Genomic DNA, 113,440 nt, shown 5'->3' on the forward strand with positions numbered 1-113,440 from the left:
CCGTGACGATGCCCGTGATGCGGCTCGTCAACACCGCCATCGACGGCGTCGCCTCCGACCCGCAGGCGGTGCTGGAGGATGTGCTGCGCTTCGCCTCGTCCGATCTGCTCTGCTATCGCGCCGACAGTCCGCAAGGCCTGATCGACCGTCAGAACAAGCTCTGGGATCCGGTGCTCGATTGGGCACGCAGCAGCCTCGGGGCGCGCTTCAACCTCGCCGAAGGTGTCATCCATGTCGAGCAGCCGCGCGAAGCGATCGCCATCCTCGGCGCGCATCTTGGCCAGCGCTCCGAGCCCATGCGGCTGGCCGCCATCCATGTCATGACGGCACTGACCGGTTCGGCGCTGCTGGCTTTGGCCGTCGATTTCGGCGAGATCGACGCCGAGGAGGCTTGGGCCGCGGCCCATGTCGACGAGGACTGGCAGATCGAGCATTGGGGCCAGGACGCCGAGGCGATGGCACGTCGCTCGGCCCGCAAGCGCGACATGATGGCGGCGGTCAGCCTGCTCGAGGCGCTGCAAGGCTAAAGCAATTCCCAGGGCAGCGGCTTTCCGTCCAAGAATTGCGCGAAGCTTGAGCCATCCCACAAGCGTCGCGCCGCTCTCGCAGCGCACCTAATACCAAAGTCATAATCCCATCGTCGCGGTGCCTTTCGTCCGCCCTTTCTGTCATTTTTTCCTTCGTTGGCTGCTTTTTTCGAGTCCGCGTTCGCAGGTGCGCGGACGCTGGCGCGCAACCATCGAGGACAGACGGGATCCACGGGAGGATACATCAATGGCAATGGCATCGACTGCCGGCGGAACAAGCCGCGGCATGACGCGGGAGGAAAAGAAGGTCATCTTCGCCTCTTCGCTCGGTACCGTGTTCGAGTGGTACGATTTTTATCTTTACGGCTCGCTGGCCGCATTCATCGGCGCGACCTTCTTCAGCCCGACCATCCCCGAAGCGACGCGCAACATCTTCGCGCTGCTGGCCTTTGCGGCCGGCTTCCTTGTCCGTCCGTTCGGCGCATTGCTGTTCGGGCGCATCGGCGACCTCGTCGGCCGCAAATACACTTTCCTCGTCACTATGACGATCATGGGCCTGTCGACATTCCTGGTCGGCCTTTTGCCCGGCTATGCCAGCTGGGGCATCGCGGCGCCGGTGATCCTGATCGTGCTGCGCATGCTGCAGGGGCTGGCGCTCGGCGGCGAATATGGCGGCGCCGCAACCTACGTCGCCGAGCATGCGCCTGACGACCGCCGCGGCTTCTACACCTCCTGGATCCAGACCACGGCGACGCTCGGCCTGTTCCTGTCGCTGGTCGTCATCCTGATCGTGCAGGGCTCGCTCAGCAAGGAAACCTACGCGGCCTGGGGTTGGCGCATTCCCTTCATCGTTTCCTTCCTGCTGCTCGCCATTTCGATCTGGATCCGGCTGTCGCTTTCGGAATCGCCGACCTTCCAGCGCATGAAGGAAGAGGGCAAGGGCTCCAAGGCGCCGCTGTCGGAAGCCTTCGGCCAGTGGAAGAACGCCAAGATCGCGCTCCTGGCGCTGCTCGGCCTCACTGCCGGCCAAGCGGTCGTGTGGTACAACGGCCAATTCTATGCGCTGTTCTTCCTGACGAACGTGCTGAAGGTCGACGCGCAGTCGGTCAATATCATGATCGCGATCGCGCTTGCGGTCGGTTCGATCTTCTTCGTCGTGTTCGGCTGGCTGTCCGACAAGATCGGCCGCAAGCCGATCATCATGGCTGGCCTCGCGCTCGCCATCGTCTGCACCTTCCCGCTGTTCAAGGCGCTGACCTGGGCCGCCAATCCGGCGCTGGCCACCGCCCAGCAGAACACGCGCGCTACGGTGACGGCGGCTCCCGGCGACTGCAGGTTCCAGTTCAATCCGGTCGGCACGGCGAAGTTCACGACATCCTGCGATATCGCCACTTCGTTCCTGACCAAGAACTCGGTGCCTTATGACGTCGTGACGACAGCCGCGCCTGGGACTGCGGCCACCGTCAAGATCGGCAACGAGACGGTGGAATCCTATGACGCCGTCGCCGCCGGCGATCAGGCCAAGGCCAAAGAGGCCGCCTTCCAAAAGGCAGTCAACATGTCGTTGCAGGACGGTGGTTATCCGCTGAAGCGCGCGGCGGCCAAGGTGCCGGACCAGAAGCTTGACGCCTTCATTGCGGCCAATCCGGAACTGAAGCTCGATGCCGCGGCGATCCGCGGCGGCGAGAAGACGACCGTTCCGGTGGACAAGGCGATCGCAGACAAGTTGCTGACCAAGGAGGAAGCGGCCGGCGCGCCCGAGATCACCGTCTATAACATCCCGGGCGGCGGTCCATTCGCCATGGTTGCCGACCCCGCCGCCGTGAACTGGCCGCTGACGATCGGCATCCTGTTCATCCTGGTGCTGTTCGTCACCATGGTCTATGGGCCGATCGCCGCGATCCTCGTCGAGATGTTCCCGACCCGCATCCGCTATACCGGCATGTCGTTGCCTTACCACATCGGCAATGGCTGGTTCGGCGGCCTGCTGCCGGCAACGGTGTTCGCGCTCAGCGCCTATAAGGGCGATATCTACTACGGTCTCTGGTACCCGGTGATCATCGCGGCGATGTCGCTCATCATCGGCATGATCTTCGTCAGGGACACGCTCGGCACCGACCTCCACGCCAAGGAGTGACCTCGGTCATCCGCTCAAACAAAAGCCCGGCGCGAGCGATCGCGCCGGGCTTTTTTCGTTCCTGAACTCAAAGAGGCGATCAGCTCTTACGCTGCTGGTTCTCTTCCTCGATCGCCGCTTCGTGGTACCAGCCGTCGAAGTCGGCCAGTTCGCCGCGAAGCGCTGCAAGCTCTGCTGCGAATTTAGCCTTGGCGCCTAAATTTGAGGCAGACTTGCGTGCTGCAAGCGGGAACATCAGGATTTTTGCCGACGGACGCGATGGCGTAACTTGCACTGCCGATCCTCCTTGTCTTTCCAGGAGCGTCTCGATTCACCTTTCCACCAAGATAGGTTCTGCGATTCCTTTAGGCAATATGCCTACGAAAAGATCATCTTATGCACATTATTTGAGCAACATCGGTCGCTGAACGATCGGGACGCATTGCTGAGGCGGCTCAGGAAAATCAACGCTTTGCCCTGACCATTTTGCCGCACCCCGCAAGATCGGAGTGGCATACGATTTGCTTTTTAACCATCGGCAGGCCGGCTCGGTCCGGCCATGCGTCGATGCCGTCATGGCAGCGTCCAAGCAACGAGAGGCACTGGAATGACCAAATACAAGCTCGAGTATATCTGGCTCGACGGCTACACCCCGACCCCCAATCTGCGCGGCAAGACCCAGATCAAGGAGTTTGCCGAGTTCCCGACGCTCGAGCAGCTGCCGCTGTGGGGCTTCGACGGCTCCTCGACGAACCAGGCCGAAGGCCGCAGCTCGGACTGCGTGTTGAAGCCGGTGGCGGTTTATCCGGATCCGGCCCGCACCAACGGCGCCCTCGTCATGTGCGAGGTCATGATGCCCGACGGCGTCACGCCGCACCCGTCGAACAGCCGCGCGACCATCCTCGACGACGAGGACGCCTGGTTCGGCTTCGAGCAGGAATATTTCTTCTACAAGGACGGCCGTCCCCTCGGCTTCCCGGAAAGCGGCTATCCGGCCCCCCAGGGCCCGTATTATACCGGCGTCGGCTACAAGAATGTCGGCGACGTCGCCCGCCAGATCGTCGAGGAGCATCTCGACCTGTGCCTCGCCGCCGGCATCAACCATGAAGGCATCAACGCCGAAGTGGCCAAGGGCCAGTGGGAATTCCAGATTTTCGGCAAGGGCTCCAAAAAGGCCGCCGACCAGATCTGGATGGCGCGCTATCTGCTGCTGCGCCTGACCGAAAAATACGGCATCGACATCGAGTTCCACTGCAAGCCGCTCGGCGACACCGACTGGAACGGTTCGGGCATGCACTGCAACTTCTCGACCAAATACATGCGCGAAGTCGGCGGCAAAGCCTATTTCGAGGCGCTGATGGCGCAGTTCGAGAAGAACCTGATGGACCACATCGCCGTCTACGGTCCGGACAACGACAAGCGCCTGACCGGCAAACACGAGACCGCGCCGTGGAACAAGTTCTCCTACGGCGTCGCCGACCGCGGCGCTTCGATCCGCGTGCCGCATTCCTTCATCAAGAACGACTACAAGGGTTACCTGGAAGACCGTCGCCCGAACTCGCAGGGCGACCCCTACCAGATCGCCTCGCAGGTCCTGAAGACGATCTCGCAAGTCCCGACCGACGCGAAGGTCTCGGCTGCGGCCTGATCCCTTATCGGTGCGGGCCCGAAGGCCTGCGTCAGCCTATGGAAAAAGCCCCGGTGGAAAGGACCACCGGGGCTTTTTCGTGAAGGTCGTGCCAGCCCCATTGCGGCTTCCATGCATTTGGCCACGAAAAAACCCCGGCTTGCGCCGGGGTTCTTTTTTGTCGGAAACGCAGTCGCTTAGACCGAATAGTACATGTCGTACTCGACCGGATGCGGGGTCATTTCGAAGCGCATGACTTCGGCCATCTTCAGCTCGATATAGGAGTCGATCTGGTCGTCGTCGAAGACGCCGCCGGCCTTCAGGAAGCCGCGGTCCTTGTCGAGGTTCTGCAGCGCCTCGCGCAGCGAACCGCAGACGGTCGGGATCTTCTTCAGTTCCTTCGGCGGCAGATCGTAGAGATCCTTGTCCATAGGCTGTCCCGGATGGATCTTGTTCTTGATGCCGTCGAGGCCTGCCATCAGCATGGCGGCAAAGCCGAGATAGGGGTTTGCGCCCGGATCGGGGAAGCGGACCTCGACGCGCTTCGACTTCGGCGAGGAGCCGAACGGAATGCGGCAGGAAGCCGAACGGTTGCGCGCCGAATACGCAAGCAGCACCGGCGCCTCATAGCCAGGCACCAGACGCTTGTAGGAGTTGGTCAGCGGATTGGTGAAAGCGTTGATCGCCTTGGCGTGCTTGATGATGCCGCCGATATAATAGAGGCAGGTCTCCGACAGGCCGGCATATTCGTTGCCGGCGAAGGTCGGCTTGCCGTTCTTCCAGATCGACTGGTGGACATGCATGCCCGAGCCGTTGTCGCCGAACACCGGCTTCGGCATGAAGGTGGCCGTCTTGCCGTAGGCATTGGCGACCTGGTGCACGACATATTTGTAGATCAGCATCTTGTCGGCGTTGCGCACCAGCGTGTCGAACTTGATGCCGAGCTCGTGCTGGGCGGCGGCAACCTCATGGTGATGCTTCTCGACGCGCACGCCCATCTCGGCGAGCACGGTCAGCATTTCGGAGCGCATGTCCTGGCAGGAATCGATCGGCGGCACAGGGAAATAGCCGCCCTTGATGCGCGGACGGTGGCCGAGGTTGCCGGTCTCGTAATCGGTGTCGTCGTTGGACGGCAGCTCGGTCGAGTCGAGGCGGAAGCCGGTGTTGTAGGGATCGGCCTTGTATTTGACGTCGTCGAACACGAAGAACTCTGCTTCCGGGCCGACGAAGACCTGGTCGCCGATGCCTTCGGATTTCATATAGGCTTCTGCCTTCTTGGCGGTGCCGCGCGGATCGCGGTTATAGGCCTCGCCCGAGATCGGATCGAGGATGTCGCACAGGATCACCATGGTCGACTGCGCGAAGAACGGGTCCATGTGGACGGTGTCGGTGTCGGGCATCAGCACCATGTCGGACTCGTTGATCGCCTTCCAGCCGGCGATCGAGGAGCCGTCGAACATGACGCCATCGGCGAACATGTCTTCCTCGACCTCGACGACATCCATCGTCACATGCTGCAGCTTGCCTCGCGGATCCGTGAAGCGCAGGTCGACGAATTTTACGTCGTTGTCCTTAATCTGCTTCATGATGTCTTTGGCTGTCGTCATGTCATTTCTTCCCTGTGTGATGACGTCCGGAATGGGTTGAAGGTCAGATGGCGTCGATGCCGGTCTCGCCAGTGCGGATGCGCACGACTTCCTCTACGTTGGAGACGAAGATTTTTCCATCGCCGATGCGGCCGGTCTGCGCCGCCTTGCGGATGGCCTCGATGGCCCCTTCGACGGCGTCGTCGCCGAGCACCACCTCGATCTTCACCTTGGGCAGGAAGTCGACGACATATTCAGCGCCGCGATAAAGCTCGGTATGACCCTTCTGGCGACCGAAGCCCTTGGCCTCGGTGACCGTGATGCCTTGCAATCCGGCCTCCTGAAGCGCTTCCTTCACTTCGTCCAGCTTGAATGGCTTAATGATCGCTTCGATCTTTTTCATGTAAAAAGTGGCCTCCACTGCCAAGAAGACGGGTTGTGTGCCCCGCTTGCGCCTCCATCAAGCACGAACTGTGCCAATCGTGAGGAGTGCAGGCGGCGAGGGGTGTTTTCGAGCCCATGCCGCATACGGATACAAATTCGCGTCATCCGCTGCATCGGATGCGTCATGGACGCCCAAAGCCTATACATCGCTCCTCCTCAGGTCTGCGCAAAAAATGGGCAAACGGCGCAATTTGCAGGCAGAATCCTCCCGTATGCCATCGCATGTGCAGGATAATGCCGCGATCGCACTGGTTTGCTTCGAACCGAAAACTGGACAATGCTTGATCGCATGGAGATCGGCAATCCCATGCGCAATGAACTTCTATCGTCGGCCGAAATGGCCGAGGCCGACAGACTGGCGATCGCGGCCGGACCGCTCGACGGCTATGGATTGATGCAGCGCGCCGGCGAGGCGGTCGCTGCCGTCGTGATGGGGCGCTACCCTGGCGCGAAGAAGGTGCACGTGCTGTGCGGCCCAGGCAACAATGGCGGCGATGGCTATGTCGTGGGGCGGCTGCTGGCCGAGGCCGGCGTCGATGTGGCCCTGTGGGCATCGGGCAAACCGCGGGCAGGCAGCGACGCCGCGCTCGCGGCGGCTGACTGTGCCCCGGAACGGCGCCCGCTTGCGGCCTTCACCGCGGAAGCCGGCTCGCTGGTCGTCGACGCGATCTATGGCGCAGGCTTGTCGAAACCTCTCACCGGCGACGCCAAAGGCGCGGTCGACATCGTGACGGCGATGAACCTGCCGGTTGTCGCGATCGACCTGCCTTCGGGCGTTTCCGGCGAAAGCGGCGAAGTCCTGGGCTCGGCATTTCGCGCGGCGCTCACGGTGACCTTCGCGCGAAAGAAGCCTGGGCACCTGCTTCTGCCCGGCCGCGAGCGATGCGGCGAGGTCGTGTTGGCCGACATCGGCATTCGCGACGAGATCATCGACGAGATCGCGCCGCAAGCCTTCGAGAACCTGCCCGGGCTCTGGATCCAGAACTTTCCCGCGCCGGCCGTCGACACGCATAAATACAGGCGCGGCCACACCAGCGTCTTTTCGGGCGGACCGTCGGCGACGGGCGCGGCGCGCCTTTCAGCGCTTGCGGCCGCAAGAAGCGGGGCAGGGGCCGTCACCGTGCTGTCGCCTGCCAACGCCATGCAGGTCAATGCGGCGCATCTGACCTCGATCATGCTGCGCAAGGTCGATGCGGTCGAGGACGTGCATGACCTTATCGGCGATCGCCGGCCGTCCGCCTTCGTCCTTGGCCCCGGCTTCGGCATCGGCGACAAGGCGCGCGATTTCACGCTCGCCGTGCTCGCCAAGAACCGCCGGGACGGCGTCGAGGGCCTCGTGCTCGACGCCGACGGCATCACCTCTTTCCGCAATGCGGCCCCGACGCTGTTCGAGGCCGCCGGCAGGCCGGACGCGCCGGCCTTGATCATGACGCCGCATGAGGGCGAGTTCGGCAGGTTGTTTGCGGACATTGCCGACAACAAGGCGCTGTCGAAGCTGGCCAAGGCGCGCCAAGCCGCACAGCGCGCCAATGCCGTGATCGTCTATAAGGGCGCCGACAGCGTGATTGCCGCGCCCGACGGCCGCGCCGCGATCAACGGCAACGGCGCGCCCTGGCTTGCCACCGCCGGTTCAGGCGACGTGCTGGCGGGCATTATCGCCGGGCTTCTCGCGCAAGGCATGCCGCCCTTCGAAGCGGCTTGCGCGGGAGTCTGGATCCATGCCGAAGCCGGCAGTCGTTTTGGGCCGGGTTTGATCGCAGAGGACCTGCCTCTGGCCATCGTGCCTGTTCTCAGCGAACTGACGCAGAGCGCTGTCCGATGAAACGGCTGGGGTTCATGATTGCGGTCCTTCTCCTGACGGCTTTCGCCGCGCAATCGGCGCGCGCCGATCGACCGGTCACCATCGTCGACGATCCGAGCCTGCTCGCTACGCTCGACGCCAACGGATATGGTTTCGCCGGTCTCTTTGGCGTCGACGGCAAGGATGAGCTGAAATCCCTCTACGACTCCGCACCGGCCTACCACGCCATCGTCGACACCGTGGCCGCCGACGTCGCCGCGCTGCGCGCCGACATGAAGGCCGGCGGCCGCACCCTCTACGAAGTGACCGACGGCAATGTCGGCCGCATCATCGACATGCGCTGGCTGAAGACGAGCGCCGCGCGCTTCCGTCTGGTCGGCGTCGTCAACCGGCTCGACCGGCGCGATTTCGCAGCATTTGGCAGCGAGACGAACTGCGGCGAGGTGAGGTTCATCTATCGCCTCGCATATTCGTTCAAAAAGAACGGCAAGCAACTGGCCTCGCGCCTGCCATTCAACTTCAGCGCCATATATAGCGTCGCTCCGGACGCCGACGGCGGTTGCACAGGCGCTGCCGGCCTCTGGAAGCCGCAGCTCGACGAAACGGTCGATGCCGGCTGGCTGACTGGCGGGCCGCTCGAAAAGGCTTCGCTATCCTTCAAGCAGCTCGAGTTCAACGCGCAGGTGGTGCGCTTTCCTTCCGGCCAGGAAACCGAATTCGGCGGCCAGGCCGCTTACCTGATGCGCATCTTCAGCATCGACGGCGCGACGGTCGGCGAGAAGCCGTTGGAAAATACACCCGACACGGCTCGGCTTGGGCAGGATGCGGAATTGAAAGCCCGGCTTGCCGACTATGTTCGCGCCAATGCCGCGGCAGTCGATCTCGGCGTCTACGAAATTCCCGATGAGTTCCTGGCCCGGAAAGTCATCTCCTGGTCGACCTTCGGCAGCGCGAGGCAAGCCAATCACCCGTTCACGCCCTTGTTCGATCCGAAGGACTTCGCCGGGCTCGACTACTCGAAATTGTCCCTGCTGCGCACACCGGAAGCCCTGGTCGAGCGGCTCGACAACGGCGCCTGCCAGGGCTGCCATCAGGCGGGTTCGACCGCCGGCTTCCATTTCATCGGCCTCGACGATGCCACGACCTCGCCGCTCAACCGTCTCGAGGTCGGCATCTCGCCGCATCTCCATGCGGAGATTCCGCGCCGCGAGGCATGGCTGCAAGCGACCGCCGAGGGCAGGGAGCCCAACCGTTTTCGCCCGCTCTCCTTCGCGCCGCCCGCTGCTTGGAAGGACACTGGCGAGATCGCCTATGCGCCGGCCGAACCGGCGATGCCATGCCTGATGCCGGAAGACGCAAGCCGCTTCGGCGGCACCTGGGAATGCGGCGCCGGCACGGTTTGCACGCCGATCGCGACGGCTTCGGGGGTGAAGACCAAACTGGCGCAATGCCTGCTGCCGAAAGACAGTCCGGCGATGTTTTCCGGCCATCCTTGCCTTACCGGCGGGATCGCCAGCAACGCGGCGCAGCCTTTCAACGACCGCTACAAGATCACCGGCCAGTTCGCCGCTCCTGCGCCGGCGATCTCGCGCACCGCCTATACCTGCCGGCCGCCTAAGATCGGCGTGCCGGGTGGCTTCGCCTATCGTGCCTGCGACGACAAGGATCGCGCCTTCGCCGCCTTCAAACCGGGCAAGCCGATGCCCAGCGAAATCTGCGGACTGGTCGGGGGCAAAAAGTTCGACATCTGCGTGGCCACCAACAATTTCGACCAGTGCCTCGGCGGCGCCGTCAATCGCGGCAACCGTCCAGCCTGCTCGGCCGACCATTTCTGCCGCGAGGATTATATGTGCCAGTCACTGCCGGCGGACACGCCGGGCGCGGCCAAGGTCAAAGGCATAGGCTTCTGCTCACCGACCTACTTCATTTTCCAGATGCGCATCGACAATCACGCCACGCCATGGGCGACCGCGGCCCGTGCGAGCATGGGTGCCGGCTTTGGCGCGGCAGCCGAGGAATAAAGGTCAGGCGAATTGCGGCGCGTGTTTTCGGATCGCCGCCGCCAGCGCTTCGCGAACCCTGTCTTCGCTCACGGCGCGCGTGCTCTCCACCCAATCCGGCGTCGAAATCGGCGGTTCGAGAAAGATCACCTGTTCGTTTACCGGGCCGTGCACATAGGCGCGGTTCGTGCCGTATATGAGCACACACGGGCCGCCAAGCGCCCCGGCGGCATGAGAGATGCCGCCATCGACGCCGAGAAAGATGGTCGAGGCCGCGATCTGGCACATGGCCTCCGCAATATCGGGTGTCGCGGTGAAATCGACTGCCATGGGCAACTGAGCCTTGATCTCGGCCGCAGCCTGCCGCTCGCGCGGCCCGCCGATCAGCCAGACCGACCAATCTCGGGCAATATAGTCGCGCGCAATCGAGACGAAGCGCTCCATCGGCCATGAGCGCTTGTTGGCAAAATCGGACGTATAGAGGGCAATCGCCGGTTTCGCCGGGTCGATCCCGTTGCGCTGGCGCCAGCCGGCAAGCTCCTCGGCGGAAACGACAAGCTGCGGCGCCGGCAACGGTAGGTCTTCGGCCGGTCTTTTGCCGAGACGTGCGATTGCACAGACCTGTTCCACCAGCCGCGTCTTGCGCGTACCGAAGGCCACCATCGATTTCAGCCAACCGGCGGGCAGTCGGTTGACTATGCCGAACTGGAACTCGCGCGGATAGCCGATGCGCTCCGGTATTCCGGCCAGCCACGGCACCAGCGAAGCCTTGGTGCTGCTGGTGAGCATATAAGCCGCCTGGTAATTCTCCTTGCGGATTTCGCGCGCCAAGCCAGCCCGCTCCTTCAGCCCCGGCTTCCAGTGCTTTTCCGCAATCCAGACCTTACGGACATGCGGCATCAGCCGCGCCAGCGGCGCGGCAATCCTCGAGGTGATGATATCGACCGGCTGGCCTGGGAATCTTTCGGCGATGATCCGGATGGCCGAGTGACAGCGGATGAAATCACCGATCGCCGGCAGGCAGAAAACCAGGATGGGGCGCAATGCGCGAAACCTTTTCGATCCGGAACGGCCACCTTTGACAGGGGACACCTGCGTGATGTCTCACGGAAGCGCTTCGCCATCAAGAATACGGCGGTAGAGCCCGAGATAGGCTTTGGCGGCCTTCTGGATCGGAAACCGGTCTGCCGCGGATTCGCGGCATCTTTGCGCCGACAAACCGGCGATTTCACCGAAACCGCGCGCGAACTCCTCATCCGTGTCGAAGAACCGGCCGGTGTCCGCATCGACGGTTTCCGGCAGCGCACCGCGTGCCGTGGTCAAGACCGGCGTGCCGCACAGCATGGATTCGACCGGCGCATTGCCGAAAGGCTCTTCCCAGGAAATCGGGTTCAGAAAGGCCTTGGTCTCGCCCAACAGGCGCACCTTCGGCTCGCCGTCGACCATGCCGTGGTAGCGGAAGCGCGGCGACAGGCTCTTGAAGAACACGCCCTCGCGTCGCGTCTTGCTGCGGCCGAGCAGCTTCCAGCGCGAGCCGCCGGCGATATCGAGTTTGAAATCGTACTTTTTCGCCAGGTCCACCGCCCGGTTGAGGCCCTTTCCGGCCCGCGCGATGGCCGCCATGAAAAACAGATGGTCGTTCTTCGTCGCGGCCAGGCGATAGGCATCCACCGGAAAGCCGTTGTAGACGAAGGTCTTGCGGCCATGCAGCTCGGCATGGCGGGCACTGATGAAGCTCCAGTTCGGCTGCGGCCTTGGATAGTCCGGCAGATGGCCGCGCTCGGTATTGAGCGTCGGAAAAGGAACCTCGACCTTCCAGGCGTGGAGATGGACGATGTCGGTGTCCTTGGGCACGGCCGCGCGGCACTCGTCATTGGTCACCGCGTGGCGGACCTCGCACATCGGATGCGACGATCCCGGGCCGGCGATCAATGTCACCCGATGCCCCATCTTGACCATTTCCGTGGTCAGCCATTCGACCTGCCGCTGGATGCCGCCATAGCCTTTGCACGGTATAAGGCCCTGGGCCGCAAGCGTTATTCGCATTTCGTCTCCGCGCCCATGTTAGCGGTTGTCGTTTTCGGCGGGTGGAGGTCTTTTCATAGCGGGATATTGTCGTGCTTCTTCCAGGGATTTTGCATATCCTTGTTGCGAAGCATGCGCAGCGCCCGCGCGACGCGACGCCGGGTCGAATGCGGCATGATCACCTCGTCGACATAGCCGCGTTCGGCGGCGACGAAAGGCGACAGGAAGCGATCCTCGTAAGTCTTTGTATGAGCGGCGATTTTCTCCGGATCGCCGATGTCCTTGCGGTAGATGATCTCGACCGCGCCCCTGGCGCCCATTACCGCGATCTGCGCCGTCGGCCAGGCATAGTTCATGTCGCCGCGCAAATGCTTCGAAGCCATCACGTCATAGGCGCCGCCATAGGCCTTGCGGGTGATAACGGTGATCTTCGGCACGGTCGCCTCGGCATAGGCGAAGAGCAGCTTGGCGCCGTGCTTGATCAGCCCGCCATATTCCTGCGCGGTGCCCGGTAGGAAGCCCGGTACGTCGACGAAGGTGACGATCGGGATCGAAAAACAGTCGCAGAAGCGCACGAAGCGTGCGGCCTTGCGGCTCGCGTCGGAATCGAGCACGCCGGCCAGCACCATCGGCTGGTTGGCGACGAAGCCCACGGTTCGGCCCTCGACGCGGCCGAAGCCGGTCACGATGTTCTTGGCAAAGCTCTGCTGTATCTCGAAGAAATCGCCTTCGTCCGCGACCTTCAGAATCAGTTCCTTGATATCATAGGGCTTGTTGGCATTGTCGGGGATCAGCCGGTCGAGCGACAGGTCGTGATCCGTCACCGACTGATAGCACTCGATCTCGGGGATTTCGGCTGTGTTCGACGCCGGCAGCAGGTCGACCAGCCTACGCATCTGCAGCAGTGCCTCGACATCGTTGTCATAGGCGCCGTCGGCGATAGAGGATTTGGTGGTGTGAACGGAAGCGCCGCCAAGGCTCTCCGCGGTCACCGTCTCGTTGGTCACCGTCTTCACCACATCCGGTCCGGTGACGAACATGTAAGAGGTGTCGCGCACCATGAAGATGAAATCGGTCATCGCCGGCGAGTAGACATCGCCGCCGGCGCAAGGCCCCATGATCAACGAAATCTGCAGGATGACGCCGGAGGCCAGCACATTGCGCTGGAAGATCTCGGCATAGCCGCCGAGCGCGGCTACGCCTTCCTGGATGCGCGCGCCGCCTGCATCATAGAGGCCGATGATCGGCGCGCGGTTGCGCAGCGCCATTTCCTGGACCTTGATGACCTTTTCGGCATGCGCCTCCGACAGCGAGCCGCCGAACACGGTAAAATCCTTGGCGAAGATATAGATCGGGCGACCGTTGACGGTGCCCCAGCCAGTAACGACGCCGTCGCCGGCGATCTTGGTTTTCTCCATGCCGAAATCGGTCGAGCGATGCTCGACATACATGTCGAACTCCTCGAACGACCCCTCGTCGAGGAAGACCTCGATACGCTCGCGGGCGGTGAGCTTGCCCTTCTTGTGCTGAGCCTCGATGCGGTTCCTGCCGCCGCCCATGCGGGCAATCTCGCGACGGCGCTCGAGTTCCTTCAGCACATCCTTCATCGCACGGTTCCCCAAACGGATAAGTGGGTTTGTGGTAATGGCGAGGGCAGGGCAGCGCAAGCGCCCTTTGTTTTGCTGCGCTGCAACATCGCCTCTTGCATTTCAGACCGGACTCGGCCATATGCGGCGGCATAGGCGCTTGGGCCGGCCTGTCCGGCTTTCTCCACGAATGAGACTGGTTGCGTCTGTTTTCCCTCTTTCAAATCGGCCCCGGCCGATCGGCAAGACGGCGAAAAAGCCCCGGGGCATGAAGCCCGCGGGCACGACAGCGCAGCCGCGCGGACGTTTCCCGTCCGCCGCCTTGTCGTTTCCTGATGATTGTTTCGACGGCAGGTTGCGCCCTGCCGCCATTTGACGTTTGCGGCGATTGCGCCGCTTGAAAGAAGATAGATTTGACCAACGAAAAAACTCTCCCCGGCAACGACGCTGGGGAACTCTCCGGTTTCGCGGCCCTTGGCATCGGCGGCGCGCTGCTGAAGGCCACGCTTGCCGCTGGCTTCACCGAGCCGAAACCGATCCAGGTGCAGGCGATTCCGCCGCAGCTCGAAGGCCGCGACATCTTTGGTATCGCCCAGACCGGCTCGGGCAAGACGGCGGCCTTCGCGCTGCCGATCCTGTCGAAGATCATCGGCCTCGGCACCAAGCGCCGGCCGAAGACGGCGCGCGCGCTGATCCTGGCGCCGACGCGTGAGCTTGCCGTGCAGATCGAGGACACCATCAAGCTGCTCGCCAAGGGCGCGCATATCTCGACCGCGCTCGTGCTCGGCGGCGTTTCGCGCTTCAGCCAGGTGAAGAAGATCGCCCCCGGCGTCGACGTACTGATCGCTACGCCCGGACGGCTGACGGACCTTGTGCGCGAGGGCGATCTCATCCTTGCCGACACCAAATGGCTCGTCCTCGACGAGGGCGACCGCATGCTCGACATGGGCTTCATCAACGATGTCAAGCGCATCGCCAAGGCGACCGCGCCGGATCGCCAGACGGCGCTGTTCTCGGCCACCATGCCGAACGAGATCGCCGAGCTCGCGAAAGGCCTCTTGAAGGATCCGGTCCGCATCGAGGTCGCGCCGCAAAGCACGACCGCCGCTGAAATCGTGCAGAGCGTGGTGCTTGCCCGCACCAAGCAGAAGCGCCAGGTGCTGTCCAAGATGCTGGCCGACGAGGCGATGCGCACGGTGATCGTGTTCTCACGCACCAAGCACGGCGCCGACCGCGTCACCAAGGATCTCGTACGCGACGGTTTCGAAGCCGCCGTCATCCACGGCAACAAATCGCAGAACGCCCGCCAGAAAGCGCTTAACGACTTCCGCGAGGGCTCGGTTCGCGTCCTGGTTGCCACCGATATCGCCGCGCGCGGCATCGACGTGCCCGGCATCAGCCATGTCGTGAATTTCGACCTGCCGGACGAGGCGGAAAGCTACGTCCATCGCATTGGCCGTACCGGCCGCAACGGCAGGGACGGCATCGCGATCACGCTCTGCGATCCTTCGGAGAATGCCAAGCTGCGGCAGGTCGAGCGCATCATTCGCATGAAGCTGCCGGTCATTGCCGATCATCTCGGCAGTCCGGATCCGCAGCGCGAGCCCAGGGAAAAGACCGAGCGGCATTTCGAGCCGGCCAATGACCGCGAGCATCATGGCGGTCGCCGCGATGGTCGCCGCCCGGGCAATGGTGGCGGCAAGAAGCGTTTCGCCGGCAAGCCCAATGGCGAGCGCGGACCGAAGCCGCAGGGCGAACGCCCAGCGGCCGCCCAGCCGAATGGCCAGCGCAAGCCCGACGGCTTCAAGCGCTTCAAGGGCAACAACAAGCGCCGCTTCGGCGGCAAACGTCCGGCGAACCGGGCTGCCTGAGCCCATCAAATCCGATCCGAGGAACGGCCGGAGCGACGCTCCGGCCGTTTTCGTTTCAATGGCCTGCTTGCCGCTGCATCAGCGCCTTCACCCACACCACGATACGTTGGGTGAGGAAAGCCGTGGTCTGCGGCGACAACACATCGCCGGCGATGACGTGATTGTCCGGATCGCCGGTGTCGTCGACCGGCACCAGCTCGTGCGGAGCGCCCCAGCGCCCGGCGATCTCACGCGTGCGGTCCGGCCGCACCACCTTGTCGGCATCCGAGAAGATGAACAGGGCAGGGATTTTCGCCGTCTCGACCGGCGCCTCATAGGCAAGGTTAGTGAGCGCTGCCATCGGCAGCACCGCCCTCATCGGATACTTGGTGGTCCAGAATTTCTCGTGCAGTGCGTTGCGCGCCGGAAAGCTGCGCTCCTTGCCGCCGACAAGCTCGGCGATCTGCCTGCCCCAGGGCATGGTCAGGAGCTCGGCGCCGGAGGCCTTGACCCCGAAATTCGGCGATATCAACGCGATCGCTGCAACATCGTCGGATGCGCCCGGCTGCGTTGCGGCCCACGCCGCCAGCGAGGCGCCGGTCGAGGTTCCGATGACGATCACCTTATCGCCGATGGCCCGGCCAATGGCCAAAGCCTCCTCATAGTCGTTTATCCATGCATTGACGCTGCCTTGCGCCATCGCCGCGCCGTCCTGGCCGTGACCGGTCAGGCGCGTGTAAAAAAGGTTGGCGTTCAGTTCGTCCGCGATATCGTCCGGCAAGGGGCGAACCTCGCCCTTCGAGGCCGAAAAGCCATGGACATAGACGATGGCCAAAGGCGTCTTGGCGTGGACCATCGGGTTCGCCCAGATGATCTCCTTGTCGAGCCCGTCGCGGATGTTGGGCACGGCAGCCTCCTCACGCGCCAGATAGGCCTGCGGATCATCGCCGATCACCGATGGATTGAAACGGATGGTGGTGTCGACCGGCACGCGCGGGCCGAGAAAGAAGCCGGCGACCAGGATGACTGCAAGGCCAAGCACCGCCAGCACGATCCGCCGCCCCATTCCAGTCTCCAAGCAATGATTCTCAACCTATGGCCGCCCCCGCCGGCAAGCAATCGCGGTCTCGCCGGCTTATGATGCCTTGTCGCGGGACGGATCCTTTCCGCCGGGCAGCCTGCGATCGAAATGCAACGGCCGCCCCCACCAGTGGGTGGTGACGCCGATGACGAAGCGGCCGATTGGCCGCGGCAGCAGGCCGAGCAGCTTCAACGGCCAGCTTATGTGATACGGGAAGGTGACTTCGAAGCGGCCCTTCCGGATACCGCGCGCCATGCGGCGGGACGCGCGGTGCACAGGCATGAGGCCCGGCATCGGCAGCTTGTTCTTTTCGGTCAAAGGCGTATCGATGAATCCCGGATTGATGACCTGGACTCGGATGTTCATCTTGTCGAAGTCGTATTTCAGCGACTCCGCCAGGATGTTGATCGCGGCTTTGGTGCCGCCATAGGCCGCCGTTGTCGGCCAGCCGGAATAGGCGGTGACGGATCCGACCAGAACGATGTGACCGCGTCCGCGCACGCGCATATGCTCGACGACAGGAACCACGCCGTTGACGATGCCGAAATAGTTCACCGCGAAGGAGCGATGGAAATCGCGCACCACCAGATTCTCGCCGGGGGTCGCGATGTAGTTGCCGGCGTTGAAGACGGCAAGCACGATCGGCCCCATCTGTTCTTCGATCGCGGCGGCCGTGCGCGCCATGCCTTGCTCGTCGGTCACGTCGCAGGGAAAGGACCTCACATGCCCGGGCATTTGCGCCGTTTCGACGATCAGCGTATCGGCCGGATCTTGCGGCAGGGAGGTCACCGCCACGGCATAGCCTTGATTGGCGAGATCCCTGGCCAGCGCCCGGCCAAGCCCGCTGCTGCCGCCCGTGATCCAGGCGACACCGTCTTTCGGATTGGCCCGGTAGAGTGTCATGGGGTGTCCTGCGGATGTTCCGGTTTGCTCTAGCGGCGGAGAAATTGAATGAAAAGAGCGGTTCTTGCGCCTGGCGTTGAAATGATCGCGAGCATTGCACCATCTGGAATGCGACTGGACCAGGCAAAATCTTGCCTTGAAACCGCGGCGTCCGGTTTTTAGGGTCTCGCCGCACACATGAAGGAATCCCACATGCCCCGTTCTGTGATCGAAGCGATCGGCAACACGCCCCTGATTCGGCTCAACAAAGCTTCGGATGCGACGGGCTGTGAGATCCTCGGCAAGGCCGAATTCATGAATCCAGGGCAATCGGTGAAGGATCGGGCCGGCCTGTTCATCATCCGCGACGCCGAGCAGCGCGGCCTGCTCAAGCCTGGCGGGGTCATCGTCGAAGGCACTGCCGGCAACACCGGCATTGGTTTGACGCTGGTTGCCAAGGCGCTCGGCTACCGCACCGTCATCGTCATCCCCGAAACGCAGAGCCAGGAAAAGAAGGACACAATCAAAATCCTGGGCGCGGAGCTCATCGAAGTGCCGGCGGCGCCCTACAAGAACGCCAACAATTACATAAAACTGTCCGGCCGTCTTGCCGAGCAACTGGCGCGCTCCGAGCCCAACGGCGCGATCTGGGCCAACCAGTTCGACAATGTCGCCAACCGCGACGGTCACGTCCGCACGACCGCGCAGGAAATCTGGGCCCAGACAGGCGGCAGGATCGACGGCTTTGTCTCGGCGGTCGGCTCCGGCGGCACGCTTGCCGGTGTCGCGCTCGGGCTCAAGGGCAAGAGCAAGGACGTCAAGATCGCACTCGCCGATCCGCTGGGCGCGGCGCTCTACAGTTTCTACACCAGCGGCGAGTTGAAATCCGATGGCAACTCGATCACCGAAGGCATCGGGCAGGGCCGCATCACCGCCAATCTCGACGGGTTCGCGCCCGACTTCTCCTACCAGATCCCTGACGAGGAAGCGTTGCCCATCATCTTCGACCTGATCCAGGAAGAGGGTCTCTGTGTCGGCGGCTCGACCGGCATCAACATCGCCGGCGCCATCCGGCTGGCGCGCGAGCTCGGACCCGGCCGCACGATCGTGACGATCCTTGCCGACTACGGCACGCGCTACCAGTCCAAGCTCTTCAATCCGGAGTTCCTGCGCGGCAAGAATCTTCCGGTGCCGGGCTGGATGGAAGCGAAGACCGACATTTCCCTGCCGTTCGAAAAGGTAGCATGATGGCGCGCAAGACAGAGGCGCTGTTTCGCGACGACGCCTATCAGAAGACGGCCGAAGCCGAGGTCGTCGGCATCAACGATCGCGGCGGCATTCTTCTCGACCGCACGATCTTTTATGCGACATCCGGTGGGCAGCCGGGCGACACCGGCATGCTCGAACGTGCCGACGGCCGCCGCATCGCCATCGCCGCTACCATCACCGGCGAGACCAAGGACGAGATCATCCATGTGCCGGCGCCGGAAGAGGCCTTACCGGCAGTCGGCGAAAGGTTGAAGCTCCTGATCGACTGGGAGCGGCGGCACCTCCTGATGCGCATGCATTCCGCCTGTCACCTGCTGACCGTCGTCTGTCCGTTTCCGATCACTGGGGCGGCGGTCGCCCAGGACGACAGCCGTGTCGACTTCGATATCCCCGACGCCGGCTTCACCAAGGAGGATGTGACGGCCCGGCTGATGGAGCTGGTGCGCGCCGACCATCCGATCTTCACCCGGCTGATCACTGACGAGGAGCTCGCCGCCAATCCCGGCCTCGTCAAATCGAAGAACGTCCGCCCGCCCGTCGGCACCGGCAGGATTCGCCTGGTCTGCATCGGCGACGACGGTTCGGTCGACAGCCAGCCCTGTGGCGGAACGCATGTGAGGTCGACCGGCGAGGTCGGCGACATACATATCGGTAAGATCGAGAAGAAGGGCCGCGAGAACCGGCGCTTCCGCATACGCTTTGGACCGATGCCGGCGAACTGACCGCCGGATGATTGGGATCGAGACGACCTGAAATCATCCGAAGAGGTAGAGCATGATGTCGCCCGAAAACCGCTCCACATTCCTCGGCATCAGGCTCTAAGCGCGAAAGCAGGGCAGGGAGAACAGAATGGCGCAGGACAGTCCGTTCATCGTCGACGCCGATTGGCTGGAGAAACGGCTTGGCGAGCCCGGCCTCACCATTATCGACGCCTCCTGGTACCTGCCGGCACAAAAACGCGACGCCCGCGCCGAATACGATGCCGCCCACATTCCCGGAGCGCGCTTCCTCGACCAGGATGCGGTTTCCGATCCGGATTCGAAACTGCCGCACACACTGGCCTCGCCGCAGCACTTCGCCCAATATGTCGGCGCCATGGGCGTATCGGCCGACGACACCATCGTCGTCTATGACGGGCCCGGCCTGTTCTCGGCGCCGCGCGCCTGGTGGATGTTCCGCGTCATGGGCGTCTTCCAGGTCTACATCCTGAATGGCGGACTTGACCGCTGGAAGGCCGAGGGCCGGCCCGTGACGGCCGAGCCGACCAAGATCGCGCCGAGTGTGTTCTATGCCGATTTCGACAAGGGCCGGGTCGTTAGTCTCGACGAAATGCGCAGGATCGTTGGCAGCCAAGAGAGCCAGATCGCCGACGCGCGCTCGGCCGGCCGCTTTGCCGGAACCGATCCGGAGCCTCGCCAGGGCGTCCGCTCGGGCCACATGCCGGGTGCGCACAATGTCCCGATCACCGCGCTTGCCGAGAATGGCGAGCTGCTGCCCCAGGACCGCTTGCGCAAGGTGATCGAGGATGCGGGTATCGACCTCTCGAAGCCCGTTGTCACGTCTTGCGGCTCGGGCATCACGGCGGCGGCGATCACGCTGGCGCTGGAGACGCTCGGCCATACGGACAACCGGCTTTACGACGGGTCCTGGACTGAATGGGGCGGTCTCAGCGACACGCCGGTGGTGACAGGGAAAGAATGATGGAAAACGGCACGCCGCAAGATATCGATGTCACGGTCACATTCCTGGAGATGCACGCGGCGCCGGCGGTTTCGCCGCCGATCCCCTACAATCGCCAGATCGCGCTGCTGAAGACGAAAGATATCCCGCTCCATTTCTACCGCTATCTGATGGATCGCGTCGGGCGCAAATGGCATTGGGTCAACGTGCTGAGGCTAAGCGACGAGGAGCTTGCCGCCGGCCTGCACCGCGAGGACCGCGACATCCGCGTGCTCTATCTCGACGGCGCTCCCGCCGGCTTCTTCGACCTCAAGCCGCATCTTCCGGACGAAGTGGAGCTCGCCTATTTCGGCATGATGGAACACGCGCACGGCCAGGGCATCGGCCGCTGGTTCCTTGGCGCCGCGATCTCGGCGGCCTGGGCGCATGGGCCGAGGCGTGTCACCGTACAGACCTGCACGCTCGACCATCCGGCGGCTCTGCCGCTTTACCAGAAGCTCGGCTTCACACCGGTGGCGCAGAAGAAGGAGGTCGTGCACCCGCTGACCTTCGCCGAGCGCTCTGCCAGCGTCATGCGAGACTAAAGCCGTCCAAGTGCTTCCGGAAAAGCCGCAACACGCCTTTCCCGGAACCGCCTTGCGCCTGACCATCCCGTTCATCGCCGCTTCAGACTGTCTTTGCCATTGTCCGGCCGCATTAAGGCCGGGCTTACACGAGACAAAGACATGTTGACTCGACGTACATTTGCCGTGGCTATGATTGCGGCGATTGCCATGCCGAGCCTCGCATCGGCGCAGGCGACCACGCCTTCGGCCAGGACGATCGAGCGGCAGCTCGATGCCGCGCCCAGGAAGAGGTTGCGCCCCAATGAACGCGTCACCATTCGCGAGTTCAAGCGCCGGCCGGATCTGCGGCGCATGGCCCGTTCGATCGACATCCAATCAATCAATTTCGAATTCGGCTCGGCCGCCATCGCCCCCTCGCAATATGGCAAGATCGAAATCATCGCCGACGCGCTCCATCGCATCCTGCGCCGCGACCGCGGCGCGCGCATCCTGATCGAGGGCCACACCGACGCCGTGGGTTCTTTCGAGTCGAACCAGATCCTGTCCGAACACCGCGCCGCCTCGTTGAAGCGGACGCTGGTAGGCGAGTTCGGCGTTCCCTCCTTCGCGTTGGAGACCGTCGGCTATGGCGAGGAATTCCTGCTTGTGCCGACCCAGCGGGAGAACTGGCGCAACCGCCGCGTGACGCTGCGCCGCTTCGACGATTTCGTGCGGTAACGTTTAGTCCGACGCCGCCAATATTCGAGGGCCTGGTTGTGCAAAGCAGCCGGGCTCGTTCACATGCGCGCGCCGCCAGTCAGGAATCGGGTGGGAGGCACAATCACCAAGACATAATTTCCGGGCATCGACACCGGAGATTTGCCATGAGCATCCAGTTCAAAGCCTTGCCGACCGAAGCCGTGCGCGCCTTGCAGCGGGGAGGGCCCGATGCCTATGGCCGCACCCCGGAGCACCGGATTTCCGACGGCGACGGCGTGCCCTGCAGGCATTGCCTCAAGAACGTCGCAGCGGGCGAGGGCTACCTGATCGTGGCCTACAGGCCATTCCCGGAACTGCAGCCCTATGCCGAAACCGGCCCGATCTTCCTTCACGCCAAGGAATGCGAGCGCGCCGCAGACGGGGAAGCGCTGCCGGAGATGCTCGAAAGCAGCGACTATATTGTCAGGGGCTACGGCAAGGACGATCGCATCGTCTATGGCAGCGGCGCGGTCACGCCGACGGGTGACATCGCCACCCGTGCGCAGACGCTGTTTGGGCGCGACGACATCGCCTACATCCACGTCCGTTCTGCGCGGAACAATTGCTATCAATGCCGGATCGAGCGGGCCTGATCCCAAACTGGCATGACCCAAAAAGAAGCCCGCCGATGGTCAGGCGGGCCGTTGGAGGGTCTGACAGAAGCTGTCGGCAAGTGCCGTCCGGGTCGGACATGTCCGACCCGGCAAGCAGCGCAGGCCGCCAGTAACGGCGCGTGTCTAGGCGTCTTTCCTGACAGCCGAATGTGAAGCATTTCACACAAGGAAGCATAATGGTGGGGAAGATGGGAACCGGGCCTTCCAAGACTGTCGTATTCCCGTCGTACTACTCCGCTAAACAGTAATCGTTGATGATTTGTCGACCGCGGATGGACCGGCGACAGATCGCAACATCGAGGAAGCGGGGCTTTTGCTCCGCTTTTTTGTTGCCCGGATTCGGTGCCAATTCTGCGCGCAAGAAAAAGCCCGCCGGAATGACCGGCGGGCGCGGCAGGAGCAAGTTCAGGCCGGATGTCAGGCGGCGAGCATGGCCTTCGGCTCGACCATTTCGTAGCCGAGCGCCTCGGCGACGGCGCGGTTTGTGATCTTGCCCTTATGGACATTGAGGCCGTTGCGCAGGTGGTGGTCGTCGACCAGCGCCTTGAGGCCCTTGTCGGCGAGCTGGAGCCCATAATGCAGCGTCGCATTGTTGAGCGCATGCGCCGAAGTGACCGGCACGGCGCCCGGCATGTTGGCGACGCAATAGTGGATCACGCCATCGACCTCATAGGTCGGATCGGCGTGCGTCGTGGCATGCGAGGTCTCGAAGCATCCGCCCTGGTCGATCGCGACATCGACCAGCACCGAGCCCTTCTTCATGCCGGAAAGCATTTCGCGGGTGACGAGCTTGGGCGCGGCTGCGCCCGGGATAAGCACGGCGCCGATGACGACGTCGGCCGAGAAGCATTCCTCTTCCAGCGCCTCGACCGTCGAATAGCGCGTATGCACGCGGCCGCCGAAAATGTCGTCGAGCTGGCGCAGGCGCGGGATCGAGCGGTCGATGATGGTGACATCGGCGCCGAGGCCGGCTGCCATCTTGGCCGCATGCAGGCCGACGACGCCGCCGCCGAGCACGGTGACCTTGCCGGGCAGCACGCCGGGCACGCCGCCGAGCAGCACGCCACGGCCGCCATTGGCCTTCTGCAGCGCGGTGGCGCCGGCCTGGATCGACAGGCGGCCGGCAACTTCCGACATCGGCGCGAGCAGCGGCAGGCCGCCGCGGTCGTCGGTCACGGTCTCATAGGCAATCGCGGTGACGCCCGAAGCGAGAAGACCCTTGGTCTGCTCCGGATCGGGAGCGAGGTGCAGATAGGTATAGAGGATCTGGCCGTCGCGCAGCTGGACCCATTCGTTGGGCTGCGGCTCCTTGACCTTGACGATCATGTCCGACTTGGCGAACACGTCCGCGGCCGTCTTGGCGATGGTGGCGCCGGCGGCGCGATAGGCGTTGTCATCGGCGCCGATTCCGGCGCCCGCGCCTGTCTCAACCAGCACTTCATGGCCATGCGCGACATATTCGCGGACCGAGCCGGGCGTCATACCGACGCGATATTCATGGTTCTTGATTTCCTTGGGGCAGCCGACACGCATCTTCTTCTCCTGTCCGCGCCCTTTCAAAGGGCGCTCTCCCTGTCATTCGCGCATGCCATCGGCTCCGAACGCGGAGGTGGACACGCAATAATAGCAGTCAACCACGAATCGTTCCGTATGTGTTTGCGAATGCACTTGCAGCGATGGTCGCTCTTCGATAATCGTTGCGCGAAACGACTGAAAATTCGCAGGAATCACGAAAAATGCCGCTCGATAGGATTGATATCGCCATTCTGGAGACTTTGCAGAAGGATGGACGGATTCCCAATGCGGCGCTTGCAGAGAAGGTCGGTCTTTCCCAATCGGCCTGTTCTCGCAGGCTCGACAATCTGGAGAAATCAGGAACCATCCGCGGCTATCACGCCCGGCTGTCCAATTCCGCGCTCGGCCACCAGATGACGGCAATCGTGCACATATCCCTGTCGGGGCAATTCGAAAAGACGTTGTCGGATTTCGAGGCGGCGATCAAGCGCTGCCCAAATGTGCTTTCCTGCCACCTGATGTCGGGCGAATACGATTACATCCTGCGCATCGCGGCCAAGGACCTCGTCGACTACGAGCGCATCCACAAGGAATGGCTGTCGGCCATGCCGCATGTGACGAAGATCAACTCATCCTTCGCCTTGCGCGAGATCGTCGATCGCACGGCGGTTGGGCTGCGGCCCGAGATGGCTTGACCCTCACTTACCTTCGGCAGCCTCCGTCACCACAGTCGTCATCGGAATGTCGTGCGGCTGCGGGTAGATGGTCGGGATGCGTTGCAATTCGTAGCCGACGCCGATGACCAAAGGCCTGAACGGCATCGCGGCGAGCGTCCGGTCGTAGAAGCCGCCGCCATAGCCCAGTCGGTATTTGCCGGGATCGATGCCGACGATCGGCGAGATCACGATGTCGGGCAGCACCGGATCGCCTTCGGCCGGGATCGGAATGTTCCAGACACCCTTTTCCAGCCGGTCGCCCGGTCTGTAGGCGCGAAACACCAGGGGTTGTCCCTTTTCGATGACGACAGGCAGCGCGGTGCGGCCGCCGCGCTCATTGATCGAGACCATCCAGCCGCGCAGATCCGGCTCGCCGCGAAACGGCCAATAGAGGCTGACCATCCGGCCGTCTATATCGCCGATCAGCGCGTCGATGCCGTCCGCGATGCGTGCCGACATGGCGGCGCGCGCGTCGGCTGAGACGGCGAGGCGGGCATTGATGAGCCGCTCGCGCTCGGCCTTGCGCCATCGCCTGACATCCGTCCAGTCGGAGAGCGGCTCCCGATATTCCGGTTCGAGCTCATGCATGAAGCAGGGCGGCGATGCGTATTGGGCCGGCCCTTCGTCGTCGCGATTATCAGCCATGATAGGTTCCTGTCGTGCTGTCTCACGCTATACCTGTGGCAGGGCGCGCTACATGTGCATTCACGACGCGACGCGACGACTCTGGGGCATGTTTCCTGTCCGGCACGATGTTGTTGCAGTGCACAAAAATACCTACATCCCTGAGTGATCGTTCTACGTCGCGAGATGGATGAAATGAGCGAAACCGAGCATCATGTCGTGGTCGTTGGCGCCGGGTTCGGCGGGCTCGAGCTCACCCGCGCGCTGCATGGCGCGCCAGTGCGCATCACCATGATCGACAAGCGCAATCACCATCTGTTCCAGCCGCTGCTGTACCAGGTGGCGACGACGTCGCTGGCAACCTCGGAGGTCGCCTGGCCGATCCGTCATCTGCTGCGCCGGCGCAAGGACGTGACGACGCTTCTCGGCAATGTCACCGGCGTCGACCGCGCCGGCAAGCGCGTGCTGCTCGAAGACGGCAGCGCGATCCCCTATGACACGCTCGTGCTCGCCACCGGCGCGCGCCACGCCTATTTCGGCCATGACGAGTGGGAACCGTTCGCGCCCGGGCTGAAGACGCTCGAGGATGCCACCGCGATCCGGCGCCGCATCCTGCTAGCCTTCGAGCAGGCGGAACGCGAGGCCGACCCGGCGAAGCGCCAGGCGCTGCTGACGCTGGTCATCGTCGGCGGCGGGCCGACCGGCGTCGAGCTCGCCGGCACCATTGTCGAGCTCGCGCATGACACGTTGCGCGGCGAATTCCGCAACATCGACACGCGTCAGGCACGCGTGGTGCTGATCGAGGCCGGCGACCGGATCCTGGCCAATTTCGCGCCGCAGCTTTCCGACTATGCCCGTAAGGCGTTGGAACGGCTGGGCGTCACCGTCGAGCTTGGGCGCCCGGTGACACAACTCGATGCCGAAGGCGTCGTCTTCGGCGACAAGCGCCTGCCGGCAAGGACGATCATCTGGGCGGCCGGCGTTGCCGCTTCGCCGGCTGCCGAATGGCTGGGCGCGGCGGCCGATCGGGCGGGCAGGGTGCTGGTCGAACCCGATTTGACGGTGCCGGGCAATCCCGACATCTTCGTCATCGGCGACACCGCGCATGTCTTGCGGCCGGATGGAACGCCGGTGCCGGGCGTAGCGCCCTCGGCCAAGCAGGAGGGCAAGCATGTCGCCGCGACGATCAAGGCGCGGCTCGCCGGCGACACGGCGACGCGCCCCTTCCAGTACCGGCATGCCGGCGACCTTGCGACAATCGGCAAGCGCGCCGCCGCCATCGATTTCGGCTGGTTCAAGCTCACCGGCTGGCTCGCCTGGTGGCTCTGGGGCATAGCGCATATCTATTTCCTGATCGACTTCCGCAACCGCCTCGCGGTCTCGCTTAGCTGGCTATGGATTTATCTCACCGGTCAGCGAAGCGCGCGTCTGATCACCCAGGGCGACGACGACAAAAGCTGATTCCTCGCCTTCATCGACACGTCACCTTGTCGTGATCGAGCCGGGCAAGGCGGACCAGCCGCTCATCAACACAGACTTCCCCTCCTACAATTTCCACGTCATCGACGGCGTCACTTACAGGATCGACCTGTCGCAACCGCCGAAATACGATGCCAAGGGTGGCGTGGCGAACGCCGGTTCCAACCGCATCGTCGACCTGAAATTCGACGGAAAGCCGATTGATCCGGCAGCGAAATTCGTCGTTGCCACCAACAATTACCGCGCCGGCGGTGGCGGCAATTTCCCCGGCATCGATGCTTCGAAGATCATCTACAAGGCACCGGACACCAGCCGCGACGTGATAGTGCGCTATGTCGTCAGCGAGGGTACGATCAATCCTTCCGCCGACGACAACTGGTCGTTCGCGCCGCTGCCCGGCGCCAGCGTCCTCTTCGAGACCGGGCCGAGGGCCAAGGACTTCATCACCGGGGTGAAATCCCTGAAGATCGAGCCTGCCGGCGAAGGCGAGGCAGGCTTCGCCAGGTACCGCATCACGCTTTGATCCGGCCTACCTGGTGGGCGGTTCGACTAGAGCCGGCCGTGCACTCCGTGCGGCGCTGCCTCGCCTTCCGCCGGCACAAAGGCAAAAGCGGCACCAGGCAAAAAGCAGTGAACTGGCAAGATCGCCGCGGCTCCCGCTCTGGTCCCGGCCATTCACATGCGGTAATTTTTAGCCATGCGTTATGTGATCGTCATTGTCGCCATCACCTTCTTCCTGATCTGGGACGGTCTTTACAATCATGGCCACTATCTCGATGTGACCGTGCGGGAAATGTCGCGCATCGTGCGCTACGTCACCGGGTAAGGTCTCGCTGGGTCGCGCTGCGGGCGCGACATCGTTGCCGGTTGACGTCTGGGCATTGCTCCCACAGAAACCCCGCTGAACCGACGAGCAGGGAGGCTGGCTTGATCCGGCACATCGTTTTCTTCAGCGTGCGGCGCAAGGAAGATATCGAGGCTGTGCGCTCGGGCCTGCTGGCGCTAGGCAACATTCCTCACTCGAAGCATTTCGAGGTCACGCTCAACACCAAGGTCGATCTGTTCTCCAACGCGATCGACGTGGTCGTCTATGCGGAGTTCGAGGACGAGGCCGCCCTTGCCGCCTACAAGGCGCACCCGATTTACGCCGACACGACCAGCAAGGTGAAGCCGCTGCGCGAACTGCGCTATTCGGCCGATGTCGTGGCCGCCGCCTGAGCCGGCAGAGCGCTCTCCGTCGGTCCGCCGCTCTTGAACCGCGGGCCGGAATGGGGCACATCCCGCCGGCATGATCGAAAGCTCCGCCCATCCGCTCGACCATCTCGTGCTGCCGACACGGAGCCTCGATACCGTACGGTCGCGTCTGGCCTCGCTTGGCTTCGTTGTCGCGCCCACGGGCATCCATCCTTTCGGCACGGAGAATGCCTGCGTCTTTTTCGCCGACGGCACTTACCTGGAGCCACTTGCTACCGGCAATGAACAGACGACGGACCGCGCCATAGGCGAGGGTAATGTCTTCGTCGCACGCGACCGCCTTTACCGTCAGACCCTTGGCGATGAAGGCTTTTCCGCTGTCGTGTTCGCAACCGCCAATGCCGATGCAGATCATGCGCGCTATATCGAGGCTGGCCTCTCGGCCGGCGAGATGCTGAGCTTCTCCCGGGCCTTCGCCGACGCAAACGGCAAAAGCGAAACCGCTTCCTTCAAGCTGGCATTCATATCCGACAAGGAGGCCGATGAGGCGTTTCTCTTTGCCTGCCAGCGCATCAACGCGCCGAAAATCGACCGAACGGCCCTGCAGGCGCACGGTAATGGCGTGACGGGTATTCTCGAAATCGTCGCCGTCAGCGACAGACCAGCCACGCAGATTGGATTGATCGCCACCGCTGCCGGGGCGGATGCAAGCGGCGGCGATGCCGTGCGGCTGCCGAATGCGGTCCTCAGCGTTCTCTCGTCTGAAGACTATGGCTCGCGCTTCGGCTTGATGGCCACGCCATCACGGCATCTGCGCTTCGTGGCCATCGTCCTCTCGGTGCGCGACAAAGCTGCCGTGATGCGCCTGCTTGCGAAGAACGCCATCGATCACAACATGAGCGGCAACGATATCGTCGTTGCACCGGCGCCCGGACAGGGCGCCGCCTTCATCTTCCGGGAGACCCCATGAGCAAGCCCCTGGCGCCCAACGCATCGGTAACCGTCGGCAAGGTCGTCTTCGCCAACCATGCGCCGCTGTCGCTGATCGCCGGCCCGTGCCAGCTTGAATCGCGCCAGCACGCTTTCGACATGGCCGGCGCGCTGAAGGAACTGACACAAGGGCTGGGCATCGGCCTCGTCTACAAGACCAGCTACGACAAGGCCAACCGCACCTCGCTGTCGGCGACGCGCGGCGCCGGCCTCGACGCGGCGATGCCGATCTTCGACGATCTGCGCAAGGAGTTTGAGCTCCCGGTGCTGACCGACGTCCATACCGAGGAACAATGCGCGATCGTCGCGCCGCATGTCGATGTCCTGCAGATTCCGGCCTTCCTGTCGCGCCAGACCGACGTGCTGGTGGCCGCGGCCAAGACTGGCAAGGTCATCAATGTGAAGAAGGGCCAGTTTCTCGCGCCCTGGGACATGAAGAACGTCGTCGCCAAGATCACCGGCTCCGGCAATCCGAACGTGCTTGCCACCGAGCGCGGCGTCTCGTTCGGTTATAATACGTTGGTCTCGGACATGCGCGCGCTGCCGGTCATGGCCGAGATCGGCGCCCCGGTGATTTTCGACGCGACCCATTCCGTCCAGCAGCCGGGTGGGCAGGGCGGTTCCTCCGGCGGCGAACGGCGCTTCGTCGAAACGCTCGCGCGCGCGGCCGTTGCCGTCGGGGTGGCCGGTGTCTTCATCGAAACCCATCAGGATCCCGACAACTCGACATCTTCCGACGGTCCGAACATGGTTCCGTTGAAGGACATGCCGGCGCTGCTGGAAAAGCTGATGGCTTTCGATCGGATCGCCAAGGGCCAGTAGGGCGGAACGCGAAAGTCTGGAACCTTAGCCCGCTCCCCTCATTGTCCAGACGGACATTCCAATGAGAGGAGCACAAGAATGACTACTCCGTCTGGCCACACCGAAGCCATCGCGGCTTCACGCGTCATTGGCACTTCGGTTTACAACACCGCTGGCGACAACATCGGCAGCATCGAGGACGTGATGCTCGACAAGATGTCGAACGGCATCATGTTCGCCGTCATCGGCTTCGGCGGCTTCCTCGGCATGGGCGAAAAATATCACGCGATTCCCTGGGCAAGCCTCGACTATGACGAGAACCAGGGCGGCTACGTCGTGCCGTTCACCAAGGAGCAACTGAAAGCCGCACCGGCCTATTCCATCGAGGAACTGACCGGTGCCGATGGCGAAGCTGCGCGCGATGCGTCCTTCGAGTATTACCATGTGAAGCCTTATTGGCATTAACAGGCGGCACATCGCGAATCGAAAGGCCCCCGCATACGCAATGCGGGGGCCTTCTTCGCTCTATTCTGCTGCGTGGAGAGTAGACAATTCCATCGAGCTTTGCTGCGGTTTCTGATGGTCGCATGATGTCAGGAACGCCGCGGCGATCAGGAACAAACTCACGATACCGCTCAACTGGGACATGGCGAAACTCCTCCTGTTTCGCCCCGCGCGAACACGACCATAGATGACAACGGTACGCGACGCGCATGACTTATGATGACAGAAATTTGCGTTCCGTGAATCCGGCCCGCGGCAATAATTGCGGCGCCGCCGATTGCCTTTTGCGCCGCTTTGGCTAAGAGGGGCGCGACGCTTCAATCGATCAATCGGGGACATCGCAATGACCGCCATCATCGACATTGTCGGGCGTGAAATCCTGGACAGCCGTGGCAATCCGACCGTCGAGGTCGATGTGGTGCTGGAAGACGGCTCGATGGGCCGCGCCGCGGTGCCGTCGGGCGCGTCGACCGGCGCGCATGAGGCGGTCGAACTGCGCGACGGCGGGCCTCGCTATCTCGGCAAGGGCGTTCAGCGCGCGGTCGAGGCCGTGAACGGCGAGTTGTTCGAGGCGATCGGCGGCATGGAAGCCGAGAACCAGATCCATATCGACCAGACGATGATCGAGCTCGACGGCACCCCGAACAAGAGCCGTCTCGGCGCCAACGCCATCCTCGGCGTGTCGCTGGCGGTCGCCAAGGCCGCGGCGGAAGCCGCCGGCCTGCCGCTCTACCGCTATGTCGGCGGCACCAAGGCGCACATGCTGCCGGTGCCGATGATGAACATTATCAATGGCGGCGCGCATGCCGACAACCCGATCGACTTCCAGGAGTTCATGATCCTGCCCGTCGGCGCGCCGACGCTGCGCGACGGCGTGCGCTGGGGCTCGGAGATCTTCCACACGCTGCGCAAGAAGCTCAAGGACGCCGGCCACAACACCAATGTCGGCGACGAGGGCGGCTTCGCCCCCAACCTGAAGAGTGCGCCGGCGGCGCTCGATTTCATCATGGAATCAATCGAGAAGGCCGGCTTCAAGCCGGGCGAGGATGTCGCGCTCGGCCTCGACTGCGCGGCGACCGAGTTCTTCAAGGACGGCAACTATGTCTATGAAGGCGAGAAGAAGACCCGCGACCCGAAAGCCCAAGCCAAGTATCTCGCCAAGCTGGCTGCCGACTATCCGATCATCACAATCGAGGACGGCCTCGCCGAGGACGACTGGGAAGGCTGGAAGATCCTGACCGACCTGATCGGCAGGACGGTCCAGCTCGTTGGCGACGACCTGTTCGTCACCAACACGGCGCGGCTGCGCGACGGCATCCGCATGGGCGTCGCCAATTCGATTCTGGTCAAGGTCAACCAGATCGGCTCGCTGACCGAGACGCTCGACGCGGTCGAGACCGCGCACAAGGCCGGCTACACCGCCGTCATGTCGCACCGTTCGGGCGAGACCGAGGATTCGACCATCGCCGACCTCGCGGTCGCCACCAATTGCGGGCAGATCAAGACCGGCTCCCTGTCGCGTTCGGACCGCATGGCCAAATACAACCAGCTTATTCGCATCGAGGAAGAGCTCGGCAAGCAGGCGCGTTACGCCGGTAAGTCGGTGATCAAGGGCTGATCCGGCCTGTTCTGACGATCCTCAAAAAGGGCGGGCCACTCCCGCCCTTTTCGTTTCCGGCCACCGTGCAATGGGTCGTCCGTAACCGTCCATTAAGCACAATCGGGCGAAATACGACTCATGGTCGCTTGCGTTCGCGGCCGCGAGGGTTCGGGTCATGTGGACACGTCAGCACAAGCAGCGAAACACCGGCAGGCTGATCATCCCCTCGCTTTGCGTGCTGTTCCTGGCCTATTTCGGCTTCCACGCCTATCACGGCGAATTCGGCATCTATTCCAAGTACCGGCTCGAGGCCCGGGCGGTCGAACTGCAGGCCCAGCTCGATGCCGTGAAGGCGCGCCGGATCGACTTCGAGCGCCGTGTCCAGCTGATGCATGAAGGCACGCTGGAGAAGGACATGCTTGACGAGCAGGCCCGAAAGGCGCTCAATCTGTCCCAGCCCGACGAAATCACCATCATGCTGCCCGCGCCGACGAAATAACCGACCTTCGGTTAATCGCCTTTATTCGCAATGATTATAATCGCTTAGATGCATGCCAGCCATGCATTTTTCAGCATGGCGCAATGCATTCTTGCATGTTAGCCTCACGCAAATCGGTGGGGAGGCGATCGATCTCCCTGATGTCCGCGAAGAGACGCTAACAGGGAGTGACGCATGGCCACCGCCGCCAAAAAAGCGCCCGCCAAATCCAGATCCGACAAACAGCCCAATCTCTCAGCGCCCAAGCCCGCTGATTTCACCAAGGAAGAAGAGCTTTCCGCTTATCGGCACATGCTCTTGATCCGCCGCTTCGAGGAGAAAGCCGGCCAGCTCTACGGCATGGGCTTCATCGGCGGCTTCTGCCATCTCTATATCGGCCAGGAGGCCGTCGTCACCGGCATGAAGATGGCGCTGGTCGAAGGCGACCAGATGATCACCGCCTATCGCGACCATGGCCACATGCTGGCGATGGACCTGTCGCCGCGCGGCGTCATGGCCGAGCTCACCGGGCGCCGCGGCGGCCTGTCGAAAGGCAAGGGCGGCTCCATGCACATGTTCTCCAAGGAGAAGCATTTCTATGGCGGCCACGGCATCGTCGGCGCCCAGGTGTCGCTCGGCACCGGTCTCGCCTTCGCCAACCGCTACCGCGACAACAAGAACGTCTCGCTCACCTATTTCGGTGACGGCGCGGCCAACCAGGGCCAAGTCTATGAAAGCTTCAACATGGCCTCGCTGTGGAAGCTGCCGGTGATCTACATCATCGAGAACAACCGCTACGCCATGGGCACGTCGGTGTCGCGCTCGTCGGCGGAGACCGACTTCTCCAATCGCGGCGCTTCCTTCAAGATCCCCGGCTTCCAGGTCGATGGCATGGACGTTCGCGCCGTGAAGGCCGCGGGCGAGCTCGCCACGGAATGGTGCCGCGCCGGCAACGGCCCGCTGATCCTAGAGATGCAGACCTACCGCTATCGCGGCCATTCGATGTCCGATCCCGCCAAATACCGCTCCAAGGAGGAAGTGCAGAAAATGCGCTCCGAGCACGACCCGATCGAGCAGGTCCGGGTGCGGCTGCTCGACAAGAAGTGGGCAAGCGAGGACGAACTCAAGGCCATCGACAAGGAAGTCCGCGACATCGTCGCCGACGCCGCCGAATTCGCCCAGAACGACGCCGAGCCGGATCCGTCCGAGCTGTGGACCGACATCGTACTCTAAGGAGAGGGCAAGGACATGCCGATCGAAATTCTCATGCCCGCGCTCTCGCCGACGATGGAAGAGGGCAATCTTTCCAAATGGCTGAAGAACGAAGGCGACAAGGTCGTCGCCGGCGATGTCATCGCTGAGATCGAGACCGACAAGGCGACGATGGAAGTCGAAGCCGTCGATGAGGGCACGCTCGCCAAGATCGTGGTTCCCGCCGGCACTGAAGGCGTCAAGGTCAACGCGGTCATCGCCGTGCTTGCGGTCGATGGCGAAGATGTCGACACGGCCGGCGAAGGTATCGGTGAAGAGGAGCCGCCAACCAAGACTGAGGCAGCGCCGGCTCCGGCACAAGCCGCGGCCAAAAGCGGGGCTCCCGCTCCTGTCGCCGCAGCGCCGAAGACGGAAGTCGCCGCCGATCCGGACATTCCCGCCGGCACCGAAATGGTTTCGACCACGGTGCGCGAAGCGCTGCGTGACGCCATGGCCGAGGAAATGCGCCGGGACGGCGATGTCTTCGTCATGGGCGAGGAAGTTGCCGAGTACCAGGGCGCCTACAAGATCACGCAGGGCCTGCTGCAGGAATTCGGGCCGCGCCGCGTCGTCGACACGCCCATCACCGAGCACGGCTTTGCCGGCGTCGGCGTCGGCGCGGCGATGGCGGGGTTGAAGCCGATCGTCGAGTTCATGACGTTCAACTTCGCCATGCAGGCGATCGACCAGATCATCAATTCTGCGGCCAAGACGCTCTATATGTCCGGTGGCCAGATGGGCGCGCCGATCGTCTTCCGTGGCCCGAACGGCGCCGCGGCCCGCGTCGCCGCTCAGCACTCGCAGTGCTACGCCGCCTGGTACAGCCATATCCCCGGCCTAAAGGTGGTGATGCCCTATACGGCAGCCGACGCCAAGGGCCTGCTCAAGGCCGCGATCCGCGATCCGAACCCGGTCATCTTCCTCGAGAACGAGATACTCTACGGCCATTCCTTCGAGGTGCCGAAACTCGACGATTTCGTGCTGCCGATCGGCAAGGCGCGCATCCACAAGCAGGGCAAGGACGTCACCCTCGTCTCCTTCGGCATCGGCATGACCTATGCGGTCAAGGCGGAGGCCGAATTGCGCGGCATGGGCATCGATGCCGAGATCATCGATCTCAGGACAATCCGGCCGCTCGACTTCGACACGATCATCGCCTCGGTGAAGAAGACCAACCGCCTCGTGGTGGTGGAAGAAGGTTTCCCGCAGAACTCGGTCGGCGATCACATCGCCAACCAGGTCTCGCAGCGCGCCTTCGACTTCCTCGACGCGCCGGTGATCACCATCGCCGGCAAGGATGTCCCGATGCCTTATGCGGCGAATCTGGAAAAGCTGGCTTTGCCCAATGTCGGCGAGGTCGTCGAGGCAGTCAAAGCCGTCACCTATCGCTGAGCCGGTCCGGAGGACATCATGCCAATCAACATCACCATGCCGGCGCTCTCTCCGACCATGGAAGAAGGCAACCTGTCAAAATGGCTGGTCAAGGAAGGCGATAAGGTTTCGCCGGGCGACGTGATCGCCGAGATCGAGACCGACAAGGCGACGATGGAAGTCGAGGCCGTCGATGAAGGCACGGTCGCCAAGCTGGTGGTTCCGGCCGGCACCGAGGGCGTCAAGGTCAACGCGCTGATCGCCATCCTGGCCGGCGAGGGCGAGGATACCGCCGCCGCGGCCAAGAGCGGCGGCGATGCGGCGCCCAAGGCCGAAGCAACGAAAGCGGAAGCCCCGAAGGCCGAAGCGCCCAAGGAAGCGCCCAAAGCGGCGGCCGCTGCGGCGCCCGCGCCGGCGAAGGCTGAGCCCGGTCCCGCCGCCAACGGCCACGCCGCCGGCGATCGGGTCTTTGCATCGCCGCTGGCCCGCCGCATCGCCAAGGATGCCGGCGTCGACGTGACGGCGCTGACCGGCTCCGGTCCGCATGGCCGCGTGGTGAAGATCGACGTCGAGGCAGCGATCGCGTCCGGCATCGCAAAGGCCGCGCCGACTGCGAAGGCGCCCGCCGGCGCTCCGTCCGCTCCGGCTCCTGCTGCGAAGCCGATGTCGGACGACCAGCTGCTGAAGCTGTTCGCCGAAGGTTCCTACGAGCTGGTGCCGCATGACAACATGCGCAAGACCATTGCGCGCCGCCTGGTCGAGGCAAAGTCCACCATCCCGCATTTCTATCTGACGCTGGACTGCGAGCTCGATGCGCTCTTGGCGCTGCGCACGCAGCTCAATGCCGCCGCCCCGATGAGAAAGACCGACAAGGGCGAGGTTCCGGCCTACAAGCTCTCCGTCAACGACATGGTCATCAAGGCCATGGCCATGGCGCTGATGGCGGTGCCGGATGCCAACGCGTCCTGGACCGAGAACGCCATGGTCAAGCACAAGCACGCCGATGTCGGCGTTGCGGTGTCGATCCCCGGCGGCCTGATCACGCCGATCATTCGCAAAGCGGATGAAAAGACGCTGTCGGTCATCTCCAACGAGATGAAGGATCTCGCCAGCCGCGCCAGGAGCCGCAAGCTGAAGCCGGAAGAGTATCAGGGCGGCACAACGGCGGTGTCGAATCTCGGCATGTTCGGCATCAAGGACTTTGCCGCCGTCATCAACCCGCCGCATGCGACGATCCTGGCTGTCGGCGCGGGCGAGGAGCGGGCGGTGGTGAAGAAGGGCGAGATCAGAATAGCAACGGTCATGTCGGTGACGCTCTCGACCGATCACCGTGCGGTCGACGGCGCGCTCGGCGCGGAGCTGCTGGGCGCCTTCAAGCGCATGATCGAAAACCCGATGGGCATGCTGGTCTAGGAAGGAAAGGCGGTGTGGAAATTCTTCACCGGCCTTTTCGCCTTGATCATTTTCGATCCCGTCGGCGAGCCGTGTGCTCGCCGCGGCGTCAGGCGTTCGCGGCCAGGTTTCGGCAGAGGTGAGGCAACCGCATGAAGACAATTCTATGCTATGGCGACTCGCTGACCTGGGGCTACGACGCCGCCAGCCTCGGCCGCCATGCGCTCGAAGATCGCTGGCCGAGCGTGCTCGCGGCCGAGCTCGGCGGCGACGTCGAGGTCATCGCTGAAGGTCTCAACGGCCGTACTACGGCCTTCGACGACCATCTGGCCGGTGCCGACCGCAATGGCGCCCGTATTCTGCCGACGATCCTAACCAGCCATGCGCCGCTGGATCTCGTCGTTATCATGCTCGGCTCCAACGACATGAAGCCTTGGATCCACGGCAATCCGGTCGCGGCCAAGCAGGGCATGCAGCGGCTGATCGATATCGTGCGCGGCCATGACTATCCCTTCGACTGGCCGGCGCCGCAGATCCTTATCGTCGCGCCGCCCGCGGTCACCCGCACCGACAATGCCGAATTCAAGGAAATGTTCGCCGGCGGCGACGACGCCTCCAAGCGTCTGGCGCTGCAATATTCCCTGCTGGCCGACGAGGCCGGCTGCGGCTTCTTCGATGCCGGCGCGGTCGCCACCACCACGCCGCTCGATGGCGTTCATCTCGATGCCGAGAACACGCGACGTATCGGCCAGGCGCTGGCGCCGCTTGTGCGCGTGATGTTAGCGACATGATAGTCAATGCATTTCTGATCATTGGCCTTTGGTTGGCTGTGCGTTGGCAAGGCCGTCGAAGTCGGCTGCTTACAGGCTACGCATTTGTGGGACTCTGGGCATTCGACGCCCTTTCGGTCCTAATGCATGAGCCAACTTTCAGGCCTCCAATGCTGATGCATGAGCCGTGGGCGATACCAAAGCCCTCCTTCGGCAAAGCCCCGCTTCAATAAGGACCATAAAATGGCTGAATCCTACGACGTCATCATCATCGGCTCAGGCCCCGGTGGCTATGTCACGGCGGTGCGTTCCGCCCAGCTCGGCTTCAAGACGGCGATCGTCGAGCGCGAGCATCTGGGCGGCATCTGTCTCAACTGGGGCTGCATCCCCACCAAGGCGCTGCTGCGCTCGGCCGAGATCATGCATTATTCGGATCACCTCAAGGATTACGGCCTGAAGCTCGAAGGCGGCAAGATCAGCCCGGACACGGCCGCCGTGGTCGACCGCTCGCGAAGAGTGTCACTCAGGCTGAACACCGGCGTCGGCTTCCTGATGAAGAAGAACAAGGTCGATGTCATCTGGGGCGAGGCGAAGCTTTCGAAGGCTCCTTCCGGTGACAAACCGGGCGAGGTCGTCGTTTCGAAGACCGCCAAGAAGGCGATGGAGCCGCAGCCGCCGGTGCCGAAGAACGTCAAGGGCGAGGGTACCTACACCGCCAAGCACATCATCCTGGCGACCGGCGCCCGCCCGCGCGCGCTGCCCGGTATCGAGCCGGACGGCAAGCTGATCTGGACCTATTTCGAGGCCATGGTGCCGAAGGAAATGCCGAAATCGCTGCTGGTCATGGGTTCCGGCGCCATCGGCATCGAATTCGCCTCCTTCTACCGCACCATGGGTGCCGACGTGACCGTGGTCGAGCTGCTGCCGCAGGTCATGCCGGTCGAGGATGCCGAGGTCTCTAAATTCGCGCAGAAGCAGTTCGAGAAACAGGGGATGAAGATCATCCTCGAAGCCAAGGTGACCAAGGTCGAGAAATCAGCCAATTCGGTTACCGCGCATGTCGAGATGAAGGACGGCAAGGTCGAGAAGATCAGCGCCGATCGCATGATTTCGGCGGTCGGGGTGCAGGGCAACATCGAAAATCTTGGCCTGGAAGCGCTCGGCGTGAAGACGGACCGCGGCTGTGTCGTCGTCGACGGCTACGGCAAGACCAATGTGCCCGGCATCTATGCCATCGGCGATGTCGCCGGCCCACCGATGCTCGCCCACAAGGCCGAGCATGAGGGCGTGGTCTGCATCGAAAAGATAGCCAATTTCCCGGGCGTGCACGCCATCGACAAATTGAAGATCCCCGGCTGCACTTATTGCAGCCCGCAGGTCGCGTCCGTTGGCCTGACCGAAGCGAAGGCCAAGGCCGAAGGCAAGGATATTCGCGTCGGCCGCTTCCCCTTCAGCGCCAATGGCAAGGCCATCGCGCTCGGCGAGGACCAGGGCTTCGTCAAGACCATCTTCGACAAGAAGACCGGGCAGCTTCTCGGCGCGCATATGGTGGGCGCGGAGGTGACCGAGCTCATCCAGGGTTTTGTCGTGGCGATGAACCTGGAGACGACCGAGGAAGAACTGATGCACACGATCTTCCCGCATCCGACGCTGTCGGAGATGATGAAGGAGAGCGTGCTCGACGCCTATGGCCGCGCTTTGAACGCATGACAGGTCACCGATTGGTGACAGGTCACCAATCGGTGATAAATCGCCGATCGGCGATAGGTGGCCGATCTGTGCTAAATTGGTCGGGCGAGACTCACACGCGGCAGCCGGAGAAACCTGACGGCAAGGCAGTTCATATCCGGATGCATTTTCATCTGATCGAGGAGGAATTGGCACATGCATATGAATGGCGTCGGCTGGATCACGGCCATCATCGTCGGCGGTCTGGCGGGTTGGTTCGCCGAAATGGTTATGAAGAGCAACACCGGCATCTTCATGAACATCATCATGGGCATCGTCGGCGCCGTGGTGCTGAACGCGATCCTGCAGGCTCTGAACATCCAGTCCTTCGGCGTCGGCTGGGTCGCCTATCTGATTACCGGTTTCATCGGCGCCTGCCTGCTGATCTTCGTGGGGCGGCTTGTTCGGCGCTGAACGCATGCCGCTATGCGGAAAAGGCCGTGGCGGCATGCGCCGGCGCGGCCTTTTTCTTTGCCTCGAAAAGTCTTAGATGACGAAGGACAGGCGGCCGCCGACACCGCGGCCGCGAAGGATTTGAAATGGTCACAGTCGTAGACACGATCGCCAACCGGCCGCGCCCGCGGCATCCCGAGAAGGCGCACAGGCCCGACCAGGAAGTGCTGCGCAAGCCCGATTGGATCCGCGTCAAGGCGCCGGTTTCCAAGGGCTATGCCGAAACGCGCGAGATCGTGAAATCGCACAAGCTGGTGACGGTGTGCGAGGAAGCCGGCTGCCCGAATATCGGCGAATGCTGGGACAAGAAGCACGCCACCTTCATGATCATGGGCGAGATCTGCACGCGCGCCTGCGCCTTCTGCAATGTCGCGACCGGCATCCCGACCGCGCTCGATCCGGATGAGCCGGCACGCGTGGCGCACGCCGTCAGGCAAATGGGGCTGAGCCACGTCGTCATCACCTCGGTCGACCGCGACGATCTGGCCGATGGCGGCGCCCAGCATTTTGCCGACGTCATTCATGCCATCCGTGCCGCCGCCCCGTCGACGACGATCGAGATCCTGACGCCCGACTTCCTGCGCAAGGACGGCGCGCTGGAGGTCGTCGTCGCGGCCAAGCCCGACGTCTTCAACCACAATCTTGAAACCGTGCCGTCGAATTACCTGACGGTTCGCCCCGGCGCCCGCTATTTCCACTCGATCCGGCTTTTGCAGCGGGTCAAGGAACTCGACCCGTCGATCTTCACCAAATCCGGCATCATGGTCGGCCTCGGCGAGGAGCGGAACGAGGTGCTGCAATTGATGGACGATCTGCGTTCGGCCAATGTCGACTTCATGACCATCGGCCAGTATCTGCAGCCTTCCAAGAAGCACCATCCGGTGATCCGCTTCATTCCGCCGGACGAGTTCAAGTCCTACGAGACGATCGGCAAGACCAAAGGTTTTCTCCTCGTCGCGTCGAGCCCGCTGACGCGCTCCTCGCACCATGCCGGCGAGGATTTCGCCAGGCTGCGCGCGGCGCGCGAGGCGCAGCTGGCGAAGGCCAGCTGACCTTCAATGCCGAAATTCGAGGCGACACGCCGCGTCGCGCATACGCCGCAAGAGATGTTCGCGCTGGTGGCTGACATCGAGGCCTACCCGCAATTCCTGCCGCTCTGTGAATCGCTCACCGTGCGCTCGCGCAAAGAGCGCGACGGCCGCACCATCCTGGTCGCCGACATGAGCATCGGCTACAAGGCGATCCGCGAGACCTTCACGACGCAGGTGCTGCTGAAGCCCGACGAGAACGCGATCGATGTCAAATACATCGACGGCCCGTTCAAATATCTGAGCAACATCTGGCGCTTCGATCCCGCCGAGGGCGGCTGCGAGGTGCATTTCTTCATCGATTACGAATTCAAGAGCCGCATTCTCGGCGCGCTGATGGGCACGATGTTCGACCGCGCCTTCCGCATGTTCTCCGAAGCGTTCGAGAAGCGCGCCGACATCATCTACGGCGCGAAACCGGCCTAACGTTCGCCAAGCGTCCGCAATCCGAGTTGCAGCGCATGCCGCACCGTCTCATGCCGGATGAATTCGCGGCCCTTTTGGCCGAACAATTGTTGTTCGGCGACCACCGGCTGCCCGGCCAATGCAACCCCGAACCAGACCAGACCGACCGGCTTGTCCGCCGAGCCGCCGCTGGGGCCGGCAATGCCGGTGACGGCGAGGGACAGGCTTGCTTGCGAATGCGTCAGCGCGCCTGCCGCCATCTCCAGCACCGTCTCGCGCGAGACCGCGCCATGCGCGCCGAGCGTGGCTGCGGAGACGCCGAGCATCTCCATCTTGGCTTCGTTGGAATAGGTGATGAAGCCACGATCGACCACTGCGGAGGACCCGGCGATGTCGGTGAGCGCGGCGATGATCAGGCCGCCGGTGCAGCTCTCGGCCGTCGCCAGCATGATGCTGCGTTGCTGGCAGGCCTGGAGCAAGGCAATGGCGAGTTCGGCGTTGCTCATGCCGGCACTTCTCCCGGATAGACGACGCTGGCCGTGGCGATCGCGGCAATGCCTTCGCCGCGCCCGACAAAGCCGAGCTTCTCGTTGGTCGTGGCCTTGATCGAAATGCGCTCGGGCGCAATGCCGAGCATGGCCGAAAGCGCCTCTGTCATCGCCGCGCGATGCGGCCCCACGCGCGGTGCCTCGCAGATCAGCGTGATGTCGGCATTGGCGATGCGGCCGCCGCGCTCGCGCACCAGCTTCGCCGCGTGCTCGACGAAAATCTTCGAGGCCGCCCCCTTCCATTGCGGATCGGACGGCGGGAAATGCGTGCCGATGTCGCCGGCGCCGCAGGTGGCGAGCAGCGCATCGGTCAGCGCGTGAAGCCCGACATCGGCGTCCGAATGGCCAGAGAGTTTTCCCTCATAGGGAATGGCGACGCCGCAGAGGGTCACATGGTCGCCGGGCTCGAACGCATGCACGTCGTAGCCATTGCCGGTGCGAATATCCGGGAAGCGCTGCTGCGCATTCGAGAGCCGCTGGTCGGCCAATGCAATGTCCCTTGCCCAGGTGAGTTTGACGTTGTCCGGCGATCCGGGAACGATCTTGACCGGTATCTGTGCCCATTCGGCGATCGCCGCGTCGTCGGTGAACTCGCTCTTGCCCAGATGATGCGCCTTCTCATGCGCGGCAAGCAGCGGCCAGAACGGAAAACCCTGCGGCGTCTGCGCGGCATGAAGGCCGGCCCTCGACACCGTCTCGTCGATCATACCGGTGGCCGATTCCCGCTTCAGCGTGTCGGCGACGGGCAGCGCCGGCAACGCGCCCTGGCGCTCGCCGATGGCCTCTATGGTGCGGTCGATCAGGCCGGCGTCGACGAACGGGCGTACGGCGTCATGCACCAGCACTTTTGCCGGTGCCTGCTCCCGCAGCGCTAGGAGGCCGAGACGGACGGATGCCTGGCGCGAGGGGCCGCCGATAACAGTGATGAGACGCTCGGCATGCGCCCCCGCCGCGCGCTGCAAAAGCTCGGCATCGTCGGCATGGATGGCGACGACAACCGGTCCTATCAGGGGATGGGAAAGGAACATATCCAACGTATGCGCAATGACGGCACGACCGCCGATGCGCTGATACTGCTTCGGGCCGTCGGCCTGTCCGGCGCGCGCACCGCGGCCGGCGGCGACGATCACCACCCCGATCCCGCCGCGTGGGGACGCCGCTTGCTTTTCGCTTGCCTCGCTCATTCCGATCGGTCCTAGAGCCGGATGATTTCAGGTCGATTCGACCTGAAATCTGAATCCGTCTCTAAATCAAAGAAGTAGAGCATGATGTCGGCGAAAACCGCTCACACTTTTCGGCATCATGCTCTAATCGGGGTGATGGCCGAAGGCCAGCTTTTTCCAAAATGCGCCTTAATGTGACGTCATTGCGCGTTGCACAATGCCGCACTTCTGGCTAGAGAATGTGCAACGATCGAACATGCTTGGTTTTTGTGCATGGCTGAATTGACCACATTGGCATCGCCACTCGATGTCGGCGGCGTGAGAATCCGCAACCGGGTTTTCCTCGCGCCGATGTCCGGCATCACCGACGAGCCATTCCGGCAGCGCGCCCACGCGCATGGCGCGGGGCTGGTCGTGTCGGAAATGGTGGCGAGTGGCGAACTGGCCAAGGGCCGGGCGGGCTGCGAGCTCCGCATCCGCCATTCCGGCCTGCCGGTGCATATGGTTCAGTTGGCCGGCCGCGAGGCGGTGCATATGGGCGAAGGCGCGCGAATCGCGGCGGGCGAGGGCGCTGATATCATCGATATCAACATGGGCTGCCCGGCGAAGAAGGTGACCGGTGGCTATGCCGGCTCGGCGCTGATGCGCGATCTCGACCATGCGCTTTCGCTGATCGAGGCGGTAGTCGCGGCCGTTTCGGTGCCGGTCACCGTCAAGATGCGGCTCGGCTGGGACGAAAGCGCGCTCAACGCGCCGATGCTGGCGCGCCGCGCCGAGCAGGTCGGCGTCAGAATGGTGACAGTGCATGGCCGCACGCGCTGCCAGTTCTATCAGGGCAAGGCCGACTGGCGCGCTATCGCGCGCGTCAAGCAAGCCGTCTCGATCCCGGTGGTGGCCAATGGCGATGTCGGCTCGCCGGAAGAGGCGGCGACAATCCTCGAGCAGTCCGGCGCCGACGCGGTGATGATCGGCCGCGCGCATTATGGCGCGCCCTGGATCGCCGGCGGCATCGCCACGACCGCCGCCGGCGCAGACGCGCAAGGCCTTCCGCAAACGCCGCGAGCGCTCGCCGATTACGTCGTATCGCATTACGAGGACATGCTCTCGCTCTATGGCATCGAAAGCGGGCTGCGCCAGGCGCGCAAGCATCTGGGCTGGTATCTCGACCGTCATGCTCCCGATGTTTCAGCCGAGCAACGCAAACGCATCCTCACATCGTTCGAACCGGCCGAGGTCGTGGCGGAATTGCGCCGGGCGCTTTCCGAGGGCGCTGCGATCCCTGGCCTACGGAGCGCGGCATGAAGGCCGATGTCCCCCAGCAGGCCGACATGGCGGATGCCGCCAACATCGTGCTCAACACCATCCGCCGCCCGGTCATCATGGTCGATCCCGACGGCTTCATCACCTTCGCCAATGCGGATGCCGAAGACTTCTTCCGCTCCAGCGCGAATATGCTTGCCCGCAACACGCTCTCCAAGCTGGTGCCCTTCGGCAGCCCGTTGCTGACGCTGGTCGACCAGGTGCGGGAGCGGCGCGCCCCAGTCAACGAATACCGTGTCGATGTCTCCTCGCCGCGCCTCGGCATCGAGAAGATGGTCGATCTCTATGTCGCGCCCGTACCGGAGTTTCCGGGCTCGGTCGTCGTCATGTTCCAGGAACGGTCGATGGCCGATAAGATCGACCGCCAGATGACGCATCGGGGTGCCGCGCGCTCCGTCACCGGCCTTGCCGCGATGCTCGCGCATGAGATCAAGAACCCGCTCTCCGGCATCCGCGGCGCCGCTCAACTGCTCGAGCTTTCCGCGTCCGACGAAGACCGCGCGCTGACCCGCCTGATCACCGACGAGACAGACCGCATCGTCTCGTTGGTCGACCGCATGGAGGTGTTTTCCGACGAGCGGCCGATCGAGCGCTATCCGGTCAACATCCACGTCGTTCTGGATCACGTAAAAGCGATCGCCAAGAATGGTTTTGCGAGGCGGATCAAGATTTTGGAGGAATATGATCCATCATTGCCTCCGGTCTTCGCCAACCGCGACCAGCTGATCCAGGTCTTTCTCAACCTGGTCAAGAACGCCGCCGAGGCGATCGGCGCCGACCCGCAGGGGGAGATCGTGCTATCGACGGCTTTCCGTCCGGGCATCCGCGTCTCGGTACCCGGCACGCAGGACCGTGTCTCGCTGCCGCTGGAATTCTGCGTGCATGACAACGGCCCCGGCGTTTCCGAGGACATCCTGCCGATTCTGTTCGATCCGTTCATCACCACCAAACCGAACGGCTCCGGCCTCGGGCTGGCGCTGGTCGCCAAGATCGTCGGCGAGCATGGCGGCATCATCGAATGCGATTCGACGCCGCGCGGCACCACTTTCCGCGTCCTGATGCCGGCCTGGAAAGAGACGTCGCAGGGCTCGGGCGACGAAGCTGAAGGAGACCGCAAATGAGCGCTCGCGGCAATATTCTGGTCGCCGACGACGACGCGGCGATCCGCACCGTGCTCAACCAGGCGCTGTCGCGCGTCGGCCACGAGGTGCGCGTGACGTCGAATGCCTCGACGCTCTGGCGCTGGGTGGCGGCGGGCGAGGGCGATCTGGTCATCACCGACGTGGTGATGCCGGACGAGAACGCCTTCGACATGCTGCCGCGCATCAAGAAGGCGCGGCCCGAGCTGCCGGTCATCGTCATGAGCGCCCAGAACACGTTCATGACCGCCATCCGCGCCTCCGAGACCGGCGCCTACGAATATCTGCCGAAGCCTTTCGACCTCACCGAGCTGCTCAACATCGTCAACCGGGCGCTGGCCGAGCCGAAGCGGCCGAAGCTCGATGCCCGCGCTGAAGACCAGCCTGAGACGATGCCGCTGGTCGGCCGCTCCGCCGCCATGCAGGACATCTACCGCATGCTGGCGCGCATGATGCAGACCGACCTCACGGTCATGATCAGCGGCGAGTCCGGCACCGGCAAGGAGCTGGTGGCGCGCGCGCTGCATGAATATGGCCGCCGTCGCGGCGGCCCGTTCGTGGCCATCAACATGGCGGCGATTCCGCGTGACCTGATCGAATCGGAACTATTCGGCCACGAGAAGGGCGCCTTCACCGGGGCGCAGAACCGTTCCAGCGGCCGTTTCGAGCAGGCTGAGGGCGGCACGCTGTTTCTCGACGAAATCGGCGACATGCCGATGGAAGCGCAAACCAGGCTGCTGCGGGTGCTGCAGCAGGGCGAATACACCACGGTCGGCGGCCGCACGCCGATCAAGACCGACGTGCGCATCGTCGCGGCCACCAACAAGGACCTGCGCACGCTCATCAACCAGGGCCTGTTCCGCGAAGACCTGTTCTACCGCCTCAATGTCGTGCCGCTCAGGCTGCCGGCGCTGCGCGAGCGTTCCGAGGACATTCCCGATCTGGTGCGGCATTTCTTCAAGCAGGGCGCCAGCGAGGGCTTGCAAACCAAGCGCATTTCGTCCGGCGGCATCGAGCTCATGAAGCGCTATCCCTGGCCGGGCAATGTGCGCGAGCTGGAAAATCTGGTGCGCCGGCTGGCCGCCCTCTACTCGCAGGACGAGATTTCGTCGGAGATCATCGAATCCGAGCTCAAGACCGGCGAAAGGCCGGTCGTGCCGGACGGCGGCGCGCTCATTCCCGACGATCTGTCGATCGGCCAGGCGGTCGAGCATTTCCTGCAGCGTTATTTCGCCTCCTTCGCCGGCGAATTGCCGCCGGCGGGGCTCTACCAGCGCATTCTTGCCGAGGTCGAATATCCGCTGGTGCTGGCTTCGATGACGGCGACGCGCGGCAACCAGATCAAGGCCGCGGAGCTTCTGGGGCTCAACCGCAACACGCTGCGCAAGAAGATCCGCGAACTCGGCGTCAACGTCTACAAGTCGTCGAGGCAGCCGTAGCGTCACTTCGTCATTCAGCGAATTTCGCCCGGGAAAGATTATCTTCCCCGCCACACTTGTTGCATAATCGCCACAATGCGTTGCATACATCCGACGCTATGACCGACTCTGTACGACATGGCAGCTGAGGCTCCGACCCTGAACCAACCGCTTTTCAACCAGACCGGCACGCGTGACGGGCGACGCTTGCTGGCGTTGCCAGGCGTGGTCGCGATCGCCGGCGCGATGATCACGGCGGCCATCTCCTTTGCGATCCTGGTCGGCGCAACACCGATCGCGCCGAACGCCGACGCGACCTGGGCCTTGATCGCGGCCAATGCCGTCTTTGTCCTGTTCCTCATCGCCTTGATCGCCCGTGAGGTGCGCCGCATTGTCCTGGCGCGGCGTCACGGCAGGGCTGCCTCGCGGCTCCATGTGCGCATCGTCGCCATGTTCGCGCTGGTCGCCGCCATTCCGGCCATCATGGTGGCGATCATCGCTTCGATCACGCTCGATATCGGCCTCGACCGCTGGTTCGAAATCCGTACCAAGACGATCGTCAACTCGTCGCTGTCGATAGCCGACGCCTATGTGCAGGAGAATGCGCGCAACCTGCAGGGCACGACATTGTCCATGGCATACGATCTCGATGCCTCGCGCACGCTCTATGGCCTCGACAAAGGCGGTTTTCTCGACCTGTTGAACAAGGAAGCCGTAGGCCGCGGACTGGCGCATGCGGCCCTGATCAAGCCTGATGGCTCGTTCGTCATGAACGCCAGGACCGATGCCGATTTTCCGATGCCGGAGCCGCCCGCGGGCGCTGTCGACACCGCGGCCGACGGCAAGCCGGTGCTGATCGAGCCGCGCACCCGCAACATCATGGGCGCCATCATCAAGCTGCGCGAGCTCGACGGGCTTTACCTCTACACGATCCGCCTGGTCGATCCCGACGTGATCAAGGCGCGCCAGATCGTCAGGTCCAACACCGACGAATATCGCAACCTGGAGGACAACCGCCGCACCTCACAGGTCGCCTTCGCGCTGCCTTATCTGTCGCTCACGCTGATCATCACGCTGTCGGCGATCTGGACTGGCATTGCGGTCGCCGACCGGCTTGTGCGGCCGATCCGCCAGCTGATCGGCGCCGCCGACGAGGTGGCGACCGGCAATCTCGACGTTGCCGTTCCCGTGCGCCAGTCCGATGGCGATGTCGCCTCGCTCGGCGAGACCTTCAACAACATGATCCTGGAGCTCAAGTCGCAGCGCAACGAGCTGCTCTCGGCCAAGGATCTGATCGATGAGCGCCGGCGTTTCTCCGAGGCGGTGCTCGCCGGCGTCACCGCCGGCGTCATCGGTGTCGACCCTTACGGCATCATCACCATCGTCAATCGCTCGGCAGAGACCATGTTGGCGATTTCGGCAAATGCGACGCTCGGCCAGAACCTTTCGGCGGTCCTGCCGCTTGTCGGCCGCGTCTTCGAGATCGGGCGACAGTCCGGCAAGCCGGTCTATCGCGAGCAGGTGACCTTCTTCCGCACCGGCCTGGAGCGCACCTTCAACGTCCAGGTCACGGTCGAGTCCGGCGACGACGGCGAAGAGGAGAAATCCTATGTGGTCACCGTCGACGACATCACCGATCTCGTCCAGGCGCAGCGTTCATCGGCCTGGGCGGATGTGGCGCGGCGTATCGCGCATGAGATCAAGAACCCGCTGACACCGATCCAGCTCTCGGCCGAACGCATCAGGCGCCGCTACGGCAAGGTCATCACCGAGGACCGCGAGGTCTTCGACCAGTGCACCGACACCATCATCCGCCAGGTCGAGGACATCGGCCGCATGGTCGACGAGTTCTCGGCCTTTGCCCGCATGCCGAAGCCGGAGATGAAGGCAATCGACCTTCGTGAGTCGTTGCGCGAGGCGTCTTTCCTGGTCGAGGTCAGCCGCTCCGACATCGTCTTCGAACGCGACTTCGGCAGCGAGCCGCTGAAAGGCACTTTCGACAGTCGCCTGATGGCGCAGGCCTTCGGCAACGTCATCAAGAACGCGGCCGAGGCGATCGACGGACTTGATGCGCAAGACCGTTCGGACGGCACAATCCGGATTCAGGCCGGACGCCAAGATGGCGCCATAAGAATCGATGTTATCGACAACGGCAAGGGGCTGCCGCGCGAGAATCGCCAAAGGCTTCTCGAGCCCTATATGACGACGCGCGAAAAAGGCACCGGACTTGGCCTCGCTATCGTCAAGAAGATTGTGGAGGACCATGGCGGCCGTCTCGAATTGCACGACGCGCCAGAGGATTTCCATGGCGGCCGGGGCGCGATGATCTCGATCATCCTGCCGCCGGCGACGGTCGTAGCCGCGCCGCCACGCGGTGAAGGCCGAAACGAACACGAACGAGAAACTGAAAAGGTCGATAATGGCGTCTGACATTCTCATCGTCGATGACGAGGAAGACATCCGCGAACTTGTCGCCGGTATACTGAGCGACGAGGGTCATGAAACCCGTACTGCGCATGACGCCGACAGCGCGCTTGCGGCGATCGCCGATCGCGCGCCGCGGCTGATTTTCCTCGACATCTGGCTGCAGGGCTCGCGCCTTGACGGCCTGGCGCTGCTCGACGAGATCAAGACCATGCATCCGAACATGCCGGTGGTGATGATCTCCGGCCATGGCAATATCGAAACGGCGGTGTCGGCCATCCGGCGTGGCGCCTACGACTTCATCGAGAAACCGTTCAAGGCCGATCGCCTGATCCTGATCGCCGAGCGCGCCCTGGAAACGTCCAAGCTGCGGCGCGAGGTCTCCGACCTCAAGCAGCGCAGCGGCGAGACCTTCGACCTGATCGGCATGTCGTCGGCGATGAGCCAGTTGCGGCAGACCATCGAGCGCGTCGCGCCGACCAACAGCCGCGTCATGATCGTCGGCCCTTCCGGCTCCGGCAAGGAACTGACGGCGCGCGCCATCCACGCGCTGTCGTCGCGCAAGAGCGGTCCATTCGTGACGCTGAGCGCTGCCACCATCACGCCCGAGCGCATGGAGATCGAGCTGTTCGGCACCGAATCGAACGGCACCGAACGCAAGGTCGGCGCGCTGGAAGAAGCGCATCGTGGCATCCTCTACATCGACGAAGTCGCCGATATGCCGCGCGAGACGCAAAACAAGATCCTGCGCGTGCTGGTCGAGCAGCAATTCGAGCGCGTAGGCGGCACCAAGCGCGTCAAGGTCGATGTCCGCATCATTTCCTCCACCTCGCAAAACCTTGAGGCGATGATCGCCGACGGCCGCTTCCGCGAGGACCTATACCATCGCCTGGCGGTGGTTCCGGTCATGGTGCCCGGGCTCGCCGAGCGGCGCGAGGACATCCCTTACCTCGTCGACAATTTCATGAAGCAGATCGCGCGCCAGGCGGGCATCAAGCCGCGCCGCATCGGCGACGATGCGCTGGCCGTGCTGCAGGCCCACAACTGGCCGGGCAATGTTCGCCAGTTGCGCAACAATGTCGAACGGCTGATGATCCTGGCGCGGGGGGAAAATCCCGATGCGCCGATTACCGCCGACCTTCTGCCTTCCGAGATCGGCGACGTCATGCCACGCACGCCTAACCAGTCGGACCAGCACATCATGGCGCTGCCGCTGCGCGAGGCGCGCGAGCAATTCGAGAAGGACTATCTGATCGCCCAGATCAACCGCTTCGGCGGCAACATCTCGAAGACGGCCGAATTCATCGGCATGGAACGGTCCGCCTTGCATCGCAAGCTGAAGTCGCTCGGCGTCTAAGGCAATCCAGGAGTAATGCGCTACGGCCCAGGCTCGGCGGCTTGGCCGTAGCCTTCCGTTCGGAATTGAATAGGACTCTGGAATCGGCTTGGCCTAGGCGATTGTTCGTTACGGCCGGCGGCGGAATCGCCTAAGAAAGCCGGATATTCCCTGAGGATACCCATGCCGCGCATTGCCTATGTCAACGGGCGCTATGTTGCCCATGCCCAAGCCAGCGTCCATATCGAGGACCGCGGCTACCAGTTCGCCGACGGCGTCTATGAGGTCTGCGAAGTGGCCCGTGGCCACATCGTCGACATGCCGCGTCATCTTGCCCGGCTCAAACGTTCGCTCAAGGAACTGTCGATTGCCTGGCCGGTCTCGGAAGGCGTGCTGCCGATGCTGCTGCGCGAGGTGGTCAATCGCAACGGCGTGGTCAACGGCCTTGTCTATGTGCAGGTGACGCGCGGCGTCGCCAGCCGCGAATTCATCTTTCCGCCGGCAGGCACGAAGCCTTCCCTGGTCATAACTGCCAGAAAGGCCGATCCGGCCGCCAGTGCGAAGCGAGTGGAGACCGGCATCAAGGTTATCACTGTTCCGGAGAATCGCTGGGATCGCGTCGACATCAAAAGCACGGGCCTTTTGCCCAATGTGCTCGCCAAGCAGAAGGCCAAGGAGGCGGGAGCCCAGGAAGCCTGGTTCGTCGACACCGACGGCAACGTCAAGGAAGGCGGCTCGTCAAACGCCTGGATCGTCACCCGTGACGGCGTCCTGGTGACCCGGCCGGCGGAGCACGGCATCCTGCGCGGCATCACCCGCACGACGCTCTTCGATGTCGCCGCCAAGCTCGGCCTCAAAATCGAGGAGCGCGGTTTTTCCGTGGCGGAAGCCAAGGCGGCGCGCGAAGCTTTCATCAGTTCCGCAACCACAATCGCCATGCCGGTGGTCGAAATCGACGGCGCGCCGATCGCAAATGGCCATCCCGGTTCCATGACACTTTCGTTGCGGCAGGCCTTTTTTGACATTGCGGAAAAAAGTCCAGCCTGATAACCGCAAAGGTGGAATGAATCTCAACTATCTCGTTCTGCTTGTCGTTCAGGCGGCAAGAGGGAGTTTGCGCGCTTGACAGACGCCGCGTAATTTGGCGCATTGGCTCGCAGACCGAAGGGGATCGGCGAAAGACAAGAAAAATGGCGGAACGATCGCAAAACCTTCAGGACCTGTTCCTGAATTCAGTTCGCAAGAGCAAAAATCCACTTACCATCTTCCTCATCAACGGCGTGAAGCTGACTGGCGTCGTCACTTCGTTCGACAATTTTTGTGTGTTGTTGCGGCGTGACGGACACTCCCAGCTCGTTTACAAGCACGCCATTTCCACGATCATGCCGAGCCAGCCGGTTCAGATGTTCGATGGCGAGGAAAGCCAGGGCGCCTGATTGGCACGTGAGAAAGACGCGGACCGCAGCGTTCGCGGAAAACAAGGACATCAACTTGGGCCGGAAGCCAAGGATCCGACCCGGGCTGTTGTTATTGTGCCGGTGCTTGCCCGCCAGCCGCGCGGTGACGATGAGTCGAGCCGACCGCGTCTGAGTCGTTCGGCGGATGCACGCCACGACGAAGCGGTTGGTCTTGCCAGCGCCATCGACCTCAACCCGGTTCACACGGCGGTGGTGACGGTCGCCGATCCGCGGCCTGCGACGCTGCTCGGCAGCGGCAAGGTTGCCGAATTCGCCGACATCGTGAAGGAGCGCAAGGCGGAACTGGTCATCGTCGACCATCCGCTGACGCCGGTGCAGCAGCGCAATCTCGAAAAGGAACTGAACGCCAAGGTGCTCGACCGCACCGGGCTGATCCTCGAGATCTTCGGCGAGCGGGCGCGCACCAAGGAAGGCACGCTGCAGGTCGAGCTTGCGCATCTCAACTACCAGAAGGGCCGGCTGGTGCGCAGTTGGACCCACCTCGAACGGCAGCGCGGCGGCGCCGGTTTTCTCGGCGGCCCGGGCGAAACCCAGATCGAATCCGACCGCCGCATCCTGCAGGACAAGATCACCAAGCTGAAGCACGAGTTGGAAACGGTGCGGCGCACGCGCGACCTGCATCGCGCCAAGCGCAAGAAGGTGCCGTTTCCGGTGATGGCGATCGTCGGCTACACCAACGCCGGCAAGTCGACGTTGTTCAACCGGCTGACCGGGGCAGGGGTGCTGGCCGAGGACATGCTTTTCGCGACGCTCGACCCCACCTTGCGGCGCGTGCGGCTGCCGCACGGCACGCCAATTATCCTGTCGGACACGGTCGGCTTCATCTCCGACCTGCCGACGCATCTGGTCGCCGCCTTTCGGGCAACGCTAGAAGAGGTGGTCGAAGCCGATCTGGTGCTGCATCTGCGCGACATCTCCGATCCGGACACGGCGGCCCAGGCGGAAGATGTCGAACGCATCCTTGGCGATCTCGGCGTCGACGCCGCCGACACGAACCGCGTGATCGAGGTCTGGAACAAGATCGACCTGCTCGACGAAGGCAACCGCGAGCGGCTGCTTGCCGAAGGCGCAAGCGGCAGGAGGCCGCCGATCGCCATTTCGGCGGTGACCGGGGAGGGACTGGACACGCTGAAAGCGCTCATCGAGGCGCGCGTGTCGGGCGAGCTGGAAACGATGACGGTGACATTGAGCCCGGCCCAGCTCGGCCGGGTCGACTGGCTCTACCGCAATGGCGACGTCATTTCGCGCACCGACAATGAAGACGGCAGCGTCACCCTCTCGCTGACCGCCACACATAGCGCCCGGCAGGAGATAGAGAGCCGCCTCCATCGCAAGAACGGCAGCTAACCGGCTGATTTACTTTGCGCCTTTGGCCTGCTGCCAGAGCGCTTCCATATCATCAAGCGTTGCCTTCTCCAGCGAGCTGCCCGAAGCTGCCAGGGCCTGCTCGACATAGTGGAAGCGCGAGCGGAACTTTTCATTCGTGCCGCTGAGCGCCGCTTCCGCATCGAGCTTGAGGTGGCGGCCGAGATTGACGACGGCAAACAGCATGTCGCCGAACTCGTCCTTGATCGGCGCGGCGTCGCCCGTGGCAAGCGCCTCGCGCAATTCGCCGATCTCTTCCTCGATCTTGTCGAGAATCGGTGCCGCCTCGCTCCAGTCGAAGCCGACACGCGCGGCTTTCTCCTGCAGTTTCAGCGCACGCGTCAGGGCAGGGAGCGCCACCGGAACGCTGTCGAGAAAGCCCTTGCCGTGATCTTCCGGATCGAGCCCGCGCGCGATGCGGGCGTCGCGCTTCTCGGCCTTTTCGGCGGCCTTGATCTTTTCCCACATGCCCTTGGCCATGCCGGCGCTGCGCGCCTTCTCGTCGCCGAAGACATGCGGATGGCGGCGGATCATCTTGGTGGTGATGGCTTCAACGACATCGCCGAAAGCGAACTCGCCGATCTCCTCGGCCATCTGTGCGTGGTAGACGACTTGCAGCAGCAGGTCGCCCAGTTCCTCGCGCAGATCATCGAAGTCGCCGCGCGCGATCGCGTCGGCCACTTCATAAGCTTCCTCGATCGTGTAGGGCGCGATGGTCGAGAAATTCTGCTCGATATCCCAGGGGCAGCCGGTCTTCGGCGCCCTGAGCGCCGCCATGATCTCGATCAGCCGGGAAATGTCTTTCGAGGTTTTCATCCTGCAGACCCTAGCGCGCAGCGCGGCGGGCGACCAATCCCGCCGGCCGGCAAAAACCCATTGTCCACAGTTGCGCGGGCCCTTAGTCGAGCACCGAGACGACCGCCTTGGCGAGATCGTCCATGCCGTCCTCGGGCAGGCCGGCCACGTTGATGCGGCTGTCGCCGACCATATAGACGGCATGCTCGGTGCGCAGGCGCTCGACCTGCGCCTCGGTCAGCCCGAGCCTCGAAAACATGCCGCGATGGCTGGCAACGAAATCGAAGCGGTCGGAGTTGGACTGGCGCCGAAGCGCCTCGGAGAAGGCCACGCGCAGCCTGAGCATGCGCAGCCGCATCTCCTCGAGCTCCGTCTCCCAGTCCTTCCTCAGTGCAGCGTCTTCGAGCACCATGCGCACCGCCGCCGCGCCGTGATCCGGCGGCATCGAATAAAGCGCGCGCGCCGCCGCCAGCATCTGGCTCATCGCCACGTCGGCCTGGGCGCCGTCCCTGGCCATGATCATCGCTGCGCCCACGCGGTCGCGATAGACGGCGAAATTCTTCGAGCAGCTCGAGGCGACAACCATTTCCGGCACCTTGTCGGCCAGCAGCCGCAGGCCGGCGGCATCGGCGTCAAGACCTTCGCCAAAGCCCTGATAGGCGATATCGACGAAGGGCAGCAGGCCGCGCTCCAGGAGAACGTCGGCGACCTTCGCCCATTGCACGGCATCGAGGTTGGCACCGGTCGGGTTGTGGCAGCAGCCATGCAGCAGCACGACGTCGCCGCTGTTGGCCGTCCTGAGCGTCGCCAGCATCTCATCGAAGCGGACAGCGCCGGAAGCGGCATCGAAATAGGGGTAGTTGCGAACTTCGAGGCCGGCGGCGCGCATCACCGGCAGATGGTTCGGCCAGGTCGGGTCTGACAGCCACACCGTCGCGCCGGGGCGGGTGCGCTGCACAAGCTCGGCCACCAGCCTGAGCGCGCCGGAGCCGCCTGGCGCCTGCGCCGCGCGGATGCGCGAATGATCTGCCTTTTCGCCAAAGGCGAGCTTGATCATGGCGGCGTTGAAGCCGGTGTCGCCGGCAAGGCCGAGATAGGTCTTGGTGTCCTGGCTCGCCAGCAGCCGCTTCTCGGCCTCGCGCACGGCGCGCATCACCGGCGTCCTGCCGTCGACGTCCTTGTAGACGCCGACGCCGAGATCGACTTTGCCAGGCCGTGGATCGTTGCGATAGAGGCCGATCAGGGCAAGGATCTTGTCGGCGGGCGCGGGCTGCAGGGTCTCGAACATCGATAAGGCTCCAATGGCGGCGGAGTGATACGCAAATCGATCTCGCCGCGCCAGCGGTTTCCGCTGTGCCCGCGACACGAAAAGAAATGCCGGGAGGGGATTAAAATCCCTACATGCTCCGTACACAGGGCATGAAACGGTCGATGGCACGCTTCGATATTGTCGGGCAGTTGGGGTCGCTGCGGCGCTATGCGCGCTCGCTGACGCGCGACAGCGCCGACGCCGAGGATCTCGTCCATGACGCGCTGGTGCGCGCCTATGAGCGGCGCGCGACCTTTCGCTCGGGTGGCAATCTGCGTGCGTGGCTTCTGGCGATCGTACACAACATCTTTATCGACCGCGTGCGCTCGCGCCGCTCCGAGGCGGCGCGCATCGAACAAGTCGGCCTTGTCGCCGACCAGAGCATGCCGGCCTCGCAGGACCATTCGGTGCGCCTGTCGCAGGTTCGGGAAGCCTTTCTTTCTCTGCCGGAGGAACAGCGCTCCGCGCTCCATCTCGTTGCTATCGAAGGGCTTTCCTATCAGCAGGCGGCCGAAGTCATCGGCGTGCCGCTCGGAACACTGATGTCGCGCATCGGCCGCGCGCGTGCCGCGCTGCGCGAGATGGAGGAGGGCGCCGTGCCGAAAAACAGGCCTCACCTCAGGATCGTGGGAGACGATCAATGACCGCCATTGTCGACCCCGTAACCGATGCCGATCTCGACGCCTATGTCGACGACCAGTTGGATGTCGCCCGCCGCATCGAGGTCGAGGCGCACCTTGCCGCGCGCCCGGAAGCGGCGGCGCGCGTGATGTCGGACCTGAGGACGCGCGACGAACTGCGTGTCGCACTTGCCGGCCCTGTCGGCATGGCGCGTCCGGCGACGACCGAAGCGGCGCGGCGGCTGGAAAGGGCGCTTGCCAGGGGGCGTATCCTTGCCGTGCTGCAGCGGGCCGCGGCCGCGGCCGTCCTGGTCGCGGCGGGCTGGCTGGCCAACGGCATTTTCGGGCCGATCGCGGTGACCAAGGTGGTCGCCTCGACGCAGCCGCCGGCCTATGTCGAGGATGCGGTCCGGGCGCACCGGACGACCCTGGTGCGCGAGACGATGCCCTCGCAGCGGGAAGCGCCGGACTACAATGCCGACGAGATCCGCGCAGCTACCGCGATCGTCATGCCTTCGCTGCCCGATGATTGGAAGATCCGCGACGTCCAGGTCTACCCCTCGCAATTCGGGCCGAGCGTCGAGGTGGCGGTCGAGACCAGGGACCTCGGTCTTGTCTCGCTGTTCGCCATCAGGCCGGGCACATTCGATGTCGTGAAGCCGACGGTCGCGCCCGCCGATGACATCTCATCGGCCTATTTCCAGATCGGCGAGGTTGCCTATGCGGTGGTCGGACGCGGCGACGCCGGCAATCTCGACCGTGCCGCCGAAAAACTCGCCAGAACCCTCTACTGAGAACCAAGGAGAACCAAATGAACAGCCCCAATCTGGGATACCGAATGGGCACCGGCGTCCAGGCCGGAGCCGTCTATGACGAGGGCCTGCGCAAGCACATGCTGCGCGTCTACAACTATATGGGCCTCGGCCTCGTCGTCACCGGCCTCGTCGCTTTCTTCGTGGCCTCGACGCCGGCGCTTTATGTGCCGATCTTCTCCAGCCCGCTGAAATGGGTGGTGATGCTGGCGCCGCTCGCCTTCGTCATGCTCTTCTCCTTCAAGATGCAGACAATGTCGGCCTCGGGCGCGCAGGCGATGTTCTGGGCCTTCTGCGCGGTCATGGGCCTGTCGCTCGCCTCGGTGTTCCTGGTCTTCACCTCGACCAGCATCGCGCGCACCTTCTTCATCGCGGCCACGATGTTCGGCGCCACCAGCCTTTACGGCTACACGACCAGGCGTGACCTGACGCAGTTCTCGTCCTTCCTGATCATGGGGCTGATCGGCGTGGTAATCGCCAGCCTCGTCAACCTGTTCCTGGGCTCGACCGCGCTGCAGTTCGCCATCTCGGTGATCGGCATTGCCGTCTTCATCGGCCTCACCGCCTGGGATACCCAGACCATCAAGGAGCAGTATGCGGAGAATTTCGATGCGGAATCGCAGCAGAAGCTCGCCGTCTTCGGCGCCTTCTCGCTCTATCTGAACTTCATCAATATCTTTCAGCTGCTCTTGAACTTCACCGGTGAGCGCGAATAAGCCGGACCGTAGCAGGCAACACTGCTGATCTTGGCGTGGCCGGAGGGAAACCTCCGGCCATTTTTTGTCGACTGCGCAACATTGCCTCCGCGACTAGGGTGAAGCTTGCCGCGCTTGAGTTCACGCGCGGCCTTTTGCTAGCCTGCCGGCCAAACCAGCCAGCCGCGAGGACGCAATGGAACAGCTGACGCTTCACGCTGACGGCATTTCGGCGACCATCGTCGGGCAGGGGGCCGAGCTGGTCTCGCTGCGCGATGCCGAGGACACGGAGCTTCTCTGGCAGGCGGGACCTGAATGGCGCCGTCATTCGCCGGTCCTGTTCCCGATCGTCGGCCGGCTCAAGGGCGACCAACTGCGGCATCGTGGCCAAACCTATCCGATGACGCAGCACGGCTTTGCCCGCGACCGGCGCTTTGCCTGGGCGGAGCAGGGGCCGACCTCCTGCACATTGGTCCTGACGGATGACGCCGAGACGCGGGCGCGCTACCCGTTCGCCTTTTGCCTCGCGATCGGCTACGACCTGCAATCCAGGCAGCTTGGCGTCAGCTTCGAGATAACCAATACCGGCGACGAACCGCTGCCGGCCTCGATCGGCGCCCATCCGGCGTTCAACTGGCCGCTCCTGCCGGAACTGCCTAAGGAGGCGTATCGGCTGACCTTCGCCGACAATGAGCCGGCGCCGGTGCGCCGCCTGAAGGACGGCCTGCTGCTGCCGGACCCGCAACCGACGCCCATCGAGGGAAAGACGCTGCAGCTTTCCGAAAGGCTGTTCGTCGACGATGCCGTCATCCTCGATCGTCCGGCCAGCTCCAGCGTGCGCTATGACGCCGGACGCGGGCCGGCGATCGAGATGTCGTGGCAGGGATTCAACGAGCTGGGCATCTGGTCCAAGCCCGGCGGCGCGCCCTTCCTGTGCATCGAACCCTGGCATGGCGTCGCCAGTCCCATCGATTTCGATGGCGAGTTCGCCGACAAACCGGGTGTCATGTTGATCGAGCCGGGCGGCCGGCGCGTGCTGAGCTACCGGATCAGCCTCAGCCGGGAACTGTAGGACATGGCATACGCCATCAAGGCCGAGATCGAGGACCCGCAGGCGGAGACATTCGTCTTCGCCGCCCAAAAGACCATGTATGGCGGCAAGCACATCGCCCAAGGCGACGTCGTCTACCTGTTCGCCAGCGAGAACGAAGGCGGGCAGGGGCTTGTCGCGCGCGGTGTCGTGACCTCCTCGGAGGCCACCCCGAGGCGCCCCGATCTCGAACGGCAGACGCCGCGGGCCAGTGTCTCCGTGCGTCGCACCGCCTTGGCGACGAAGCGGTTGGGGCGCGACGAGCTCAAGCGCTTCAAGGATTGGCAGGACGGGCGGCCCGAGACCGAGCTCAACTTCAAATTCTACCGACAGGCGACCGACAAGATCATTGGTGTTTCGGATAAGGCGTCGGAGTTTCTGGACAGCTTTTTCTAGGCCGCCCGATCGGAGCTTAGCCGCTCTGCCGAATAATGGCGCCAATCGCATTGACGAGAAGGCGCGACGCGGTGATGGCCGACAAACCATCGAGGTCGGCGGGCGGATAGAGTTCGACAAGGTCGAATCCCACGATCCGCGCGCGCTTGCCGAGGCCCGCGATCAGGTCGATCACTTGCGTGTAGGTGAGGCCGCCAGGCGTGCGCGCCGCCACCCCCGGCATGATCGAGGGGTCGAGGCTATCGCAGTCAAACGTGACGACGACACGCGCTCCTTCCGGTATGTGCTGTAAAGCGGCTTCGACGCCGTGGGCATGAATCTCGCGCGCGGTCACAAAACGGCTGCCATAGAGCCGCGCCGCTTCGATTTCGGCGGGACGCGCGCTGCCGACGCTGCGCAGGCCGACCTGCACCATGCCGGCGACATGAGCCATCTCGCTCGCCCGGCGCATCGGGCTCGAATAGCCGTAACCCTCGCCGTGCATCTCGTCGCGCCAGTCGATATGGGCGTCGATCTGCAGGATCCAGATTGGTCCGTGGCCAGCAAAGCCGGCCAGGAATGGAATGACGACGGAATCGTCGCCGCCGAGCAGGATCGGCACGGCCGGCACGGACAGAACCTCGCGTGTCTTCGCCTCGATCCGGGCCCGGTTGCCCGCGTTATCATGCATGGTGGTCGAGACGTCGCCGGCGTCCACGCAACAGACCGGTCCGCCATCAAACAATGGGCCGCCGAGATCGAAGTCCCAGTGCTCCATCAGCGGGGTATCGTCCTGGCTGGCAGCGCGGATGACGCTGGCTGCCAAGGCATGGCCGCTGCTGTCCTCGTCGGGATAGGTGCTTCCATGACCCGCGCCGAAGATTACGGCTCGCGGCACGCGCCCGTCGGCGAGGCGATCGGAAAGGCCGAGAAAGGAAAGCGAGACTTTCATTTCCTGGGTGCTTTCATTGTTGCGCCCCTGGCGCGACGCCGGCTCGGGGCAGGGTAGTTGCTTCGGCCCGGAGTTTTGCGACAATTCGCGTCTCAGGCAACAAGATGGGGTTACGGTGATGAAGAGTGTTCCAATCTTGGTGGCTCTGCTCCTTGCCACCTTATCGCCTGCGATGGCCGAGGAGAAACTACGCGCGTCGGACAAGGCGGCGCTTGCCGAATGCCTGAAATATGTTGGCGATTTTCGAGGTGACGTTCCCGGCGTAAACGATACGCCGACGCCGGCTATCCATATCGACAACGCCATCAAGCCCGCCGGACACGAGCCTGCTTCGTGCATCAACTACGTGACCGAGCTGTGCTCCTTCGAGAGCGACGACGGCCGGTCGCAGCTCGGACTGATCGATTGCGCCAACCGCGAGGTTAGCGTGTGGGAGAACCGTCTCAACACGACCTATGCGGCGCTTATGGCCAAGGCCGCGCCCAAGGCTCGGGACGGTTATCGCAACATGCAGCGCGCCTGGATCGCGTACCGCGACGCGCGATGCAAGGCGGAAGCATCCGCCCAAACCATAAACTCCGATCGTCAGAGCAACATCATCGTCAGTTGCGAGCTCGATGCGACGGCCCGGCAGGCACTGATCCTCGACGATGAGCTATCGGATCTCAACTGATCGGCCCGCAGAGATATCGATGGCCACATCGTTTCCAAAGCAAAAGTTCTCATGGCGGGCAGGGCTCATTTTCGGCCTGTGCGCGACGCCTTTCGCCCTGCTGCTGGCGCTCTTCTCCGCCGGAGCCGGGCATGGCCACTGGGTCTTGGCGCGCGCGCTCTATCCAATACCAATGCTGACGACCCTGTTGACCGACAGAACCGTCACCAGCCTGTCCGTGGGGCTGGCTGTGGCACAATTTCCCGCCTACGGCGCAGTCGCTGCTCCAGGCGGCAGCATCCGATGGCTGGCACTCCTGCTCGTCCATCTCGCTGCAGTCGCAGCCGCCTTCAGCGGCATTCTCGACTATTTCGAGGGAGCCTAGCGGCACCGCTCCGATGCTGACAGCGATGACAGGGCGGAGCAGAGTCGAGGACTGTCCTATTGCCCGTCTAGAAAGTCGACCATCAAGGACGCAGCTTGACTGGCATGCGTTTCCAGCAGGAAATGGCCCCCGTCCAGAATGTGCGCTTCCATCCTTGGCAGGTCCTGCATCCATGACAGCGTCTCTGCCAGATCGAAGAACGTGTCATGCCGACCCCATAGCATTAGGGCGCGGGGCTGCCGGCGCTGCAGATAGTCGGCAATTTCATCGAAGCGAGCGACGTAGGTGCCATAGTCGGCGATGAGCGCGCGCTGCGTCTCCATATTTCCGGGCCGCTGCATCACGCGCCAATCTTCTTCCCAACTTTCGGGCGGAATCTGTGCGGCAACATCGTCAGGAACACCAGCAATATACTGATCCCGCGTGCCTTCGAACGTCAGATGGGCGGTGGCTCGCGCTTCATTGTCGGGGTTCGGATTGGCCCAAAAGGCCTGCGTCGCCTTCCATGCCGCGCCCATTCCGCGTCGATGTGCGTTGGCGTTCTGGACGATCAAGCCCAGCACCAGATCGGGAGCCTGCATGGCTATCCGCAGACCGATCGGTGCCCCAAAGTCGTGCAGGTAGATGTAACGCGGGCCGACTGAGAGCTGGCCGAGCAATTCCGAGATCGCATCGGCAAGACGATCAAAGGACGGGTCGGGCAGAGCGTCGGACATGCCGAACCCGGGCATGTCGGGAGCAATCACATAGGCCACCTTTGACAATGAGGGAATGACGTGGCGAAAGGTCCTGGAGGAACTCGGGAAGCCGTGAAGAAGGAGTAGAGCCGGTTTGGAAGGTTCTCCAGCCGTCAGGAAAGACAATTCCGTGCCGCTTGCCAATTCGATCCGTGAACGCATCCGAAGATCCTCAAACCGCTCACCACGCCAACGCAAGTTTCGGTAGCTGAGTTCCGAACAGTTGCCTTGGCCATCATTCAGCGCCGATCACACCTTTCGACAAAGCCCATGTGACGGAAGATTGGCGCAGATGCAGTTATGTGGTTGCCAAACGGCTCGGTAGGCGAGCAGGCTACATGGCATGGCGCGTTCGACGGCCCCGCGCTCATCGGAAAGTCGCATAAGATAGACTATGCTCTTTCGCTGCGAAACTTCTGCGAACGGGAATATGACTTCCCGTTGCTTGTCTCATCTGATTTGCGGACTTCCGTCAACTAGTCCAGTCACAATCATGTGAGTGATCCACAAGGGATTAAAAATCAGCCGCACCACGGGACAAAGCGTTTTCCCGACCCTTTTCCGCCCATGGGGCGATTACTCCGAGGACGCGCCTTGCAGTGAGGCCGTTTGTCGTCACGCACCGGGGGTGAAAGCTTCGCTTGAGACGTTGCGGCCTTTTGAAGCGGCTTGGACGAACCCTCGGAGATTTTGAGCCGGGACACATTGCGCCTACCACTTTCGTTTGGCGCAGAGAGCCCAGCCGCGCGGCGGCTGTCGTGCGCTTTGACAAGCGCACGGCGGCTGCTTTCGCCGCGCTCTAGCTGGCGACGGATTGCCGCTTCTGCCCGCTGGCGCTTTTGCTCTGGAAGGGCAGGAAGCTCCGCCAGACGGCCCCGCAGACTTGCCGACGCCGAGGCGCGGGCGCGGTGGCCTATACCCGACGACCTTTCGACAACGGGACGCCCGTTGATACGTCGGGAGGTAGCCCGTTCGGATGAAGACCGGGCAGAACTATACGCCCGTTCCGAACGGCGTTCCCGGCTTTGCCTAGCTTTTCGTGCCATACTAAGTCCCCTGTAGAGTTGCGATAGAACCACAGCCGACCAATCGGCGTATCCGAGAAGTACGCGTTAACCGTATCGCTGTAAACAGGTTCCGACCCATAAGGAGGCGGAAATTCAGGTTTAGGCACTCGACCAGCAAACCGCTCTTTCCCAAGATCGAGCGGCGTCCTGGCGGCTTCACGGTCTAAGAAATACTGGACCAGTTCAGAGGACGGCCAACGGTCGTTGCCGTTTTTCTCCCGCCAGAGACGGACGAAGCTTCCGACGAAGTGAGCCGCACTAAACGATTGCGTTGGCAATCGGAAGGTCTCAGGAAGCCTCGTCTTTTTGTTGATGACATCGGGGAAGCTGTAGGACAGTTCTTGCGGAGACAAGCCCGCATCAACGTATTTCGCAGCCAACATTTCAAAGTACTTTGCGCCGAGGGCAGGGCGCTTTGAGAGCGCAAATTTGGCCTGCTTTTCTAGCGCGCCCTTATCCTTCTGCACGTATTTCACGCAGTAGCGGATGGCTTGTGTGGATACTTCCTCCCATTGTGAGAAGCCGTGAGGCCACATTTTATGATTGATCCGCTTGTTTAGCTCCACTTCCGGGAGCTTGCCGCTCTCATAAAACAGGAGCACGTGCCAGTGAGCGCGGCCCTTTTCGGAGCCGTATTCGCCCACGGCGAGATAGCGGACCTTGGCCTTGCGGCGGACTTCCACAAGCCACCGCTGGACATGCTCATAAGTCAGGAACTGCGCTGCAGGATGATCACCGCCGCCATACGTCAGGGTGACGAAGCGGCTGGCAGTGGCAGTTCGACTTTCGGCAATGCAGCGACCAACCCAATCTTGGGATTTCTGCTTTAGGCATTGCCAACATTTACGACACCCTATCTCGGAGCCGTCGTCTAAGCGGATCGGAGCCCCGCACATTACCGACCACCCGAGAGAGGGTGTTGAGTAACTGCATTAGACGACAAGGGTGCAGGGGCGGGCGCGCGCGAATATGGATATTCGCGCGGCCCGTCAAGCCCCACCAAGGGAGGCCGGTCTCCTACAGCCCTATATGATAAGAGCGGAGCCCGGCCTCTTGATCGCGTTACATGTAACGGATACAAGGGCAGGGGCGTTACAACCAACGCCGGGGTTAACGAGGGGTTAAGCATGGAACTTACACCACAGACAGCGAGCAACACCGACACGCTGTTTTGCAAGCAATGTCAGCAGGTTAAGCCAAGGCCGAGAGGGTGGCGGAGCATGAAATGCGAGCCCTGCTATAGGACGGCAAAAGCCGCCTCGAACCGGGAGCGTCAACGCCGGTTCCGAGCAAGACAAGCAGAGGCGAACAAGGTCCACGTATTCGGCTACGTGTACCGCCACCAGATGGCCGGTTTGAATGAACTGATAACCGCCCTTGAGCGGGACCCGGACCTACAAGCCGGACCCGCCAAGAGCGAACGCACTGGCCGCCTACGTGGCGTGCGGAACTAACAGACGCCAGCCGCGCACTTGCCAGTGCGCAGGGTCGTAGAACTCCCAGTCGCCGCCCCAGTCGATTTTCATCCGACCACGGGCGGCGACGCTTTTTCCGATATGGCCGATAAGCGTCCATTGCTGGCGCGTCAGGTCCCATCCGAGTTTCGAGTGGACCAGATCGAAGGCGAGGCCGTAGCCGTGCGGGGACTGGCCCCGCAGAGCCTTAGACATGCCAGCGGCCCGCAATTCGTCCTGGCGCTCAGGAGAGCGCACAAATTCAGCGGCGAACATCGGGACGCCGAGCGCCCGTAGCTGGCGCTGGAATGCATCGTAAAAGCCAAGCAGATGCATGTTGACGCCTTGACGATCCGCCCGCATTTGCTGCGCGGCGTAGCGTTCGCCCATCAGATAGGCGCGATCGCGTATCGAGTTGAGCGCTTCCCGGTAGCCGCCCGAAACCATTGCGGTTTCCGGGATTGGCAATTCGTCCGGGTAGGCGAGGGCGAGCAGATCGGCAGGCGCTTGCCGGCCCCGCTGGACGTACAGTTCAACGGCAGACTTTGCGGCCCGGGCGCGAGCGCCCGAGCCTTTGCCGTCATCAAAGACAGCATCATCCATCAAGATTTTTCACCCTTGGCGCCTGCATCCGGTTCCCCCGATCCGACACCATCGGCGGGCGGTACGCTATCGCGTCCTCCCCGTGGTGCCCCCGACTGATCGGGCGCCGGCTCAGTTGCGCCGGCTTGTGCGTCAGGCTGTTTCGCACGTTTCGGAGCCGTTCGCTGATGAACTCCGCCGCCTGATCCACCGGCGTTTTCGAGGGTATGGGCATGCGCCGTCCTTTCTTCCATGAGGGCCAGACGACGCTCAAACTCCGCGTCCATCTGCGCCATACGGTTGTTGATGTTCTGGTTCATCAGGAATTCCATCCACTCAACTTCCGGGTTGCGCTCCCGGCGATTGGCGATGGTGGTGAAGGTCTCTTCCTCGACATTTTCGAACGTCACCGTTTCGATTTCCGGGGTGAAGTAGACCACCGGCCCCGTGCTATCGAGGACGAGCGAGCAGCCGCCCGAAAGGAACTCGAGCGCCGAGAGACCGACCGGCAAGACGGTCATGAACTCGTCAACAAGTTCGCCGTCCGAATTGGTGTGCAGATAGACATGCACCGGAGCGGCGGCGCGCACATCGAGGCGGATGGTGCGAACCTTGTGATCGGAGAAGAACAGCGCCTTTTCGTCGTGGAGCCGCCAACGCGAAAGATCGCCAAGTTTCTGGATTTCCATGTGATTTTCCTTTTCGTGAAAAGAGGGAAGGGAGGGGCCGAAGCCCCTCGTTAGTCGCCCGCAGTCGGGTTGTTCGACATGACCCCGTTTGCCGTGCCAGCCGCCTTGTCGATGCGGACTTGCGGTGCGTGCGTCAGCACCTTGGCGTAATCGTCCACGCTTTCCTTGAGGCGCGGCCCGAAGACGGTATTCCCTTCGATGAGCATGTCGCCCTGGGTGACGCATTCGAACGGATCCTGATTGGTCACGACGAACACCGAGGTGTTCATGTTCGTGCAGAGGTAGAAATCCGTGCCGAGGGTCGGGTTGACCGTTTCCACGGCCCAAAGGCGCTGGCGATCTTCATCGAAAGGATCGGTCGGGCCGGGACGGTAGAACTTGCCGCCGATACGCGGCGTGTTGACGTTCCAGCGATAGTTGAGCGGCGCATAGCCGAAGACGCCGGTCGGCGTGGCATGCTGAACGTCCATATACCGGTTTGGCACCGCCTCGACCTTTTCCGGATCGAGCGTATCGCGCAGATAGTGCGGGAAGTTCGCACCCGTGTTCGGGTTGGCTCCCGGAACGTTCGGATAGTGGTAGAGCGGATCGGCCTGCCGCTCAAAAAGCTGTTCCGGGGTAATCTCCGCGACGACCATGATAATGCCGCCGGTCGGAATGCGCGGGGTTGCGACAGACATTTCAATCTGTGTCGCACCGTTGACAACCGATTCCGTCAGGTTCGCCGCATCCGACGCATAGCGCTTGGACATGCCGAAGATGGTCGTTTCCTCGCCAAGCAAGATCGGCTGGCGGAGCGCCTGCTCAGGGATGGTGAGACCATCCATCAACATATTGATGAGATAGTCGTCATCCAGTTCGTTGTATTGCGTCCGCAGCTGCGCGAAGGCGGCTGTTTTCTTGGCCATTTCGATATTGGACAGCGAAACGGTAATGCCGTTCGCAGCCAGTTCGGCCCACACGTCGGGGAAGCCGCCGCCGTTCGGCGCCGCCGTGGTCTTAAAGGTCCAGCCGGTACCCGCGACTTCCGAGACCGGATAAGTCGTCGTCTGCGCGCCGGTCTGGCCGGCTTCGCGAACCGTCTGGTTCGTCACGCCCGCACCCAGCGTTGACGTTTTCAGACCGATACCCTTAACCGGGAGCTTCTGATTGATGACGTTCAGAGCAACGTTGCCGTCAACAAGCGCTTGGTCAAAGTTCGGGACGATATGGCGGAACTGCTCATGCCGCCAGAAGGCCGGCGCAAGGTTCTTCGCGGTGAGGGCGCGCAGCGCCAAATCCGGGGACCGGTTCTTTGCCCGGAAATTCCAGATTTCGTTATAGGCCTCATGATAGGCCGTCGTCACCAAGTCGCCGGTTTTCGCGTGAAGGCCAAGATAGACCTTGATGTCATCCGGCGTGGCGGAGTTGAACGTTTCACGCTGGACGAACGGCTGAACAGGACCGCCCGCATACTGTTCGACGCCCTCATACGCACGGTTCACGGCGTCGATGCTGTCGAAGCGCGTGAAGGCCGACCAAGGCACCAGATAGGCCTTAACCGAGACGTAGACGGCGTTCATCAGGATTTCCGCCGTTTCCATCATTTCGAACGAGAAGCGCATGCGCCCGGAGCGCACGGCATCTTCACGCAGGAGCGGCACCGCCGCGATGGGAACCATCTTGCCAGCGGGCAGGGAGGTGATGCCGCGAACCGTGTGGATACGGTTCGAGCGTTCGACCGTGATGGGCGAGGAGGACATGCGCGAAATTCGCGTATAGTCGCCATCGATCACGCGAGGGCCGTTACCGCCTCTTGAGCGAGCCATTTTTTCTACCTTTCATTTTGATTAGGACGCGCCGCAGCGCGCCAGACAGGACTTTGCGACGACGTGCGCAGGACGCGCACGCCATTAGAAGGAAGGCCCGGAGAGAGGCATTCCAAAGGGCGACTGATAGAGTTGGACGCCACGTTGCGCGGCAGAGCCGCGAATGCGCTTCGGCTTGTAGGAGCCCTTGCGCCCGGCCTTAAACAAGTCATCAGGCCGGCCGATCTTGCGTGCAAGCAAGTCGTCGTACCGATGGAGATTGTACATAAGGTCGGTGCCGAAGGCTAAAGAGCCTGCGGCCATGCTGCCCAATTCGCTATCGCCGTAATCGGTCTCGAAATCCTCGACCGAGGGGCGATTAGGGTCACGCATGAGATAGCCGCCCGAGACGCGTTCGAGCCAGCTTGTGCGCTGCGCTTTGGCCATTTCCAACGGCGGAAGTTGGGCCAAGACGGCGGATGCAGAATTCCTGGCGGTAGACGCCAGAGAACCATTAGCAGGAGCCGCAATAGGAGCGCCCGAGACTGCCGAAATAGCAGTCGCAGGCGGCGGCTTTACGAGAGGGTCACGGAGGCTTAACGACGCCGGAGCGTTACGTACACCAGCACCGGAAGCCACAGGCCCGTGACGAGAAGGAACAGTGTGAAGAAGGTTCCCCGTTTCTGCATTAAGGTTAGCAATTTGTGCATCCAGAAGCCTCGACCGTTGCGACCGTTCGGCGTCTTCGAACGGGTTGAAATTGGTGAGCCAATCACCGACGCGCGAGAGCGCGCCGCCGACAGGATTACCGGGCGTTGTGGTCGAGGTAAAGCCCGCCGATCCGCCGTTGCGGATTGCGGTTAGCGGATTGAAGCCAGCGGCCTCAGCGTCACGCACCATGCGCTTGTAATCGACATGGGACGTTGTTTCCTGATCACCGGAGCCAAAGAGCCCGGAGAGCAGGGAGCCACCGAGACCCAACAGAGCTTCGATGAACTAGGCCGCCTCCTGTTTGTCGATACCGACGAGGTGGAGGGCCTTGCTGGTGATTATGTCACAACCAACCAGAACAAGAGCCAACACGCCATTTGCGAACTGATCCGCAAGAGTGCCGTCGAGGCCCTTGGATACAAGGTACGCTGCAAATGCCGTGCCAAGTCGCGAAGCGACCGGCACCACGATTGAGCGGAGGATAGCATTTTTCAATACAAGCTCCCGTTTTCGTTTGAGGTTCGAATACGGTTCGCTTGGTTTCGAGCGTTAGGCTAAGTCGCATAAGATAGATTATGGAACTTGCGCCGTAGGTACCGACCCGTGAATTGCAGCGGCTTTCGCCATTGGCGATAAACTCTGTGGACTGGGCTGCGCGGCTATCAGGCAAAGCCATGAATGGCGAGCTGCGACACCAACTGAACAGTTGCCGCTATCACTCTGACCCGTAAGGAATTTCGATCACCATGCCGTCATAGGCCGGAGCCACGTGATCCGGCGTCTCGGCCATCACAGCGGCATAATCCAGCGGCACATGCATGTGTGTCAGCACGGCATTCCTGGGCGCCAGCTTTTCGATCCACTCCAGCGCCTGGCCGAGCGACAGATGACTCGGATGGGTATTGTACTGCAGCGCGTCTATCACCAGCATATCGAGGCCGCCCAAACGTTCGACCGTGGCGTCCGGGAAGCCGCTGATATCAGGACAATAGGCAAGCCCGCCGACGCGAAAGCCGAGCGAGATGATGTCGCCATGGAACTGGGGCAGCGGCTCAAGGGTGAGGGCGCCCCCCTCGCCTTCGATTACCACCGATCTGCCATGGTCGATGATGTGAGCCTCCACGATCGGTGGATAAGAGCTGCCGGGTGGCGTCTCGAAGCAATAGCCGAACGCCTGGCGCAGCCGCAGCATGGTCGGCTCGTCGGCATGGACATCGATGCGGTGCCGCTGCTCGAGCACATAGCCGCGCAGGTCGTCGATCCCATGGATATGGTCGGCATGCGGATGCGTGTAGACGACCGCGTCGAGGCGCTTGACGGAGGCCAGCAGCATCTGCTCGCGGAAGTCCGGCCCGGTGTCGATGACGACCGTGGTGCGCGCGCCATTGGCGGCAACCCGCTCGACCAGCGCGGCCGTGCGCATGCGCCGATTCTTCGGATTCTCGGGGTCGCAATTGCCCCAATCGCCGGTGATGCGCGGCGTGCCGGGCGATGAGCCGCAGCCGAGAACGGTGAAGCGCAGCCGGTCGCCCATGCCTCAGCCCGCCGCCATATCGGGACGCGGCATCTTGGCGAACAACCTGAAGAAGTTCGCGGTGGTAATATCGGCGATTTCGGTCTCGCTGACGCCAATGGTCTCGGCAAGCACCTTCGCCGTGTTCGCCACATAGGCTGGTTCGTTGCGTTTTCCCCGGTGCGGGATCGGCGCCAGGTAGGGCGCGTCTGTTTCGACCAGCAGCCTGTCGCGAGGGACAGCGGCTGCGATCGCGCGCAGCTCGGCGGAATTCTTGAAGGTCAGGATGCCGGAAAAGGAGACATAGCCGCCCAGCGCCACACCGATTTCGGCCAGCCTGCGCCCGGACGAAAAACAATGCAGAATGAACGGGAAAGCGCCCTTCCCCGTTTCGTCCTCGAGGATCGCTGCCATATCGTCGTCGGCGTCGCGCGAATGGATAACCAGCGGCAGGCCGGTCTGGCGTGCCGCCGCGATATGGGTACGAAAACCTTGCGCCTGCGCATCGCGCGGCGCCTTGTCATAATAGTAGTCAAGTCCGGCCTCGCCGATCGCCACCACCTTTGGGTGGCCGGAAAGCCGCACCAACTCATCGGCGGTGACGTCCAGCTCTTCCGCGGCATTGTGCGGATGGGTGCCGACAGAGCAATAGACCTCATTGAACGATTCAGCGATTTCAACGACTTGCTGAAATCTCTTCACGCGCGTCGAGATCGTGACCATACGGCCGATTCCGGCGGCGAGGGCGCGGGCGACGATGGCCGCCCGCTCCTCGGCGAAGTCCGGAAAGTCGAGATGGCAATGGCTGTCGACCAGCATCAGGCGCTCTGCTCGACATAACGCGGAAACACGCCCTCCGGTGCAGGCAATGCAGTGCCGGACACCAGCGCGTGATCGGCATGGACATGCTCGAAAGCACGTTTGTCCGCGGGCACGGCCAACAGGTCGAGCAGCTTGGCGGCCGATGCGGGAATGAAGGGCTGGCAAAGCACCGCCACCCGGCGCACCACCTCGGCTGTCGTCCAAAGCACCGTTTCCATGCGCTCCGGATCGGTCTTCTTCAGCGCCCAGGGCTCCTGGGAAGCGAAATAACGGTCGGCTTCCGCAACCACGCCGAAGATCGCCGCCAGCGCCAGATGGATCCCCTGCTCCGCCATCGCACGGCGCGAAACGGCCAGCGCTTCGATCGCTTGGTCGAGGATCGCAGTGTCGGCCTCCGCCAGGTCGCCGCGCTTCGGCACCGCGCCGCCGCAATTCTTGGCGATCATCGACAGCGATCGCTGCGCCAGATTGCCGAGGCCGTTGGCGAGGTCGGCGTTGGTGCGGTTGACGATCGCTTCATGGCTGTAGTTGCCGTCTTGACCGAACGGCACCTCGCGCAGGAAGAAATAGCGCACCTGGTCGACGCCGTAATGCTCCACCATCGTGAACGGGTCGATGACGTTGCCGACCGACTTCGACATCTTCTCGCCGCGGTTGAACAGGAAGCCGTGTGCGAAGACGCGCTTCGGCAGCGGGATTCCCGCCGACATCAGGAAGGCCGGCCAATAGACCGTATGGAAGCGGACGATGTCCTTGCCGATGATGTGCGCGTCAGCTGGCCAAAACCGCCATTTCTCATCCTTTTCATCAGGATAGCCGACGCCGGTGATGTAGTTGGTCAAGGCGTCGATCCACACATACATCACATGCTTCTCATCGCCCGGCACCGGCACGCCCCAGTCGAACGTGGTGCGCGAGATCGACAGGTCCTTCAGCCCCGATTTGACGAAGCGCATCACCTCGTTGCGACGCTCGGCCGGACCGATGAAATCGGGCTGGCTCTCATAGAGCGCGAGGAGCTTGTCCTGATAGGCCGACAGCCGGAAAAAATAGCTTTCCTCCTCGACCCATTCGACAGGCGTTCCCTGCGGCCCGTAGCGCACATTGTCGGCGCGCACCTCGGTCTCCTCCTCGCCGTAATAGGCCTCGTCGCGCACCGAATACCAGCCGGCATAGCCGCCCTTGTAGATGTCGCCATTGGCGGCCATCGCCTTCCAGATCGCCTGGGAGGAGGCGTAATGGCGCTCCTCGGTGGTGCGGATGAAGTCGTTGTTGGACGCGTTGAGCGCGCTCGCCATGCGCCTGAACTCGGCCGAGTTGCGGTCGGCGAGCTCGCGCGCCGTGATGCCTTCCTTGCGCGCCGTCTGCAGCATCTTGATGCCGTGCTCGTCGGTGCCGGTCAGGAAGAAGACATCCTTGCCGTCGAGCCGCTGGAAGCGGGCAAGCGCGTCGGTAGCGATCAGCTCATAGGCATGGCCGATATGCGGCTTGCCGTTCGGGTAGGAAATCGCGGTCGTGATGTAGAACGTGTCGCGTGACATGAATGAACCGTCATGAATATCTGAATGTGAGTTGTGGCGGTGGATATCGCATCGGGACGTCGATTGCCATCCCGAGGCCAATGCATGCCGCCCGAAACTGGGCCAGCGGCATGCATCGAACGGGCCGTCACATTCGCATCGCAGAATTCAGGCGGTCGATCATGGTCAGGGCGTGCTGCTTCTTGTCGAGGTTGTAGGTCTCAGCCTCAGATATCGTGTTCAGCGCCTCATGCCAAGCCTCGGACAGCGTTTTGGCCCTGGTAAGGTCGCCGGACAACGCCGCTTCGCTGGCGGCGGACGATAGCAGGTCGAGCGCGCGGCGGTTGAAGATGTCGAACTGTATCGCCTGGTCGCGTCCCGCCACGGCCTCGGCAAGGCGGTAGGCGCCGGCGATGTCGGGCTTCCTGGCCGACACCAGCGCGTCGAGAGCGCCGGCGATCTCCAGCCCGCCATATTGGGTGAGCAGGATCGCGTTGCGGGCGCTGCCCCCTGCCCGCTCGGCGAGTGCAGCGCGGGCGGCTGGATCGTCCGGCGGCGGCGGCTCGACATTCTCCAATACCGCGATCAGCTCGTCGGCGGTCAAAGGCGCCAGACGCACCACCTGGCAGCGCGAGCGGATCGTCGGCAGCAGGCTGCCTGGCGCATGCACGATCAGAATGAACAAAGTGCGCGCCGGCGGCTCTTCGAGATTCTTGAGCAAGGCATTTGCGGCGCTGATATTCATGTCGTCGGCCGGATCGACGATGACGACACGGTAGCTGCCGTCATGCGAGGTCATCGACAGGAAGCGGTTGACCTTGCGGATCTCGTCGACGGTCAGCACCGTCTTGAAGCTCTTGGTCTTGTCGTTGGCAGGGCGGGTCAGGTGCAGTACCCCCGGATGCGCCCCGGTGGCAATCTGGCGAAACAGCGAGGAAGCCGGGTCCGGAACCGCAAGCGTTTCGGGCGCCGCCTTGAAGTCCGGATATCTCAGAAGATGGTGCGCGATGTGGAACGCGAGCGTCGCCTTGCCGATGCCTTGCGGCCCGGCGAAAATCAGCGCATGCGGCAGCTTGCCGGCGCGGTAGGCGGCGGCAAGCATCTCTGCCGCCGTCGCGTGGCCGATCAGCCGCGGCGTTTCGGCGGGCTCGGGCACGCCATCCAGCGTGTCGTGCTGTTCGGGGGCGATGCGTTCGAAGATCATGCCGGCGCCGTCTCAATCCGTTGCGCCGGCATCCGCTCTTCCAGCGCGGAAAAGACGGCAGCGGTGACGACATTCTCAACCGTGTCGGGATCGGCGGAAGCGTCGACGACGATGCAGCGCTCCGGTTCCGCCGCGGCGATGGCCAGAAAAGCCTCGCGCCGCCGCCGGTGGATCGCCAAAGTCTCCTTCTCGAAGCGATCGGCGGCGTCGCCGGCGCCGCGCCGTGCGGCGGCCCGTTTCAGGCCTTCAACGGGATCGATGTCGAAGATCAGCGTCATGTCCGGCATCATGCCGTTGATGGCCACCGCCTCCAGCGCCTTCATGAAATCGGCATCGAGCCCGCCGGTGACGCCCTGATAGACGCGCGAGGAATCGATGAACCGGTCGCACAGCACGATCCAGCCGCGCTCGACCGCCGGCCGGATGACCTGCTCGACATGGTCGGAGCGCGCGGCGGCGAACAGGATGGCCTCCATCTTCGGGCCGAACGGCTCGGCCGCCCCCGACAGAAGCACATGCCTTACGGCCTCGGCGCCGGGCGAGCCGCCCGGCTCGCGCGTAACCAGCACCTCGTATTTCTTGGCGCGCATGCGCCGTGCCAGCCGCTCGATCTGTGTCGACTTGCCTGCTCCCTCGCCGCCCTCGAAGGTGATGAAAAATCCGCTCGCCAATCGAGACTGCCTTTGCTCACGCTGGCCGCTGTCATAGCTCCCGTCCGGCAAAAGGTCCACGAACTTGCCCGATCACAAATGTTTCTGGCGCAGCCAGCCGACAGCGAGTTCCTTGGCCGCGTCGAGCGCACGCTGGGGCAGCGTGCCCACTTTCACCGATTCGGCCGCATAGAGCGGCGTCTGCTGGCTCAGCGTGTCGCCTATCCAAACGCGCAATTCTCCGACCCGGTTGCCCCTCCTGGACGGGCGCCGCCACCGGACCCTGATAGACGATCCTGGCCGTCAGCTTGTCGCGGTTGGCTATCGGCAGAAAGATGTCCACGGGGCCTTTGGCTTTCAAGGCCAGGCCGGACTTGGCACCGCCGAAAACCTGCGCTTCGCCGATCACCTCGTCCTTGGCGAAGATCTCGGTCTTCTGGAATGATCGCGAGCCCCAGTCGAGCAGCTTGCGCGCCTCTTCAGCGCGTTCGCGGTCATTGGCCAGTCCGCTAAGCGCGGCGATCACGCGCGTGCCGTTGTGACTGACGGTGCCGACCAGGCCGTAACCCCCCTGTTCGCTGGCACCCGCCACGAAGCCGTCCGCTTCGATGCCCATCGCGATCAGCGGATTGCGGTTCCTCTGCGATATCTTGTTCCAGGTGAACTCCGGCTGGGCGTAATAATGGAAGAACTCCGGATAGTCGCGCCACAGATGCACCGCCAGCATTGTCAGTTCCCGCACCGTCGTCTGCTGCCCGTTTGCCGGCAGGCCGGTCGAATTGACGAAGGTCGATTTCCGAAGGCCGAGCTGGCGGGCGCGATCGGTCATCTGCGCCGCGAAATTTGCTTCCGAGCCCGCCATGCCTTCAGCGAGCACGATGCAGCCGTCATTGGCCGCCTGCACGGTGACGCCCTGGATCAGATCCTCGACGCGGACCGCCGATTTGAGCTTGGCGAACATGGTCGAGGTTCCGGACGGCGCGCCGCCGGTGCGCCAGGCGTTTTCGCTGACCACGAACGTATCGTCGAGCGTGATCCGCTTCGACTTGAGAGCGTTGAAGACCACCTCCATCGTCATCAGCTTGGCCATCGAAGCCGGCGGAATCGGCCTATCGGGATCCTTGGCGAAGAGCACCGTGCCGGTGTCGGCATCGATCATGAATGCCTGCGCCGCCTTGGTCTCGAAAAGCTGCGCACTCGCTGGAACGGCGCAAAACAGCACCAGCACCAATCCCAGAAGGCTGGCGAAAGGCGGAAGAATGCGCAATTGCATGAAATGTCGACCCAATCTGAGCAACACCGGATGGTGCCGAGCGGCTCTACGCCCCGGAGTTGCGCAAGGACTACCCCGTAGCCAAGCTATCAGGGTTTTTTCGCCCGGATCAACGGGCCATGCGAATTTGCTCAGTTACGCACAACCAGCGCGTCAGGCGCGCCATGCGACCAGGCCGCCTGGAGCAAGTCGTCGATGCTGCCATGGCCGTCCGGATAGACGTTGACCGCATACCAGTCATTGCCATCGAGCTCGGTGCGCTGGATCTCGGTCCGGCCGAACGGCTTGAGTGCGGCGGCGACGCGCTTTGCCTCTGCGGCTTCGTCGAAGGAACCGGCTGCGACATAGTCGGACGCAGGCGTCTGGTCATGGCGGTTCGATTTCTTCCACGACTGCAGGATATCGGCCGGCGACATGCCGCCGGCATCGAGCGCGGCAAAGACATCGGCTCGCTTTACCCGCTCATCCGCGTAGGACAGCGAAGCCATGGCGAAAGGCGAGTTCGCAGGAAGACGCAGATCCGGCCGTTCCGGCACGATCGGTCCGAAATCGGGCAGCGCCACATCGCCGGCGCCCTGCACCGGGAAGGCGGCCGGCTGCACGGTGGCCTGCTCCGACAGCCCCGGCTGCGCAGCAAAGGCCTGCCCCGAATTGGTCAACTGGCCGGGGAGCGGCACAGCGGCCGGCGGCGCGCCCACCGGCGTGCTCGGCGACGGACCATTCATGGCCACCATCACCCCGGTCGGCAGGCCGTCCGAAGGATCCGGACGGTTCTTGCCGGGGTGGTAGGACGCCATCAGATACTGATCGTCGTCGCCGTCGAGCGGCGCACGGCCGACATATTCGACTTTGACCCTGGCAGTGCCGACCTTGTCGTAGTCGAGCATCTGCGCCGCGCGTTCGGAGACGTCGATGATGCGGCCTTCATGGTAGGGGCCGCGGTCGTTGACACGCACGATCACCGAACTGCCGGTCTCCAGATTGGTGACGCGGGCATAGCTCGGCAGCGGCATCGTCGGATGCGCCGCCGTCAGATGAGTCATGTCATAGACTTCGCCATTGGCGGTCAGACGGCCGTGGAAGGCATCGCCATACCACGAGGCGAGACCCACCTTGGCGTAATTCTTGTCTTCCTTGGGATAGTACCACTTGCCGCGCACCTGATAGGGCTTGCCAAGCTGGTCGCGGCCGCCGCCGCGCCGCATGAACTGAACGCGCGGGCTCGCCTTCACGCCATATTCGGATTCGGCGAAATATTCCTTGGAGCGGGCCTTTTTATGGACCATTCCCTTCGGTTCGGGTTGTGAGGCGCAGGCAACCAAAAGCAGGCCCGAAAGGGCGCACAGGGCGAAAGCAGAAGCGCGACGAAGACGCGGGCGCGCCGGAGTCTGCATGTTTTCGATTGTCCCCTACCGTGCTGCCACTCGACGGAGCCAGACGTCGCCCGCAAGGCCAACACCTTGATCCCCAGTCCCTTTTGCACAGGAATTGCTTATCACGATGTTAATCGATTATGGCCGCAACAGGGCGAGATTATGGCAGGGGCACAACACCGGCGGCACTATATCGCCGGCGCGTCAATCCGGATAACGAGTAAGAGTTCGTCCCGCTATTGCGGCTGCACGTTGGACGGCAGCTGTTGGGCCGTCGCACGAGACAGCATCTCACGCTTTGTCAGTACGGGTTTCTCGTAGGTTTTCTTCATGATTGGCCCCCGTTTGGAATATTAGCACATTGAAATAGACAGGCTCTTGGCCGCATTGTCAATTGCATCTGACCGGCTTCCTGCCACTGCTCCGGCTCCCGCAACCAATGGATTGAGCCGTTCCTGCGATTGACAGATCTTTGCGCGTCGCACTAGAGCATGGGCGCTCTCGATCCTGTCAACGCGGCCTTTGGCACCAAACAGGACGAAGCGCCTCGTGAAGATCACGATGGAGGGATGGCCGAGCGGTTTAAGGCACCGGTCTTGAAAACCGGCGTGGGCGCAAGTTCACCGTGGGTTCGAATCCCACTCCCTCCGCCACAACCCAAGAAAATCAGCTAGTTAGTGGCCAAATCGCAGGCTTGCCATAACCATTGGCACAACCAAGGAAAAGGCCCGGAAGCTGGAGCGCCAGGTCACGTATTTTAGCAAAATGTGAAACAAACCGATTTTGCCCGCGTTGAAAGCTCCAACAACGGGAGTTGTGCATGGACCCGGCTACCGCGGCAGTAATGGTTTTGCTTTCGTGCAGCCCAGGCGATGCGTCCATTTGCAAGCCGGTCAATGCGCCGCATGGGATGTTCGCGTCTTTAACCGAGTGCCGTAGGTCGTTGGCGTCTGAACTCGCGGGCTCTCCTGACGGAAGGACAATCGGACGATGCCAGTTGGTGGATTCGACAGTCACAGGCGCCCTGCCAGCAGGCTATACGTCGGTAGTGGTTACGCGCGGCGGAAGCGCTGTCAGGTATATTGTTCCCCATAAGGAATAGCTCGGACTCGCGTTCGCGATTGAAAGCCCGGCCACTGAAGCAGCCGGGCTCCGCCCTTCGTCGAGGTGTGTCAGTGTTTCACACGTTGTTCGCGGCGGCGCACACCAAGCGAGCAAACGAGTGCTCAAATAGGTCCGCCATATTTCTCAGACGGTCGCGCATTCCAATCAGCCGAGCAAACGAAGCTGCTCGCCGTGCCTCTCGCGTACGCGTCCCGCAATAGGCCGTGCGATGCTCGTCAGCGCGGTCTGGCGCTATCGGCAGCGGATATGCTCGGGATGGCCGCAAGCGCTGCTGTTGCCAGTTCGCCAGTTCGCTAAGTCGCGGCTTATCGGCAAGGCTGTATTCTTTCGGGACGCGACCGCTGGCATCGGCCTTGCAAGGCATGATTGCCGGTTTGATCTCCGGCAGCTCGTCGGGCTTGAGGCTGTTGTTGGGGGCCTCGCCCGGCGAGTTTCTCCGGATCGAAATCAGTGGATATGCATCAAATGATGTATCCATGCGTGAATGCTAATTTAGCCTTCGCTTCAGCCGACTCCAACTCCGAGTCGGTTAGGCCCGGCGGCTCAACCCAACGCACCCCAACAGAGCGCGGAACTGTCGGGCCGCTAGGGGCGCGGCGTCCAGCTCTCCCGTTGTTCCGGCGTCACAGCCAAATTCGTGAATTGAAGATGCCGATCGTCTTGCCCCTGCGGCGGTCTGGATGGAAGCCACCAAGCCGCGCCAAGGGCTTCTTGCGCGGGCTGGCCAAAATGCCACGGGAACTAAGGCCCGCATCGGTAAACTAGTCAGGGGCGCTCCGGGCGCACCGTCTCTACCGACAGCTGTCCCGCCGGAAGCGGCCGCAAAAGGTCGCTCTCGGGTTTCGACAGATCAAGCCACGCGGACCAGTTCTCGGGCTGAAGGACGACAACCTGCCGATTGTGATACGGTGCGACGTCCGGCCCCGGATCGGTCGTCAGCATTGTGAAGGTAGGCGGCTTGTTGCCTGTCGCCTCTCGCCAGAGCCCGGCAATGGCCAAGAACGGGGCACCGTTCAGCGCGAAGCGATGCTTGGCTTTCGGATATTTGGTGCCCGTGAATTCAAAGAAGGCCGAAGCCGGCACAAGACAGCGTTTGCTGTCGGCGAACCGGCGGCCTTCCGACCGGAAGTTGAACACCGGCCCGCCTTTCGCGCCGGCCGGCGGAAAGCCGAACGTCATGGATGCCAGTTCTATCGCGTCGCCGGCGGCGCGCATGACCGGCGCCGGATCGTTGATGCGGATGTCGTCAGCCTGGGGAAGATCGAGCTCAGTTTGATGGGTCGGGATCTTCAGTGCCAGCGACTCCATCATCCGGCAATATTCGGCCCAGGCGACATGCTGCTCATAATCATTGCACATGGAGGGTTATCCAAATGGATCTTGCTCCACTGGCGGTCTCACCGAAGGCTTTTCGGGCGTGCCGTACTTCCCCGAGCCCCTGGAGTACACTGAGACAAGCCTTACAGGCGGCCGTCTGCTTCTTTCCGGTTGGGGTCGGCCATCGATTGAGGAGAATATCTGCCGCCTGAGCAACGCGATCCACGGTATCGATCGTGTTGCCTGATTTGCCGAGCGCGACACGCACTGGCGTCTCAAATCGCTGATCCTGCACACGGCCTCCTTGCGCGACCGGACTCAATTCGCCAAAGCGGCGTCTGTTCCTTTAGCGGCGGCTAATGGGAACATTCATAATCGATCGCTGTTCCTTCTGACCAGGAGGATCAGTCATGGCAGACGACAAGACCAAGCGTGATTTCCGTGACCGCGACCGCGTATCAGCCGACGAGGACCATGAAGTCCGCTACTTCGCCAAGCAGCACCGGATCAGCCCCGAGCAGGTTCTCGATCTGATTAAAGAGCATGGCAATAACCGAAAGACCTTGGAGCGCGAGGCAAGGAAGCTTCGAGGATGACGAGGCTTCCGAACTTGGCCTTCCCCAAGGGTTGACGGTGAACCGGGCGATGACGAAGTTGGCCAAGGCCTCGGCCTTAGTATGGATTCAGCGCTCTCCCGCAAATGACACCAGCGCCGCGGCACGTCCCATAGGTCCCAGTGGAGCATGAAGGTGTCGGGTTCGGCCCCATTTTTGATAAGCCGATGATTACGATTCGCAGCGCGTTGCGAGACTTTCGCCGATCACCGTCCAAGATGTTGATCTGACTCGACGGCAGCCGCCTCCTCGCCTGCCGAGGCGATTGGTAAAACACCGTTTATTTGATTTCTCGGACAGAATGTGCTGCTTGTCGCGCCCATGAAAAAGCTCTGCCTGATGGTTCTGGCGTCGCTGACGCCGGTCTTGCCGGCCAAGGCGATGGACAATGCGTTGCGCGCCGGCCTCTTGAAACTCGACCCGCAGACTCGTCTCGAGCAGCGCTGTGATGCCGAAGTGCTCGACCGGATCAGTCACGACGATCACAACTACAAAGCCGACCGGGTCGTGGCCTACGCCTTCGCCACGCCGCAGATGAGCGCCGATGCCATCAAGAGCTCCGGCGCCGCCTTCCGCAGCAACGGCCAATGGTACCGGCTGAAGTTCAAATGCCTGACCGCGCCGGACCACATGCAGGTGCTGCAGTTCCGCTACAAGATCGGCGACGAAATCCCGGAATCGGACTGGGCCAAATATAATCTCTACGACTAGTTTCCGGCCTTGCCCCCTGCCGGCAACCACCCGAAATCCTTGAGGGCTTGCGCCCGCGACGTTGTTTTCCGGCGATGTCCAAACCTGCGTCTTGACGCCGATGGACCATGCCTTTAGGCCCGTCGGGGTCAAGGGCTACGTTCATTTCAGGCAAGGATTTCTAGTCGATGGAAATATTCACTGCCGCAGGCCTTTCAGCTCTCCTCCAGGTTGTCGCAATCGATCTCGCCCTCGCCGGCGACAACGCAATTGTGATCGGTCTCGCGGCGGCCGGCCTTCCCGCGGATCAGCGCAAGCGCGCCATCCTCGTCGGCATCGGTGCAGCCACCGTCCTGCGCATAGTCTTTGCCTTGATCACGCAATGGCTGCTGAGCATCGGCCCCATGTTGCTCATCGCCGGCGGTCTTCTGCTTCTGTGGGTGTGCTGGAAAATGTGGCGCGAGCTGCGCGTCAGTCACGACGACGAGCGCGACGCGACCGAAGCGCTGTCGAACAGCGATTACAACAAGGACGGTTCCGTCTCCGGCAAGGGCCCGCGCAAGACCTTCTCGCAGGCCGCCTGGCAGATCGTCATCGCCGACGTTTCTATGTCGCTCGACAACGTTCTGGCCGTCGCCGGCGCCGCCATGAAGCATCCGACCGTCCTGATCATCGGGCTGGCCCTTTCGATCGCGCTGATGGGTTTTGCCGCTTCCTTTGTCGCACGCCTCCTGCACACATATCGTTGGATCGCCTATGTCGGCCTACTGATCATCTTGTACGTGGCGATCAACATGCTGCTCGGAGGCGCCGTGCAGCAGTTTCCCGACCATTTTGCCTTCCTGGCGCCATGGTTCGGACCGGACGGCCACTGACGCTCGTTAGGGGACACGTCGCCGGGTCGCCTCTTCTCCCGGGCGACCGGCAGGTTTGCTTCTGGGCCGAAGCGTGCTATGGCGCCGCGCGAATGGCCTAGAGCCGCGCATATAGATCGATCCTCAGAGCCTGCGGCTCAACCTTCGATCTTGCCCTCACCTCTTGGAAAACAAAGTTAATGTCCGCCCCACGCGTCAGTTTCGTCAGTCTTGGATGCCCGAAAGCGCTCGTCGATTCCGAGCGTATCATCACGCGGCTGCGCGCCGAAGGCTATGAAATCGCGCGCAAGCATGACGGCGCCGATCTCGTTGTCGTCAACACCTGCGGCTTCCTCGATTCTGCGCGCGACGAGTCGCTCAACGCCATCGGCTCCGCCCTTTCGGAAAATGGCCGCGTCATCGTCACCGGCTGCCTCGGCGCCGAGCCGGAGGTCATCCGCGAGAAGCATCCCAACGTGCTGGCGATCACCGGCCCGCAGGCCTATGAGAGCGTGATGGCGGCGGTGCATGAGGCCGCTCCCCCCAGCCACGATCCCTATGTCGACCTGTTGCCGCCGCAAGGCGTGAAGCTCACCCCGCGCCACTACGCCTATCTGAAGATTTCCGAGGGCTGCAATAACCGCTGCACCTTCTGCATCATTCCCGCACTGCGCGGCGATCTCGTCTCGCGGCCGGCGGCGGATGTGCTGCGCGAAGCCGAAAAGCTCGCCAAGGCCGGCGTCAAGGAGATCCTCGTCATCTCGCAGGACACCAGCGCCTACGGCATCGACATCAAATACCAGACGTCGATGTTCGGCGACCGCGAAGTGCGGGCGAAATTCCTCGACCTCGCCGAGGAGCTCGGCAAGCTCGGCATCTGGATACGCATGCATTATGTGTACCCCTACCCGCATGTCGCCGATGTCATTCCGCTGATGGCGGAGGGAAAGATCCTTCCCTATCTCGACATCCCCTTCCAGCACGCCTCACCGCAGGTGCTGAAGAACATGCGCCGCCCCGCGCATGGCGAAAAGACACTGGACCGCATCCGCGGCTGGCGCGACGTCTGCCCCGACCTCGCTATCCGCTCGACTTTCATCGTCGGCTTCCCTGGCGAGACCGAAGATGATTTCCAGATGCTGCTCGACTGGCTGGACGAAGCCAAGATCGACCGCGCCGGATGCTTCAAATACGAGCCGGTCAAGGGCGCGCGCTCCAACGATCTCGGCCTGGAGCAGGTGCCGCAGGAGATCAAGGAAGCGCGCTGGCACCGTTTCATGCAGCGCCAGCAGAAGATCTCGGCCACTCAGCTCGCCAAGAAAGTCGGCAAGCGTCTGCCGGTGCTGATCGACGAGGCGCATGGCACATCCGGTAAAGGCCGCACCAAATATGACGCGCCGGAGATCGACGGCTCGGTGCACATCCAGTCGCGGCGGCCGTTGCGCGCTGGCGACATCGTCACCGTCAAGATCGACCGCGCGGATGCCTATGACCTTTACGGCTCGGCCGTCTGACAGCCCCTCGCAGCTTCAAAGAAAAAGGGCGCCCGCGGCGCCCTTTTCCGTTTCGGTTCCGCGACTTGCCGCTTACTGCGGCAGCTTGTCGTCGATACCCTTGACGTAAAAATTCATGCCGAGCAGCGTGGCGTCGTCGGCAACCTCGCCGTCCTTCAGCCAGGGCGAGCCGTCCTGTTTGGACACAGGTCCGGTGAAGGGATTCCAGCCGCCGGCGATCTTCTTCTCGGTCGCCTCGGCCATCGCCTTCACGTCGTCGGGCATGTTGGTGAAGGGCGCGAGCTTGACCGCGCCGTCCTTGATGCCGAGCCAGACATTGTCGGGCTTCCAGGTGCCGTCGAGCGCGGCCTGGACCCGGCTGATGTAATACGGACCCCATTCGTCGGTCAGCGAGGTCAGCTGCGCGTTCGGCGCGAACTTGATCATGTCGGACGACTGGCCGAAACCATGCAGCTTGCGCTCCTCGGCCACCTGCAGCGCGGCGGTCGAGTCAGTGTGCTGGACGATAATGTCGGCGCCTTGGTCGAACAGCGCCTTGGCGGCGTCGGCTTCCTTGCCCGGGTCGAACCAGGAATTCACCCACACGATCTTGACCTTGAAATCGGGATTGATCGACTGCGCGCCGAGCATGAAGGAATTGATGCCCATCACCACTTCCGGGATCGGGAAGGAAACGATGTAGCCGGCGAGGCCTTTCTTCGATTCCTTGGCCGCGATCTGGCCGAGCACATAGCGGCCTTCATAGAAGCGGGCGTTGTAGATGCCGAGATTGTCGCCGGTCTTGAAACCGGTCGCGTGCTCGAACATCACTTTGGGGAACTTCTTGGCGACCTTCACCATGGCATCCATGAAGCCGAAGGAGGTGCCGAAAATGATCTTGCAGTTCTCACGGGCCAGGCGCTCGAAAGCGCGGTCGGCGTCCGGGCCTTCCGACACGTTTTCGAGATAGGCGGTCTCGACCTTGCCGCCGAGCGCCTTCTCGACCTCGAGGCGGCCCTGGTCGTGCTGGTAGGAGTAGCCGAAGTCGCCGATCGGACCTGTATAGACCCAGCAGGCCTTCAGCTTGTCGGCGGCCTCGGCGGTTGCCGCCAGTGACAGGACCGCAGCCGTGGTCATCAACGCAATAAGCAGTTTTTTCATTGTGTTACCTCTCTGAGTTAAGCCTTGGAGCTTCCCGTCTTTTTGTTGTTGTCAACGATCCGGAACGAATGGCTGCCCCAACGAAGCCGGCGTGTTCATCATCGTCAGCCGCTTGTTGCGGGAGATTAGAACGAGAACCACGATGGTTGCCAGATAGGGCAGTGAAGAAAGAAACTGCGAAGGCACCGGAATGCCAAAAGCCTGTGCATGAAGCTGGCCGATCCACACCGCGCCGAAAATATAGGCGCCGGCCAGCACCCGCCACGGGCGCCAGGAAGCGAACACCACCAGCGCCAGCGCGATCCAGCCGCGGCCCGCGCTCATGTTCTCGACCCATTGCGGCGTGTAAACCAGCGACAGATGCCCGCCGGCAAGGCCGGCACAGGCGCCACCGAAGATCACCGCGAGATAGCGATAACGGATCACCTTGATGCCGAGTGCGTGCGCCGACGTATGGCTGTCGCCGATCGAGCGCAGCGTAAGCCCCGTGCGCGTCCTGAACAGGAACCACATCACTGCCGCGGTCAGCGCGATCGAGATGTAGAACACCGGGTCCTGGCCGAAGATCAGCTTGCCGACGACCGGGATCGAGCTGATCCCGGGAATATCGAGGTTGGGCAGCCTGACGCCCGGCTGGCCGACAAAGCTGGTGCCGATCATGCCGGAGAGGCCGAGGCCGAGCAGCGTCAGCGACAGGCCGGTCGCCACCTGGTTGGTCGCGAGCGACAGCGTCATGACGGCGAACAGCAGCGAGAACAGCGCACCGACGATGATCGCGGCCAGCAGGCCTATCCACGGCGATCCGGTAAGATAGCCGGCGCCGAAGCCGCCCACGGCCCCCATGATCATCATACCCTCGACACCGAGATTGAGCACGCCGGAGCGCTCGACCACAAGCTCGCCGATCGCCGCGATCAGAAGTGGCGTCGCCGCTGTCGCGATGGTCAAAAGAATATTGACGGTGATGTCCATCAGCGGGCCTCCTCGAGCTTGGGCGCTGCTTCGAGCTTCGCGCCGTTCGGCTTCATCAACGCCATGCCGATCAGGCGAATGCGGTAGTGGATGAGCGTGTCGCAGCCGAGCACGAAGAACAGAAGCATGCCCTGGAAGACGCGCGCCACTTTGTCGGAGATGCCGAGCGCGCTCTGCACCGCCTCGCCGCCGAGATAGGTAAGTGCCAGCACCAGGCCCGCGGCGACGATGCCCAGCGGATTGAGGCGACCAAGGAAGGCGACGATGATGGCGGTGAAGCCGTATCCGGGCGAGATCACCGGCTGCAACTGACCGATGGCGCCGGAGACCTCGGAGATGCCCGCCAGACCGGCCAGCGCCCCGGACAAAAGAAAGGTGAAGAAGACCATGCGGTTGAAGCCGAAGCCGGCGAAGCGCCCTGCCCTAGGGCTGGAGCCCAGCACGCGCACTTCAAAACCTTTCAGCATGCGGCTCATCATCAGCCAGATCGCCACCGCGGCAACCAGCGCGAAGACGAAACCCCAATTGGCGCGGCCGGCATCCGGCATCAGCTCCGGCAGCACGGCCGAGTCGCCGAACTGGATGGTCTGCGGAAAGCCGTGGCCTTGCGGATCGCGCCACGGGCCGCGCACCAGCCAGTCGAGGAAAAGCTGCGCCACATAGACCAGCATCAGGCTGGTGAGGATCTCATTGGTGCTGAAACGCGTCTTCAAGAGCGCCGGGATCGATGCGTAGAGCGCTCCGCCGACCATGCCCAGCAAGAGCATCAGCGGGATCACCAGCGGGCCTTCGAACTGCGGGAACAGGACCGGGAGGATCGAGCCGAAGATCGCGCCGAAAATGAACTGGCCTTCGGCGCCGATGTTCCAGATGTTGGCCTTGTAGCAGACCGATAGGCCGACCGCGATCAGGATCAGCGGTGCCGCCTTGATGGCCAGCTCATGCAACTGCCAGACCTGGCTGATCGGCTCGACAAAATAAATCTCGAAGGCATTGAGCGGATTGACGCCGAGCAAAGCGAACATGATGGCGCCGGCAATGATCGTCAGCGCGAAGGCGATGAAGGGCGACAGCATCGAGAACAGCGCCGAGCGCTGCGGGCGTTTGACGAGTTCGATGCGCATCATGCCACCTCCATTCTGTGTTCGGCGTGGCCGGGCTCTGCGCCGCCCATCAAGAGGCCGATCTTCTCGAACGTCGCGTCGGCGATAGGCAGCGGCGCCGACAATTCTCCGTTGTGCATGACGGCGATCGCGTCCGACAGTTCGAACAATTCATCGAGGTCCTGGCTGATGACCAGGACCGCCGAGCCGCTGCGGGCTAGCTCGATCAGCGCCTGACGAATGTGGGCGGCAGCGCCTGCGTCCACGCCCCAGGTCGGCTGGTTGACGATCATGACGCTCGGCTTGCGGTCGAGCTCGCGGCCGACGATGAATTTCTGCAGATTGCCGCCCGACAGCGCCGCCGCCTCCGGATCGGGCGCGCTCTTGCGCACGTCCATGGCTTTGATGATGCGCTGGGCGGCGCTGTAGACCGCGCCGTTCCTGACCATGCCACCCGAGCCGACGAAAGCCTTGCCGTCGGTGGCATGGCGGGACAGAAGCAGGTTTTCCGAAAGCTTCATGCGCGGCGCCGCGCCATGGCCCAGGCGCTCTTCAGGGACAAAGGCGGCTCCCATCAGGCGGCGGCCGGTGATCGGCAGCCCGCCGGCGTCCTTGCCTCGGATGCGTACGGAACCGGCATCCTGCTGCAGCACTTCGCCGGAGACGGATTCGAAGAACTCGCCTTGGCCGTTGCCGGCCACACCCGCGATGCCGATCACTTCGCCGGCGCGCACGGTGAGATTGATGTTCTTTAGCGGGATGGCGAAGGGCGTCGCCGGCTTGCGGCTGAGGCCGCGGATTTCCAGCAGCGCCGGCGCCGTCTCGATGCCTTCGGCCGGCGCGCGCACCACCGCCTTCACCTCGCTGCCGACCATCATGCGGGCAAGCGATGCGGCCGTCTCCTCACGCGGATTGCAGTGGCCGACGACCTTGCCGTGGCGAAGCACCGTGGCGCGGTCGCAGATGCGTTTGACCTCTTCCAGCCGGTGCGAGATGTAGAGGATCGATTTGCCTTCCGAGCGCAGGCGCTCCAGCGTCTCGAACAGCTTGTCGGCTTCCTGCGGGGTCAGCACCGAGGTAGGCTCGTCGAGGATGATGAGCTGCGGCGTCTGCAAGAGGCAACGGATGATCTCGATGCGCTGGCGTTCGCCGACGGAGAGATCGCCGACCAGCGACTCCGGATCGAGCGGCAGGCCGTAGCTGTAGGAAAGCGCCCTCGCCTTCGCCGCAATGGTGCTGATCGGCGAACCGTCATTGAGTGAAAGCGCGATGTTCTCGGCTGCGGTGAGCGCTTCGAAGAGCGAGAAATGCTGGAACACCATGCCGATGCCCAGCTTCTTGGCCACCCCCGGGCTGGTGATCTGGACCGGCTTGCCGTCCCAGAAAATCTCGCCCGAATTCGGCTCGAGCGATCCGAACAGCATCTTGACCAGCGTCGACTTGCCGGCGCCGTTCTCGCCGAGCAGCGCGTGGATCTCGCCCTTCGCGATGTTGAGATCGATGTGATCGCACGCCGTCAGCGTGCCGAAAATCTTGGTAAGGCCACGAACCTCGAGCAGGTTCGACCTGTCATGATTTGCACTCACAGTGCCTCCCATCCAGTTTCCCGGATATGTTCTGTGTTCCCGCTGTCATGGTATGCGCGGCCGGCTCCCATCGGAAAGCAGCACCCAACTTGAAAGAGCTTCAAGAATTTCAGCGGAAACTCAAGGGCTAAGATAGACCTCTTGAAAACAACGGCAATCCGCATCGCTTTTTCAGGCAAGCCGTGCCTTCGGGCACGGCAAGCCGCTGAAAAACAAGGCAGTCGGCTAGGTGTTTGGTGCCGAAGCTATGTAGCGGTGAAGCTCTAAGGGATGAGGACGGTCGTGCCCGTCGTCTTGCGGGCTTCGAGATCGGCTTGCGCCTTTGCCGCCTCCTTCAGCGCGTAGCGCTGGTTGATCTTGATCTCGACGGCGCCGCTCTTGACCACGTCGAAAAGCGCTTCGGCCGACTTCACCAGATCCTCGCGCTTGGCGTTGTAGACGAACAGCGTCGGCCGGGTCGCATAGATCGAGCCTTTCTGTGCCAGCAGCGACATGGAGAAAGGCGGGATCGGTCCGGACGACTGGCCGAAGCTGACGAACATGCCGAGCGGCCGCAGGCAGTCGAGCGATGCCGGAAAGGTGTCGGCGCCGACGGAATCGTAGACGACGTCGCATTTCTTCCCGCCGGTCAGTGCGGCGACGCCGGTGACGAAATCCTGCTCCTTGTAGTTGATGACGTGGTCGAAGCCATGCGCCCGGGCAAGCTCGATCTTGTCGGCGGAGCTCGCGGTGCCGATCACGGTCGCGCCGAGATGCTTTGCCCATTGGCCGAGGATGAGGCCCACGCCGCCGGCCGCCGCGTGGTAGAGAACCGTGTCGCCGGCCTTCACCGGGAAGGTGCGGCGCAAGAGATATTCCGCCGTCATGCCTTTCAGCATCATCGCCGCCGCCTGCTCGTCGCTGATGCCGTCCGGCACTTTTACCACACGGTCGGCGGCGATCACCCGTTGTTCGGCATAAGCGCCGATATTGACGGCATAGGCGATGCGGTCGCCTGGCTTCAGCCAGTCGACGCCGGTACCGAGCGCCAGCACGACGCCCGCCGCCTCGCCGCCCGGGATCAGCGGAAAGCCGCCGGGTGGCGGGTAAAGCCCCGAGCGGTAATAGACGTCGATGAAGTTGAGGCCGATCGCCGTGTGCCGGATCAGGATCTGGCCTTCTCCCGGCTGGCCGGGATCGGCATTTTCATAAGCCAGGACTTCGGGGCCGCCATTGGCGTGGATGCGGATTGCCTTGGACATTGCTGAACTCTCTGAAGGGTACACAATCTGGAACATGATTCCGAAAGGGAGCACCGATTTTTCGGAAGCTCATGCGCCGATGGACAGTTAGGCCAGGATGACCATTCGACCAGAAATATCCTGATCCAGGATCAGGGCTTCTTGGCGCCCAGATTGGGGAACATCTGCATGACGCCCCCGATGCAGGCGAGATAGAGGCCGGTGATGGTGATGCCGATCTTGGTGAAGTCGCTGACCTGCTCACCCAGCACGCCGATCTTGTTGTAGAAGCTGGCTAGCGCGGCCTGCGCCAGCGCCAGCGCGCCGAAGGCGCACCACAAAAGCGTGATGCCGAGATTGACCGGCCTCAGCCGCACGACGCGCACCGGATGGATGAAGTTGATCGGCAGGAAAGTCAAAATGCCGGCGACCACCACCACGGCGAAAGACACCCATTGCCCGGGCTCGATGACGAAGAGCGTGAACACCACCATGTTCCACACGACCGGGAACCCCTTGAAGAAGTTCTCCTTCGTCTTCATGCCGGTGTCGGCATAATAGATCGCGCTGGAGACGACGATGATGGCCGCCGACAGGAAGGACAGGTTCTCGCCCATGAAGCCGCGCTGATAGAGCGCGAAGGCCGGAATGAGCACGTAAGTGACGTAGTCGATGATGTTGTCGAGGAGCTCGCCCGACCAAGTCGGCAGGATTTCCTTGACCTCGAGCTTCCTGGCGATCGGGCCGTCGATGCCGTCCACGAACAGCGCCAGTCCAAGCCACCAGAACATCGCCGTCCAGCGCTCCTCGCTCGCCGCCACCAGCGACAGGAACGCAAGGAACGATCCCGACGCGGTGAGAAGATGGACGGAGAACGCGCGCGCCTGCGGCCACGTCACCTTCTTCTTCGGCAACGGGATCCGTTCCGCGATCTTCTTGGCTGCCTTGCCGGCCCTTGTGTTCTTGCTCACGGTCCCCGCCAGTCCAGCTTGCAAATTTCGGCCGAGCGGCCGGCGAAATTCCAGTTGCGGCCGAAGGCGCGCATCTTGCTCTTGTCGGACTTCGCGACGATGATCTCCGGCGCGATCCAATATTCGGAATTGGTGATCACCGTATCCTTCTCGCGGTCCTTGCCTGGGATAGGCGTCACCGCGCCGTCGATGATTTTCGGTATCTGGAAGACGCGTGTCTTGTCGCGCGTCTCGTAGGCGATCGGCACCTGCTCGACCCCGAGGAATTTCCCGACGAGGATCGACAGCAGCGAGGTGGTGCCGCCGGCCTTGCCGGTGAAGATCTTGGTCAGCGCCTTCACCGCGTAGATCGAGGCGCGCTTGTCGATGAACAGGCCTGCCGTCCAGTTGCCGCGGCTCATATAACCGGGAATTTCCATGATCAGGCCGAGATTGAGGCCGGAAAGGTCGACCTCGCCGAAATGGCCCGCGTCGATCCGGAAACCCGCCCAGGTCTGGCAATAGCCCTCGGTCGGCGGATGGCTGCCCAGCGACAGCACGCAGGGACAGAAAACCGTGCAATTGCAGGAGAGTACCAGCTCCCCTTTCATTGCCCAGCTTTGGTCGGTCATCGAATTCTCCCCTTACGCCGAAACTAATAGCAGGGCTGCCGCCCACACAAGCAGTATCGCACCGGCAATCCGGCTGGCCACCCTGCCGGCGGTCTGTTTTTCGATCAGGGTGAACAGTCCGATCAGCGCCATCCAGAAGACGTTCATGGCGCCGACGGCAAACATCACCAGCATCAGCGCCCAGCAGCAACCGAGGCACCAGACGCCCTGCTCCAATCCCAAACGGAAGATGCGGCCCGGTTTCGCGCTCCAGTTGGCGAAGAGGATCGAGAACGGGTTGCGGCATTTTTCCAGGCATGCCCGTTTCACGCCGCTGAATTGATAAAGGGCCGCGATAAGCAGCGCCGCGGCGCCGGCAAGGCCAACGGCCGGATCGAGCATCCGGCCGGAACCGGCGAAGGCGTAGACCGCGAGCATCAGCATCGTGAAACCCACGGATGCGGCAAGCCATGTGCTGAGATATCCGGCGACAAGCACCAGCGGATGAACGGCGGGTTCGCCCTTGATCCTCGCCGTGTCGGCGATTTCGCAATAGGTGCGGATCAACGGCGCCGCCGATGGCAGCATCGCCGCCACGGCCATCAGGAACCACATCAGCACAAGCGCCGACGCCTGTTGGACGGTCGGGTCTGCGAGCGGCGCCGGCGCGAGACACAGAGCAAAGAACCGGTCGAGAAAATCCGGCAAAGGCAGGCTCGGCAGGTTTTTCAGCAGCATGTCGCCGGGCGCGCCGGCAGGGCGGCTTTCGGCGCCGCGGATCGCCATTGCGCCGAGAAGGAACCAGGCGAAGGCGATACCGATGCCGATCGTGAGCATGACCGCGAGGCGCGGGCTGCGCGCGACGCCCGCCGTCGCGCGGCCGGCGGGGTCGAGATGGCTGAAATCATGCTGCTCGCCGCTCATGGCATTCGAATGGGCTGAATCGCCGCGTTGATCAAGCCGGCTGATCTGACCTATATCCGGGATAAAGGCCCGACGGGTCGCCTCTCATTGTGGAAGGCTGGCGTGGAGCGCAACGACAAAGCCCGCATCCTGGTTGCCGGCAGCGGTCCGGCCGGCTTGATCGCGGCGCTCGGCTTTGCTGGGGCCGGCTTCGACGTCACGTTGGTCGGCCCCGAGGCCAACACCTCCGACGGCCGCACCACGGCCCTCATGAATCCGGCGCTGAAGGTCCTTGAACGGCTGGGCGTCCTTGCCGAACTGAAGACGCAGGCCGCGCCGCTCAAGGCGATGCGTATCGTCGACGCCACAAGGCGGCTGATCCGCAGCCCAACGGTGACCTTCCGCGCCGGCGAGATCGGCGAGGAACAGTTCGGCCTCAATTTGCCGAACAACGCTCTTATCCCCATCCTCGCCAGGGCCGTTTCAGCTCATGAGGGCATTCATTGGCTGAAATCCACCGTCACGTCCTGGAGCCTTGATGCCGAGCAGGCCCATGCAAGGCTGGCCGACGGAAGCGAAATCTCGGCCGCGCTAGCGGTCGCCGCGGATGGGCGCCTGTCTCTGGCGCGCGAAGCCGCCGGCATTCGCGCCTCCGCGCGGCCTTATCCGCAGTCGGCGCTTGTCCTCAATTTCGGCCATCGCAGCGAGCATGGCTTCGTCTCGACCGAATTCCACACCGAAACGGGGCCGTTCACGCAGGTACCGCTGCCCGGCAGGCGCTCCAGCCTTGTCTGGGTGGTGAAGCCGGAGACGGCGCAGGAGCTTGCGGCGCTCGACGATGCGGCCTTGTCGGCGCGTGTCGAGGAGCAGATGCAGTCGATGCTTGGCCGTGTCTCCGTCGAGCCGGGTCGCCAGGTCTATCCGTTGTCGGCGGCCTCGCCCGGCCGCTTCGCGCAAAACCGCGTGGCGCTGGTCGGCGAAGCAGCGCATGTGTTTCCGCCGATCGGCGCCCAAGGCCTCAACCTCGGCATCAGGGATATCGAAGATCTGATTGGAATCGCGAGTGAAAACAGCACCGATCCTGGATCGCGCCGGGCCCTCGCCGCATATGACACGAGGCGCCGACCCGACATATGGGCGCGCAGCGGCGCGGTGAATCTGCTCAACATGTCGCTCTTGTCCGACATGCTGCCGGCGCAGCTGGCACGCAGCGCCGGCCTCAATGCGCTGGGCAGCTTCGCCCCGCTGCGAGCCTTCTTCATGCGCGAGGGGCTGCGGCCGGGCAGCGGCTTTCGCGCCATTGCCGGCGGCTTGCGCAAACCGGCCGAGCATTAGAAGCCGATCAGCGCCTCCTTCCACGCCACGCGCGAAACCTTACGCGTAGCCCATCCGTAGCTTGCAACATGGAGTGCGGCTATTGAATTGCGGCAGCGCCTGCGCCAAATAGGCCCAAGCCGAAAGTCGGGGTCGATTTTTGGCGGCGTGACGTGTAAATTCAAGGTCTTAGGCGCCTTGCGCGCAGCCACAAATGGCGCCTCGGAACCTAAGTGGTGAGCGTGATGAAAACGGCCAAGTTCTCGATCGGGCAGGTGGTTCGCCACAGGCTGTTTCCGTTCCGCGGCGTGATCTTCGACGTCGATCCCGAATTCGCCAACACCGAGGAATGGTACGAGGCCATTCCCGCCGACGTCCGTCCGCGCAAGGACCAGCCTTTCTATCATCTTCTGGCGGAGAATTCTGAGACCGAATACATCGCCTATGTATCCGAGCAGAACCTGCTCGAGGACCGGTCGGGCGAGCCGGTGCGGCATCCGCAGATCGGCGAGATGTTCGACAAGCTGCCGGACGGCCGCTACGAGCCGAAGCGCCAGTCGAAGCACTGAGCCGCAAAAGCACGCCACGCAGGGCACCGTTTCACGGAAACGGTGGAGTGCCCTATCTCCTTGTTTTTACGCAATTCCGGACGGAAAGCCGCTCGCACTTTTCCTGGAAGTGCTCCACGCGCGCACAGCGCGTCGACAACAAAAAAGCGGGGCGAATCGCCCCGCTTTTGTTTCCAGAGCATGCTCCGGCGATCAGTTCGCGGTCTTGGCCTTGTCCTGCTCGTCCTTGAGCTTCTTGGCGAAGTCCTGGTTGTTCTTGGCGACGAAGTCCTGCAGCTTCTTCTGCCGGTCCTCGATGTCCGACTGCTGCAGCGGCGGGCCATCATAGGCGCCGCTGAAACCGGTGAGCGCGATCTTGATCGGGTTCGGCTGGTTCTGGAAGTTGATCGAGGTGAGCGTGATGCCCTGCCCCTTCTTGAAGGAAGCGACGAGCTGGTCGCTCAGCGGCACTTCCGCCACGCAGCGATCCGGGAAGCAGATCACATAATCGAGCTTCTGCGCCTTGCCGGAATCGATCTGGAGCGCGATGCCCGGAGGAACCAGGCGGCCGGTCGGGACCGTGACCTGGAAGACCTTGCGGTTCACCTTGCCCTTGAGCTCGATCAGGCTGACGCCGGTGACGAGCTGGCCGTTGCCTGCGGTGACGATGTTCTGCACATTGCAGATGTCGACGTCTTCCTGCTTGGTGCAAGCCTTGAACCAGCCCTGAGGAATCTGCGGCTGCTGTTGGGCCGAGGCGGTGAAAAGCCCGGCGCCCAGAACGCCGACCACGCCTGCGGCCAGCACCGAAAGGCGGTACGCGTTGATCGTCATATGGTGCACTTTCCTCTCAAATGATCCCGGGGACCGGCTTCTTCGTGCCGTGTGGTCCAGCTACCTGTTGCCCAAATGAGGCAACAGGATGACTTCGGAGCGCGTGTTACACTGCCAGCGGCGCCGAATCCAGCCCGGTTTCCGCGATTTCTTCCCGGTTTGATGTCCGTGGGGAAGAGTGCGATCGGCGATGGAGCGGCTGAACCCGATTCCCGTTGGTGCGCCGATTCAATCGGCTGGCGAAATGCTCTACGGTGCGTGGCGAATCACAAAGCCGCCCGGCAAGGAGACGGTCATGGACCGCGTTCTCGTTCGGCTGATCGCCGCGACGTCGTTTCTGGCCCTTTCGCTCCTTCCGGCGCAGTCGGAGCCGAAGCACGGCATCGCCATGCAGGGCGAGCCGGCGCTGCCGCCCGACTACAAGCATTTCGACTACGTCAATCCGGACGCGCCGAAAGGCGGAAGCGTCACCTATTGCGTCGTCGGCTCCTTCGATAATCTCAACCCCTTCATCCTGAAAAGCCTGCGCACCACGGCGCGCGGCATGATCGATACGGTTTACGGCAATCTCGTCTTCGAGCCGCTGATGCAGCGCAACTATGACGAGCCTTTCAGCCTCTACGGGCTGCTGGCCGACAGCGCCGACATGGATCCGGATCGCAAGACCATCGAGTTCCATCTCAACCCCGACGCAAAATGGTCGGACGGCCAGCCGGTGACGCCGGAGGACGTGCTGTTCACCTACGACGTCTTCGCCGAGAAGGGCCGCCCGCCTTATAGCGACCGCATGAGCATGATCGCCAAGCTGGAGAAGACCGGCGAGCACAGCGTGAAGTTCACCTTCAACGACAAGGCCAACCGCGAATTCCCGCTGATCGTCGCGCTGACGCCTATCGTTCCGAAGCACGCCTTCAACAAGGACACCTTCGACAAGACCACGCTGAAGCCGCTGATCGGCAGCGGCCCCTACACCGTGGACAAGGTGCTGCCGGGGCAGCGTATCGTCTTCAAGCGGAATCCGCATTACTGGGGTAAGGACGTTCCGTCGAAACGCGGCTTCGACAATTTCGACCAGGTCACCATCGAGTATTTTCTCAACGCCAACGCCAAGACGGAAGCGTTCAAGAAAGGCATATGCGCCCTCGACGACGAGACCGATCCGGTCAAGCGCGAGCGCGACATCGACTTTCCGGCGTTCCAAAGGGGCGATGTGAAGGAAGAATATTTCAACACCGGCATTCCGCCGGTGGTGACCGGCTTCCTGTTCAACACCCGGCTGCCGAAGTTCTCGAACCCCGTGGTGCGGCGCGCGCTCGGCATGCTCTATGACTTCGAATGGACGAACAAGAACCTGTTCGGCGGCAAGTTCAACCGCACCATGAGCTATTGGCAGAATTCCGAGCTGTCCGCGCTCGGCCATCCGGCCGACGACCGTGAAAAGGCGCTGCTAGCCCCCTACCCGGGCCGCGTGCCGCCCGACGTGATGGATGGCACCTGGCGTCCACCGGTCACCGATGGTTCGGGCCAGGATCGCAAGGTGCTCAAAGCCGCCTTCGAGCTGCTGAAGAGCGTCGGCTTCCATGTGCAGAACGGCAAGATGCTCGACCCGCAGGGAAACCCTTTCAGCTTCGAGATCCTGACTTCGTCGCAGGATGAAGAGCGGCTGGCGGCCATCTATCAGCGCACGCTGGAAAAGATCGGCATCGACGTCGGCGTCCGCACCCTCGACGGCGACCAGATCCAGTCGCGCAAGCAGCGTTTCGACTTTGAGGTTCTGATCGGTACGAGCGGCTTCAGCAATTCGCTGTCGCCGGGCAGCGAACAAGTTGGCCGCTGGGGATCGGTCGCCGCGAAAACGGAAGGATCGTTCAACCTCGCCGGCGTCGCCGACCCGGCGATCGACGCCGCGATCGACGCGATGCTGAACGCCCGGACCAAGGAAGACTATGTCGCGGCGGTGCGTGTGCTCGACCGGCTGCTGATCTCCGGCAACTACATGGTGCCGATGCAATACAACACGCAGCAATGGCTCGCCTACTGGAGCTATCTGGAACATCCGCAAAAGACCCCCATATTCGGCTATCAACTGCCGACCTGGTGGCGAAAGCCCAACTGACGCCAGAGCAGGATGCCGAAAGTGTGAAGCGGTTTTCGGACGACATCATGCTCCATATCTCTTCGACAGAAAGCCCAACCCAATCGGAACCCAAGAGGAGACGAGCATGAGCGCCGAGAACTCCATCACCGTCGACGTGGTGTCCGATGTCGTTTGTCCCTGGTGCTTCATCGGCCAGAAGCGTTTGGATAAGGCCATTGCCGCGGCGGATGTCGACGTGCATGTCCGCTGGCGGCCGTTCCAGCTCGACCCGACCATCCCTTCGGGAGGCATGGATCGCCGCCAATATATGCTCGGCAAGTTCGGCAGCGAGGAACGCATCCAGCAGATTCACGCACGCATCGAGCCGCTCGGCGAAGCCGAGGGCATCCATTTTGCATTTGGCGCCATCAAGGTCGCCGCCAACACGCTGGACGCTCATCGCGTCATCCGCTGGGCGGGCGCTGCCGGCGAGGACGTGCAGAACCGACTGGTGCGGCGCCTCTTCCAGCTGAATTTCGAGGAAGGCGCCAATATCGGCGACCATGCCGTGCTGGTGAAGGCCGCCGGCGAAGCCGGCATGGATGCATCGGTGGTCGAGACGCTGCTGCCGACCGACGCCGATGTCGGTGCTGTCCGCAACGAGATCGCCACCGCCTCGCGCATGGGCATCACCGGCGTGCCGTGCTTCCTGCTCGAAGGCAAATACGCGGTGATGGGCGCGCAGGATGCCGACACTCTAGCCGACGCGATCCGCCAGGTGGCTCAGGCCAAGGCGCGCGGCGAGTTGGAAACCGTCGCAGGCTGAGCGTTCTTCCACACTGTTCCGGATGGAACGCCGTCACGCACCTTGATTACTGTTACGGAGCAGTTGGCTCGCCGCACACGATCTGGTGAATCGCCCCGAGCACGGCGCTACGCTAAGATCCGTGAGGATTTAGCTGATTTGAGGGGGCACCGAATGGCGGTCAGGCGTCGCGCATTGTTGCTGCTGTGCTTGCCTTTTGCCTTCGGCCTTCCGCTGACATTGCAGCACGTGTCCGCCGAGGAAGCCGTCATGTCGGCGACTTTCGAAGGCAAACCCTGGACTGCGTCCTTTACCCTGGCCCAGACGATGTACATGGCCGGCAGGCCGATGCTGAACCTGTCGGGAACCGAGCAGGGCTCGCCGGCCAAGACCTTCAATTCGATGCTGGTGCTCAGGGATCCGAACGACCTTGCCGGCAGCTATAGGCTCAAGGCCGGGTCCACCGCGAACAGCGCCAATTTCAATATCCTCGATTCCGGCGCCATGGTGGGCCATGTCCGTTTCGCCAGCGGCGAGATCGTCATCGACAAATACGACCCAGCCACAAAGACCATTTCCGGTCATTTCAGCGCTTTGGGAAAAGACGAATCAGGCAAGCCTGGAGAGCTCACGGAGGGCAGATTTTCGGGCATTCCCGTCACCGAGCAGTAGCCATTTCGGCCGATCGGCACCTCTTTTCGTTCACAAACCCGTGTTTTCTGCTTCCCTTGGGGAAGCTTTCAATCGGCTGGCTCAATTGCCCTTAACACGCTGGAATAAAAGCCGAAATCAGCGCACCGATTGGTCTGCCGGCACCGACTCTCTGTTGCCCATGTGCCACGGCGGGTAACCGTGTTCACATTCTCCCGCCAGAAAATTAATGGAAAATGATCAATTGGTGTTACCCTGTGTAACAAAACTAAGAAAGGTTTGGGCGGGATCGTGATTCGCGTCGGTAGACCGCGACGTACAATACCGGAGCCAATATCCAGCGAGGCAAAGACCTCGTCCCTGACGCCGGTATCGTCGATGCGTACATTCTGGGGGCTGATGCGAGCCTACTGGTTTTCCGACCGGTGGAAGGAAGCCTGGACCCTCACCCTCGTTATCGCACTGCTGACGGCGCTGTCCAGCAAGGCCGGTGTCTGGTTTGCCATGGCGCTGGGCGAGCTGGGCAATTCGATCGCCTTCCTGCACGACGCTGCCAATACCCATCCCTTGCAGACCATCCTGACCAATGCCGGCATATTGGTGCTGCTGGTGGTGCTGAAGGATGCCGGCCTTACCGGTGTGCGCAATCTCGTTTCGACGACTTTGCACCGCAAATGGCGGGGCTGGCTGAACAACCAGTTCAACCTGGCCCTGCTCGACGGCAACCATACCCATTTCCATGCGCAGCACGGCTCGGTGGCGGGCGGTATCGTCGCTCCGGACAATATCGACCAGCGCATCCAGGAATCGATCAAGGACATGACCGGCGGCGCCATTGGTCTCGCCATGGGCGTGCTCGGCGTGGCGACGTCGCTCTATTTCATCGGTGAGAACCTGATCGGGTCATCGGTTGAGGTCAAAGGCCTGGAATTCCTGGGCAGCTACGGCACAGCGGTACTGGCTTTCCTTGCCGTCGCCACCTACGTGCCGTTGAACACCTGGATCGCGGTCAAGCTCGGGCGATTGCTCGAGCGGCTCAACGTGCGCATGCAGCAGGCCGAGGGCAGCTACCGCAGCGAGCTGACGACATTCCTGCGCCGCAGCTTCCATGTCGCCGCCTCGCATGGTGAGGGCGTGCAAAAGTCGATGCATGACAGGCTCTATGTCGATATCGACAAGACGTGGGGACGGCTCAACATCGTCAACACCAGCTACACATCGTTCGAGCTGATCTACAATTTTGTCGGTGCCCGTATCGTTGCCTATGCACCGGGGCTCGTGTCGTTCATCCATAACCGCCTCGACTACAAGGGCTACATCACCGGCTCCGAAATGGTCGCCCAGTTGATCAGCCAGTGCTCGTGGTTCATCCATGTGATGCCTGCGATCGCGACGCTGAGGGCCAACAGTCAACGCGTGACCGAACTCGCCGAGGCCATCGAAAACGTCCAGCACCCGCGCGAATTCTATCAGCAGACCGGTCGCTCCGACTTCAGCTACGCCAGCCAGAATCCGGTGTTCGGCCTGACCATCCAGAAGCTCGAACTGGCGCATCAGGGCGAAGATGCGACACCCTTCCTCAGCGCCGCCAATTTGCGCTTCCGCCGCGGCGAGTGGACCTTCCTCAAGGGCGAGTCCGGCTGCGGCAAGACTTCGCTGATCAAGGCGATCAACGGCCTGTGGCCCTACGGCCGCGGCACCATCGTCTTCCCCGAGGGCGTGACGAGTTTCTACGCCGCGCAGGAGATCAAGCTGCAGCAGGTCTCGCTGAAGCAGCTCGTGTGCCTGCCGGGCTCAGAGAGCGATCATAGCGATACGCAGGTTGCGGCCGCCCTGCACAAGGCCGGTCTGGGCGACTTCATCGGCCACTTGGCTGACGAAAGCCGCGAGGGCAAGATCTGGGACCAGGTGCTTTCGGGCGGCCAGAAGCAGAAGCTGGTGGTCGCGCGCATCATCCTGCAGCAGCCGGGACTTCTCTTCCTCGACGAAGCGACTGCCGCGCTCGATCCCGAAGGCAAGATAGCCTTCCACCAGGCGATCAAGGACAATTGCCCGAACGTCACCGTCATCAGCGTCATGCACGAAGCGGTGCCGCCGCGCTCGCTGTCGGGCGAGGAATTCTACCACAGCGTGGTTTCGATCTCCGACGGCGTGGCCACCAAGAAGCCGCTTGCACCCAGCCTGCCGCGCGAGCTCACCACAATTCTCTCCCAGCCTCGGCCGGTCGAGGACAAGTGGCTGCGCTTCCGCCGGCTGAAGCAGAAATAGCAGTCATACCAAGCCTTTGATCGGTGACGGTGCCCCGGCTTGAGCCGGCCTCGATCACAGTCTCGCGATCCGGCCTCCCCGCATTCATTTTAAGCGCCCTTCGCGATTGACTCGGCCAAAACCGCTTCTATGTTGCGCCCGCTCGCCAAATTCAAACTCGAACCCCGCGAGCAGAAAGGTCAATCCGCCATGCCTGGCGACAGTCACAGTCGAACGCAACCGCCGTCCGCCCTGACGTGACCTGATGGCTCACGTCCTGCCGGACGGCAAGGAGTGAGCCATGAACGAATTCGCACCCGTATTGGACGACGAAGCCGTCGCCGTCGCCCGTGTTATTGCCAACGATCACGTCGCCGACGTCGTCGAAGCCCTCAACCACGAGCCCCGCGAGACAGCCATCGAGCTGCTCTGCGCCGTGCCGTTCGAGCGGCTGGTCGAGATCTTCGACCAGCCGGAACTCGAAGCGGCACCCGAGCTTGCCGAGGCCCTGCCGCGCCCGAAGGCAAGCAAGCTCCTGACCGCCATGTCGGTCGACCGCGCGGCCGACATCCTGCGCGAGCTGGACGAACCGGCTCGCTCGGAGCTGCTCGGCGCCTTGGCGCCGCCGTTGCGCGCGACGCTGCTGTCCATCCTGGGTTACCCGGAAGGCAGCGCCGCCTCGATCATGACGACGGAATTCGTCAGCGTGCCTGCGGACTGGACCGTCGGCCGCACGCTCGACTACATCCGCAAGGTCGAGCGCACGCGCGAAACGATCTACGCCATCTACATCGTCGATCCGGACACGCAGCTCCTGCTGCGTTCGACCGGCTTGCGCCGGCTGATCACCGGCAACCCGGAAGATTCGATCCTGTCCGTGGCGCCCGACCGCGCGCCGGTGACGGTGACGCCGCTCACCGATCGCGAGAACCTGGCGCAGACGATCTCCAAATACGACCTGCTCGCTTTGCCTGTCGTCGACCACGGCAGGATCCTCGGCATCGTCACCGTCGACGACATCATCGACACGATGATAGAGGAGACGACCGAGGACGTGCATCGCTTCGGCGGCATGGAAGCGCTGGACGAGCCCTATATGAAGATGGGCTTCCTCGCCATGATCCAGAAGCGCGCCGGCTGGCTCTGCGCGCTGTTCCTCAGCGAGATGCTGACGGCCAACGCCATGCAGAGCTACGAAGGCGAGCTGGAAAAGGCGATCGTGCTGACGTTGTTCATCCCGCTGATCATGAGCTCCGGCGGCAATTCCGGCTCGCAGGCGACGTCGCTCGTCATCCGCGCGCTGGCGCTGCGCGAGATCGGTTTGCGCGACTGGTGGCGGGTGGCGCTGCGCGAACTGCCGACCGGGGTGGTGCTTGGCTCGATCCTCGGCATCGTCGGCATCTGCCGCATCGCGCTCTGGCAGTATTTCGGCTTCTACGACTACGGTCCGCACTGGATGCTGATTGCGGCGACAGTGGGCGCGGCGCTGATCGGCATCGTCACCTTCGGCTCGCTGTCGGGATCGATGCTGCCCTTCGCGCTGAAGCGCATCGGCTTCGATCCGGCAAGCGCCTCGGCGCCGTTCGTCGCCACGCTGGTCGATGTCACCGGGCTGGTGATTTACTTCTCGGTAGCGCTGGTGATCCTTCGCGGCACACTGCTCTAGGCTTGCGGGCATTACCGCCGCCGACACTCAAGCAATGCCAGAAAAGTGCGGAGCGGTTTTCCGTCCGGAATTCCGACGAACAAAGGGATAGAGCGGTTCTTCTAACCGCTCTATCCCGCGGCGGTCCACTTTGTCTCAGACGCCGTATACCGCGTCGCGTACCGCATCCGGAAATGCACCGGCCATGCCGGCGATCGCCGTATTGGTGAGCATCACCACCGTGAGACCTTCCGACGGGTCAACAAACCACGAGTGACCGTAAACTCCGCCCCAGCGCCAGGTCCCGACTGCCTGCGGCGTCTGCGCGGCGGCCGGGTCGCGCAGGACGGCAAATCCCAGCCCCCAGCCCCAGCCGGCCCGTGTCGTCTCGATGCCGACGATGGCGTCGGTCGTCATCGCCCGGACGGTTTCGGGCCGAATGACAGGCCCTCCTCCGGTCCGGATCGTTTCGAGAAATGTCAGCACATCGCCAGCGGTACCGTTCATGCCGGCGCCGCCCGAAGGAAAGGACGCCGGGTTGAAGGCGCGCGCCGGAGCAAACGAGATCAGGCCGTCGCCAAAAGGCACGAGATGATGCTCGCCCATTCTGACAGCGCCGGACGGATCGTCGGCATAGGGAACGGCCAAGCGCTTCTCCTCGCGCACGCCAAAGCGGCTGTCGCTCATGCCGAGTGGTGTAGCAACCAGGCGATCGACGAGATCCGGCAACGAGGTGCCGGCTGCCCTGGCCATCACTTCGCCCAGCACGTCCATCGCCACCGAATAGGCCCAGCCTGTCCCGGGCGCGTAAGCAAGCGGCACCGAAGCGATGCGCGCCAGGTTGTCGGCCATGGACAGCCCCGGTTGGTCCAACCCATCCGATACATGCGAGCGCTCATAGGCGTTGCCGGCAGGCTGGGCGAAGCCATAAGCAAGGCCGGCGGTATGGGTGAGCAACTGCCTCACTGTAATCGTCGGCTCTTCGCCGCCAGGCATCTTCGGGCGGAACTCTGGAATGAACTTGGCGATCGGATCGTCAAGCGCGAATTGGCCGGCCTCGACCAGAGCCAATGCCGCGGCGGCCACGATCGGCTTGGTGACGGAGGACAGCCGGAAGATGGCGTCCTGCATCATCGGCTTGCCCCGTTCGCGGTCGGCAAGGCCGAAGGCGCGGCGGTAGAGCACGGCGCCGTGCTGCGAGACCAGGATCACGCCGCCGACGACGCGCTGCTCCTCCATGGCCGCACCGATGACGCGGTCGATCCGTAGGCCGAAATCGCGGTCGAGCGGAGCGGCGGACAAGGTCGACTCCGGAGCGATCGCTAGACCCGTTCGCCGTTCTTCACGCGATAGGTCGGCTTGTACATCGTCACCAGTTCCTCGGCCGCGGTCGGGTGCACGGCCATGGTGCGGTCGAAGTCCTCCTTGGTAAGGCCAGCTTTCAGCGGGATGCCGAGAAGCTGCGCCATCTCGCCGGCATCGGGGCCTAGAATATGGGCGCCGACCACCTTCCTGGACGCGCCGTCGACCACAAGCTTCATCAGCATCTTCTCGTCGCGGCCGGACAACGTATGCCGCATTGGGCGGAACGAGGCGCGGTAGATCTCGACGTCGGGAAAGCGCTTGATCGCCTCGTCTTCCGATACGCCTACGGTGCCGATCTCCGGCTGCGAGAACACCGCCGTCGCAATGGTGTCGTGGTCCGGCGCGGTCGGATTGTCCTTGAAGGCGGTCTCGATGAAGCACATCGCCTCGTGGATGGCGACCGGCGTCAGCTGCACGCGATGGGTCACGTCGCCGATCGCCCAGATGTTGTCGACATTGGTGCGCGAGTACTGATCGACCACGATCGCGCCCGTTTTACTGAGTTCGATGCCGACGCCTTCCAGGCCCATATTCTCGGTATTGGGAATACGCCCGATCGCCAGCATGACCTGGTCGACCGTTAGGGTTTGGCCGGAAGACAACAGCACGTCCAGCCTGCCCTCCGGGGTCTTGCGCACCCATTCCGAAACTGCGGGGCAGAGGATCTTGATCCCCTTTTTCTCCATCGTCTCATGCAGCGAGCGGCGCAGATCCATGTCGAAGCGGGTGAGGATCTCCTGGCCGCGGTAGACCAGGGTGGTGTCGACGCCCAGACCGTGGAAGATGTTGGCGAATTCGACGGCGATGTAGCCGCCGCCCTCGATCATGATCGCTTTCGGCAACTCCTTCAGATCGAAGGCCTCATTGGAGAAGATGCAGTATTCGTGGCCTGCCAGCGCCGGATGCGGCGCTGGCCGACCGCCGGTAGCGATCAGGATCTGGTCGGCGCTGACGGTGCGATCTTCGGCGACCAAGTAAACCAAGTGCGGATCGACCAGCACGGCGCGCGAGTGGAAGGTCTCGCCGCCGGAGCCTTCGACATTCCTCTTGTAGACCGCCTCGAGCCGCGCGATCTCCTTGTCCTTGTTGGCGACAAGCGTCTGCCAGTCGAAGCTCGCCTCGGGCACGGTCCAGCCATAGCCGGCGGCGTCGGCGAAATGTTCGGGAAACTGTGAAGCATAGACATAGAGCTTCTTCGGCACGCAGCCTCGGATGACGCAGGTGCCGCCGAACCGGTACTCCTCCGCAATGGCGACCCGCTTGCCGAGGGAGGCCGCCACCCGGGCCGCCCTCACCCCGCCAGAGCCGCCGCCGATGACGAACAGATCATAGTCATAAGCGGCCATCGCTTGGGCTCCTGCGGATGAGAAAAGACGGGTCACAGGTAGGCCGCAAAGCGGCAAAAGAAAAGCCCGGGCGAACCCGGGCTTTGTGGTCCAGCGGCTGCTGGCCGGCGATGCGGATCAGTTCTGCGAGTCGTCCGCAGGAGCTGAATTGTCGGCGGGAGCTGAATTGTCCGCCGGAGCGGAACCATCGGCCGGCGCCGTGGCGGCCGGAGCCGGTGCTGCCGGCGCCTTGGCCTTGGCCGCGGCGGCAAGCGTCTCGCCGACCTGCTGCGCCAGATCGCGGGCTACGCCGTTCTGCCAGATGTCGGCGGCCTTCACGAGGTCGCGCGTCACCGCGGGGCCGCTGTCCAGCAGCTTCTTGCCGGCTTCCGAGCTGTAGAAGGTGGCGATGTCGTTGAGGTCTTTCTCGGAGAAAACCTTGGCATAGGCCATGGCCGCCTCCTTTTCGAGGTCGGCGCGCCGCGAGGCAAGGCCGAGTGCTTTCTCGGCCACGGTCTTGCCGATCAGCTCCTGCATGTCGGGGTTCTTCTGGATGAGCTGCGACTCCAGTGCCGCAGCCGCCTGCGGCAGGATGTTGTCGAAAGAGTCCGTGGCGTGGATCGCCGCGACCGCAGCGCGAGCGGCCTTCAGATGCGATTCGCTGATATCCTGCGCAAATACCGGCGAGGACAGCGCAAGGACGGCCGAGGCCGCCAGAAGCATCGTAAGGCGGCGAACTCGTTTAGGCAACATCATGGTCGATAGAACTCCCTGGTTTCAGGCTGCATGGACGGTTTCGATACCGTCGCCGCCGGCGATGATGGCCGTTGACGCCAGCCCGATGAATAGACCGTGCTCGACAACGCCCGGAATGGCGAAGAGAGCATTCGAAAGCGCTCTTGTATCCGGAATGCGGCCAAAAGATGCATCGAGGATAAAGTGGCCGCCGTCTGTAACAAATGGCTGCCCCCCCGTCATCCTCAATGTAACCGGGCCGGAAAGGCCGTGCTTTGCCGCGGCGGCCCCGATCGCTATCTCGGTGGCGCGCAGGCCGAATTTGTTGACCTCGATCGGCAGCGGGAAGCGGCCGAGGGTCTCGACCAGCTTGGACTTGTCGGCGATGACGATCATGCGAGCGGACGCCGCCGCGACGATCTTCTCGCGCAGCAGCGCGCCGCCGCCGCCCTTGATCAAGGTCAGGTTCGGGTCGACCTCGTCGGCGCCGTCGATGGTAAGATCGAGTTCCGGCGTGTCCTCGAGCGTGGAGAGCGGCACGCCGAGCTCGCGGCAGAGTGCCGCGGTGCGCTCCGAAGTCGGCACGCCGATAACCTTGAGGCCGGTCGACACCTTCTCCGCCAGCAGCCGCACGAATTCTTCCGCCGTGGTGCCGGTGCCGATGCCAAGCCGCATGCCGCTGCCGACATGGGCGAGCGCTGCCCGCGCGGCTTCGACCTTCAACTGCCTTGCATCCATGGGGACCCCGATTTCGCCGGTTTCGCGCGCCTCCTAGCATTTTTGCCTGCCCCGTCAAAGGCCGTCAAAGACCCCCGCTGTGGACCGATCGAGGCTTCTTGCTTGAACCCGGCCCTCCCTGTATCGGCTACGGCAATTCAATCGCCACAGGAACCTCCCATGCCGCGCCCGATCATCGTCTTCGACCTGGATGGAACGCTGGTCGACACGGCGCCCGACCTGCTCGACAGCCTTAACCATAGCCTGGCGGCAAGCGACCTCGCCGCCATCGACGAAGCCGGTTTCAGGCGCTTCGTCGGCCATGGCGGCCGCGTCATGATCGAACGCGCGCATGCCGCGCAGAACAAGGCGCTGGCGGCCGAGGAGCACGACCGGCTCCTCAAGCTGTTCCTCGACCATTACACGCTGAACATTCCCGGCAAGTCCCGCCCCTACCCCGGGGTCATCGCCGCGCTCGATCGTTTCCAGGCCGCCGGCTACCTGATGGCTGTCTGCACAAACAAATACGAAGCGAATTCCGCGACGCTGATCGGCGCGCTTGGCATGTCGAACTATTTTGCCGCGATCTGCGGCCAGGACACATTCGCCTTCCGCAAGCCCGACCCGCGCCATCTCACCGAGACGATCCGGCTCGCCGGCGGCGATCCGAACAGTGCCTTGATGGTCGGCGATTCGCAGACCGACATCGACACCGCCAAGGCGGCCGGCATTCCCGTGGTCGCAGTCGATTTCGGCTATACCGACCGCCATGTGCGCGAATTCGAACCGACCCTGGTGATCTCGCATTTCGACGCGCTGACGCCGGAACTGGCGGAGCGGCTGATCGCAGCGGCGCGCTAGGCTCGCAACGCTAACTAAATTGGTGGAACTCGTGGGATCATCCAACTTTTTCAGAAGGTTGGATGGTGGGCGATGCAGGGATTGAACCTGCGACCCCACCCGTGTGAAGGGTGTGCTCTCCCGCTGAGCTAATCGCCCGCTCGTCGCCCGAAGGCCAAGCGAGCCGCGATATAAGGGAGGCAGGCTCTCGAAGTCAAGGCGATCTGCCGACGATCTTTCAAGGCCTCCAAACCTCGATCACGCAGGCGCCTAAATCAGCCCCCGTCTCACATTCATGCGCGTCACCGCCGTCACCAATACGGCGCCGGTCATGAAATAGAGCGTGGCGATGATGTGGCCCTGGTGGAAATGCAGCCCGGCAAACAGCAGGGCAGTGACCACGGCAAGGAAGGCGATGACGCGGGAGAAAGCATCGGGCATGGGGCGACCTTGTGCAATGTGTTGAGTGGCCGCCCTCATTCAGCCGCTCGCTCCATAGAGCGGTTTTTGGTTTTTCGCAATCGGCTCGGCGGCGAACGCTCAGGCCAGATCCACTTCCACCCACAGCCCGCCCGGCCCGCGTGCCGCATCGCGGGGCGCGCTGCGCACTGCCTGGATTGAACCGGCCGGCACGGCAAAACCCGGCCTTCCGTTCTTGTCCGCCAGCCATGCATCATCGGCGCGGATGACGCGGCCCTTCGTCTTCGTCTCGAGCGCGGTCAGGATGCCGTCATAGGGCATTTCGCCCCAGTGCACTTTCAAGGCGTCGCCCTTGTTGGTGGGGACGAAGGCCGAAAGGTCCGCATTGGTCAGCAGATCGAAACCCTGTTTTTCCGGCGTGGCGTTCTGGCTGCCGTGATGGGCGACCTTGAGATAGACGGTGCGCGCCAGAAGATCGGCCGACGTAACGGTGCCCTGCCCCACTGGCCATGTCAGCTCCTTCCAGCTCAGCCAGTTACCGATCTGAGCGTCGCCTGGGAACAGCAGCACCCGGCCGCTATCGATGAACTCGAAGGCAAGGACGAGGCTGGTATTGTTGACGCCACGGTCGAGCTGCAGCGCAAGGTCTGCGGCGATCGCCATCCAGTCGGCGTCGACGCGCCGCCAGGACTGGTCGCGGTCCTCCATGGATGCCGCGCCCGAAACCGGCCCGGAATAATGTTTGCGGACAAAGGCGCCGACATCGATGGCAGGATCGCTGCCCCTGTCACCTTGCAGCGCTGCGGAAAGCGGCGTGCCGACATTGCGCTCGAACGGACTGAGCTCGTCGACGTAACCGGCATCGGCCGCCTCGTTCATCTTAAGGCCGCTCACCAGCGCCCGCGCGAACGGGCCGCCGCTGGCCAGCGGGAACATCTCGCTCGCCTTATCCTCCAGCCGCAGCGCCGCCTTGTCGCGCGGCGGGCCGAGCACATAGACGCGCAGGTTGGGCAACGCGTCGATCGTCACCGGCGGGCCACCGGGCTCGAAATAGGTCGGCGATGGCTTTTGCGAAAGCTTGGCCGCCGCGTCGCGGGCCGAGCGCACCCGCTCGCCCGCGGCGCCGAACTGGAAGCCGAGCACGGACTGCAGGCCGTCGCGGATGCCGGCCATATAGGCGCTGAGCCCCTGCATTCCATCGAGCTTCTGGCCCACGCCTTGCAGCGCGGCGATCGCCTGGCCCTTGAACTTGTCGAGCTCCGCGGCCCCGGCATCCGCAGGATTCTCCGTCCATGCCATCCAGACATCGGCGACGGCAAAATCCTTGAAAAGGTCCTTCGCCGTCAGAAAGCCGGAGACATGATCCCAGTGTTCGTGTGTGACGACGAGAATGTCGATCTTGCCGCCGGTCTCCTTCTTGAGGTCGGTGACGATGTCGGCGACCAGCGCCGAGCCGCCCGCGATCGAAACATGGATGCCGCAATCGATGAGCATGCGGAAAGGCTTTCCATCCGCCCTCTTAAAGGTAAGCAGATGGCAGTCGCCGATGCCCTGGCAATAATGCCGCACGGTAACGCCCGATGCCGGCGCGACCGCTGCGGCGGTTTTTGCCGGCCTTGTCCTCGTCGCCGGCTTCCTAGACATGGTCGTCATCTCCGTCGCTGGCATGCAGCAGGGCAAACGGCTCCGACACTTCGCCGCCGAAATAGAGCGCCCGCAGCGGCGACAGATAATTGGCCGCCATTGTCCCGGCCTGGCGCTTCTGCCGGTCCGTGCTGCCGGTATTCTTGATGATCGAGTAGCGAATCTCCTCGAAGCCCTCGCGCGGGTCGATGATGATCGTGGCGCCGCCGCGGAACCAGAAGAAGCCGTCGCCCTTGGACATGCCTTGCGGCATCGCCGTGCCGTCCGGCGCAACCGGAATGCGCTGCTGGATGACGGCCACCACCTCGACGCGGAACGAGCCATCCGGCTCGACGCGACGCGTCGGGCGCACGCTGTAGATGTCGAAGGTCGTCTCGCCCTTCTTCGGCGCATGCATGATCGTGCCGTCCTCATTGTAGCGCGGCAGATCGGGCAGCAGGCCGAACTGCTTGTAGAGATCCGGATTGGAGGCGAAGGCCTTGTGCATCGCCTTCCACAGCGCGTAGCGGTTCTTGTCGTTGAGCGCGAAGATCTCGGCCCGCTTCAATTTCTGGTTCCAGCCGAGGTCGATCTTGCTGAGCAGACCCTTCAGCCAGGAAGGCGATGGATCCTCCGGCGCGCTCCAGGCAAGCGTTTCCTCCGAGATGGTGCGGACGTCGCGCGGCAGAAGCTTCCATTTTCGGAACGATTCCAGGAAGGCCAGGCGATAGTGCAGCGGGTCGTCCGGGTAGGCGTCGCGGTCGGCGGTGATCAGCGCGCGCAGGTATTCGCCGAAGGTGATGTCGACGGAAGGGCAATAGTCGAGCGCGCGGATGCACATGGTCAGCATCTGCCTGGCGGTCTTGGCGACCTCGTCGGTCAGACGCTCGACCAGGCTCGGATGCAAGGTGCCCGCCGGCAGGATGCCGGAGCCGCCGGTGGCAAGCTGAATCAGGTCGTCGGTGCGCCGGTCGGCGATGGCCAGGAAGGCCTGGTAGACAGCGAAGACCAGGATCGAGCCGCGGTCATGCGCCTCGAAGGTCTTGTCGTAGTCGAGATCGGCCATGCCGGCGCCGCCATATTCGCGCAACGGCCCGGCCCGGCCGCTGCCTTCCCCGAACTGCTTGGCGATGCCCGAAAGCAGCGACGCGGCCGACAATTCGCCTCGCGCCTTGCCAATTTCGAAGCTGACCAGTTCCTTGAGCGTAAAATGCTGGAACAGCGCGACGATGTCGGCGAAGGCCTCGTGGAAGGCCGGCACATCCGGGTTGGACGCTTCCTGGAAGCGGCGATGCAGCCCGTCGAGCAGCGCGTGCGACATTTCATGCGCGACGATGTCGCTGGACAGGCACGAGAACACCGTCGTTCCGGGCGTGGTGACATCGCCCTCATTGCTGGTCGCCGGGAAATAGCCGAACAGCAGCGCCTTCTTTTCCGGGCTGTAATAGGCATTCTCGGCGCGCAGCGCATGCGGATAGATGCGCAGGCGCGGCACATAATGCGCTTTAACCGTCATGTCGCCGGCGCGGCCGGGAGCCTCGGCATAGTGCGGCGCCCACAATGCCCGCCGGCCGAGCGCGCGCTCGAAATGGCCGATCGTGGTCATGGCGACGGCGTAGACCATCTGCTGGTGGAATTTCGGATTGCCTTCCGAAGGCGGCAGACCGTCCTGCGCCAGAAGCACCTTGTCGTTGAGATCGACCGGGTCGTAGACGCGATCGGACGCGGGGTCCACATCGATCACTTCGAGATATTCGCCGATCGGACCGGGCAGCAGCGGCCTGTCGGTGGCCGGCTCGTCGTCCCACGGCACCGAAAGCGTCGCCTGGTAGACCGAAACCGAGTCCAGCCGCTTGGCCACCGAAGGATCGAGGGCGTAGATACGCAGGCGCCGTTGCGGCGGCGGCAGAGGCCGCGGCTTGCGCTTGATGGCCGGCGCTGGGCCTGTAACCGGCGCAGGAAGGGGGGCGCTGGCGCCCGGCCGGCCGAGCAGACTTTCCAGAAACGCCTTGAGCGGCTTCGACGGATTGCCCTGGTCGAGCGCTGCTTCCAGAAAACGGTTGCGTGCCGCCGCCGAAACCTGATCCGGATCGCCATCCGGGTCGGCGACCGCCTGTTCGACTGCCGTCGAGCGTTGCGCCATCTGCGTCAGCTCCAGCGCAAACATCTTCCGTTGGCGCAGCATCGCCGGCGTTGGCGCCGCCAACGAATTCCCGCCGGTCAAGAGGTCAAGCCAGCTCCATGTGTAGGTAGCCGGCGCGAGTTTAGCGAGACTTCCAGCCGCCGGCGGCAGGAAATCCAGCGCATCGAGAGCCCGCAACACGCCTTGCCCGATCTTCTCCTTCGTCTCCGCCGCATCCATCTTGGCAGTCGATTTCAAGGCCTTCGAAAACAATGCCTTGCGCACCGCCTCGATGCGCATCCAAGGCTGCGGGTAATTCTTCACCACGTCCCAATGCTCGGCGAGCCAGAGAGCTGCCGCGGCGGCGACCTGCGGGGTCGCGGCCGAGGTGCCGCTGCCGTCCATGTCAACCACCTTGCGGCAATCGATCTCGGCCCAGGGGACGTTCGGCGTGTAGGCGCCGAGCGCCGTGTTCATCTTGGAAGGCGGCCCGTAATTGCCTTGCATGGTCCCGAGAGCGAGCCCGCCATAGGCGCGCCCGTCGCCCATCACGCCGCATGCCGCAAGCACTCGGTTGTAGCGGGCCGGATAGACGATGCTGCGCGGCGTGAAGGTGAAATTGTTCCCGGCCGCAGTAACCATGACCAGGCCGTGGTCGTAGGCGAGGTTGACGGCGTCGACCAGAGCCTGCGAGGCGAGGCCGCCCATGCTCATCGACAGCACCTGCGCCCCCTGCTGGCGCGCATAGTCGATGCCTTGCACCATCGTGCCGCTGGTCAGCCGCACCACCCAGTCAGCGATGCGCACCGGCAGGATCTTCGCCAGCGGTGCGCCGCCGACGAAATCGGTAAAGCCCGGCCAATGCGGCGAAGTGCCGTCGAGCTTGTTGCCGGCAAGCAGGCTCAGCGTGCCGGTGCCATGGCCGCGATTGCTGGTGAGCGTGCCGGCCGGAGCGTGGTCGGTCGCGTTATCCGGACCGGTCCCATCGTCGACGAAGTTGCGCTGCTGCGCTGTTAGAAGCCCGGCCGGCAGGGTCTGGTGGCCCGGATCGAAACCGGTATCGAGATGGGCGATGGTGATGTTGGCCTGCTTGGCGCCCACCCTGTTGCGCGCCGCCGCGAACTGGCTGAAGTCCGGCGCGGCGTTCCAGGCGATACGTCCCGCGACCACCGCCTGCCCGCCCTGTGGGTCCTGATCGTCGAAAGCGCAGACGGGACTGGCGCTTGCCGCCATGCCGCGGTCGCCGGCGCCGTTCCTGTACTCCCATTGCTGCACGATATCGGGCTCGACCGCGAGCACCTCCCTGCCAGCGGCCGCAAGTGCCGGAGTTCGGGCGAGGAGATCGTGGGCGTGGTCCCAGGGATTGTCCGTATCGGCGACATCCGTGGCCAATCGCAACCAGGTGGCGCCGCGATCTCCGGCCGCGGCCGGACCTGCGCCATCGACACCAGGCGGCAGGGCAAGGATCGGTTCGGCTTCGATCCCGCCGATCCGGAGCGGCCCGCCGCGCACCGCGAATCCCGCGCCGTCGCCACGAACTTTGACAAGGAGTCCCTTCGCGGCAGCCATGGCACGCCCCTTCCCCAAAGTGAACCATGACGCCGACCGTCCGCTCCAGTCAAGCCAAGGTTCGGCCGCGCTTCGATTGATCTCTTTGCCGACTAGGCAATCATGCAGCCTGTCATTGAAAGCAAAGCCGACCGAGACATGAGCCCACATATTTCAGGAACGACAGTCCCTCCGGCGCACATGCATATCTGTGAGCGCCTTCACATACGCCATACAGGGCTGCGTGCAGATATTGCACCGGCTTCTCAAGCAGAAATTTCGATCACCTAGCCATTTTCAGATTTGCTGTCTGCGCGCATGGGGCACCTCCCACCCAAGCGCGCGGACGGCGCTTCCAAGATCGGCCCGCAACCGCCAGTGCGTCCGGTCTCCTTGCAGTTTGCCGGCTTGTCCAATTTCGGCGTGTCGGGCGTGACATCGGAACGTCTTTCCGGCGCCTGCCGATTCGGTCAGCCACCATAGAAGGAGACGACGCTTTGATCGAGCACGCACTTATCCTACAATTTCCGCTTAACGAGAGGCGGAATCGTATCATGGCTACAAACGGCGCGGACGACAGGAACCTGCCGCGCCTGGCGCGCATCGACCCGCGCCAGTTCGACCTGCTGTTCAGCGGCTGCAAGCTGGAGCGCTATGCCGCCGGCCAGCATTTGTTCGTCCAGGAGGATGCGTCCGACCGCATCTACGGCGTGATGAGCGGCACAGTCGAGATTTCGATCTATTCGCCGGGCGGCCAGAAGCTGGTGGCCAATATCGAGCTGTCGCGCAGCCTGGTAGGTGAGATCGGGGCACTCGACGGGCGCCCGCGCACAGCGACCGCCATCTGCCTCACCGCCTGCGAGCTGGTTTCGCTGAGCCGGACACAACTCTTTGACCGCATCGAGAAGAACCCACCTCTCGCACGCGCGATGATCGAGTTGCTGTGCGCAAGGCTGCGCTGGGTCAGCGGCGAGCTGGGCGACCAGGCCTTTTTCGGCATCGAGGCGAGGCTGGCAAAGCGGCTGGTGTTCCTGAGCGGCGTCATGGCCGACGCCGCGGGCTGGATTCCGATTTCGCAATCGGAGCTCGGCGAGTTCCTCGGCGCCACGCGCGAATCCGTCAACAAGACGCTGAACGACTGGCGCAACCGGCAGATGATTGCCATCAAGCGCGGCGGGTTGCGCATCACCAACGTCGCCGCGCTGAACCAGATCGCCGAATCGCAGGACGACGACTGAACGATCAGGCTCGGCGGGTTCGCCGTAGCAGGCTCGGCGGGTTGGCCGACGCTGTTTGGCGCCCTCGCCCTGGTTTCTGTCGTCTCGACGGCACGACGAAGCGCCTCGGCCTTTCGGTCACAGCCGCGAAATCAGAAAGCGCAGCGCCGAGCGGCTCGGCATGAAGAAATAGCCGCCGCCCTTCGTGGTGACGAACTGCGGCACATCCTTGAGCACAGTCACCTTTTCCCAGGACGGGATCGAGAATCGGCCGCCGCCGCCGCGCGCGCCGATCGTCGGATCCGTTTCGTCCACCAGGCCCTGGAACGAGTTCGACGAAACCCATGTCTGCTGGATGAACTCGTACTGGCGTTCGATGTCGGCATTGAGGCACATGAAGAGCAGTCCCTTCTCTGTCTTCCCGCCCTTGCCCTTCTTCTCGTAGGTGCGGCCCACGCGCAGGATGCGGTGGCGCTTGCCGATCCTGATCTGCGTCCCGCGGTCCTCGCCGAGCGAGTCGCGCGGGTTGGAACGGCGTATGTGGGAGCCGAGCGGACAGGCGTGCCCTTGCGGGTCTTCGGCGCCGAGCGCGAAATCATTGTCGACGCCCCGGCCCGGACGCCCGTTCGGATTGCGCACCAGCGAACTGCCGTCCTGCCAGCGGCCGAGCATTTTTGCCGCCACCCAGCGCGGCGTGATGGCCGCGTCGCCGGTCTCAGCGGCGGCCTGAACGGCGGCCTTCCGGCAATAATCGTCGAACAGTTCGACGTGCTGCTGGAACTGGCGCACGACGAGGAAG

At 63.1% G+C, this 113,440-nt stretch carries 106 protein-coding genes, 2 tRNA genes and 2 pseudogenes (2 of these 110 running past the window's edge); 60 read left to right on the forward strand and 50 right to left on the reverse strand.

Going from position 1 to position 113,440, the window contains the following annotated elements; translation table 11 throughout:
• Positions 1-527: the 3' portion of an ATP12 family chaperone protein gene (locus ACVMIM_RS20600; protein WP_476114195.1), read on the forward strand. 265 nt of this gene lie to the left of the window's left edge; 527 of the gene's 792 nt are visible here — the last part of the coding sequence; its start codon lies beyond the left edge, outside the window; it ends in the stop codon at positions 525-527.
• A 247-nt stretch (positions 528-774) separates the two neighbouring features.
• Positions 775-2,664: an MFS transporter gene (locus ACVMIM_RS20605; protein ID WP_476114197.1), complete on the forward strand. Its 1,890-nt coding sequence runs from the start codon at positions 775-777 to the stop codon at positions 2,662-2,664.
• A 79-nt stretch (positions 2,665-2,743) separates the two neighbouring features.
• Here ACVMIM_RS20605 and ACVMIM_RS20610 read toward each other — a convergent pair whose 3' ends face one another.
• Positions 2,744-2,938 carry a DUF2735 domain-containing protein gene (locus ACVMIM_RS20610; protein ID WP_476114199.1) on the reverse strand — a complete coding sequence of 65 codons (195 nt, stop codon included), beginning with the start codon at positions 2,936-2,938 and terminating at the stop codon, positions 2,744-2,746.
• Between the two features lie 312 nt (positions 2,939-3,250).
• Between ACVMIM_RS20610 and ACVMIM_RS20615 the strand changes: the two genes are divergently transcribed.
• On the forward strand, positions 3,251-4,291 hold the full coding sequence (locus ACVMIM_RS20615; RefSeq protein ID WP_040994661.1) for a glutamine synthetase beta-grasp domain-containing protein: 1,041 nt from the start codon (positions 3,251-3,253) through the stop codon (positions 4,289-4,291).
• A gap of 176 nt (positions 4,292-4,467) precedes the next feature.
• On the opposite strand, the gene glnA is transcribed toward ACVMIM_RS20615, so the two are convergent.
• The gene (gene glnA / locus ACVMIM_RS20620) at positions 4,468-5,877 is read right to left on the reverse strand and encodes a type I glutamate--ammonia ligase (RefSeq protein WP_278048419.1); all 1,410 of its coding nucleotides are present in this window, start codon (positions 5,875-5,877) and stop codon (positions 4,468-4,470) included.
• A gap of 43 nt (positions 5,878-5,920) precedes the next feature.
• Positions 5,921-6,259 (reverse strand): P-II family nitrogen regulator, encoded by a 339-nt coding sequence (locus ACVMIM_RS20625; protein ID WP_040994665.1) that lies wholly within the window; start codon positions 6,257-6,259, stop codon positions 5,921-5,923.
• A gap of 348 nt (positions 6,260-6,607) precedes the next feature.
• Here ACVMIM_RS20625 and ACVMIM_RS20630 point away from each other — a divergent pair, with 348 nt between their 5' ends.
• The gene (locus ACVMIM_RS20630) at positions 6,608-8,122 is read left to right on the forward strand and encodes an NAD(P)H-hydrate dehydratase (protein ID WP_476117312.1); all 1,515 of its coding nucleotides are present in this window, start codon (positions 6,608-6,610) and stop codon (positions 8,120-8,122) included.
• A 14-nt stretch (positions 8,123-8,136) separates the two neighbouring features.
• Positions 8,137-10,122, forward strand: coding sequence for a hypothetical protein (locus tag ACVMIM_RS20635; RefSeq protein ID WP_476114201.1), 1,986 nt, complete (start codon positions 8,137-8,139; stop codon positions 10,120-10,122).
• Between the two features lie 3 nt (positions 10,123-10,125).
• On the opposite strand, the gene waaF is transcribed toward ACVMIM_RS20635, so the two are convergent.
• Genes waaF through ACVMIM_RS20650 form a run of 3 tightly spaced genes read right to left on the reverse strand, consistent with a single transcriptional unit; the run spans position 10,126 to position 13,733 of the window.
• A complete protein-coding gene (gene waaF / locus ACVMIM_RS20640; protein ID WP_476114203.1) occupies positions 10,126-11,145 on the reverse strand; it encodes a lipopolysaccharide heptosyltransferase II in 1,020 nt (339 codons plus the stop codon).
• 60 nt (positions 11,146-11,205) lie between these two features.
• On the reverse strand, positions 11,206-12,147 hold the full coding sequence (locus tag ACVMIM_RS20645) for a glycosyltransferase (protein WP_476114204.1): 942 nt from the start codon (positions 12,145-12,147) through the stop codon (positions 11,206-11,208).
• Between the two features lie 53 nt (positions 12,148-12,200).
• The gene (locus tag ACVMIM_RS20650; protein ID WP_476114205.1) at positions 12,201-13,733 is read right to left on the reverse strand and encodes an acyl-CoA carboxylase subunit beta; all 1,533 of its coding nucleotides are present in this window, start codon (positions 13,731-13,733) and stop codon (positions 12,201-12,203) included.
• Positions 13,734-14,125: 392 nt separating this feature from the next.
• Here ACVMIM_RS20650 and ACVMIM_RS20655 point away from each other — a divergent pair, with 392 nt between their 5' ends.
• Positions 14,126-15,583, forward strand: a complete 1,458-nt coding sequence (locus tag ACVMIM_RS20655; protein WP_476114207.1) for a DEAD/DEAH box helicase — start codon at positions 14,126-14,128, stop codon at positions 15,581-15,583.
• 55 nt (positions 15,584-15,638) lie between these two features.
• On the opposite strand, the gene ACVMIM_RS20660 is transcribed toward ACVMIM_RS20655, so the two are convergent.
• Both ACVMIM_RS20660 and ACVMIM_RS20665 read right to left on the reverse strand, forming a co-directional pair.
• Positions 15,639-16,628 (reverse strand): alpha/beta hydrolase, encoded by a 990-nt coding sequence (locus ACVMIM_RS20660; RefSeq protein ID WP_476114208.1) that lies wholly within the window; start codon positions 16,626-16,628, stop codon positions 15,639-15,641.
• Positions 16,629-16,697: 69 nt separating this feature from the next.
• On the reverse strand, positions 16,698-17,546 hold the full coding sequence (locus tag ACVMIM_RS20665) for an SDR family oxidoreductase (protein WP_476114210.1): 849 nt from the start codon (positions 17,544-17,546) through the stop codon (positions 16,698-16,700).
• 192 nt (positions 17,547-17,738) lie between these two features.
• On the opposite strand from ACVMIM_RS20665, the gene ACVMIM_RS20670 reads away from it, so the two are divergent.
• From ACVMIM_RS20670 to ACVMIM_RS20695, 6 genes are all read left to right on the forward strand, one after another.
• A complete protein-coding gene (locus ACVMIM_RS20670; RefSeq protein ID WP_476114212.1) occupies positions 17,739-18,773 on the forward strand; it encodes a cysteine synthase A in 1,035 nt (344 codons plus the stop codon).
• Positions 18,773-19,516 carry an alanyl-tRNA editing protein gene (locus tag ACVMIM_RS20675; RefSeq protein ID WP_476114213.1) on the forward strand — a complete coding sequence of 248 codons (744 nt, stop codon included), beginning with the start codon at positions 18,773-18,775 and terminating at the stop codon, positions 19,514-19,516. Before ACVMIM_RS20670 ends, ACVMIM_RS20675 begins: the two co-directional genes overlap by 1 nt.
• A gap of 127 nt (positions 19,517-19,643) precedes the next feature.
• The gene (gene sseA, locus ACVMIM_RS20680) at positions 19,644-20,495 is read left to right on the forward strand and encodes a 3-mercaptopyruvate sulfurtransferase (RefSeq protein WP_476114215.1); all 852 of its coding nucleotides are present in this window, start codon (positions 19,644-19,646) and stop codon (positions 20,493-20,495) included.
• The gene (locus ACVMIM_RS20685; RefSeq protein ID WP_040994683.1) at positions 20,495-21,058 is read left to right on the forward strand and encodes a GNAT family N-acetyltransferase; all 564 of its coding nucleotides are present in this window, start codon (positions 20,495-20,497) and stop codon (positions 21,056-21,058) included. Before sseA ends, ACVMIM_RS20685 begins: the two co-directional genes overlap by 1 nt.
• A gap of 141 nt (positions 21,059-21,199) precedes the next feature.
• Positions 21,200-21,757 (forward strand): OmpA family protein, encoded by a 558-nt coding sequence (locus ACVMIM_RS20690; RefSeq protein ID WP_476114217.1) that lies wholly within the window; start codon positions 21,200-21,202, stop codon positions 21,755-21,757.
• 146 nt (positions 21,758-21,903) lie between these two features.
• Positions 21,904-22,371: a DUF1203 domain-containing protein gene (locus tag ACVMIM_RS20695; protein ID WP_476114219.1), complete on the forward strand. Its 468-nt coding sequence runs from the start codon at positions 21,904-21,906 to the stop codon at positions 22,369-22,371.
• Between the two features lie 438 nt (positions 22,372-22,809).
• On the opposite strand, the gene ald is transcribed toward ACVMIM_RS20695, so the two are convergent.
• Entirely contained in the window at positions 22,810-23,925 is a 1,116-nt protein-coding gene (ald, locus tag ACVMIM_RS20700; protein WP_476114220.1) for an alanine dehydrogenase, read from the reverse strand.
• Between the two features lie 203 nt (positions 23,926-24,128).
• Between ald and ACVMIM_RS20705 the strand changes: the two genes are divergently transcribed.
• Complete coding sequence (locus tag ACVMIM_RS20705) at positions 24,129-24,602, forward strand: Lrp/AsnC family transcriptional regulator (protein ID WP_040994689.1); 474 nt, start codon at positions 24,129-24,131, stop codon at positions 24,600-24,602.
• Between the two features lie 3 nt (positions 24,603-24,605).
• Here the strand turns inward: ACVMIM_RS20705 and ACVMIM_RS20710 are convergent, their stop codons facing one another.
• Positions 24,606-25,268 carry a 5-formyltetrahydrofolate cyclo-ligase gene (locus tag ACVMIM_RS20710; protein ID WP_476114222.1) on the reverse strand — a complete coding sequence of 221 codons (663 nt, stop codon included), beginning with the start codon at positions 25,266-25,268 and terminating at the stop codon, positions 24,606-24,608.
• A 174-nt stretch (positions 25,269-25,442) separates the two neighbouring features.
• Here ACVMIM_RS20710 and ACVMIM_RS20715 point away from each other — a divergent pair, with 174 nt between their 5' ends.
• The 17 genes and pseudogenes from ACVMIM_RS20715 (at position 25,443) to ACVMIM_RS20795 (ending at position 40,772) form a co-directional block, all read left to right on the forward strand.
• Complete coding sequence (locus ACVMIM_RS20715; protein ID WP_476114224.1) at positions 25,443-26,708, forward strand: NAD(P)/FAD-dependent oxidoreductase; 1,266 nt, start codon at positions 25,443-25,445, stop codon at positions 26,706-26,708.
• A 34-nt stretch (positions 26,709-26,742) separates the two neighbouring features.
• Positions 26,743-27,249: pseudogene (locus ACVMIM_RS20720) on the forward strand (5'-nucleotidase C-terminal domain-containing protein); the annotation flags it as partial.
• Between the two features lie 174 nt (positions 27,250-27,423).
• The gene (locus ACVMIM_RS20725; protein ID WP_278048436.1) at positions 27,424-27,552 is read left to right on the forward strand and encodes a hypothetical protein; all 129 of its coding nucleotides are present in this window, start codon (positions 27,424-27,426) and stop codon (positions 27,550-27,552) included.
• 101 nt (positions 27,553-27,653) lie between these two features.
• Positions 27,654-27,944 carry a Dabb family protein gene (locus ACVMIM_RS20730; protein WP_040994693.1) on the forward strand — a complete coding sequence of 97 codons (291 nt, stop codon included), beginning with the start codon at positions 27,654-27,656 and terminating at the stop codon, positions 27,942-27,944.
• A 70-nt stretch (positions 27,945-28,014) separates the two neighbouring features.
• On the forward strand, positions 28,015-28,890 hold the full coding sequence (locus tag ACVMIM_RS20735; protein WP_476114225.1) for a VOC family protein: 876 nt from the start codon (positions 28,015-28,017) through the stop codon (positions 28,888-28,890).
• Positions 28,887-29,732 (forward strand): 3-deoxy-8-phosphooctulonate synthase, encoded by an 846-nt coding sequence (gene kdsA / locus ACVMIM_RS20740; protein ID WP_476114227.1) that lies wholly within the window; start codon positions 28,887-28,889, stop codon positions 29,730-29,732. The genes ACVMIM_RS20735 and kdsA overlap by 4 nt, the downstream gene beginning before the upstream one ends.
• A 78-nt stretch (positions 29,733-29,810) precedes the next feature.
• Positions 29,811-30,176, forward strand: a complete 366-nt coding sequence (locus tag ACVMIM_RS20745; RefSeq protein ID WP_040994700.1) for a PRC-barrel domain-containing protein — start codon at positions 29,811-29,813, stop codon at positions 30,174-30,176.
• 382 nt (positions 30,177-30,558) lie between these two features.
• On the forward strand, positions 30,559-31,833 hold the full coding sequence (eno, locus tag ACVMIM_RS20750; RefSeq protein ID WP_476114229.1) for a phosphopyruvate hydratase: 1,275 nt from the start codon (positions 30,559-30,561) through the stop codon (positions 31,831-31,833).
• Positions 31,834-31,990: 157 nt separating this feature from the next.
• Positions 31,991-32,314 (forward strand): FtsB family cell division protein, encoded by a 324-nt coding sequence (locus ACVMIM_RS20755; RefSeq protein WP_095818097.1) that lies wholly within the window; start codon positions 31,991-31,993, stop codon positions 32,312-32,314.
• Positions 32,315-32,488: 174 nt separating this feature from the next.
• Entirely contained in the window at positions 32,489-33,526 is a 1,038-nt protein-coding gene (pdhA, locus tag ACVMIM_RS20760) for a pyruvate dehydrogenase (acetyl-transferring) E1 component subunit alpha (protein ID WP_040994706.1), read from the forward strand.
• A 15-nt stretch (positions 33,527-33,541) separates the two neighbouring features.
• The gene (locus tag ACVMIM_RS20765) at positions 33,542-34,936 is read left to right on the forward strand and encodes a pyruvate dehydrogenase complex E1 component subunit beta (RefSeq protein ID WP_476114231.1); all 1,395 of its coding nucleotides are present in this window, start codon (positions 33,542-33,544) and stop codon (positions 34,934-34,936) included.
• Between the two features lie 18 nt (positions 34,937-34,954).
• Positions 34,955-36,328, forward strand: a complete 1,374-nt coding sequence (locus ACVMIM_RS20770; protein ID WP_476114233.1) for a pyruvate dehydrogenase complex dihydrolipoamide acetyltransferase — start codon at positions 34,955-34,957, stop codon at positions 36,326-36,328.
• A 131-nt stretch (positions 36,329-36,459) separates the two neighbouring features.
• On the forward strand, positions 36,460-37,098 hold the full coding sequence (locus ACVMIM_RS20775; protein WP_476114235.1) for an SGNH/GDSL hydrolase family protein: 639 nt from the start codon (positions 36,460-36,462) through the stop codon (positions 37,096-37,098).
• 222 nt (positions 37,099-37,320) lie between these two features.
• Complete coding sequence (gene lpdA / locus ACVMIM_RS20780; RefSeq protein WP_476114236.1) at positions 37,321-38,787, forward strand: dihydrolipoyl dehydrogenase; 1,467 nt, start codon at positions 37,321-37,323, stop codon at positions 38,785-38,787.
• A 174-nt stretch (positions 38,788-38,961) separates the two neighbouring features.
• Positions 38,962-39,219 carry a GlsB/YeaQ/YmgE family stress response membrane protein gene (locus ACVMIM_RS20785; protein ID WP_040982931.1) on the forward strand — a complete coding sequence of 86 codons (258 nt, stop codon included), beginning with the start codon at positions 38,962-38,964 and terminating at the stop codon, positions 39,217-39,219.
• Between the two features lie 125 nt (positions 39,220-39,344).
• Complete coding sequence (gene lipA / locus ACVMIM_RS20790; RefSeq protein ID WP_476114238.1) at positions 39,345-40,310, forward strand: lipoyl synthase; 966 nt, start codon at positions 39,345-39,347, stop codon at positions 40,308-40,310.
• A 6-nt stretch (positions 40,311-40,316) separates the two neighbouring features.
• The gene (locus ACVMIM_RS20795) at positions 40,317-40,772 is read left to right on the forward strand and encodes a type II toxin-antitoxin system RatA family toxin (protein ID WP_476114239.1); all 456 of its coding nucleotides are present in this window, start codon (positions 40,317-40,319) and stop codon (positions 40,770-40,772) included.
• Here the strand turns inward: ACVMIM_RS20795 and ACVMIM_RS20800 are convergent.
• Both ACVMIM_RS20800 and ACVMIM_RS20805 read right to left on the reverse strand, forming a co-directional pair.
• Positions 40,769-41,257 (reverse strand): CinA family protein, encoded by a 489-nt coding sequence (locus ACVMIM_RS20800; RefSeq protein ID WP_476114241.1) that lies wholly within the window; start codon positions 41,255-41,257, stop codon positions 40,769-40,771. The genes ACVMIM_RS20795 and ACVMIM_RS20800 overlap by 4 nt on opposite strands.
• Positions 41,254-42,483, reverse strand: a complete 1,230-nt coding sequence (locus ACVMIM_RS20805) for a bifunctional 2-C-methyl-D-erythritol 4-phosphate cytidylyltransferase/2-C-methyl-D-erythritol 2,4-cyclodiphosphate synthase (protein WP_476114243.1) — start codon at positions 42,481-42,483, stop codon at positions 41,254-41,256. The genes ACVMIM_RS20800 and ACVMIM_RS20805 overlap by 4 nt, the downstream gene beginning before the upstream one ends.
• Positions 42,484-42,735: 252 nt before the next feature.
• Here ACVMIM_RS20805 and dusB point away from each other — a divergent pair, with 252 nt between their 5' ends.
• The 8 genes from dusB to hflX all read left to right on the forward strand — a co-directional run bounded on the left by dusB (position 42,736) and on the right by hflX (position 52,924).
• Positions 42,736-43,764 carry a tRNA dihydrouridine synthase DusB gene (gene dusB, locus ACVMIM_RS20810; protein WP_476114245.1) on the forward strand — a complete coding sequence of 343 codons (1,029 nt, stop codon included), beginning with the start codon at positions 42,736-42,738 and terminating at the stop codon, positions 43,762-43,764.
• The gene (locus ACVMIM_RS20815; protein ID WP_278048448.1) at positions 43,761-44,903 is read left to right on the forward strand and encodes a two-component system sensor histidine kinase NtrB; all 1,143 of its coding nucleotides are present in this window, start codon (positions 43,761-43,763) and stop codon (positions 44,901-44,903) included. Before dusB ends, ACVMIM_RS20815 begins: the two co-directional genes overlap by 4 nt.
• Positions 44,900-46,360, forward strand: a complete 1,461-nt coding sequence (gene ntrC / locus ACVMIM_RS20820) for a nitrogen regulation protein NR(I) (RefSeq protein ID WP_040982916.1) — start codon at positions 44,900-44,902, stop codon at positions 46,358-46,360. Before ACVMIM_RS20815 ends, ntrC begins: the two co-directional genes overlap by 4 nt.
• Before the next feature lie 117 nt (positions 46,361-46,477).
• Complete coding sequence (locus tag ACVMIM_RS20825) at positions 46,478-48,769, forward strand: sensor histidine kinase NtrY-like (protein ID WP_476114247.1); 2,292 nt, start codon at positions 46,478-46,480, stop codon at positions 48,767-48,769.
• Positions 48,759-50,120, forward strand: a complete 1,362-nt coding sequence (ntrX, locus tag ACVMIM_RS20830) for a nitrogen assimilation response regulator NtrX (RefSeq protein WP_040994731.1) — start codon at positions 48,759-48,761, stop codon at positions 50,118-50,120. Before ACVMIM_RS20825 ends, ntrX begins: the two co-directional genes overlap by 11 nt.
• Positions 50,121-50,282: 162 nt before the next feature.
• Positions 50,283-51,146, forward strand: coding sequence for a D-amino-acid transaminase (locus tag ACVMIM_RS20835; protein ID WP_476114249.1), 864 nt, complete (start codon positions 50,283-50,285; stop codon positions 51,144-51,146).
• Positions 51,147-51,289: 143 nt separating this feature from the next.
• Positions 51,290-51,535 (forward strand): RNA chaperone Hfq, encoded by a 246-nt coding sequence (gene hfq / locus ACVMIM_RS20840; protein ID WP_006202172.1) that lies wholly within the window; start codon positions 51,290-51,292, stop codon positions 51,533-51,535.
• Positions 51,536-52,924 carry a GTPase HflX gene (hflX, locus tag ACVMIM_RS20845; RefSeq protein WP_476114251.1) on the forward strand — a complete coding sequence of 463 codons (1,389 nt, stop codon included), beginning with the start codon at positions 51,536-51,538 and terminating at the stop codon, positions 52,922-52,924.
• Between the two features lie 9 nt (positions 52,925-52,933).
• Here the strand turns inward: hflX and mazG are convergent, their stop codons facing one another.
• On the reverse strand, positions 52,934-53,758 hold the full coding sequence (mazG, locus tag ACVMIM_RS20850) for a nucleoside triphosphate pyrophosphohydrolase (RefSeq protein ID WP_476114253.1): 825 nt from the start codon (positions 53,756-53,758) through the stop codon (positions 52,934-52,936).
• A gap of 82 nt (positions 53,759-53,840) precedes the next feature.
• Positions 53,841-55,025, reverse strand: a complete 1,185-nt coding sequence (locus ACVMIM_RS20855) for an amino acid aminotransferase (RefSeq protein WP_476114255.1) — start codon at positions 55,023-55,025, stop codon at positions 53,841-53,843.
• 131 nt (positions 55,026-55,156) lie between these two features.
• Here ACVMIM_RS20855 and ACVMIM_RS20860 point away from each other — a divergent pair, with 131 nt between their 5' ends.
• The 5 genes from ACVMIM_RS20860 (at position 55,157) to ACVMIM_RS20880 (ending at position 58,659) form a co-directional block, all read left to right on the forward strand.
• Entirely contained in the window at positions 55,157-55,690 is a 534-nt protein-coding gene (locus tag ACVMIM_RS20860) for a sigma-70 family RNA polymerase sigma factor (protein ID WP_476117314.1), read from the forward strand.
• Positions 55,687-56,460, forward strand: coding sequence for an anti-sigma factor family protein (locus tag ACVMIM_RS20865; RefSeq protein ID WP_476114256.1), 774 nt, complete (start codon positions 55,687-55,689; stop codon positions 56,458-56,460). The genes ACVMIM_RS20860 and ACVMIM_RS20865 overlap by 4 nt, the downstream gene beginning before the upstream one ends.
• A 17-nt stretch (positions 56,461-56,477) precedes the next feature.
• Positions 56,478-57,194 (forward strand): Bax inhibitor-1/YccA family protein, encoded by a 717-nt coding sequence (locus ACVMIM_RS20870; protein ID WP_040994743.1) that lies wholly within the window; start codon positions 56,478-56,480, stop codon positions 57,192-57,194.
• A gap of 175 nt (positions 57,195-57,369) precedes the next feature.
• A complete protein-coding gene (locus ACVMIM_RS20875) occupies positions 57,370-58,245 on the forward strand; it encodes an aldose 1-epimerase family protein (RefSeq protein ID WP_476114258.1) in 876 nt (291 codons plus the stop codon).
• A gap of 3 nt (positions 58,246-58,248) precedes the next feature.
• Positions 58,249-58,659, forward strand: a complete 411-nt coding sequence (locus ACVMIM_RS20880) for a hypothetical protein (protein WP_476114260.1) — start codon at positions 58,249-58,251, stop codon at positions 58,657-58,659.
• Positions 58,660-58,675: 16 nt separating this feature from the next.
• On the opposite strand, the gene ACVMIM_RS20885 is transcribed toward ACVMIM_RS20880, so the two are convergent.
• Positions 58,676-59,536, reverse strand: coding sequence for an agmatinase (locus tag ACVMIM_RS20885; protein WP_476117316.1), 861 nt, complete (start codon positions 59,534-59,536; stop codon positions 58,676-58,678).
• On the opposite strand from ACVMIM_RS20885, the gene ACVMIM_RS20890 reads away from it, so the two are divergent.
• The 3 genes from ACVMIM_RS20890 to ACVMIM_RS20900 all read left to right on the forward strand — a co-directional run bounded on the left by ACVMIM_RS20890 (position 59,504) and on the right by ACVMIM_RS20900 (position 60,627).
• The gene (locus ACVMIM_RS20890; RefSeq protein ID WP_476117475.1) at positions 59,504-59,647 is read left to right on the forward strand and encodes a hypothetical protein; all 144 of its coding nucleotides are present in this window, start codon (positions 59,504-59,506) and stop codon (positions 59,645-59,647) included. The genes ACVMIM_RS20885 and ACVMIM_RS20890 overlap by 33 nt on opposite strands.
• An 82-nt stretch (positions 59,648-59,729) precedes the next feature.
• Entirely contained in the window at positions 59,730-60,263 is a 534-nt protein-coding gene (locus ACVMIM_RS20895; protein ID WP_476117318.1) for a lysozyme inhibitor LprI family protein, read from the forward strand.
• Positions 60,241-60,627, forward strand: coding sequence for a hypothetical protein (locus tag ACVMIM_RS20900; protein WP_476114262.1), 387 nt, complete (start codon positions 60,241-60,243; stop codon positions 60,625-60,627). The genes ACVMIM_RS20895 and ACVMIM_RS20900 overlap by 23 nt, the downstream gene beginning before the upstream one ends.
• Before the next feature lie 56 nt (positions 60,628-60,683).
• On the opposite strand, the gene ACVMIM_RS20905 is transcribed toward ACVMIM_RS20900, so the two are convergent.
• The 14 genes and pseudogenes from ACVMIM_RS20905 to ACVMIM_RS20970 all read right to left on the reverse strand — a co-directional run bounded on the left by ACVMIM_RS20905 (position 60,684) and on the right by ACVMIM_RS20970 (position 76,030).
• On the reverse strand, positions 60,684-61,526 hold the full coding sequence (locus ACVMIM_RS20905) for an alpha/beta fold hydrolase (RefSeq protein ID WP_476114264.1): 843 nt from the start codon (positions 61,524-61,526) through the stop codon (positions 60,684-60,686).
• A 751-nt stretch (positions 61,527-62,277) separates the two neighbouring features.
• Positions 62,278-63,327: a rolling circle replication-associated protein gene (locus ACVMIM_RS20910; protein ID WP_476114266.1), complete on the reverse strand. Its 1,050-nt coding sequence runs from the start codon at positions 63,325-63,327 to the stop codon at positions 62,278-62,280.
• Between the two features lie 537 nt (positions 63,328-63,864).
• Positions 63,865-64,488, reverse strand: a complete 624-nt coding sequence (locus ACVMIM_RS20915; RefSeq protein ID WP_476114268.1) for a M15 family metallopeptidase — start codon at positions 64,486-64,488, stop codon at positions 63,865-63,867.
• Positions 64,488-65,156, reverse strand: a complete 669-nt coding sequence (locus ACVMIM_RS20920) for a hypothetical protein (protein ID WP_476114269.1) — start codon at positions 65,154-65,156, stop codon at positions 64,488-64,490. Before ACVMIM_RS20920 ends, ACVMIM_RS20915 begins: the two co-directional genes overlap by 1 nt.
• Before the next feature lie 50 nt (positions 65,157-65,206).
• On the reverse strand, positions 65,207-66,931 hold the full coding sequence (locus ACVMIM_RS20925) for a hypothetical protein (protein WP_476114270.1): 1,725 nt from the start codon (positions 66,929-66,931) through the stop codon (positions 65,207-65,209).
• A gap of 117 nt (positions 66,932-67,048) precedes the next feature.
• Complete coding sequence (locus ACVMIM_RS20930; protein ID WP_476114272.1) at positions 67,049-67,924, reverse strand: hypothetical protein; 876 nt, start codon at positions 67,922-67,924, stop codon at positions 67,049-67,051.
• 15 nt (positions 67,925-67,939) lie between these two features.
• Complete coding sequence (locus tag ACVMIM_RS20935; RefSeq protein ID WP_476114274.1) at positions 67,940-68,149, reverse strand: hypothetical protein; 210 nt, start codon at positions 68,147-68,149, stop codon at positions 67,940-67,942.
• A gap of 220 nt (positions 68,150-68,369) precedes the next feature.
• Complete coding sequence (locus tag ACVMIM_RS20940) at positions 68,370-69,188, reverse strand: MBL fold metallo-hydrolase (RefSeq protein WP_476114276.1); 819 nt, start codon at positions 69,186-69,188, stop codon at positions 68,370-68,372.
• Between the two features lie 3 nt (positions 69,189-69,191).
• A complete protein-coding gene (locus ACVMIM_RS20945) occupies positions 69,192-69,986 on the reverse strand; it encodes a TatD family hydrolase (protein WP_476114277.1) in 795 nt (264 codons plus the stop codon).
• Complete coding sequence (gene metG / locus ACVMIM_RS20950; protein ID WP_476114279.1) at positions 69,986-71,530, reverse strand: methionine--tRNA ligase; 1,545 nt, start codon at positions 71,528-71,530, stop codon at positions 69,986-69,988. The genes ACVMIM_RS20945 and metG overlap by 1 nt, the downstream gene beginning before the upstream one ends.
• Positions 71,531-71,657: 127 nt before the next feature.
• Positions 71,658-72,713, reverse strand: a complete 1,056-nt coding sequence (locus ACVMIM_RS20955) for a DNA polymerase III subunit delta' (RefSeq protein ID WP_476114280.1) — start codon at positions 72,711-72,713, stop codon at positions 71,658-71,660.
• Positions 72,710-73,384, reverse strand: a complete 675-nt coding sequence (tmk, locus tag ACVMIM_RS20960; protein WP_476114282.1) for a dTMP kinase — start codon at positions 73,382-73,384, stop codon at positions 72,710-72,712. Before tmk ends, ACVMIM_RS20955 begins: the two co-directional genes overlap by 4 nt.
• 72 nt (positions 73,385-73,456) lie before the next feature.
• Positions 73,457-74,636, reverse strand: a pseudogene (locus tag ACVMIM_RS20965) (D-alanyl-D-alanine carboxypeptidase family protein).
• Positions 74,637-74,767: 131 nt separating this feature from the next.
• Positions 74,768-76,030 carry a septal ring lytic transglycosylase RlpA family protein gene (locus tag ACVMIM_RS20970; RefSeq protein ID WP_476114283.1) on the reverse strand — a complete coding sequence of 421 codons (1,263 nt, stop codon included), beginning with the start codon at positions 76,028-76,030 and terminating at the stop codon, positions 74,768-74,770.
• 542 nt (positions 76,031-76,572) lie between these two features.
• Between ACVMIM_RS20970 and ACVMIM_RS20975 the strand changes: the two genes are divergently transcribed.
• Positions 76,573-76,662: transfer RNA gene (locus ACVMIM_RS20975), tRNA-Ser, on the forward strand.
• A 527-nt stretch (positions 76,663-77,189) separates the two neighbouring features.
• On the opposite strand, the gene ACVMIM_RS20980 is transcribed toward ACVMIM_RS20975, so the two are convergent.
• From ACVMIM_RS20980 to ACVMIM_RS20990, 3 genes are all read right to left on the reverse strand, one after another.
• Complete coding sequence (locus tag ACVMIM_RS20980; RefSeq protein ID WP_476114285.1) at positions 77,190-77,612, reverse strand: hypothetical protein; 423 nt, start codon at positions 77,610-77,612, stop codon at positions 77,190-77,192.
• Positions 77,613-77,899: 287 nt separating this feature from the next.
• Positions 77,900-78,493: an SOS response-associated peptidase gene (locus tag ACVMIM_RS20985; RefSeq protein WP_476114287.1), complete on the reverse strand. Its 594-nt coding sequence runs from the start codon at positions 78,491-78,493 to the stop codon at positions 77,900-77,902.
• Positions 78,483-78,746, reverse strand: coding sequence for a DUF982 domain-containing protein (locus ACVMIM_RS20990; protein ID WP_476114289.1), 264 nt, complete (start codon positions 78,744-78,746; stop codon positions 78,483-78,485). The genes ACVMIM_RS20985 and ACVMIM_RS20990 overlap by 11 nt, the downstream gene beginning before the upstream one ends.
• 115 nt (positions 78,747-78,861) lie before the next feature.
• Here ACVMIM_RS20990 and ACVMIM_RS20995 point away from each other — a divergent pair, with 115 nt between their 5' ends.
• The 4 genes from ACVMIM_RS20995 (at position 78,862) to rimO (ending at position 82,123) form a co-directional block, all read left to right on the forward strand.
• Complete coding sequence (locus ACVMIM_RS20995; RefSeq protein WP_040994769.1) at positions 78,862-79,047, forward strand: DUF3606 domain-containing protein; 186 nt, start codon at positions 78,862-78,864, stop codon at positions 79,045-79,047.
• Between the two features lie 339 nt (positions 79,048-79,386).
• Positions 79,387-79,776, forward strand: coding sequence for a DUF930 domain-containing protein (locus tag ACVMIM_RS21000; RefSeq protein ID WP_476114290.1), 390 nt, complete (start codon positions 79,387-79,389; stop codon positions 79,774-79,776).
• A gap of 167 nt (positions 79,777-79,943) precedes the next feature.
• Positions 79,944-80,630: a TerC family protein gene (locus tag ACVMIM_RS21005; RefSeq protein WP_040994774.1), complete on the forward strand. Its 687-nt coding sequence runs from the start codon at positions 79,944-79,946 to the stop codon at positions 80,628-80,630.
• A 179-nt stretch (positions 80,631-80,809) separates the two neighbouring features.
• Positions 80,810-82,123, forward strand: coding sequence for a 30S ribosomal protein S12 methylthiotransferase RimO (gene rimO / locus ACVMIM_RS21010; protein WP_476114292.1), 1,314 nt, complete (start codon positions 80,810-80,812; stop codon positions 82,121-82,123).
• A 72-nt stretch (positions 82,124-82,195) separates the two neighbouring features.
• Here rimO and ACVMIM_RS21015 read toward each other — a convergent pair whose 3' ends face one another.
• The 8 genes from ACVMIM_RS21015 to ACVMIM_RS21050 form a co-directional block, all read right to left on the reverse strand.
• Positions 82,196-83,263, reverse strand: coding sequence for a BMP family ABC transporter substrate-binding protein (locus ACVMIM_RS21015; protein WP_476114294.1), 1,068 nt, complete (start codon positions 83,261-83,263; stop codon positions 82,196-82,198).
• A 51-nt stretch (positions 83,264-83,314) separates the two neighbouring features.
• Complete coding sequence (locus ACVMIM_RS21020; RefSeq protein ID WP_040994779.1) at positions 83,315-84,235, reverse strand: ABC transporter permease; 921 nt, start codon at positions 84,233-84,235, stop codon at positions 83,315-83,317.
• A complete protein-coding gene (locus ACVMIM_RS21025; protein WP_040994781.1) occupies positions 84,235-85,362 on the reverse strand; it encodes an ABC transporter permease in 1,128 nt (375 codons plus the stop codon). The genes ACVMIM_RS21020 and ACVMIM_RS21025 overlap by 1 nt, the downstream gene beginning before the upstream one ends.
• Positions 85,359-86,936, reverse strand: coding sequence for an ABC transporter ATP-binding protein (locus tag ACVMIM_RS21030; protein WP_476114297.1), 1,578 nt, complete (start codon positions 86,934-86,936; stop codon positions 85,359-85,361). The genes ACVMIM_RS21025 and ACVMIM_RS21030 overlap by 4 nt, the downstream gene beginning before the upstream one ends.
• A 251-nt stretch (positions 86,937-87,187) precedes the next feature.
• Positions 87,188-88,165 (reverse strand): quinone oxidoreductase family protein, encoded by a 978-nt coding sequence (locus ACVMIM_RS21035; protein ID WP_476114299.1) that lies wholly within the window; start codon positions 88,163-88,165, stop codon positions 87,188-87,190.
• Positions 88,166-88,296: 131 nt separating this feature from the next.
• Complete coding sequence (gene pcsA / locus ACVMIM_RS21040) at positions 88,297-89,058, reverse strand: phosphatidylcholine synthase (RefSeq protein ID WP_476117320.1); 762 nt, start codon at positions 89,056-89,058, stop codon at positions 88,297-88,299.
• Between the two features lie 53 nt (positions 89,059-89,111).
• Positions 89,112-89,726, reverse strand: a complete 615-nt coding sequence (locus ACVMIM_RS21045; RefSeq protein WP_476114300.1) for a DUF1326 domain-containing protein — start codon at positions 89,724-89,726, stop codon at positions 89,112-89,114.
• A 12-nt stretch (positions 89,727-89,738) separates the two neighbouring features.
• Positions 89,739-90,629, reverse strand: coding sequence for a DUF2182 domain-containing protein (locus tag ACVMIM_RS21050; RefSeq protein WP_476114301.1), 891 nt, complete (start codon positions 90,627-90,629; stop codon positions 89,739-89,741).
• A gap of 102 nt (positions 90,630-90,731) precedes the next feature.
• Here ACVMIM_RS21050 and ACVMIM_RS21055 point away from each other — a divergent pair, with 102 nt between their 5' ends.
• Together ACVMIM_RS21055 and hspQ are read left to right on the forward strand one after the other, a co-directional pair.
• A complete protein-coding gene (locus ACVMIM_RS21055) occupies positions 90,732-91,943 on the forward strand; it encodes a UbiH/UbiF family hydroxylase (RefSeq protein ID WP_476114303.1) in 1,212 nt (403 codons plus the stop codon).
• A gap of 224 nt (positions 91,944-92,167) precedes the next feature.
• Positions 92,168-92,491, forward strand: coding sequence for a heat shock protein HspQ (gene hspQ, locus ACVMIM_RS21060; protein WP_040983419.1), 324 nt, complete (start codon positions 92,168-92,170; stop codon positions 92,489-92,491).
• Positions 92,492-92,683: 192 nt separating this feature from the next.
• On the opposite strand, the gene ACVMIM_RS21065 is transcribed toward hspQ, so the two are convergent.
• Positions 92,684-93,304 carry an invasion associated locus B family protein gene (locus tag ACVMIM_RS21065; protein WP_040982846.1) on the reverse strand — a complete coding sequence of 207 codons (621 nt, stop codon included), beginning with the start codon at positions 93,302-93,304 and terminating at the stop codon, positions 92,684-92,686.
• Between the two features lie 295 nt (positions 93,305-93,599).
• On the opposite strand from ACVMIM_RS21065, the gene ACVMIM_RS21070 reads away from it, so the two are divergent.
• The 5 genes from ACVMIM_RS21070 to mgtE all read left to right on the forward strand — a co-directional run bounded on the left by ACVMIM_RS21070 (position 93,600) and on the right by mgtE (position 100,750).
• A complete protein-coding gene (locus ACVMIM_RS21070) occupies positions 93,600-95,420 on the forward strand; it encodes an extracellular solute-binding protein (protein WP_476114304.1) in 1,821 nt (606 codons plus the stop codon).
• Between the two features lie 106 nt (positions 95,421-95,526).
• Positions 95,527-96,207: a DsbA family oxidoreductase gene (locus ACVMIM_RS21075; protein ID WP_476114306.1), complete on the forward strand. Its 681-nt coding sequence runs from the start codon at positions 95,527-95,529 to the stop codon at positions 96,205-96,207.
• Between the two features lie 42 nt (positions 96,208-96,249).
• On the forward strand, positions 96,250-96,858 hold the full coding sequence (locus ACVMIM_RS21080) for a DUF6252 domain-containing protein (RefSeq protein ID WP_476114308.1): 609 nt from the start codon (positions 96,250-96,252) through the stop codon (positions 96,856-96,858).
• Positions 96,859-97,215: 357 nt separating this feature from the next.
• On the forward strand, positions 97,216-99,105 hold the full coding sequence (locus ACVMIM_RS21085) for an ABC transporter ATP-binding protein/permease (protein WP_476114309.1): 1,890 nt from the start codon (positions 97,216-97,218) through the stop codon (positions 99,103-99,105).
• Positions 99,106-99,385: 280 nt separating this feature from the next.
• Positions 99,386-100,750, forward strand: a complete 1,365-nt coding sequence (mgtE, locus tag ACVMIM_RS21090; protein ID WP_476114310.1) for a magnesium transporter — start codon at positions 99,386-99,388, stop codon at positions 100,748-100,750.
• 135 nt (positions 100,751-100,885) lie between these two features.
• On the opposite strand, the gene ACVMIM_RS21095 is transcribed toward mgtE, so the two are convergent.
• The 4 genes from ACVMIM_RS21095 to rpiA all read right to left on the reverse strand — a co-directional run bounded on the left by ACVMIM_RS21095 (position 100,886) and on the right by rpiA (position 104,892).
• Entirely contained in the window at positions 100,886-102,031 is a 1,146-nt protein-coding gene (locus ACVMIM_RS21095; protein WP_476114312.1) for a serine hydrolase domain-containing protein, read from the reverse strand.
• Between the two features lie 20 nt (positions 102,032-102,051).
• Positions 102,052-103,440 carry a glutathione-disulfide reductase gene (gene gor / locus ACVMIM_RS21100; RefSeq protein WP_476114313.1) on the reverse strand — a complete coding sequence of 463 codons (1,389 nt, stop codon included), beginning with the start codon at positions 103,438-103,440 and terminating at the stop codon, positions 102,052-102,054.
• A 117-nt stretch (positions 103,441-103,557) separates the two neighbouring features.
• Positions 103,558-104,175, reverse strand: a complete 618-nt coding sequence (locus tag ACVMIM_RS21105) for a DUF2059 domain-containing protein (RefSeq protein ID WP_476114314.1) — start codon at positions 104,173-104,175, stop codon at positions 103,558-103,560.
• Between the two features lie 21 nt (positions 104,176-104,196).
• Entirely contained in the window at positions 104,197-104,892 is a 696-nt protein-coding gene (gene rpiA / locus ACVMIM_RS21110) for a ribose-5-phosphate isomerase RpiA (RefSeq protein WP_476114316.1), read from the reverse strand.
• A 159-nt stretch (positions 104,893-105,051) separates the two neighbouring features.
• Here rpiA and gph point away from each other — a divergent pair, with 159 nt between their 5' ends.
• A complete protein-coding gene (gene gph, locus ACVMIM_RS21115) occupies positions 105,052-105,732 on the forward strand; it encodes a phosphoglycolate phosphatase (protein ID WP_476114317.1) in 681 nt (226 codons plus the stop codon).
• A gap of 63 nt (positions 105,733-105,795) precedes the next feature.
• Here gph and ACVMIM_RS21120 read toward each other — a convergent pair.
• The 4 genes from ACVMIM_RS21120 to ACVMIM_RS21135 all read right to left on the reverse strand — a co-directional run bounded on the left by ACVMIM_RS21120 (position 105,796) and on the right by ACVMIM_RS21135 (position 111,445).
• A tRNA-Val gene (locus ACVMIM_RS21120) sits at positions 105,796-105,870 on the reverse strand.
• A 111-nt stretch (positions 105,871-105,981) separates the two neighbouring features.
• Complete coding sequence (locus tag ACVMIM_RS21125; protein ID WP_167449170.1) at positions 105,982-106,152, reverse strand: hypothetical protein; 171 nt, start codon at positions 106,150-106,152, stop codon at positions 105,982-105,984.
• Between the two features lie 99 nt (positions 106,153-106,251).
• A complete protein-coding gene (locus ACVMIM_RS21130; RefSeq protein WP_476114319.1) occupies positions 106,252-107,775 on the reverse strand; it encodes an MBL fold metallo-hydrolase in 1,524 nt (507 codons plus the stop codon).
• Positions 107,768-111,445 (reverse strand): S8 family serine peptidase, encoded by a 3,678-nt coding sequence (locus ACVMIM_RS21135; protein WP_476114320.1) that lies wholly within the window; start codon positions 111,443-111,445, stop codon positions 107,768-107,770. Before ACVMIM_RS21135 ends, ACVMIM_RS21130 begins: the two co-directional genes overlap by 8 nt.
• A gap of 533 nt (positions 111,446-111,978) precedes the next feature.
• Between ACVMIM_RS21135 and ACVMIM_RS21140 the strand changes: the two genes are divergently transcribed.
• Positions 111,979-112,662, forward strand: coding sequence for a Crp/Fnr family transcriptional regulator (locus ACVMIM_RS21140; protein ID WP_040994812.1), 684 nt, complete (start codon positions 111,979-111,981; stop codon positions 112,660-112,662).
• A 117-nt stretch (positions 112,663-112,779) separates the two neighbouring features.
• On the opposite strand, the gene ACVMIM_RS21145 is transcribed toward ACVMIM_RS21140, so the two are convergent.
• On the reverse strand, positions 112,780-113,440 hold the end of the coding sequence (locus ACVMIM_RS21145) for a cytochrome P450 (RefSeq protein WP_476114321.1). The gene runs 3,566 nt beyond the window's last position; the window shows 661 of its 4,227 coding nt (coding positions 3,567-4,227); its start codon lies off the right edge, out of view; the stop codon is at positions 112,780-112,782.

It is taken from the genome of Mesorhizobium sp. USDA 4413 (assembly GCF_056280365.1).

What these genes read in the sequence shown, in the direction of transcription:
- ACVMIM_RS21130 (WP_476114319.1), bottom strand. Translation starts at nt 107,775, where the DNA reads ATGTCTAGGAAGCCGGCGACGAGGACAAGGCCGGCAAAAACCGCCGCA.
- lpdA (WP_476114236.1), top strand. Translation starts at nt 37,321, where the DNA reads ATGGCTGAATCCTACGACGTCATCATCATCGGCTCAGGCCCCGGTGGC.
- ACVMIM_RS20605 (WP_476114197.1), top strand. Translation starts at nt 775, where the DNA reads ATGGCAATGGCATCGACTGCCGGCGGAACAAGCCGCGGCATGACGCGG.
- ACVMIM_RS20805 (WP_476114243.1), bottom strand. Translation starts at nt 42,483, where the DNA reads ATGAGCGAGGCAAGCGAAAAGCAAGCGGCGTCCCCACGCGGCGGGATC.
- mgtE (WP_476114310.1), top strand. Translation starts at nt 99,386, where the DNA reads ATGAACGAATTCGCACCCGTATTGGACGACGAAGCCGTCGCCGTCGCC.
- ACVMIM_RS21015 (WP_476114294.1), bottom strand. Translation starts at nt 83,263, where the DNA reads ATGAAAAAACTGCTTATTGCGTTGATGACCACGGCTGCGGTCCTGTCA.
- ACVMIM_RS21075 (WP_476114306.1), top strand. Translation starts at nt 95,527, where the DNA reads ATGAGCGCCGAGAACTCCATCACCGTCGACGTGGTGTCCGATGTCGTT.
- ACVMIM_RS20725 (WP_278048436.1), top strand. Translation starts at nt 27,424, where the DNA reads ATGCGTTATGTGATCGTCATTGTCGCCATCACCTTCTTCCTGATCTGG.
- eno (WP_476114229.1), top strand. Translation starts at nt 30,559, where the DNA reads ATGACCGCCATCATCGACATTGTCGGGCGTGAAATCCTGGACAGCCGT.
- ACVMIM_RS20795 (WP_476114239.1), top strand. Translation starts at nt 40,317, where the DNA reads ATGCCGAAATTCGAGGCGACACGCCGCGTCGCGCATACGCCGCAAGAG.
- ACVMIM_RS20915 (WP_476114268.1), bottom strand. Translation starts at nt 64,488, where the DNA reads ATGGATGATGCTGTCTTTGATGACGGCAAAGGCTCGGGCGCTCGCGCC.
- sseA (WP_476114215.1), top strand. Translation starts at nt 19,644, where the DNA reads ATGGCGCAGGACAGTCCGTTCATCGTCGACGCCGATTGGCTGGAGAAA.
- ACVMIM_RS21065 (WP_040982846.1), bottom strand. Translation starts at nt 93,304, where the DNA reads ATGACGATCAACGCGTACCGCCTTTCGGTGCTGGCCGCAGGCGTGGTC.
- lipA (WP_476114238.1), top strand. Translation starts at nt 39,345, where the DNA reads ATGGTCACAGTCGTAGACACGATCGCCAACCGGCCGCGCCCGCGGCAT.
- ntrC (WP_040982916.1), top strand. Translation starts at nt 44,900, where the DNA reads ATGAGCGCTCGCGGCAATATTCTGGTCGCCGACGACGACGCGGCGATC.
- ACVMIM_RS20980 (WP_476114285.1), bottom strand. Translation starts at nt 77,612, where the DNA reads ATGGATACATCATTTGATGCATATCCACTGATTTCGATCCGGAGAAAC.
- ACVMIM_RS20695 (WP_476114219.1), top strand. Translation starts at nt 21,904, where the DNA reads ATGAGCATCCAGTTCAAAGCCTTGCCGACCGAAGCCGTGCGCGCCTTG.
- ACVMIM_RS20660 (WP_476114208.1), bottom strand. Translation starts at nt 16,628, where the DNA reads ATGGGGCGGCGGATCGTGCTGGCGGTGCTTGGCCTTGCAGTCATCCTG.
- ACVMIM_RS20880 (WP_476114260.1), top strand. Translation starts at nt 58,249, where the DNA reads ATGGCATACGCCATCAAGGCCGAGATCGAGGACCCGCAGGCGGAGACA.
- ACVMIM_RS21070 (WP_476114304.1), top strand. Translation starts at nt 93,600, where the DNA reads ATGGACCGCGTTCTCGTTCGGCTGATCGCCGCGACGTCGTTTCTGGCC.
- ACVMIM_RS20865 (WP_476114256.1), top strand. Translation starts at nt 55,687, where the DNA reads ATGACCGCCATTGTCGACCCCGTAACCGATGCCGATCTCGACGCCTAT.
- ACVMIM_RS20625 (WP_040994665.1), bottom strand. Translation starts at nt 6,259, where the DNA reads ATGAAAAAGATCGAAGCGATCATTAAGCCATTCAAGCTGGACGAAGTG.
- ACVMIM_RS20615 (WP_040994661.1), top strand. Translation starts at nt 3,251, where the DNA reads ATGACCAAATACAAGCTCGAGTATATCTGGCTCGACGGCTACACCCCG.
- ACVMIM_RS20920 (WP_476114269.1), bottom strand. Translation starts at nt 65,156, where the DNA reads ATGGAAATCCAGAAACTTGGCGATCTTTCGCGTTGGCGGCTCCACGAC.
- ACVMIM_RS20635 (WP_476114201.1), top strand. Translation starts at nt 8,137, where the DNA reads ATGATTGCGGTCCTTCTCCTGACGGCTTTCGCCGCGCAATCGGCGCGC.
- ACVMIM_RS20775 (WP_476114235.1), top strand. Translation starts at nt 36,460, where the DNA reads ATGAAGACAATTCTATGCTATGGCGACTCGCTGACCTGGGGCTACGAC.
- ACVMIM_RS20785 (WP_040982931.1), top strand. Translation starts at nt 38,962, where the DNA reads ATGCATATGAATGGCGTCGGCTGGATCACGGCCATCATCGTCGGCGGT.
- ACVMIM_RS21020 (WP_040994779.1), bottom strand. Translation starts at nt 84,235, where the DNA reads ATGGACATCACCGTCAATATTCTTTTGACCATCGCGACAGCGGCGACG.
- ACVMIM_RS21140 (WP_040994812.1), top strand. Translation starts at nt 111,979, where the DNA reads ATGGCTACAAACGGCGCGGACGACAGGAACCTGCCGCGCCTGGCGCGC.
- ACVMIM_RS20800 (WP_476114241.1), bottom strand. Translation starts at nt 41,257, where the DNA reads ATGAGCAACGCCGAACTCGCCATTGCCTTGCTCCAGGCCTGCCAGCAA.
- ACVMIM_RS21135 (WP_476114320.1), bottom strand. Translation starts at nt 111,445, where the DNA reads ATGGCTGCCGCGAAGGGACTCCTTGTCAAAGTTCGTGGCGACGGCGCG.
- ACVMIM_RS20675 (WP_476114213.1), top strand. Translation starts at nt 18,773, where the DNA reads ATGGCGCGCAAGACAGAGGCGCTGTTTCGCGACGACGCCTATCAGAAG.
- ACVMIM_RS20995 (WP_040994769.1), top strand. Translation starts at nt 78,862, where the DNA reads ATGGCAGACGACAAGACCAAGCGTGATTTCCGTGACCGCGACCGCGTA.
- ACVMIM_RS20690 (WP_476114217.1), top strand. Translation starts at nt 21,200, where the DNA reads ATGTTGACTCGACGTACATTTGCCGTGGCTATGATTGCGGCGATTGCC.
- gph (WP_476114317.1), top strand. Translation starts at nt 105,052, where the DNA reads ATGCCGCGCCCGATCATCGTCTTCGACCTGGATGGAACGCTGGTCGAC.
- ACVMIM_RS20670 (WP_476114212.1), top strand. Translation starts at nt 17,739, where the DNA reads ATGCCCCGTTCTGTGATCGAAGCGATCGGCAACACGCCCCTGATTCGG.
- hspQ (WP_040983419.1), top strand. Translation starts at nt 92,168, where the DNA reads ATGAAAACGGCCAAGTTCTCGATCGGGCAGGTGGTTCGCCACAGGCTG.
- rimO (WP_476114292.1), top strand. Translation starts at nt 80,810, where the DNA reads ATGTCCGCCCCACGCGTCAGTTTCGTCAGTCTTGGATGCCCGAAAGCG.
- ACVMIM_RS20855 (WP_476114255.1), bottom strand. Translation starts at nt 55,025, where the DNA reads ATGTTCGAGACCCTGCAGCCCGCGCCCGCCGACAAGATCCTTGCCCTG.
- ACVMIM_RS20705 (WP_040994689.1), top strand. Translation starts at nt 24,129, where the DNA reads ATGCCGCTCGATAGGATTGATATCGCCATTCTGGAGACTTTGCAGAAG.
- ACVMIM_RS20735 (WP_476114225.1), top strand. Translation starts at nt 28,015, where the DNA reads ATGATCGAAAGCTCCGCCCATCCGCTCGACCATCTCGTGCTGCCGACA.
- ACVMIM_RS21045 (WP_476114300.1), bottom strand. Translation starts at nt 89,726, where the DNA reads ATGACCGACCAAAGCTGGGCAATGAAAGGGGAGCTGGTACTCTCCTGC.
- mazG (WP_476114253.1), bottom strand. Translation starts at nt 53,758, where the DNA reads ATGAAAACCTCGAAAGACATTTCCCGGCTGATCGAGATCATGGCGGCG.
- ACVMIM_RS21025 (WP_040994781.1), bottom strand. Translation starts at nt 85,362, where the DNA reads ATGATGCGCATCGAACTCGTCAAACGCCCGCAGCGCTCGGCGCTGTTC.
- hfq (WP_006202172.1), top strand. Translation starts at nt 51,290, where the DNA reads ATGGCGGAACGATCGCAAAACCTTCAGGACCTGTTCCTGAATTCAGTT.
- ACVMIM_RS20905 (WP_476114264.1), bottom strand. Translation starts at nt 61,526, where the DNA reads ATGCGTTCACGGATCGAATTGGCAAGCGGCACGGAATTGTCTTTCCTG.
- ACVMIM_RS21125 (WP_167449170.1), bottom strand. Translation starts at nt 106,152, where the DNA reads ATGCCCGATGCTTTCTCCCGCGTCATCGCCTTCCTTGCCGTGGTCACT.
- pdhA (WP_040994706.1), top strand. Translation starts at nt 32,489, where the DNA reads ATGGCCACCGCCGCCAAAAAAGCGCCCGCCAAATCCAGATCCGACAAA.
- ACVMIM_RS20870 (WP_040994743.1), top strand. Translation starts at nt 56,478, where the DNA reads ATGAACAGCCCCAATCTGGGATACCGAATGGGCACCGGCGTCCAGGCC.
- metG (WP_476114279.1), bottom strand. Translation starts at nt 71,530, where the DNA reads ATGTCACGCGACACGTTCTACATCACGACCGCGATTTCCTACCCGAAC.
- ACVMIM_RS20955 (WP_476114280.1), bottom strand. Translation starts at nt 72,713, where the DNA reads ATGATCTTCGAACGCATCGCCCCCGAACAGCACGACACGCTGGATGGC.
- glnA (WP_278048419.1), bottom strand. Translation starts at nt 5,877, where the DNA reads ATGACGACAGCCAAAGACATCATGAAGCAGATTAAGGACAACGACGTA.
- ACVMIM_RS20815 (WP_278048448.1), top strand. Translation starts at nt 43,761, where the DNA reads ATGAAGGCCGATGTCCCCCAGCAGGCCGACATGGCGGATGCCGCCAAC.
- ACVMIM_RS20745 (WP_040994700.1), top strand. Translation starts at nt 29,811, where the DNA reads ATGACTACTCCGTCTGGCCACACCGAAGCCATCGCGGCTTCACGCGTC.
- ntrX (WP_040994731.1), top strand. Translation starts at nt 48,759, where the DNA reads ATGGCGTCTGACATTCTCATCGTCGATGACGAGGAAGACATCCGCGAA.
- ACVMIM_RS21105 (WP_476114314.1), bottom strand. Translation starts at nt 104,175, where the DNA reads ATGATGTTGCCTAAACGAGTTCGCCGCCTTACGATGCTTCTGGCGGCC.
- ald (WP_476114220.1), bottom strand. Translation starts at nt 23,925, where the DNA reads ATGCGTGTCGGCTGCCCCAAGGAAATCAAGAACCATGAATATCGCGTC.
- ACVMIM_RS21030 (WP_476114297.1), bottom strand. Translation starts at nt 86,936, where the DNA reads ATGGGAGGCACTGTGAGTGCAAATCATGACAGGTCGAACCTGCTCGAG.
- ACVMIM_RS20945 (WP_476114277.1), bottom strand. Translation starts at nt 69,986, where the DNA reads ATGCTGGTCGACAGCCATTGCCATCTCGACTTTCCGGACTTCGCCGAG.
- rpiA (WP_476114316.1), bottom strand. Translation starts at nt 104,892, where the DNA reads ATGGATGCAAGGCAGTTGAAGGTCGAAGCCGCGCGGGCAGCGCTCGCC.
- ACVMIM_RS20710 (WP_476114222.1), bottom strand. Translation starts at nt 25,268, where the DNA reads ATGGCTGATAATCGCGACGACGAAGGGCCGGCCCAATACGCATCGCCG.
- ACVMIM_RS21005 (WP_040994774.1), top strand. Translation starts at nt 79,944, where the DNA reads ATGGAAATATTCACTGCCGCAGGCCTTTCAGCTCTCCTCCAGGTTGTC.
- ACVMIM_RS20875 (WP_476114258.1), top strand. Translation starts at nt 57,370, where the DNA reads ATGGAACAGCTGACGCTTCACGCTGACGGCATTTCGGCGACCATCGTC.
- ACVMIM_RS20940 (WP_476114276.1), bottom strand. Translation starts at nt 69,188, where the DNA reads ATGGGCGACCGGCTGCGCTTCACCGTTCTCGGCTGCGGCTCATCGCCC.
- ACVMIM_RS20650 (WP_476114205.1), bottom strand. Translation starts at nt 13,733, where the DNA reads ATGAAGGATGTGCTGAAGGAACTCGAGCGCCGTCGCGAGATTGCCCGC.
- gor (WP_476114313.1), bottom strand. Translation starts at nt 103,440, where the DNA reads ATGGCCGCTTATGACTATGATCTGTTCGTCATCGGCGGCGGCTCTGGC.
- ACVMIM_RS20970 (WP_476114283.1), bottom strand. Translation starts at nt 76,030, where the DNA reads ATGCAGACTCCGGCGCGCCCGCGTCTTCGTCGCGCTTCTGCTTTCGCC.
- ACVMIM_RS20825 (WP_476114247.1), top strand. Translation starts at nt 46,478, where the DNA reads ATGGCAGCTGAGGCTCCGACCCTGAACCAACCGCTTTTCAACCAGACC.
- ACVMIM_RS20860 (WP_476117314.1), top strand. Translation starts at nt 55,157, where the DNA reads ATGAAACGGTCGATGGCACGCTTCGATATTGTCGGGCAGTTGGGGTCG.
- ACVMIM_RS20755 (WP_095818097.1), top strand. Translation starts at nt 31,991, where the DNA reads ATGTGGACACGTCAGCACAAGCAGCGAAACACCGGCAGGCTGATCATC.
- ACVMIM_RS20890 (WP_476117475.1), top strand. Translation starts at nt 59,504, where the DNA reads ATGACCCGCGCCGAAGATTACGGCTCGCGGCACGCGCCCGTCGGCGAG.
- ACVMIM_RS20835 (WP_476114249.1), top strand. Translation starts at nt 50,283, where the DNA reads ATGCCGCGCATTGCCTATGTCAACGGGCGCTATGTTGCCCATGCCCAA.
- kdsA (WP_476114227.1), top strand. Translation starts at nt 28,887, where the DNA reads ATGAGCAAGCCCCTGGCGCCCAACGCATCGGTAACCGTCGGCAAGGTC.
- ACVMIM_RS20765 (WP_476114231.1), top strand. Translation starts at nt 33,542, where the DNA reads ATGCCGATCGAAATTCTCATGCCCGCGCTCTCGCCGACGATGGAAGAG.
- ACVMIM_RS21035 (WP_476114299.1), bottom strand. Translation starts at nt 88,165, where the DNA reads ATGTCCAAGGCAATCCGCATCCACGCCAATGGCGGCCCCGAAGTCCTG.
- ACVMIM_RS20665 (WP_476114210.1), bottom strand. Translation starts at nt 17,546, where the DNA reads ATGACACTCTACCGGGCCAATCCGAAAGACGGTGTCGCCTGGATCACG.
- ACVMIM_RS20770 (WP_476114233.1), top strand. Translation starts at nt 34,955, where the DNA reads ATGCCAATCAACATCACCATGCCGGCGCTCTCTCCGACCATGGAAGAA.
- ACVMIM_RS20685 (WP_040994683.1), top strand. Translation starts at nt 20,495, where the DNA reads ATGGAAAACGGCACGCCGCAAGATATCGATGTCACGGTCACATTCCTG.
- ACVMIM_RS20630 (WP_476117312.1), top strand. Translation starts at nt 6,608, where the DNA reads ATGCGCAATGAACTTCTATCGTCGGCCGAAATGGCCGAGGCCGACAGA.
- ACVMIM_RS21050 (WP_476114301.1), bottom strand. Translation starts at nt 90,629, where the DNA reads ATGAGCGGCGAGCAGCATGATTTCAGCCATCTCGACCCCGCCGGCCGC.
- ACVMIM_RS20900 (WP_476114262.1), top strand. Translation starts at nt 60,241, where the DNA reads ATGAGCTATCGGATCTCAACTGATCGGCCCGCAGAGATATCGATGGCC.
- ACVMIM_RS20985 (WP_476114287.1), bottom strand. Translation starts at nt 78,493, where the DNA reads ATGTGCAATGATTATGAGCAGCATGTCGCCTGGGCCGAATATTGCCGG.
- ACVMIM_RS21000 (WP_476114290.1), top strand. Translation starts at nt 79,387, where the DNA reads ATGAAAAAGCTCTGCCTGATGGTTCTGGCGTCGCTGACGCCGGTCTTG.
- ACVMIM_RS20715 (WP_476114224.1), top strand. Translation starts at nt 25,443, where the DNA reads ATGAGCGAAACCGAGCATCATGTCGTGGTCGTTGGCGCCGGGTTCGGC.
- ACVMIM_RS20910 (WP_476114266.1), bottom strand. Translation starts at nt 63,327, where the DNA reads ATGTGCGGGGCTCCGATCCGCTTAGACGACGGCTCCGAGATAGGGTGT.
- dusB (WP_476114245.1), top strand. Translation starts at nt 42,736, where the DNA reads ATGGCTGAATTGACCACATTGGCATCGCCACTCGATGTCGGCGGCGTG.
- ACVMIM_RS20645 (WP_476114204.1), bottom strand. Translation starts at nt 12,147, where the DNA reads ATGCGAATAACGCTTGCGGCCCAGGGCCTTATACCGTGCAAAGGCTAT.
- ACVMIM_RS21085 (WP_476114309.1), top strand. Translation starts at nt 97,216, where the DNA reads ATGCGTACATTCTGGGGGCTGATGCGAGCCTACTGGTTTTCCGACCGG.